Annotated in this window: 100 protein-coding genes, 2 pseudogenes and 2 other annotated features (2 of these 104 only partly in view); of the genes and pseudogenes, 66 read left to right on the top strand and 36 right to left on the bottom strand. The window is 46.7% G+C overall.

Annotated features, from left to right (window positions below):
- Together QFZ77_RS08715 and QFZ77_RS37745 are read left to right on the top strand one after the other, a co-directional pair.
- A protein-coding gene (locus QFZ77_RS08715; protein ID WP_307438528.1) for a glycoside hydrolase crosses the window boundary here: on the top strand, positions 1-6,106 show its 3' portion. It extends 3,572 nt beyond the left edge of the window; only the last 6,106 of its 9,678 coding nucleotides appear in the window; its start codon lies off the left edge, out of view; it ends in the stop codon at positions 6,104-6,106.
- Between the two features lie 68 nt (positions 6,107-6,174).
- Positions 6,175-6,321: pseudogene (locus tag QFZ77_RS37745) on the top strand (S-layer homology domain-containing protein); the annotation flags it as partial.
- A gap of 71 nt (positions 6,322-6,392) precedes the next feature.
- Here QFZ77_RS37745 and QFZ77_RS08720 read toward each other — a convergent pair.
- Both QFZ77_RS08720 and QFZ77_RS08725 read right to left on the bottom strand, forming a co-directional pair.
- A complete protein-coding gene (locus QFZ77_RS08720) occupies positions 6,393-8,990 on the bottom strand; it encodes a PAS domain S-box protein (RefSeq protein WP_307438529.1) in 2,598 nt (865 codons plus the stop codon).
- A 170-nt stretch (positions 8,991-9,160) separates the two neighbouring features.
- The gene (locus QFZ77_RS08725) at positions 9,161-10,051 is read right to left on the bottom strand and encodes a LysR family transcriptional regulator (RefSeq protein ID WP_307438530.1); all 891 of its coding nucleotides are present in this window, start codon (positions 10,049-10,051) and stop codon (positions 9,161-9,163) included.
- A 174-nt stretch (positions 10,052-10,225) separates the two neighbouring features.
- Between QFZ77_RS08725 and QFZ77_RS08730 the strand changes: the two genes are divergently transcribed.
- Genes QFZ77_RS08730 through QFZ77_RS08750 form a run of 5 tightly spaced genes read left to right on the top strand, consistent with a single transcriptional unit; the run spans position 10,226 to position 15,019 of the window.
- The gene (locus tag QFZ77_RS08730) at positions 10,226-11,605 is read left to right on the top strand and encodes a GntP family permease (protein WP_307438532.1); all 1,380 of its coding nucleotides are present in this window, start codon (positions 10,226-10,228) and stop codon (positions 11,603-11,605) included.
- A gap of 24 nt (positions 11,606-11,629) precedes the next feature.
- The gene (locus QFZ77_RS08735) at positions 11,630-12,415 is read left to right on the top strand and encodes a 3-hydroxybutyrate dehydrogenase (RefSeq protein ID WP_307438533.1); all 786 of its coding nucleotides are present in this window, start codon (positions 11,630-11,632) and stop codon (positions 12,413-12,415) included.
- A 42-nt stretch (positions 12,416-12,457) separates the two neighbouring features.
- Positions 12,458-13,165, top strand: a complete 708-nt coding sequence (locus QFZ77_RS08740) for a CoA transferase subunit A (RefSeq protein ID WP_307438535.1) — start codon at positions 12,458-12,460, stop codon at positions 13,163-13,165.
- Entirely contained in the window at positions 13,162-13,842 is a 681-nt protein-coding gene (locus tag QFZ77_RS08745) for a 3-oxoacid CoA-transferase subunit B (protein WP_307438537.1), read from the top strand. Before QFZ77_RS08740 ends, QFZ77_RS08745 begins: the two co-directional genes overlap by 4 nt.
- On the top strand, positions 13,835-15,019 hold the full coding sequence (locus QFZ77_RS08750; protein WP_307438539.1) for an acetyl-CoA C-acetyltransferase: 1,185 nt from the start codon (positions 13,835-13,837) through the stop codon (positions 15,017-15,019). Before QFZ77_RS08745 ends, QFZ77_RS08750 begins: the two co-directional genes overlap by 8 nt.
- A gap of 91 nt (positions 15,020-15,110) precedes the next feature.
- Here QFZ77_RS08750 and QFZ77_RS08755 read toward each other — a convergent pair whose 3' ends face one another.
- The 7 genes from QFZ77_RS08755 to QFZ77_RS08785 form a co-directional block, all read right to left on the bottom strand.
- Entirely contained in the window at positions 15,111-16,010 is a 900-nt protein-coding gene (locus tag QFZ77_RS08755; protein ID WP_307438541.1) for a fumarylacetoacetate hydrolase family protein, read from the bottom strand.
- 43 nt (positions 16,011-16,053) lie between these two features.
- On the bottom strand, positions 16,054-16,833 hold the full coding sequence (locus QFZ77_RS08760) for an SDR family NAD(P)-dependent oxidoreductase (protein WP_307438543.1): 780 nt from the start codon (positions 16,831-16,833) through the stop codon (positions 16,054-16,056).
- A 12-nt stretch (positions 16,834-16,845) separates the two neighbouring features.
- Positions 16,846-17,595 carry an IclR family transcriptional regulator gene (locus tag QFZ77_RS08765; RefSeq protein WP_307438546.1) on the bottom strand — a complete coding sequence of 250 codons (750 nt, stop codon included), beginning with the start codon at positions 17,593-17,595 and terminating at the stop codon, positions 16,846-16,848.
- Between the two features lie 442 nt (positions 17,596-18,037).
- Positions 18,038-18,718: a TIGR00266 family protein gene (locus QFZ77_RS08770; protein ID WP_307438549.1), complete on the bottom strand. Its 681-nt coding sequence runs from the start codon at positions 18,716-18,718 to the stop codon at positions 18,038-18,040.
- Positions 18,719-18,752: 34 nt separating this feature from the next.
- On the bottom strand, positions 18,753-19,952 hold the full coding sequence (locus QFZ77_RS08775; protein WP_307438550.1) for an MFS transporter: 1,200 nt from the start codon (positions 19,950-19,952) through the stop codon (positions 18,753-18,755).
- Between the two features lie 98 nt (positions 19,953-20,050).
- Positions 20,051-20,290: a hypothetical protein gene (locus tag QFZ77_RS08780; RefSeq protein WP_307438552.1), complete on the bottom strand. Its 240-nt coding sequence runs from the start codon at positions 20,288-20,290 to the stop codon at positions 20,051-20,053.
- A gap of 80 nt (positions 20,291-20,370) precedes the next feature.
- Positions 20,371-21,249: a helix-turn-helix transcriptional regulator gene (locus tag QFZ77_RS08785; RefSeq protein ID WP_307438554.1), complete on the bottom strand. Its 879-nt coding sequence runs from the start codon at positions 21,247-21,249 to the stop codon at positions 20,371-20,373.
- A gap of 155 nt (positions 21,250-21,404) precedes the next feature.
- Between QFZ77_RS08785 and QFZ77_RS08790 the strand changes: the two genes are divergently transcribed.
- The 4 genes from QFZ77_RS08790 (at position 21,405) to QFZ77_RS08805 (ending at position 24,331) form a co-directional block, all read left to right on the top strand.
- Positions 21,405-22,799, top strand: coding sequence for an MATE family efflux transporter (locus tag QFZ77_RS08790; protein WP_307438556.1), 1,395 nt, complete (start codon positions 21,405-21,407; stop codon positions 22,797-22,799).
- A 126-nt stretch (positions 22,800-22,925) separates the two neighbouring features.
- Positions 22,926-23,255, top strand: a complete 330-nt coding sequence (locus tag QFZ77_RS08795; RefSeq protein ID WP_307438558.1) for an ArsR/SmtB family transcription factor — start codon at positions 22,926-22,928, stop codon at positions 23,253-23,255.
- A 149-nt stretch (positions 23,256-23,404) separates the two neighbouring features.
- Positions 23,405-23,860 carry an SRPBCC family protein gene (locus QFZ77_RS08800; protein WP_307438560.1) on the top strand — a complete coding sequence of 152 codons (456 nt, stop codon included), beginning with the start codon at positions 23,405-23,407 and terminating at the stop codon, positions 23,858-23,860.
- A 36-nt stretch (positions 23,861-23,896) separates the two neighbouring features.
- Positions 23,897-24,331, top strand: a complete 435-nt coding sequence (locus tag QFZ77_RS08805) for an SRPBCC family protein (protein ID WP_307438562.1) — start codon at positions 23,897-23,899, stop codon at positions 24,329-24,331.
- Between the two features lie 165 nt (positions 24,332-24,496).
- On the opposite strand, the gene QFZ77_RS08810 is transcribed toward QFZ77_RS08805, so the two are convergent.
- Positions 24,497-25,402, bottom strand: coding sequence for an ArsR/SmtB family transcription factor (locus QFZ77_RS08810; RefSeq protein WP_307438564.1), 906 nt, complete (start codon positions 25,400-25,402; stop codon positions 24,497-24,499).
- Positions 25,403-25,566: 164 nt separating this feature from the next.
- Here QFZ77_RS08810 and arfA point away from each other — a divergent pair, with 164 nt between their 5' ends.
- From arfA to helD, 7 genes are all read left to right on the top strand, one after another.
- Positions 25,567-27,078, top strand: a complete 1,512-nt coding sequence (gene arfA, locus QFZ77_RS08815) for an arabinosylfuranosidase ArfA (protein WP_307438566.1) — start codon at positions 25,567-25,569, stop codon at positions 27,076-27,078.
- Positions 27,079-27,266: 188 nt separating this feature from the next.
- Positions 27,267-27,581, top strand: coding sequence for a c-type cytochrome (locus tag QFZ77_RS08820; RefSeq protein ID WP_307438567.1), 315 nt, complete (start codon positions 27,267-27,269; stop codon positions 27,579-27,581).
- A gap of 97 nt (positions 27,582-27,678) precedes the next feature.
- Complete coding sequence (locus QFZ77_RS08825; RefSeq protein ID WP_307438569.1) at positions 27,679-29,697, top strand: LTA synthase family protein; 2,019 nt, start codon at positions 27,679-27,681, stop codon at positions 29,695-29,697.
- 190 nt (positions 29,698-29,887) lie between these two features.
- Positions 29,888-30,664 carry an ABC transporter permease gene (locus QFZ77_RS08830; protein WP_029194574.1) on the top strand — a complete coding sequence of 259 codons (777 nt, stop codon included), beginning with the start codon at positions 29,888-29,890 and terminating at the stop codon, positions 30,662-30,664.
- Positions 30,661-31,452 (top strand): ABC transporter permease, encoded by a 792-nt coding sequence (locus tag QFZ77_RS08835; RefSeq protein WP_307438574.1) that lies wholly within the window; start codon positions 30,661-30,663, stop codon positions 31,450-31,452. The genes QFZ77_RS08830 and QFZ77_RS08835 overlap by 4 nt, the downstream gene beginning before the upstream one ends.
- Before the next feature lie 35 nt (positions 31,453-31,487).
- Positions 31,488-32,459: an ABC transporter ATP-binding protein gene (locus tag QFZ77_RS08840; RefSeq protein ID WP_307438575.1), complete on the top strand. Its 972-nt coding sequence runs from the start codon at positions 31,488-31,490 to the stop codon at positions 32,457-32,459.
- 21 nt (positions 32,460-32,480) lie between these two features.
- The gene (gene helD / locus QFZ77_RS08845; protein ID WP_307438576.1) at positions 32,481-34,778 is read left to right on the top strand and encodes an RNA polymerase recycling motor HelD; all 2,298 of its coding nucleotides are present in this window, start codon (positions 32,481-32,483) and stop codon (positions 34,776-34,778) included.
- A gap of 231 nt (positions 34,779-35,009) precedes the next feature.
- On the opposite strand, the gene bluB is transcribed toward helD, so the two are convergent.
- The gene (gene bluB, locus QFZ77_RS08850; protein ID WP_307438579.1) at positions 35,010-35,657 is read right to left on the bottom strand and encodes a 5,6-dimethylbenzimidazole synthase; all 648 of its coding nucleotides are present in this window, start codon (positions 35,655-35,657) and stop codon (positions 35,010-35,012) included.
- Positions 35,658-35,862: 205 nt separating this feature from the next.
- Between bluB and QFZ77_RS08855 the strand changes: the two genes are divergently transcribed.
- From QFZ77_RS08855 to QFZ77_RS08955, 21 genes are all read left to right on the top strand, one after another.
- Positions 35,863-36,954: a GerAB/ArcD/ProY family transporter gene (locus QFZ77_RS08855; protein ID WP_307438581.1), complete on the top strand. Its 1,092-nt coding sequence runs from the start codon at positions 35,863-35,865 to the stop codon at positions 36,952-36,954.
- Positions 36,954-38,405, top strand: a complete 1,452-nt coding sequence (locus QFZ77_RS08860) for a spore germination protein (RefSeq protein ID WP_307438584.1) — start codon at positions 36,954-36,956, stop codon at positions 38,403-38,405. The genes QFZ77_RS08855 and QFZ77_RS08860 overlap by 1 nt, the downstream gene beginning before the upstream one ends.
- Complete coding sequence (locus QFZ77_RS08865; RefSeq protein ID WP_307438587.1) at positions 38,402-39,565, top strand: Ger(x)C family spore germination protein; 1,164 nt, start codon at positions 38,402-38,404, stop codon at positions 39,563-39,565. Before QFZ77_RS08860 ends, QFZ77_RS08865 begins: the two co-directional genes overlap by 4 nt.
- A 201-nt stretch (positions 39,566-39,766) precedes the next feature.
- Positions 39,767-40,699: a hypothetical protein gene (locus QFZ77_RS08870; protein WP_307438590.1), complete on the top strand. Its 933-nt coding sequence runs from the start codon at positions 39,767-39,769 to the stop codon at positions 40,697-40,699.
- Positions 40,700-40,765: 66 nt separating this feature from the next.
- The gene (locus QFZ77_RS08875) at positions 40,766-41,503 is read left to right on the top strand and encodes an ABC transporter ATP-binding protein (protein ID WP_307438593.1); all 738 of its coding nucleotides are present in this window, start codon (positions 40,766-40,768) and stop codon (positions 41,501-41,503) included.
- Positions 41,496-42,245 carry an ABC transporter permease gene (locus QFZ77_RS08880; protein ID WP_307438595.1) on the top strand — a complete coding sequence of 250 codons (750 nt, stop codon included), beginning with the start codon at positions 41,496-41,498 and terminating at the stop codon, positions 42,243-42,245. The genes QFZ77_RS08875 and QFZ77_RS08880 overlap by 8 nt, the downstream gene beginning before the upstream one ends.
- Positions 42,246-42,289: 44 nt before the next feature.
- Positions 42,290-43,726: a sensor histidine kinase gene (locus tag QFZ77_RS08885; RefSeq protein WP_307438596.1), complete on the top strand. Its 1,437-nt coding sequence runs from the start codon at positions 42,290-42,292 to the stop codon at positions 43,724-43,726.
- On the top strand, positions 43,723-44,412 hold the full coding sequence (locus QFZ77_RS08890; protein ID WP_047687167.1) for a response regulator transcription factor: 690 nt from the start codon (positions 43,723-43,725) through the stop codon (positions 44,410-44,412). The genes QFZ77_RS08885 and QFZ77_RS08890 overlap by 4 nt, the downstream gene beginning before the upstream one ends.
- Before the next feature lie 387 nt (positions 44,413-44,799).
- Positions 44,800-45,486: an MgtC/SapB family protein gene (locus tag QFZ77_RS08895; protein WP_373462576.1), complete on the top strand. Its 687-nt coding sequence runs from the start codon at positions 44,800-44,802 to the stop codon at positions 45,484-45,486.
- Positions 45,487-45,703: 217 nt separating this feature from the next.
- Positions 45,704-46,588, top strand: coding sequence for a TrmB family transcriptional regulator (locus tag QFZ77_RS08900; protein ID WP_307438598.1), 885 nt, complete (start codon positions 45,704-45,706; stop codon positions 46,586-46,588).
- Complete coding sequence (locus QFZ77_RS08905; protein ID WP_307438600.1) at positions 46,585-47,256, top strand: HD domain-containing protein; 672 nt, start codon at positions 46,585-46,587, stop codon at positions 47,254-47,256. Before QFZ77_RS08900 ends, QFZ77_RS08905 begins: the two co-directional genes overlap by 4 nt.
- A gap of 661 nt (positions 47,257-47,917) precedes the next feature.
- Positions 47,918-49,171 carry a DUF445 domain-containing protein gene (locus QFZ77_RS08910; protein ID WP_307438601.1) on the top strand — a complete coding sequence of 418 codons (1,254 nt, stop codon included), beginning with the start codon at positions 47,918-47,920 and terminating at the stop codon, positions 49,169-49,171.
- A gap of 40 nt (positions 49,172-49,211) precedes the next feature.
- Positions 49,212-50,051, top strand: coding sequence for an ABC transporter ATP-binding protein (locus QFZ77_RS08915; protein ID WP_057302509.1), 840 nt, complete (start codon positions 49,212-49,214; stop codon positions 50,049-50,051).
- Positions 49,984-50,748 carry an ABC transporter permease gene (locus QFZ77_RS08920; RefSeq protein ID WP_307438605.1) on the top strand — a complete coding sequence of 255 codons (765 nt, stop codon included), beginning with the start codon at positions 49,984-49,986 and terminating at the stop codon, positions 50,746-50,748. Before QFZ77_RS08915 ends, QFZ77_RS08920 begins: the two co-directional genes overlap by 68 nt.
- 16 nt (positions 50,749-50,764) lie before the next feature.
- Entirely contained in the window at positions 50,765-51,790 is a 1,026-nt protein-coding gene (locus QFZ77_RS08925; protein WP_307438607.1) for an ABC transporter substrate-binding protein, read from the top strand.
- A 275-nt stretch (positions 51,791-52,065) separates the two neighbouring features.
- Positions 52,066-53,025, top strand: coding sequence for an ABC transporter permease (locus QFZ77_RS08930; protein WP_307438608.1), 960 nt, complete (start codon positions 52,066-52,068; stop codon positions 53,023-53,025).
- Positions 53,026-53,109: 84 nt separating this feature from the next.
- Positions 53,110-54,840: an extracellular solute-binding protein gene (locus QFZ77_RS08935; protein ID WP_307438611.1), complete on the top strand. Its 1,731-nt coding sequence runs from the start codon at positions 53,110-53,112 to the stop codon at positions 54,838-54,840.
- Between the two features lie 76 nt (positions 54,841-54,916).
- Positions 54,917-55,828: a carbohydrate ABC transporter permease gene (locus QFZ77_RS08940; RefSeq protein ID WP_307438613.1), complete on the top strand. Its 912-nt coding sequence runs from the start codon at positions 54,917-54,919 to the stop codon at positions 55,826-55,828.
- A gap of 23 nt (positions 55,829-55,851) precedes the next feature.
- Positions 55,852-56,739 carry a CehA/McbA family metallohydrolase domain-containing protein gene (locus tag QFZ77_RS08945; RefSeq protein ID WP_307438614.1) on the top strand — a complete coding sequence of 296 codons (888 nt, stop codon included), beginning with the start codon at positions 55,852-55,854 and terminating at the stop codon, positions 56,737-56,739.
- 43 nt (positions 56,740-56,782) lie between these two features.
- On the top strand, positions 56,783-57,802 hold the full coding sequence (locus QFZ77_RS08950) for a LacI family DNA-binding transcriptional regulator (RefSeq protein ID WP_307438616.1): 1,020 nt from the start codon (positions 56,783-56,785) through the stop codon (positions 57,800-57,802).
- Positions 57,803-57,833: 31 nt separating this feature from the next.
- A complete protein-coding gene (locus QFZ77_RS08955) occupies positions 57,834-58,799 on the top strand; it encodes a carbohydrate kinase family protein (RefSeq protein WP_307438618.1) in 966 nt (321 codons plus the stop codon).
- Positions 58,800-59,016: 217 nt separating this feature from the next.
- Here QFZ77_RS08955 and QFZ77_RS08960 read toward each other — a convergent pair whose 3' ends face one another.
- On the bottom strand, positions 59,017-59,469 hold the full coding sequence (locus QFZ77_RS08960) for a bactofilin family protein (protein ID WP_307438620.1): 453 nt from the start codon (positions 59,467-59,469) through the stop codon (positions 59,017-59,019).
- The gene (locus QFZ77_RS08965; RefSeq protein ID WP_307438622.1) at positions 59,469-60,479 is read right to left on the bottom strand and encodes a M23 family metallopeptidase; all 1,011 of its coding nucleotides are present in this window, start codon (positions 60,477-60,479) and stop codon (positions 59,469-59,471) included. The genes QFZ77_RS08960 and QFZ77_RS08965 overlap by 1 nt, the downstream gene beginning before the upstream one ends.
- A gap of 255 nt (positions 60,480-60,734) precedes the next feature.
- Here QFZ77_RS08965 and QFZ77_RS08970 point away from each other — a divergent pair, with 255 nt between their 5' ends.
- Together QFZ77_RS08970 and QFZ77_RS08975 are read left to right on the top strand one after the other, a co-directional pair.
- A complete protein-coding gene (locus QFZ77_RS08970; RefSeq protein WP_307438623.1) occupies positions 60,735-61,931 on the top strand; it encodes a WD40/YVTN/BNR-like repeat-containing protein in 1,197 nt (398 codons plus the stop codon).
- Positions 61,932-62,081: 150 nt separating this feature from the next.
- Positions 62,082-62,924, top strand: coding sequence for a C40 family peptidase (locus tag QFZ77_RS08975; RefSeq protein WP_307438626.1), 843 nt, complete (start codon positions 62,082-62,084; stop codon positions 62,922-62,924).
- Positions 62,925-62,943: 19 nt separating this feature from the next.
- On the opposite strand, the gene QFZ77_RS08980 is transcribed toward QFZ77_RS08975, so the two are convergent.
- The 6 genes from QFZ77_RS08980 to QFZ77_RS09005 all read right to left on the bottom strand — a co-directional run bounded on the left by QFZ77_RS08980 (position 62,944) and on the right by QFZ77_RS09005 (position 68,154).
- Positions 62,944-63,870 carry a polysaccharide deacetylase family protein gene (locus QFZ77_RS08980; RefSeq protein WP_307438628.1) on the bottom strand — a complete coding sequence of 309 codons (927 nt, stop codon included), beginning with the start codon at positions 63,868-63,870 and terminating at the stop codon, positions 62,944-62,946.
- A 50-nt stretch (positions 63,871-63,920) separates the two neighbouring features.
- Positions 63,921-64,646 (bottom strand): polysaccharide deacetylase family protein, encoded by a 726-nt coding sequence (locus QFZ77_RS08985; RefSeq protein WP_307438630.1) that lies wholly within the window; start codon positions 64,644-64,646, stop codon positions 63,921-63,923.
- A gap of 151 nt (positions 64,647-64,797) precedes the next feature.
- Positions 64,798-65,295 carry a hypothetical protein gene (locus QFZ77_RS08990; protein WP_307438633.1) on the bottom strand — a complete coding sequence of 166 codons (498 nt, stop codon included), beginning with the start codon at positions 65,293-65,295 and terminating at the stop codon, positions 64,798-64,800.
- Positions 65,296-65,320: 25 nt separating this feature from the next.
- Positions 65,321-66,502 carry an MGDG synthase family glycosyltransferase gene (locus QFZ77_RS08995; protein WP_307438635.1) on the bottom strand — a complete coding sequence of 394 codons (1,182 nt, stop codon included), beginning with the start codon at positions 66,500-66,502 and terminating at the stop codon, positions 65,321-65,323.
- Positions 66,503-66,559: 57 nt separating this feature from the next.
- Positions 66,560-67,135, bottom strand: a complete 576-nt coding sequence (locus tag QFZ77_RS09000; RefSeq protein WP_307438636.1) for a thymidine kinase — start codon at positions 67,133-67,135, stop codon at positions 66,560-66,562.
- 41 nt (positions 67,136-67,176) lie between these two features.
- The gene (locus QFZ77_RS09005; RefSeq protein ID WP_307438637.1) at positions 67,177-68,154 is read right to left on the bottom strand and encodes an HD domain-containing protein; all 978 of its coding nucleotides are present in this window, start codon (positions 68,152-68,154) and stop codon (positions 67,177-67,179) included.
- A gap of 99 nt (positions 68,155-68,253) precedes the next feature.
- On the opposite strand from QFZ77_RS09005, the gene QFZ77_RS09010 reads away from it, so the two are divergent.
- From QFZ77_RS09010 to QFZ77_RS09025, 4 genes are all read left to right on the top strand, one after another.
- Positions 68,254-68,856, top strand: a complete 603-nt coding sequence (locus QFZ77_RS09010) for a YdcF family protein (RefSeq protein WP_307438640.1) — start codon at positions 68,254-68,256, stop codon at positions 68,854-68,856.
- Between the two features lie 214 nt (positions 68,857-69,070).
- Positions 69,071-73,663: a glutamate synthase large subunit gene (gene gltB / locus QFZ77_RS09015; protein WP_307438642.1), complete on the top strand. Its 4,593-nt coding sequence runs from the start codon at positions 69,071-69,073 to the stop codon at positions 73,661-73,663.
- A gap of 143 nt (positions 73,664-73,806) precedes the next feature.
- The gene (locus tag QFZ77_RS09020; protein WP_307438644.1) at positions 73,807-75,291 is read left to right on the top strand and encodes a glutamate synthase subunit beta; all 1,485 of its coding nucleotides are present in this window, start codon (positions 73,807-73,809) and stop codon (positions 75,289-75,291) included.
- Positions 75,292-75,573: 282 nt separating this feature from the next.
- Positions 75,574-76,032, top strand: a complete 459-nt coding sequence (locus QFZ77_RS09025) for a hypothetical protein (protein WP_307438646.1) — start codon at positions 75,574-75,576, stop codon at positions 76,030-76,032.
- A 69-nt stretch (positions 76,033-76,101) separates the two neighbouring features.
- Here the strand turns inward: QFZ77_RS09025 and QFZ77_RS09030 are convergent, their stop codons facing one another.
- Both QFZ77_RS09030 and QFZ77_RS09035 read right to left on the bottom strand, forming a co-directional pair.
- Positions 76,102-76,788: a response regulator transcription factor gene (locus tag QFZ77_RS09030; RefSeq protein ID WP_307438648.1), complete on the bottom strand. Its 687-nt coding sequence runs from the start codon at positions 76,786-76,788 to the stop codon at positions 76,102-76,104.
- Positions 76,789-76,932: 144 nt separating this feature from the next.
- A complete protein-coding gene (locus tag QFZ77_RS09035; protein WP_307438650.1) occupies positions 76,933-78,132 on the bottom strand; it encodes a sensor histidine kinase in 1,200 nt (399 codons plus the stop codon).
- 199 nt (positions 78,133-78,331) lie between these two features.
- Here QFZ77_RS09035 and QFZ77_RS09040 point away from each other — a divergent pair, with 199 nt between their 5' ends.
- On the top strand, positions 78,332-79,267 hold the full coding sequence (locus QFZ77_RS09040) for an ABC transporter ATP-binding protein (protein ID WP_307438651.1): 936 nt from the start codon (positions 78,332-78,334) through the stop codon (positions 79,265-79,267).
- Positions 79,251-80,195 carry an ABC transporter permease subunit gene (locus tag QFZ77_RS09045; RefSeq protein ID WP_307438653.1) on the top strand — a complete coding sequence of 315 codons (945 nt, stop codon included), beginning with the start codon at positions 79,251-79,253 and terminating at the stop codon, positions 80,193-80,195. The genes QFZ77_RS09040 and QFZ77_RS09045 overlap by 17 nt, the downstream gene beginning before the upstream one ends.
- 78 nt (positions 80,196-80,273) lie before the next feature.
- On the opposite strand, the gene QFZ77_RS09050 is transcribed toward QFZ77_RS09045, so the two are convergent.
- The 3 genes from QFZ77_RS09050 to QFZ77_RS09060 all read right to left on the bottom strand — a co-directional run bounded on the left by QFZ77_RS09050 (position 80,274) and on the right by QFZ77_RS09060 (position 82,578).
- Positions 80,274-81,008, bottom strand: coding sequence for an HAD family hydrolase (locus tag QFZ77_RS09050; protein ID WP_307438655.1), 735 nt, complete (start codon positions 81,006-81,008; stop codon positions 80,274-80,276).
- Positions 81,009-81,088: 80 nt separating this feature from the next.
- The gene (locus QFZ77_RS09055) at positions 81,089-81,541 is read right to left on the bottom strand and encodes a bactofilin family protein (protein WP_307438657.1); all 453 of its coding nucleotides are present in this window, start codon (positions 81,539-81,541) and stop codon (positions 81,089-81,091) included.
- Between the two features lie 5 nt (positions 81,542-81,546).
- On the bottom strand, positions 81,547-82,578 hold the full coding sequence (locus tag QFZ77_RS09060) for a peptidoglycan DD-metalloendopeptidase family protein (RefSeq protein ID WP_307438659.1): 1,032 nt from the start codon (positions 82,576-82,578) through the stop codon (positions 81,547-81,549).
- Positions 82,579-82,777: 199 nt separating this feature from the next.
- Here QFZ77_RS09060 and QFZ77_RS09065 point away from each other — a divergent pair, with 199 nt between their 5' ends.
- A complete protein-coding gene (locus QFZ77_RS09065) occupies positions 82,778-83,869 on the top strand; it encodes a ParM/StbA family protein (RefSeq protein WP_307438660.1) in 1,092 nt (363 codons plus the stop codon).
- Between the two features lie 60 nt (positions 83,870-83,929).
- Here QFZ77_RS09065 and QFZ77_RS09070 read toward each other — a convergent pair whose 3' ends face one another.
- The 4 genes from QFZ77_RS09070 to QFZ77_RS09085 form a co-directional block, all read right to left on the bottom strand.
- Positions 83,930-85,300 (bottom strand): GerAB/ArcD/ProY family transporter, encoded by a 1,371-nt coding sequence (locus tag QFZ77_RS09070; RefSeq protein ID WP_307438662.1) that lies wholly within the window; start codon positions 85,298-85,300, stop codon positions 83,930-83,932.
- Between the two features lie 66 nt (positions 85,301-85,366).
- On the bottom strand, positions 85,367-85,597 hold the full coding sequence (locus QFZ77_RS09075) for a hypothetical protein (RefSeq protein ID WP_307438664.1): 231 nt from the start codon (positions 85,595-85,597) through the stop codon (positions 85,367-85,369).
- A 2-nt stretch (positions 85,598-85,599) separates the two neighbouring features.
- Entirely contained in the window at positions 85,600-86,772 is a 1,173-nt protein-coding gene (locus QFZ77_RS09080) for a Ger(x)C family spore germination protein (protein ID WP_307438666.1), read from the bottom strand.
- Complete coding sequence (locus QFZ77_RS09085; protein WP_307438668.1) at positions 86,759-88,435, bottom strand: spore germination protein; 1,677 nt, start codon at positions 88,433-88,435, stop codon at positions 86,759-86,761. The genes QFZ77_RS09080 and QFZ77_RS09085 overlap by 14 nt, the downstream gene beginning before the upstream one ends.
- 266 nt (positions 88,436-88,701) lie before the next feature.
- Between QFZ77_RS09085 and cls the strand changes: the two genes are divergently transcribed.
- Entirely contained in the window at positions 88,702-90,129 is a 1,428-nt protein-coding gene (cls, locus tag QFZ77_RS09090) for a cardiolipin synthase (RefSeq protein ID WP_307438670.1), read from the top strand.
- 28 nt (positions 90,130-90,157) lie between these two features.
- Here the strand turns inward: cls and ligD are convergent, their stop codons facing one another.
- Complete coding sequence (ligD, locus tag QFZ77_RS09095; RefSeq protein WP_307438672.1) at positions 90,158-91,051, bottom strand: non-homologous end-joining DNA ligase; 894 nt, start codon at positions 91,049-91,051, stop codon at positions 90,158-90,160.
- A gap of 1,309 nt (positions 91,052-92,360) precedes the next feature.
- On the opposite strand from ligD, the gene QFZ77_RS09100 reads away from it, so the two are divergent.
- The 6 genes from QFZ77_RS09100 (at position 92,361) to mnmH (ending at position 98,780) form a co-directional block, all read left to right on the top strand.
- Positions 92,361-94,043, top strand: coding sequence for a hypothetical protein (locus QFZ77_RS09100; RefSeq protein ID WP_307438674.1), 1,683 nt, complete (start codon positions 92,361-92,363; stop codon positions 94,041-94,043).
- Positions 94,044-94,200: 157 nt separating this feature from the next.
- Positions 94,201-94,767 (top strand): sigma-70 family RNA polymerase sigma factor, encoded by a 567-nt coding sequence (locus QFZ77_RS09105; protein ID WP_307438676.1) that lies wholly within the window; start codon positions 94,201-94,203, stop codon positions 94,765-94,767.
- 4 nt (positions 94,768-94,771) lie between these two features.
- Positions 94,772-95,497: an anti-sigma factor gene (locus tag QFZ77_RS09110; RefSeq protein WP_307438678.1), complete on the top strand. Its 726-nt coding sequence runs from the start codon at positions 94,772-94,774 to the stop codon at positions 95,495-95,497.
- Positions 95,498-95,579: 82 nt separating this feature from the next.
- Entirely contained in the window at positions 95,580-96,548 is a 969-nt protein-coding gene (locus tag QFZ77_RS09115; RefSeq protein WP_307438680.1) for a ring-cleaving dioxygenase, read from the top strand.
- Between the two features lie 135 nt (positions 96,549-96,683).
- A complete protein-coding gene (gene selD / locus QFZ77_RS09120; RefSeq protein WP_307438681.1) occupies positions 96,684-97,733 on the top strand; it encodes a selenide, water dikinase SelD in 1,050 nt (349 codons plus the stop codon).
- Between the two features lie 15 nt (positions 97,734-97,748).
- Complete coding sequence (mnmH, locus tag QFZ77_RS09125) at positions 97,749-98,780, top strand: tRNA 2-selenouridine(34) synthase MnmH (RefSeq protein ID WP_307438683.1); 1,032 nt, start codon at positions 97,749-97,751, stop codon at positions 98,778-98,780.
- A gap of 41 nt (positions 98,781-98,821) precedes the next feature.
- Here the strand turns inward: mnmH and QFZ77_RS09130 are convergent, their stop codons facing one another.
- A complete protein-coding gene (locus QFZ77_RS09130) occupies positions 98,822-99,715 on the bottom strand; it encodes a LysR family transcriptional regulator (protein ID WP_307438685.1) in 894 nt (297 codons plus the stop codon).
- 126 nt (positions 99,716-99,841) lie between these two features.
- On the opposite strand from QFZ77_RS09130, the gene QFZ77_RS09135 reads away from it, so the two are divergent.
- The gene (locus tag QFZ77_RS09135; RefSeq protein WP_307438687.1) at positions 99,842-101,119 is read left to right on the top strand and encodes an adenylosuccinate synthase; all 1,278 of its coding nucleotides are present in this window, start codon (positions 99,842-99,844) and stop codon (positions 101,117-101,119) included.
- Between the two features lie 73 nt (positions 101,120-101,192).
- On the opposite strand, the gene QFZ77_RS09140 is transcribed toward QFZ77_RS09135, so the two are convergent.
- The 5 genes from QFZ77_RS09140 to QFZ77_RS09160 are packed head-to-tail and all read right to left on the bottom strand — an operon-like array spanning position 101,193 to position 104,164.
- Positions 101,193-101,627, bottom strand: a complete 435-nt coding sequence (locus QFZ77_RS09140; protein WP_307438689.1) for a protein-tyrosine phosphatase family protein — start codon at positions 101,625-101,627, stop codon at positions 101,193-101,195.
- Positions 101,628-101,640: 13 nt separating this feature from the next.
- Positions 101,641-102,114 (bottom strand): ArsI/CadI family heavy metal resistance metalloenzyme, encoded by a 474-nt coding sequence (locus QFZ77_RS09145; protein ID WP_307438691.1) that lies wholly within the window; start codon positions 102,112-102,114, stop codon positions 101,641-101,643.
- Between the two features lies 1 nt (position 102,115).
- Positions 102,116-102,538 (bottom strand): arsenate reductase (thioredoxin), encoded by a 423-nt coding sequence (arsC, locus tag QFZ77_RS09150; RefSeq protein ID WP_307438693.1) that lies wholly within the window; start codon positions 102,536-102,538, stop codon positions 102,116-102,118.
- Between the two features lie 24 nt (positions 102,539-102,562).
- Positions 102,563-103,855, bottom strand: a complete 1,293-nt coding sequence (locus QFZ77_RS09155; protein WP_307438695.1) for an arsenic transporter — start codon at positions 103,853-103,855, stop codon at positions 102,563-102,565.
- A 42-nt stretch (positions 103,856-103,897) separates the two neighbouring features.
- The gene (locus QFZ77_RS09160) at positions 103,898-104,164 is read right to left on the bottom strand and encodes an ArsR/SmtB family transcription factor (RefSeq protein ID WP_373462730.1); all 267 of its coding nucleotides are present in this window, start codon (positions 104,162-104,164) and stop codon (positions 103,898-103,900) included.
- Between the two features lie 530 nt (positions 104,165-104,694).
- Here QFZ77_RS09160 and QFZ77_RS09165 point away from each other — a divergent pair.
- Positions 104,695-105,642 (top strand): ATP-dependent DNA ligase, encoded by a 948-nt coding sequence (locus QFZ77_RS09165; protein WP_307438699.1) that lies wholly within the window; start codon positions 104,695-104,697, stop codon positions 105,640-105,642.
- Between the two features lie 83 nt (positions 105,643-105,725).
- Here QFZ77_RS09165 and ku read toward each other — a convergent pair whose 3' ends face one another.
- Positions 105,726-106,595, bottom strand: coding sequence for a non-homologous end joining protein Ku (ku, locus tag QFZ77_RS09170; protein ID WP_307438702.1), 870 nt, complete (start codon positions 106,593-106,595; stop codon positions 105,726-105,728).
- A 150-nt stretch (positions 106,596-106,745) separates the two neighbouring features.
- On the opposite strand from ku, the gene QFZ77_RS09175 reads away from it, so the two are divergent.
- From QFZ77_RS09175 to QFZ77_RS09215, 9 genes and pseudogenes are all read left to right on the top strand, one after another.
- Entirely contained in the window at positions 106,746-106,931 is a 186-nt protein-coding gene (locus QFZ77_RS09175) for a hypothetical protein (RefSeq protein ID WP_047687243.1), read from the top strand.
- Positions 106,928-107,110 carry an H-type small acid-soluble spore protein gene (locus QFZ77_RS09180; RefSeq protein WP_307438706.1) on the top strand — a complete coding sequence of 61 codons (183 nt, stop codon included), beginning with the start codon at positions 106,928-106,930 and terminating at the stop codon, positions 107,108-107,110. Before QFZ77_RS09175 ends, QFZ77_RS09180 begins: the two co-directional genes overlap by 4 nt.
- A 127-nt stretch (positions 107,111-107,237) precedes the next feature.
- Positions 107,238-107,729: a tRNA (adenosine(37)-N6)-threonylcarbamoyltransferase complex ATPase subunit type 1 TsaE gene (tsaE, locus tag QFZ77_RS09185; RefSeq protein WP_307438708.1), complete on the top strand. Its 492-nt coding sequence runs from the start codon at positions 107,238-107,240 to the stop codon at positions 107,727-107,729.
- Positions 107,726-108,550: a tRNA (adenosine(37)-N6)-threonylcarbamoyltransferase complex dimerization subunit type 1 TsaB gene (tsaB, locus tag QFZ77_RS09190; RefSeq protein WP_307438710.1), complete on the top strand. Its 825-nt coding sequence runs from the start codon at positions 107,726-107,728 to the stop codon at positions 108,548-108,550. Before tsaE ends, tsaB begins: the two co-directional genes overlap by 4 nt.
- Positions 108,550-109,056, top strand: coding sequence for a ribosomal protein S18-alanine N-acetyltransferase (gene rimI, locus QFZ77_RS09195; RefSeq protein ID WP_373462578.1), 507 nt, complete (start codon positions 108,550-108,552; stop codon positions 109,054-109,056). The genes tsaB and rimI overlap by 1 nt, the downstream gene beginning before the upstream one ends.
- Before the next feature lie 88 nt (positions 109,057-109,144).
- A pseudogene (tsaD, locus tag QFZ77_RS09200) lies at positions 109,145-110,159 on the top strand (tRNA (adenosine(37)-N6)-threonylcarbamoyltransferase complex transferase subunit TsaD).
- A 74-nt stretch (positions 110,160-110,233) separates the two neighbouring features.
- Positions 110,234-110,484: a binding site (T-box leader), on the top strand.
- 118 nt (positions 110,485-110,602) lie between these two features.
- Positions 110,603-110,870 (top strand) — a binding site (T-box leader).
- A 194-nt stretch (positions 110,871-111,064) separates the two neighbouring features.
- On the top strand, positions 111,065-112,636 hold the full coding sequence (locus tag QFZ77_RS09205) for a 2-isopropylmalate synthase (RefSeq protein WP_307438712.1): 1,572 nt from the start codon (positions 111,065-111,067) through the stop codon (positions 112,634-112,636).
- A 366-nt stretch (positions 112,637-113,002) separates the two neighbouring features.
- Positions 113,003-114,268 (top strand): hypothetical protein, encoded by a 1,266-nt coding sequence (locus QFZ77_RS09210; RefSeq protein WP_307438713.1) that lies wholly within the window; start codon positions 113,003-113,005, stop codon positions 114,266-114,268.
- Between the two features lie 58 nt (positions 114,269-114,326).
- Positions 114,327-115,343, top strand: partial view of a hypothetical protein gene (locus tag QFZ77_RS09215; RefSeq protein WP_307438716.1) — the 5' portion only. 87 nt of this gene lie beyond the right edge of the window; the window shows 1,017 of its 1,104 coding nt (coding positions 1-1,017); its start codon is at positions 114,327-114,329; its stop codon lies beyond the right edge, outside the window.

Below are 115,343 nucleotides of genomic sequence, written 5' to 3' on the forward strand. Positions count from 1 at the left end.
TGGCATTGGCCAGGAAGTAAAGCAGTTTGACTCCATCCATGTGTCGAATGGTCAGCTTGAAGTGAAGGTTCTCAAGAAGGCCGGCTCCAAGCCTATGCTAAGTTGGATCAAGGTAGAGAAGGAATTGTTGTATTATGTAGATGCCGGGGATTCAAGCCCTGATAAATTGGAAACAGGCGAGGAGCTTGGTGTCCGGAACGGCGGGGAAGATCAGGCCTATCAGGAAGATCCTTTGACTGGATACAAGTGGGGCTATGATGCCGATGATTCTCAAACCTGGGCAAACCAAAATGAGGATCGCTGGAACAGCATTCGCCAGTACGATGGCAATACAAACGGCAAAGGCTTAAGCTATCGATTTGAAGTGCCGAGCGGTCTGTATAATCTGGATCTGGGTTTCGATGATCCCTGGGATAGTTCCGACCGAGTAATGGATCTTGAAGTAGAGGGACAAAAAGTCCTTACTAACTACTTGGTCGGATCGGGTCAAGACGTGAAACGGGTAGTGGGCATTTCCGTTACGGATGGAGTGCTTGACGTAAAGATCACGAAACAAGGAAACAGTAAGCCGCTTATCAGTTGGCTCATGGTTCAGCATGATAACGGCATTCCCGTTCAACCGGTTATCAAACGCGTAGCTGAAGGGAATTCCCAGGTTACCCTGTATTTTGACGAGACCCTTAATGCCGCCTACGACATTGCTTATGGCACAGATGAAGGGAATCTTGCCAATCATGTTTCTGTACCGGGAAATGTCAATCATTATACGGTAGAGAACCTGACGAACGGCACACCGTATTATTTTGGGATGACAACGGTTAGAGGGGACTTGTCCAGCGCCATATCCATTGTGAAAACATCGACTCCTGTGGGCCCTGCGGACCCTAATCTTTACTATTTTGTTGATGCAGGGGCGACGGCCGTTCAAAACGGAGTTACACTCGGTGTGAAACAATCGGTTCCTGATCAGACTTTTGGAGCGGACCCCATCTCCGGAAAAACCTGGGGATACGTTGCGGACGACGGAAAAACCTGGGCCAAGAGTGATGAAACAGATCCTTATCTGTCGATTCGCCAATATGACGGAACTGATAACGGAAAGGGAATCGCTTATAAATTTGAAGTTCCACACGGAACTTATACCGTACAAATGGGTTTTGACGACCCTTGGGACTCGTCATCCCGTTTGATGGACATCTATATTCAAAACGAGCTCAAACTTCAAAATTATTTGGTTGGCGACAAGCGGGAGTTCAAGGAATTTACTGTGGACGTGGATACGGACCAGCTTGACGTAAAGCTGGTTAAGGCAGGCTCCGACAAGCCTGCTGTAGGTTGGATTTCCGTCCGTTATGTGAAACCACTTCCAGAACCGGTCGATACAAGTCATAAGCTTTGGTACAAATTCAACGAGGGCAGCGGGACAACGGTTAACGATTCTACCGGAAACGGCCATACTGGTACACTGAGTCAAGGCGCCTCATGGGGAACAGCAAAAAATGGCAGTGGTGCTGTCACGCTGAACGGAAGCAACGGCTTCGTACAGCTGCCAAATGGGATTCTGGCTGATATAACGGATGTCACGGTGGCAACGAATGTGTTTATCGATCCAACAATCAGCAATCCTTACTGGATCTTTACGTTTGGTTCAGCCGAGGACCCTGGTTCGGCTTCTGGTACGAAATATTTTGGTATGCTGACTGATGGAGGCGGCAATTCCCGTGTCAGCATCACGAATGACAGATGGTCCGCGGAACAGAACGCAGCGAAGGGGTCTTCCATCTCCAAGGGCGTGTGGAAGAATGTCGCTGTGACCTTATCCGGCACAACCATGACTTTCTATGAGGATGGGAGCAAGATTGCCGAAAAATCGAACGTAACGCTGTCTCCCAAGGATATGGAAGCGACTATAGCCAACTATATCGGCAAGCCTGCTTATCCCGCAGATCATTACTTGAAAGGGCAGATTTCGGATTTTCGCTTATATAACCGTGCCTTATCTGCCGATGAAATTAAGCATGTATGGATCGAGTCTCTGACCGACAGCGAGGCGGTTCAGGCGGTTAAAGAAGGGCTTAGTCTCGGCGATACTACGGCTGTGGTCAGCAACTTGACACTCCCGACTACCTATGCAGCCGGAGTGAATATAACATGGAGCTCCGATCGTACGGATCTTATTGCTATTGATGGCAAAGTGACCAGGCCGTTAGACACAGATACAACTGTTCATTTAACAGCAAGTATCACTAAAGGGTCTGCGACGGACACTAAGACCATTGCGGTAACCGTTTTGAAAGCAGGAGATGTGGTAGGACTGGATTCCCAATCTTATGTGTTGTTCTTTAACCAAACACACAAGACGATAGTCACTGTAACCCATGCAGATGGGTCCGTGGAAGATGTTACGGGTACAGCAACGTTTGAATCCTCGGATCCGAACGTCGCCGAAGTGGACGGTTCGGGAATAGTGACCGGGCTCCATAAAGGGACCGCAGTTATTAAGGTTGCTTACAATGGAGAGACATACCAAGCGACTGTAACGGTAAAAAATGAAATGCTGCTTTGGTATAAACTGGATGAAACCAGCGGTACTTCTGCTATTGACTCATCGGGGAATGGGAATGACGGTGTACTCAAAGACGGCGCAACCTGGGGACAAGGAATTGGAGGCACCTCCCTTCAATTAGGCGGTGGTTATAATGGCGCATATGTGCAAATGCCGAATAACCTTCTCCAGGGGGTTGACGATTTAACGATATCGGCCTTCATGAAGATGGATGCAACTGCGGCGGCGCCGCAATGGTTGGCGACATTCAGCAACACGAACAATGGATACATCTACTTCGCGCCGACGCTGAGCGGCAGGTTCAGATACTCCATCACGCCTACGAATTGGAGCGGAGAGAGTGGCGTAGCCAGCAGTTCGATTCCTGTCAATTCTTGGAGGCAGGTCGCGGTGACCTATTCTTCCTTGACAGGTACCGCCACCTTGTTTGTGGACGGGGTTGCTGTACAAACCAATGTGATTTCAAAAAAACCGAGCAGTCTGGAACCGACCAATGCCAACTTTATCGGTAAGCCGTGGCCTAATTATGGCGACCCTTATTTTAAAGGCAATGTCAGCGACTTCCGCTTATACAACAGAGCATTGGACGCATCGGAAATTCAGGCGATCTATGGAAGCAAGCTGAGCGATATGTTTTTAACAGATCAGATGGACCTGACGCTCGGGGATACCAGCGCTGTACAAGACAACTTGACGCTCCCGACCAGAGGTTTGTATGGAAGTGCCATCACCTGGACTTCGAGCAATGAAGCTGTGGTCAATAGTCAGACAGGTAAGGTAACACGTCCTGCAGCTGTCGCCGGTAACGCAACGGTAACGCTGACGGCGACCATCAGTAATGGCCAATCAACAGCAACCAAAACCTTTACTGTAACCGTCATTAAGCAGCTTGCAGATGCTGAGAAATTAAAACACGATGCTGAGAACCTGACGGTACATAACATTAACGATGTCCGCGACAATCTGACATTGCCTGTAAAAGGTGACTACGGCTCCTTGATTTCATGGTCCTCTGAGGATCCTGCCGTTGTTACACCAACCGGTGAGGTGAAACGTCCCGCAGCAGGTACCGGAGATGTGGAAATCAAATTAACGGCAACGCTCAGGATGAATGATGAGGTTCTTACCAAAGCGTTCTCGGCACATGTCAAGATGTTGCCCGCCAAGCCGAATTATGCAGGCTATCTGTTTGCCTACTTTATCGGCGAAGGCACGAAAGATGGTGAACAGCTCTACCTGGCATCGAGTAATGGGAATGATCCGCTGCACTGGAACAATTTGAACAGCGGCAAACCTGTATTTACCTCTCACTTGGGTGAGAAAGGGGTTAGAGATCCCTCTATTGTTAGGTCACCGGATGGTGATAAGTTCTACATGATCGCAACAGATCTAAATATTAATAACAACGGAGATTGGACCCGGGCTCAAACAACAGGCAGCACTTCCCTGTTGATCTGGGAATCTTCGGACCTGATTCATTGGTCCAACCAAAGGCTGGTTAAGGTATCTTCCGATTTGGCAGGAAATACTTGGGCACCGGAAGCGTTCTATGATAAAACGACTGGAGAATATGTGGTATTCTGGGCATCGAAGATCTACAGTGATGCCACTAAGTCGGGCAGTCCGAACGAAAGAATGATGTACGCGAAGACGCGGAATTTTTATACTTTTACGGAAGCCCAAGAGTATTACAACCCCGGTTATTCGGTCATTGATACAACGATGATTGAAAACAACGGGAAGATTTACAGATTTACCAAGGATGAACGTGATTTAAACGCTGCCACTTCACCTAACGGCAAGATGGTATTCGAGGAATCAGGCAACTCCATTTTCGGCAACTTCACCATGATTAAAGAAGGAATCGGGAAAGGGAGCATTCCTGCGGGAGAAGGACCGCTGGTTTTCAAGGCTAACGGAGAAAATAAATGGTATCTGTTTATCGATTATTTTTCCGGTGGGGGCTACAAGCCTTTCTACACCACTGATTTGGATTCCGGCATATGGACCCCGGTTTCAAGCGGATACAGCCTCCCGATACCGACGCCGAGGCATGGAACGGTGCTGCCGATCACAGCGGAAGAGTTGGCGAGAATCAATGGAACGCTACCGGTAGAAGTTGCACCTGTGGTTGGTGAAGTGACTAACGTGACGATGGATCAGCAGGCTCTCACGTTAATTCCGGGGCAGATGGCACAATTGAAGGCGACCGTTGTCCCCGATCTTGCAGGGAACAAGACCGTCCTGTGGTCAAGCAGCAATGAATCTGTTGCCAAAGTCAACAACACGGGAACCGTAACCGCAATCGGCAATGGAACTGCTACGATTACGGCGACCACGGTGGATGGTGGAAGGATTGCCACGGCTCAGGTTACGGTTCAGGAAGCAGGCACTGTACCTGTAATACCACCAACGACTACCGATGACGCTCCTGCCGGTTGGGTGAACAAAGACATTACGTTAACTCTCACGGCTAGTGACAACGGCTCTGGCGTAGCCGGCACCTACTACACCATGGATGGCGGTGTAGAGCAACAAGGCACCTCCGTTGCCATCACGGCCGAGGGCAATCATACGATCTCGTATTGGAGTGTTGACAAGGTAGGCAACGCCGAATCCCCCCATTCGGCGGTTGTACAACTGGATAAAACTTCCCCAACCATCACAGGCGCTCCGACGACCAGCGCAAACGCGAGTGGTTGGTACCCCAGTAATGTGACGGTTCATTTCACCTGTACGGATGCCTTGTCAGGTACTGTTAGCTGCGCGCAGGATAGCACCATCTCTACCGAGGGCGCTAACCAAAGGGTACAGGGAGATGCGGCGGACAGTGCAGGGAATACTGCTTCTGTTACAGTGAACGGTATTAACATCGACAAAACGGCACCGATAACGTCCGATAATGCTCCCGCAGGCTGGTCGAACAAAGACGTTACAGTAACGTTCGCGGCTAGCGACAACGGCTCTGGCGTAGCCGGCACCTACTACACCGTGGATGGCGGTGCAGAGCAACAAGGCACCTCCGTTGCCATCACGGCCGAGGGCAATCATACGGTCTCGTATTGGAGCGTTGACAAGGTAGGCAATATTGAGTCACCACATACGGCAGTAGTGCAAATTGATAAAACGGCACCTACACTGAATTTGGTTTTGGATAAAACTACTTTGTGGCCGCCAAATCATCAATTGATTATTGTGAAAGCAAATGTTGGCACCAATGATAGCCTTTCTGGAATCTCATCTATTGTTCTTACATCCATCACAAGCAACGAACCTGATAATGGGTTAAGTGATGGAGATCAGTCAAAAGACATCCAAGGCGCAAACATCGGTACATTGGATACTGAATTTATGCTTCGTGCTGAAAAATCTGACAATGATAACAATAACGATAACAACAACGATAACCAAAACGATAAAAATAAGGAAAAGGACAAAGGACGAATATACACCATCACCTATACAGCTATTGATTTTGCAGGAAATAAAACGACCAATACAGCGACCGTTAAAGTTTCTAATAACCAATCTAGCAAGTAAGGGTGGCGTAGCTGTAAGTATTTAAAAAAAGAAAATCGGAGGACAATCTTTACGGATTTGCGGACAGGTCAGAAGTCGCATCCTATGCGAAGCAAAGCGTAGCTACGCTAATCAAGAATGGAATTATCTACGGGGACGGCAGCAGAATCAATCCGCTCGGGAATGCAACGAGGGCAGAAACAGCAGTGCTTATGTATAGAATATACAACAAGTAGGCATTACTGGACCATTAGCATCATTATGCTAATGGTCTTTTTGCGTATCATAGCATGAGTAATACGAAGCTTTAATGCGCAATCGGAAGACTTACCTCTATCGTTGTCCCTTTATTTTCCTCACTGAACACGGCGACTTCTCCGTGATGATTTTCTATAATCCTTTTACTGACCATGAAACCTAGTCCGGTTCCTTGTTCTTTTGTTGTGTAGAAGGGTTCTCCTAACTTAGAAAGAATGTATTCGGGAATCCCACACCCTTGATCGATAAAGCGAAGCAATATATGATTTTCATTTTTACTTGTTAATTGAATAACGATATTTCCGCCTTTGGGCATAGCTTCTATAGCGTTTTTAATAAAGTTAATACACACTTGTTTCAATTGATTTTCATCACACAGAATAGGGGGAATATCTGGATCAAACTTCGTGATGATTTGAACATTGTTGATAATGGCTTGCGTATCTAGTAGGGTGGTCACTTGTGCTAAGAGCATCCGAATGTCTTTACGTTCCGTTTGAATGATTTGAGGTTTTGCAAGAATTAATAGTTCACTCAGAATCATTTCAATTCGTTCGATTTCGGAGGCCATAATGTCCAAATACATTTTTTTCTCGACGATGCCAGATTTCATGAGTTGAACGAATCCTTTAATTGCAGTGATTGGATTGCGAATTTCATGAGCAATTCCTGCCGCTAATTGACCCGCAATGGATAATTTCTCTGACCTAATCAATAGCTCTTCCGCTTGCTTTTTGTCAGTGATATCCCTTAGGATCACAGCCCAACCATTAATATGTCCATTCTCACCCCGCATAGTGAAACTCGAAATCATAACCGTAAGAATAACGCCATCTTTTCTTTTTCTAATGGTTTCATATCCTTCAATGGCCTCAAAAGATTTAATTCTAGCCAGATTATGAACGACCTCTGGTTTAAGTTTAAGTGGAATGTTGGGTAAATCAAGTACATGGAGTCCAACAATTTCGGTCTCCGTCCATCCATACGTTTTTTCAAAGGCATGATTGAATCTTACTACTCTGTCTTCCAAATTAAGGATAAGAATCGGATCCACATTTCGATCAATAAAGGATTCAAGCTGGTCTTTCGCTGCTTTCAGTTCTTGCTCCGCACGTTTTCTTTCACTAATATCTCTTCCCACAGCTAATACTTTAACAATTTCCCTGTCTTCATTACGTATGATTTTTGCCGTTGTTTCAAACCAGACATAGTGTCCTTGTTTATGACGAACTCGGCAAGTAAAAGTATCCACATCTGATTTCAGCAGAATACCTGTATCGATAAAGGAAGCAACATCATCCGGGTGCCAGAACTCGATTGCGACTTTGCCTACATATTCAACAGGCTCATATCCAAGTAAAGCCTTAATGGCAGGGGAAACATAACGAATTACGCCATCAGGCGTTGCATACGAAATAATATCCTGCGCATTCTCTGAAATGAGTTGGTATAAATTTTGACTTTCTTCTAGCTTTTTCCACAATTCTTTTCGGTATGTGATATCACTAGCAATTCCGTAGACACCAATGACTTGCTGATTAACAAAGATCGGGACATTGGTCACATCGAAGGTCGTATGTCTCCCTGTCTTATTTATACCTGACGCCTCGTATCGCTGTGCAAAACCTTTTGTCGCTTGAATGAAATGATGCTCTACCTGTTCATAATCTGTAGGATCTACGACCGAACGAAAGTTTATCGGATTCTCTATCATTTCCTGTTTCGTATAACCCATCAGTTCTTCAAAAGATTGATTAATAGAGGTGTAGTTTCCCTCCAAATCCATTGAATAAATTAGATCCGGGTGATAGTCGAAAAGGGATTTATAACGCTGTTCGTTGTCCTGCAAGTTACGCTCTTTTTTGATTCGTTCGGTAATATCTCTGGAAACGACGATAATTTCTTTAAGCTCGCCTGTTTCTGAATCAAGAAGGGAGCTGCTAGTTGACTCGATCCAGATGTATCTTCCATCCTTTTTACGTATTCGAACGATCCTGTTAGAATGCTTGTCTGTTTGAAGGATAGCTATATGATCCTGATTTCCCATTTGGACATCTTCAGGATGAAGGAATTCATAACCTGACTTCCCGATCATTTCTTCAGGCGCATACCCAAGAACTTCATAACAGGAAGGAGATGCGTAGAGATAGGTTCCGTCAGGGTTGTGCATAGTAATGAAATCAAAAGCATGCTCCACAACGGATCGATAGCGTTGCTCTCTTTCTATTAAGAGGCGCTTTTTCTCTTGTATTTCGTTATAAGCGATCTTTCGATCGGTGATATTGATAACCTGAGATATGAAAAATAGGGGTTCTCCAGCTTTACTTTTTACTAAGGAGACCGTTATTTGTACCCATACAATCTCGCCCTCTTGCTTAATTAAACGTTTTTCCATTTGATATGATTCTCTCATACCTTCTATTAATTGGTTTCTAAACGCAAGGTCAAGGTCTAAATCATTGGGATGTGTCATTTCTTGAACGGTCTTAAGGAGTAATTCTTCCTCAGATAATCCTAAGATCGAGCAGACAGTTGAATTTGCTTTGATTACGCTCCCATTAATTGCTACGAGAACCATACCAATCGGAGCATACTGAAAGGCCTGGAAAAATAAGGTTTGATTCTCTAGCTGTTGCTCAATTAGCATTTCGTAACCCTCCCGTTATAACTCGATGTATGAGTTCTTCTATGGAATTGTTCTTTTCTCCTTCTAGCTTTATAAACAAATATCCAATTATAAAGAAGGCTCTCCATCTGGAGCGATGGAGAACCTATTTTGACTTATGTCTTATGTCGTTCGTAAACATCCAATCAGAGTCAGTTATCTGTTTCCGACAGCTCTTGGCTAAACGAAATAAACTCACGCATAGCGTAAGAGACGTAGTGATCCTTAGGCCAAATAATAACTAAATTCCATGGAATAGAAGGCTCTGTTAAAGGTAACGTAAGTACCTCCGGACAAGTGATTTTACTGCAAATCGTCTCGGGTATGATGGAAATACCTGCATTCGAAGCAACCATTTCAGCCAAAAGGTCCCACTGCGAGCTTTCGTAGACAACGGAAGGATCGAATCCTACGGATCGACAGGCATGAATGACATGGTTTCGAACGGCATAGCCGCTAGGAAACAGGATAAAGGGTTCATTTCTTAGCTGCAGCAGAGATACGCTGGATTGCTTAGCTAGCGGATGAGAACGATGGATGATGAGCGCTAATTTTTGATAGATAAAAGGCAAGGTTTCAAAGTTAGACGTGTAAATAGGTCCAACCACCACACCGAGATCAAGCTTTCGATTTTGCACAAGGTTTTCTACATTCTTAGCGCCTTCTTCGACAAGTTGGAAGTGGATATTAGGATGTTTAATTTGGAACTTTGCGATAACTCGTGTAAAGAAAACGGAACCAACTACTGGGGGCAACCCTATGGTTATGGTTCCTTTTTTTAGGTTGGAGACATCATCTAATAGGTGATGAAGATCATGGACAGCCTGAACGATGACTTGAATCTGTTTAACGGCGATTTCTCCCGAGTCCGTCAATTGAACATACTTGCCTGAACGATCAAATAAAGTAGCGCCCAGTTCTTCTTCTATATTTTTCACCATTTTACTCAGTGTTGGTTGTGTGAGGTGAAGGGTTTCGGCCGCTTTGGTAAAATTCATGTGTTTAGCAATTTCAAGCAGATAAGTTAACTGGCGTAAATCCAAAGGATCATCCCTCCCCGACCTATAGCATTTTTTCATGATTGTCATTCCAAATATGAATTTTACCTCTTGGGAATCTGCATGTAAACTGAAATTAATCCAAATGTAATTTAACCAGTTTATTCATACCAGACAAGTTGGAAGCGCTTTACAAATGACTATAAAGGAGAACAGAACATGTTTATTGAGATTGTAGCGATTGTGTTATCCTTAGGCCTGCTGATGTTTTTTGCTTACAGAGGCTACCCGGTCATCGTGTTCGCACCTATTTTCACCTTGCTGGCCGTATTGATTTCGGGAATTGCTTTAATGCCGAGCTATACAGAAGTGTATATGGTGAACGCAGCGAATTATGTGAAAAACTTTTTCCCGATTTTCTTATTGGGAGCTGTGTTCGGTAAAGTGATGGAATTGAACGGTGCGGCATCCTCGATTGCGCAATCGTTAGTGAAGGCATTGGGATCCAAGAGAGCGATGCTTTCGGTTGTTCTTGCTTGCGGTATCTTAACGTACGGCGGTGTTTCTTTATTTGTGGTAGCGTTTGCAGTTTACCCTTTCGCTGTTTCGATCTTCCGAGAAGCGAATATTCCAAAGAGATTGATTCCCGGTACGATTGCTTTGGGAGCGTTTACTTTTACAATGGATGCACTTCCAGGTTCACCGCAAATTCAGAATATTATTCCTACAACTTATTTCGGAACGGATTCTTACGCGGCTCCAATCCTTGGTATTATCGGTGGGCTTATCGTATTTGGCTTAGGGCTGTTCTGGTTGGAACGCAGACGTAAACAAGCTGAAGTTGCTGGTGAAGGCTATGGTTTAGGACATAAGAATGAGCCTGAGGGGCTAGACAATCAGAAATATCCAAATCTCTGGGTGTCAATCATCCCATTGGTGCTGGTCTTGCTGTTCAACTACTTGCTGAGCAGAGGCTTCTTAACGGTAAATAACTGGTATTCAGCAGATCTTTTGAAAACGTTTAATATTGCCAATGTAAAAACGGTGTCGTCTTCTTGGGCGCTGATTGTGGCGTTATGCATCGGTATTCTGTCTGCAATCTGCATTAATGCACGCGTTGTTCAAAGTAAATTGGCAGCGGGCTTGACTGCTGCAGCAATGGGTGCGCTGCTTGCTATTTTCAACACAGCATCTGAGGTAGGCTTCGGTAATGTCGTAAAAACCCTACCAGGATTCAAAGCTATTCAAGGTTGGATTCTAGGCTTAAGTTCTCATCCGCTTATCTCGGAAGCCATTTCTGTCAATGTATTGGCCGGTGTAACGGGCTCCGCATCAGGAGGTCTATCCATTGCTTTGGAGGTCATGGGTAAACAATATTTGGCAGCCGCAAGCACGGCAGGCATTAGCCCGGAATTGTTACACCGAATTGCTTCGATGGCATCAGGCGGTATGGATACGCTTCCTCATAATGGTGCAGTCATCACACTTCTTGCCATTACAGGACTCACACATCGACAATCGTACAAGGATATTTTCGCCATCACGGTTATCAAAACAGTAACTGTTCTATTGCTCGCGATCATTTTGTCGATTTTTTAATAGTTCAAGATGGAGGTATACGCAATGACTAGGTTCTTGGAAAATAGAGTCGCTTTGATAACAGGGGCAGCAAGCGGTATTGGTCTTGAAATCGCTCGCACTTATGCACGGGAAGGAGCCAAGGTGGTCATTTCCGACATAAATGGTGAACAAGCGAATCTGGCTGCGCAGCAGTTGCAGCAAGAAGGCTTTGATGCTATAGGAGTCAAATGTGATGTAACGCAGGAACCGCAATTTGTCGAAGCTATTGAAACAGTGATTCAAACCTATAAGCGGCTGGACATTCTAGTCAATAATGCAGGGCTGCAGCATGTTGCACCCATTGAGGATTTCCCCGTAGAAAAGTTTGAATTCATGATAAAGGTCATGCTGACAGGTGCTTTTATCGGAATTAAACATGCTTTCCCTATCATGAAGGAACAAGGCTTTGGCCGGATCATTAATATGGCTTCGATCAACGGAGTCATTGGATTTGCTGGCAAAGCTGCCTATAACAGCGCAAAGCATGGGCTGATCGGTTTGACGAAAGTAGCAGCACTCGAAGGTGCTCCCCACGGCATCACGGTGAACGCACTGTGCCCGGGATATGTTGATACGCCTCTTGTTAGAGGGCAGCTGCAGGACTTGGCGAAAACGCGTAATGTTCCTTTAGAAAGTGTTCTGGAAGAAGTTATTTACCCTTTGGTTCCACAAAGACGCCTCTTAGCTGTCGAGGAAATTGCGGACTATGCGATGTTAATTGCAAGCGATAAATTACGAGGTGTTACGGGAGCTTCCCTATTAATCGATGGCGGTTACACGGCGCAGTAGAGATAGATCAACCTAGGGATAGGAATAGGAGATGGATCATCAATGAATAAAATATGTTCTTCCATGGAGGAAGCTGTAGCAGATATTCGTGACGGAGCCACTTTAATTGTTGGCGGTTTCGGACTTTGCGGGATTCCAGAGAATTTGATTGCGGCGCTTAAAGCGCAAGGGACCAAAGATTTATACGTAGTTAGCAACAACTGCGGGGTTGATGATTGTGGACTAGGACTTCTGCTAGCCAATAAACAAATCAAGAAAATGATTTCCTCCTACGTGGGAGAAAACAAAACGTTTGAGCAGCAGTTCTTAAGCGGAGAACTCGAAGTGGAGCTGGTTCCACAAGGGACGCTTGCCGAACGAATTCGCGCTGGCGGAGCCGGCATTCCAGGGTTTTATACAGCTTCAGGCGTAGGCACTTTAGTCGCAGAAGGCAAAGAGCACAAAACATTTGAAGGACGCACCTATTTGTTGGAAAAAGGGATTATTGGTGATTTTGCCTTAGTCAAAGCTTGGAAAGCTGACACGCTGGGCAATTTGATTTTTCGCAAAACATCGCGTAACTTTAATCCGCTGGCAGCAGCAGCAGGGAAAGTGACGATCGTTGAGGTGGAAGAAATTGTGCAGGTAGGCGAGCTTAACCCGGACGATATTCATACGCCAGGTATTTATGTGCAGCGGATTGTGAAGGGTGCGTCCTATGAAAAACGGATCGAGCGTCTTACCGTTCGAAGTAAGGAGGTATCGGTATGAAAAACGACCGTTCAACGATTATTAAGTGTGCCGTTGAGGAAATTCAAGAGGGCATGTATGTCAATTTAGGCATTGGCCTGCCTACGCTAGTCGCCAATTATATTCCCCCGGAAATGACAGTTATGCTGCAATCGGAAAACGGGCTTCTAGGCATCGGTGCCTACCCTTACGTAGGAGAAGAAGATCCGGATTTGATTAATGCAGGCAAAGAAACGATAACCGCTGTAGCGGGCGCTTCTTTTTTTGACAGCGCAGAATCGTTCGCTATGATCCGTGGGGGCCATATTGACTTGGCCATTCTTGGCGGTATGGAGGTAGCGGAGAATGGTGACCTTGCTAACTGGATGATTCCCGGAAAAATGGTGAAAGGGATGGGTGGCGCTATGGATTTGGTCAACGGCGCCAAACGGATCATTGTCATCATGGAACATGTGAATAAAGCAGGTGAGTCTAAGGTTAAAAAGGCATGCACCCTGCCACTGACAGGCAAAGGTGTAGTGAATCGTCTGATCACGGATTTAGCCGTTTTTGATTTTACTGAAGAGGGCATGGTGTTATCCAACATACAGCCAGGCGTCACGATGGAAGAGGTTCTTGCTAACACCGAAGCGCGTTTTACAATTAATCCTCTTCTTCAAAATGAACCTCAGATGAGCAAAGGAGATCGTTATGAGTAGAGAGGTCGTCATCGTTAGCGCAGTTCGTACAGCCGTTGGCAGCTTTCAGGGAGCATTGGCGGACATATCCGCTCCGCAGCTGGGCAGTACGGTTATCCAAGAGGCTCTGAAGCGAGCTAATCTGACTGACAGCCAAGTAGACGAAGTTATTATGGGTAACGTGCTTCAGGCTGGACTTGGGCAAAACCCAGCCCGGCAAGCTTGGCTGAAGGCGGGGTATTCGCAATTCGTTCCAGCAATGACGATTAACAAGGTGTGCGGTTCGGGTCTGAAGTCCGTCATGCTGGCGGCACAGTCCGTGAGCCTCGGAGATGCGGATATCGTGGTGGCAGGCGGTATGGAAAATATGACGCAGGCGCCCTATCTGCTGCCCGGGGCTCGTTCTGGCCTGCGGCTCGGTGACAGCACCATGGTGGATTCGATGATTCGGGATGGATTATGGTGCGCGATGTGCGACATCCACATGGGCATCACAGCCGAGAATATAGCGGAACATCATCGTCTTACACGTGCAGAGCAGGATGAGTTTGCTGCTTGGAGCCAGCTGAAGGCGGAACAAGCGATTGCATCCGGCAGATTCAAGGACGAGATAGTGCCTGTAGCCATTCCGCAAAGAAAAGGCGATCCGGTGCTATTCGCGCAAGATGAGTTTCCTCGGGCAGGTACAACAGCTGAAGTACTTGGTAAGCTCCGTCCTGCTTTCAAAAAAGAGGGCACGGTTACAGCTGGCAACGCTTCTGGCATTAATGACGGAGCCGCTGCGCTGGTTGTTATGTCCGCGGATAAGGCTAAGGAGCTTGGGCTTAAGCCCTTAGCTCGCATTAAGGGATATGCGAGTGCTGCCTTAGATCCATCCATGATGGGAATGGGACCCGTTAATGCCGTTAATAAACTGCTCCGTAAAACGGGAGTCCCACTCGATAGCGTTGATTTATTTGAGCTGAATGAAGCCTTTGCTTCGCAGTCATTAGTCGTTGGCCGCGAGCTGGGCATCCCACGGGAGAAATTAAATGTTAATGGAGGATCGATTGCCATTGGACACCCGATTGGTGCGAGCGGAGCCCGTATTCTGGTTACGCTGCTGCATGAGCTGGAGAAGAGAGATGGCAAGCTGGGTGTGGCTGCTTTATGTATTGGCGGCGGACAAGGCGTTGCTATGTTGGTCAAGCGAGGATAAATGGAAGAAGCAAAAGAGCAAGCCGCAGATCCTGCGGCTTGCTCTTGCTGTATAGATGAGCTTCTGGACCGTTTTAAAATGCGAAAGCTAGTTACTCGCTAACCATGCGATTAGTCAGGCTGCCTAATTTCTCAATAGAAATAGTCACCACATCACCGGCTTGCAAGTATACCCGCTTATCCACCGGATCCCCAAGCACGACCCCTTCAGGTGTACCTGTCAAAATAATATCGCCCGGATACAATGTCATATGCTGAGATATGTAGCTGACGATTTCGTTGCAGTGGAAAATCATATCTGCTGTGTTCGAGCTTTGGCGCACTTTGCCGTTGACCGTGGTGCTGATTTGCAGGTCATTCGGATTGCCGACTTCATCGGCGGTCACTAAATAAGGACCGAGTGGACTAAAGTCATCACACGATTTGCCAAGCAGCCATTGCGGGGTGCGCATTTGCAAATCACGCGCAGAAAGGTCATTCACACAGCAATAACCGTAAACGTGTTCCAAAGCTTGTTCTTTGGAGATATACTTGGCCTGCTTACCTATTACGATAACAAGCTCGGCTTCATAATCGACTTCCTTGGTCACACGAGGAAGAGCAACGTCATGCCCGTGTCCTGTAAGCGTATTATTAAATTTGTTGAAAAGAATAGGGAATTGCGGAATCGGGGCATTCGTTTCTTCGGCATGCTTGCGATAGTTAAGCCCTACGCAAATGATTTTATTAGGATGAGTAACGCAGGGGCCATACTCCAGAGTATCTTCGCTCAGCAGCAAGGAAGCACGATCAGCGTGTTCAAGGACTAGATGAACAAGCTGCTGCAGCGCGGCGTTAGCGGGAGTTCCGCCATTAATAGCTTCATGAATGGTGGACGGGACAATGAAAGCAGGTGACAGCTGTTTAACCGCTTGAACGACATCTAACACGCCAACCGCGGTTTGGACGCCAAGGGTTAGCTCATCATTTTTCTTAAAAGTAAGTAGTTTCATTCGAAAAACCTCCTGAATAAATGAATAATAGCAGACGTGCTTCTTATGCGTTCTTACCGAAAGTAACGCCTCCGTCAATATATAACGGTGAACCCATCATGAACTTGGAATCGTCTGAGGCGAGGAACAATGCTGCTAATGCGACGTCTTCCGGACGACCCATTTCGCTGCTTAGCTGTCTAGATTTCAAAGAGGCGATGGCAGCTTCAGGATCGTCATAAGAGGTACGGAGATAATTTTCAACGAATGGTGTTAAAATGGTCCCCGGCAGCAGCGCATTCACCCGAATGCCATAGGCGGCATAATCCACCTGCATCGATTTCGTCAATGCGAGAACAGCGCCTTTGGTAGCTGCGTAAGAAGCCCTGCGGGCTAGACCGATTTCCGCGATACACGAAGACATATTAATAATAGATCCGGCTTTACGCTCCATCATGTGGGGGATGACAAATTTGGATGGCAAGAATACGCCTTTTACATTAATGCTCATGATGCGGTCCCAAGCATCCGGCTCTAGCTCATGGAGTGCGCCGACTCCGCTGATCCCAGCGTTGTTGAAAAGCACGTCAATACGGCTATATGTCTGTATGATTTGCTCTACCATCTGTTTGACGGAGTCTTGCTCTGTAACGTCTGCCTGAATGAACTCAGCCGATCCACCCGAAGAGGTAATCGCTTCTACCGTTTCATTCCCTTTTGCAATGTCGAGATCATTTACGATGACTTGAGCACCTTCTTGGCCAAATAGAAGGGCGGTGCTCCGGCCGATGCCCGATCCGGCACCTGTAATGAGAATGACTTTGTCTTGAAGTCGTTTGGACATAGCTAGTCTCCTTTACTCAGAAAGTATGTGTGCTAGATTACAAATTTCTTCTATACAGGACTGCTTCTTTTGTTCCCATTGCAGAGACATCATGGAGCAGCTGACAGCGGCAATTACTTGGCCTTGGGCATTCCGGATCGGAGCCGCCGCGCAGCTAAAACCAAGCACGGCTTCTTCTAAGTCTAATGCATAGCCTTGTTGTCGGATTTGCTCTAAACTTTGCTTTAATGCTTGTAAAGAGGTAATGGAATGAACCGTTAAATGTGGAAATGGTTCTTGGTCAGAACGATAAAGCGAATCAATTTCTTCATCGCTCAGATTAGCCAGCATGACCTTACCGAGTGCGGTAGCATGTGCAGGTAAACGCATGCCTGGTTCGGAGGCTAGTCTTACCGGCGTAAGCGCTTCCTCTTTGGCGATATAAAGGACTTCCTTGCCATCTAATTTGGCAAGTTGGAACGATTCGCCCAGTCTCAGCTTGGACAAGGAAGCTTCCTTGTGGAAGGACTCATTCAAGTCTCGCTGCTGCATGGCGGCATGGCCGAAACGAGACAATTCTCTTCCTAACCGGTAGGTTTCTCCGGTTTCCTTTTCGATCCATCCCAAATTCTCCATAGTTAATAACAACGAGTACATCGAACTTTTGTTAATGGCGAGCGTTCGTGATAAGTCGATGAGTTTCAACTCACCGGGATGAATAGAGATTTCTTTGAGAATCAGGTGTGCACGTTCGATGGCCGGAACGCGGTATTTATCATCCAAGTTAGGGCCTCCTTAATCGTAAAGCGATCGTTCAAATACATTGCGTTTCTAGTGTGTGAGGTTTTGTATATAAAACCAAGTTTATGTGATAGAACCATTTTATCATATTATAAGTAAAAAAACGAGAACCCCCCGTGAGGAATTCTCGTTTTTTTCAGTTGATTCCATCGCGCCGAATCCTGGGCGCGCATTGTAGCGCCGCATGGCGGAGGTCAACCCACTTAGAATCAACATCGACAAACGCGCTCGTCCTTTTAGGACGACGGAGTTGTTATCCTCGATCGAAAAGATTAGGGATTTCCAAATTCTGTTAGGTAAATATTTTTATATCATCGACGAAGTTACTCCATCTGATTTAGCTCGCAAGTCACCCTAGATAAGAGGACGGATGCCATTGCACACTTATTTGCCATCAAGAATGAACTGCTTGGATGCCATACACTTATCTGCCACCTGGAATGAATTGCTTAATCCACCCGCCGAAACCCTGAGGGTTCCTCGTTTGAATAAGCACGACACCTTCGCCGCGGAAGCGGCAGACAACGCCCTCGCCGCTCGTCAAGCTGGATAACCAGCCTTTGGCCGCTTTTTCAATCGTATACTGCGTATAATCCGGCCAAGCAACGAGATGCCCGTTATCGATGATCACTTCTTGTCCTGGAGCTAGATTAATGGCATGAATAGCACCGTAAGAGGAAAGGAAGACGGTGCCTTTTCCGCTAATTTCAACGATGAAAAAACCCTCGCCAGACATAAAGCCGCTCATCAGGTTTTGCATTTTCGTATTCACCTGAATGCCGGATGTTCCAGCAAGAAAGCCATCTTTTTGCACATATAGCTTGTAGGATCCGTCTAGCTCTACGGCTTCAATATCGCCAATGACAGTAGGCGCCAGTAAAACCTCGCCCGATCCTCTGCTAGGAGTTAATTCTTGGAAGAAGAATTTCTCACCGCTCAGCATTCGGCCTAAACCTCGCATGAGACCGCCCTCTACGGTTCCCTTGAGTTCGATATTGGGGGACATAGAGACCATAGCTCCAGCTTCCGCCTTGATGTTCTCACCAGCTTCAAGCTCTACCTTCAACATAGGAAATGCGCCCTTATATAAAATTTCGTGTTTCATAGTCATCCTCCAATTTTTAAATGAAATGGTTGTTTTAAGCCGTTTTTAAATGGGGTTGATTGTCTAAACTGCGATTCGTATAGACGAATCCAGCACAGAGCAGTAAAATGCCCATCGTGACATAGAAGACGGACGTGAAACCGTATGCTGCCGCAAGATGGCTGCCAATTAAAGGGCCAATCAGATTGCCTAGGAACAGCGATGAGGTATTAAAGCCGTAAGCGGTCCCTTGAATCTGAGTAGGCGCCAGCTTCATAACCAGCGCGTTCAGAGAGGGAATCATGCCGCCGATGAACAGCCCAAGCAGGAATCTGCCGACTAAGAGCATGGTGATGCTAGTGGCAAAAGCCTGCGGGATGAAGGCAAGTGCTGCCATCGATAGGGCGATCACGAGTGTTTTGCGCTGACCGATACGGTCGCCGAGTCGCCCTAAGGATGGAGCGCCGAACAAGTTCGCGATGCCGGTAATCGCAACGATTAGACCAGCGAACAGCTCCAAGTGGCTTCCTGTATATAAGGTCTTCGCGTACACTGTCACAATCGGCTCGATGCTCATCATTCCGATTTGTGTGATCAAGGAAGCAGCGAAAACCGGGAGCAAAGGCCGAAACAGCCGCCAATCGGTACGCCGTCGTTCTTTTTTCTTAGAGGGAGGCTTACGCTCCTCTTTAATGAAAATCATGACGATGATGCTCGCGCAGAGCATGAGCCCTCCAGTGAAGAAGAACACATGGCTGTAGCCGAAGAAACCTGCCAGCAAGCCTCCAAGTAAAGGGCCGATTAGCGATCCGGCGATCGCCCCCGTTTGTAAAGTGCCGAGCGATTTGCCCGAATGCTCTGGCGGTGTAACGGAAGCTTGAAGAGACACCGCCATGGAGATGAAGCCGGAGAAGATACCGTTGAGCAGCCGCAGAGACAGCAGCTGCCAAGGTGACGTGACGATGCCCATGAGTGCTGTCACAATGGCCATCCCGAACCCGGCGCGAAGCAGCATGATTTTACGTCCGCGTCGATCCGCGATTGCGCCCCAGAGCGGCTGAGTGAGAAACGATGTGATGAACTGCGCAGCGACAATCCAGCCTGTCCAACGTACAATTTCGCCAAGATCTTGAACCCCGAGTTCTCCGATGTAGAGCGGTAGGAACGGAAGAACAAGATTCATACCGCACATAACGGAGAAATTAGCACCCCATAGAATCCATAGTGACTTTTTCCAATGTAAGGGGGTTGGCATGGTCGAAGGCTCCTTATCATTTTTTTCCAGTATAACATAAAAAGAGCTATCCCCAAGCGGTTATGGCCGCATGGAGGATAGCTGTACAGGAGAAGGTTTTATTGATTCATATTCGACATCATTGCGCCGAAGAAGAGTACAAAGAAAATAAAATAGAGACCGATTCCGATGAGAGCCCAGATTAAGCTTGCTTTGGCATAATTAGATTTCGTTGGGTTTTCTCCTTTACTGAATGCCCACACGAATAACATCACAATATTCACAAATGGAATCGCAAGGAGCAGGATTATAATCATCCAATCTTTTACACTTAGGACAGGTGCATTTTGTTCTTCCATATCAAGTCAACTCCCTCTAAGTTATATAAGTTAACTGTATTTTGAAGTTAGCCTATATATGCCTTCGAGTTGTTCGTAAATTACCCTCGTGAGAAACGCTGTCTATATTTGCGAGGAGAGATACCTTCCATTTTGGTAAAGCAGGTGGCAAAATAGGCAGGCTGCTCAAATCCAACCTCTTCCGCGACGTGCGCGACGGGTAGATCGGTTTGAAGCAGCAGCAGCTTAGCCTGCTGGATCCTTAACCTAAGCAGGTATTCCGTCGGGGAGCAGCCATATTCTTTTTGCATGCAGCGTGCAATGTAAACAGGGTGGAAGTTGACATGATCGCCGAGCTCTTTGGCTGAAACAGACGCTTTGTAATGCTGCCTTAAATAGGCGGCCGCTTTTTCCGCGCAGGCCTTGGAAGGTGATGGTTGATCGCTGTCCGTGGACGCGGAAAGCTGGTGCAATAGCTCATGAAAAAGCTGCTGCTGCGCAAAACGGACACTGCTCATATGAGCGCTCGGTTGCAGCTGCTGAAGCTGTTCGAACAGGTCATAGGTTTTTTCTGGCTGCAGAAGTGTTGTATATTGAGGGATCCGAATTGTAAAAGGTTCTACAGCAAATAGCTCAATTGGGGTATGTAAAGGGTCTTCCAGAGGTATAGGTTGGACCGTATGGTCTACCATAGCCCATGGTCCACTTGCGTGGAAATGCATCCAATAAGTACCCGTTAGCTCGGAACAGACTTGTGTAGCGAAATGACAGCTGTCCGGCCTTAGAATAACGGCTTGTCCAGCTGCTACCTCGAACCTAGCATCCTCCTCGCCTATATAGAAGCAGCCCGATGTGGTGATTAGTAAATCAAATACTTGGATATTGCGTCTGCTAGGATGTTTGCTGCCTTTGGATATCGTGCTGAAACCACTTGTAATGTAGTGCGGCAGCGGAGGGACAGTCATTTCGATAAAAGCCATCGGAGTCACCTTTTCATCTCTAGAATGGAGGTTGGAATTTTGAAACTTTAAGTTGCAAAACTCATACTTGGAGTCAACTATAGCATCTATAATTTGAGCAGACAACAAAGTTTCATTTATACAAAAAGAGAGATGATAATCGGATGGTGAAAAACATGGACAAAGAGAAAAATAAATTCACACTATGGCTTCTAGCTTGGCCTATTTTCGTCGAATTGCTTCTACAATTACTTTTAGGTGCCGTAGATACCTTAATGGTAAGCCGTGTATCAGATGATGCGGTGGCGGTGGTCGGCTTAGCGAACCAACTGTTCCAAGCGATGATGATCTTATTTATGACGGTTGCGAGTGGCGCCGGGATTTTAATTGCTCAGAAAATAGGAGCCAAGCAGAATGAATCTGCGCGCACCGTTGCCATTATGGCCATAACCGTCAGCGCTGCGATAGGCAGTGTGCTAAGTGTGATTCTTTATAGTGAGGCTCGCCCTTTAGCTAATCTGTTTCACTTGGAGGAGCGGCTGCTGCCTCTGGCTGAAACCTATATCTCGATTGTGGGGAGCGGGATGGTTTTGACAGCTTTGACGGCGGCGCTTAGCACCGTGATTCGGAATACGGGGAACACCAAAGGGCCGATGATTACGGCTATTGGTATGAATGTTATTCACATCGTGTTTAACTATGGATTTATATATGGCGAGCTCGGATTTCCTCAACTGGGTTTAACAGGTGTGGCCATTTCTACCCTCGTGAGCCGGTTGCTGGCGACGTGTTTGCTGCTGTTTATGTTCATTTCCGCGTTCGAGCGGAGGATGGAGTGGCGGGATCTTATCGTATTCAATCGAAAGCTGTTTGGCGATATTTTGAAAATAGGTTGGCCGCTCGGCGTGAACATGTCTTCCTGGGTTTTGACGCAGCTGACGATCTACACGTTCCTAGCCACGATGGGAGCTAAGGAATTGGCCGCGAGAACGTATATGAACACGCTTGAGTCGATTTGTTTTATGTTAGGCTATTCCATTGCCTTAGCTGTTCAAATTCAGATTGCTCATCTGTATGGAGCTGGAAATATCAAAGAAGCTTATAAGAGCGGATATCGAGGTACATGGATTGGACTCGGTCTTGTTGGATTCAACAGCATCATTCTCTTTCTCATCGGCAAAAGCTTTCTCGGCTTCTTCACCTCAGACGCGGATATTATCAAGCTGGGACTCTCCTGTTTGGTGCTGACACTTATCTTGCAGCCAGGGAGAATGCTCAATATGGGCTTCGGTAATGCGCTGAGCGCGGTGGGCGATACCCGTTACAATATGATCATATCGCTGTTCTCGATGTGGGGAGTGGCCGCGGGCTTTTCCTATGTCTTGGGCTTGCACATGGGCTGGGGGCTTGCGGGTATTTATGTCGCCATGATCTGCGACGAATATTTGCGCGGTATCCTCGTTGTGATCCGTTGGCGCCAGCAGAAGTATTTGCGCCGGGCGGAGGAGCGGGATAAGAGCGCTGCTGCTTCAGGGAGCGGTGAGGGTACTGGTATGGGCATGCATGCGTAGGTTGGTTGGCAAACAATGCAATTTGTTTCTGAAAGGCACGGGATTGCTCTTCCGCGTCTTTTTGTGTTTTGAGAATGGAACGAACAGGCAGCATACACCAATAAACCAAACTTGACATGCAGACAAATGGTTGCATATAATGATGGCATGGATAAAGTATTTAAAGCTCTTGCTGATTCAAGCCGAAGACAACTCCTTGATGAGCTCTTCAAGAAAAATGGCCAGACATTAAATGAACTATGTGATCATCTTGAAATGACCCGTCAATCCGTAACCAAACACCTGCTTATATTGGAGGAAGCGAATCTTATTCTTATTGAATGGCAAGGCCGAAATAAAATTCATTATCTAAATATGGAACCCATCGGAGAGATTTATGACCGCTGGATCAGCAAATATGATCGTGATCGCATCGAAGCATTGCGTGAAATTAAAAAGCGGCTTGAAGCGGAGTGACTCTGAGCAGGCTCAGAGATCCCTATAACGGAGAGACTTTGAGCAAGCTCAAAGATCCCTAAAGCGGAGAGACTTTGAACAAGTTCAAAGATCCCTATAGCGGAGAGACTTTGAACAAGTTCAAAGATCCCTATATATGGAGGAAAAAAATGACTGATGCAATATTTGTTTATGTAACTTACATCAAGACGACGCCGGAAAAGCTTTGGGAAGCTTTGACAAGCAGCGATTTTACCGAAAAATACTTCTTCGGAAGCAAAATTCAATCGGACTGGCAAGAAGGCTCTAACGTCACCTATTCGCGGAATGGACAAGTCACCGATCACGGAATCATACTAAAGTGCGAGCCGCATCATTTACTTTCTTTTACATGGAACATGGTAGGAGATGAAACCTCTCGTAAGCAGCCATCACGGGTCACTTTTGAGTTAAAAGCATTAGATTCGACGGTCAAACTGACACTTAAGCATGATAATCTAGCATCGGTTGACATCGTGGATAGAGAAGATACCTTTGAGGGATTAAATAATGGATGGCCAGCCATTCTGAGCAACCTGAAGAGTTTACTCGAAACAGGGAACACTTTGCCACCCATTTCCATCTAACCCATCACAGTTACATCGAAAGAGAGTTGATTTAGTATGAACAACCTTACGAAATTTAAAATAGTTAAGCCCGTTAATGAAGTATTTGACGCTTTTATAGACCCTGAGAAAATGTCTAATTATTGGTTTTCTTCAGGTTCTGGAAGATTGGAGCAAGGCAAGACGATTACTTGGAGATATGATGAATACAATGCACAAGTGGATATAAAAGTATTGGAAATAGAAGCAAATAAGAAAATCGTCTTCCAGTGGGGTGCAACGGATGATGGACATGTTGTAACGATTACGCTGAAAGAGTTCGATCATTCGAGCACCGTTATTGAAGTTAACGAAGAAGGTTTTAATGAAAATGATGAGGACCTAATCAGTCAATTGATAGATAATAAAGAAGGTTGGGTTTACATGTTGACCTGTTTAAAGGGGTATTTGGAATTTGGTGTTAATCGATTAAGAGCAGCAATTGTTAGGTGAGTAGATTTTATATGTTATGGGTTAGGGGTAAGCGAAGCTTACCCCTTATTTATACTGTATAGACGTGAGGGAAAGTCTACCGAGAAGTCGATTTCCGGCTTCTCGGACTCAGTTGGCGAAATGACTTCGGACAGCCCCTAATTCATGCGTCTACACAAGTCGCCCCTACCTGCGGTAGGTGCGAAACAGAATGTCACGGTTGTAGTTGCCAAATCCCTCACCGTACAAGGTCAAACCGCCGACATGTGCCGCATGGTTCGGCACTTCGAGCCGCAGTGTCCACTCGTTGCGGGACATGGGGATATCTTTGATCGAGACAGCCGATAGCCGCTGTCCGTCAAGGAAAGTTCCCTGCTCTGTGACCCGGATGATCTTTAACCAACCATATTGGTTGATCGTGTCCGGCCACCAGGCAGGGGTGAGTTGGCCGCGGCCTTGTCCCGAATCACCGGGACTCGTCCAATAGCCGAGCAGCGTATCATTGACGTAAAAATGAATGTCGGACGGCCAATTCGCTTTAATTCCTGGTGCTTCGGAGCTAATTTCAAGCGAAATCTCGATTTCCTCTAGTATCTGACCGGGCAGCACATAGTTCGGAATGCGATATTCCACGAAGCCGCTGCCGAACCAAAGAATCTTGGCATGCATCCGCTCCGGCTCGAAGAAGAAACGCGGATCATCGTACTGACCAATCACATGATCAGCCGTAGCCAAACCGCAGGTTGGATGCACTTCGAAGCGTGTGTAGTGACCAACCGGAATCGCAACTTCATCGAAAACTCGCTGCTGCTCTATTGGCCGCGGGAGCCGCATTTCGATGAGGGAGATGGCTAACTTGCACATTTTGTGCGTGCCGCCTTGCTTGCGAATTAAAGCGGTCTGAATAAGCCCTCCAGCCTCGAGCTTTTTTACATGCATGGTTACGATGGCGCTGCTTAATCCGAGCATATGAGCTAATTCCTTGACATTCATCTCTTGCTCAGCAAGCAGCTCCAGTATCTTAAGCCGCACATCGCTAGCCAGCGCCTCATACAGCGGCAGCCATTTGCGGTCTGTTGTCGTTTGGATCATCGGACAATCTCCTCATAGGTAGACTAATTAATGAAAATATGAATTCAACAGAAAGCAGAAGAAAAGCTTGAAATCATCCGCTGTTTATTGTTTAATATAGTCATAACATAATGAATGTATTAATCGATTCATATTTTTATTAATTATACTACGAGGTGAATACAATGTCTATGAAAGCGAGTATGATTATCGACAAAGATTTTAAAATCGGAGAAGTAGATTCTCGTATTTATGGCTCATTTATTGAGCATTTGGGGCGAGCCGTCTATGGCGGAATTTACGAACCTGGACATCCGCAAGCGGATGAACAAGGCTTTCGAGCAGACGTACTGGAGCTGGTAAAAGGTTTGGATGTTCCGATCGTTCGTTATCCTGGAGGTAATTTTGTATCCGGTTACAACTGGGAGGATGGCATTGGACCGTTAGACAAACGCAAGAAAAGACTTGATCTGGCTTGGCGCACCATTGAACCTAACCTGGTTGGATTGAATGAGTTCATGGATTGGTGCCGCAAAGCAAATACAGAAGCGATGATGGCTGTCAATCTGGGGACTCGTGGTCCGGATGAGGCAAGAGATATTATTGAGTACACCAATATCAATGGCGGGACCTACTGGAGCGATTTACGGATTTCCCATGGTTATAAGGCGCCTCATAACATCAAAACTTGGTGTTTAGGCAATGAAATGGATGGCCCTTGGCAAACGGGCAGCAAAACAGCCGCGGAATACGGGCGTACAGCCTGTGAAACGGCCAAAGTCATGAAGTGGGTAGACCCTTCGATCGAGCTTGTTGCTTGTGGCAGCTCTAGTCTACTTATGCCGACTTTCCCTGACTGGGAAGCAACTGTACTTGAGCATACGTATGATCACGTTGATTATATTTCCTTGCATCAATATTACGGCAACCGTGACAAGGATTCTGCCAATTTTCTCGCACAATCCATGGGCATGGACCAATTCATCCATACGGTGATCTCAACAGCGGATTATGTTCAGGCCAAGAAACGCGGGAAGAAGAAAATCAACTTATCCTTCGACGAATGGAATGTTTGGTATCATTCCAACGATGCGGATCGCAAAATAGAGCCTTGGTCCATCGCGCCGCCACAGCTTGAAGACATTTACAACCACGAAGATGCCCTGTTAGTTGGTTGTATGCTTATTTCCATGTTGAAGCGTGCAGATCGTGTGAAGATGGCTTGTTTGGCACAACTTGTTAACGTCATCGCACCGATCATGACAGCGAATGGGGGAGCGGCCTGGAAACAGACGATCTACTATCCTTATATGCATGCAAGCGTGTTTGGACGCGGGACTGTTCTTGTGCCGCTGATCAAATCACCGAAATATGACGCGAAGGATTATACGGATGTGCCTTACTTGGAGGCTGTTGCCGTTCATAATGAAGACAATTCCGAAGTGACGATCTTCGCGGTTAACCGTCATCTAGAGGAAGCACTTCCTCTGGAGCTGGATCTACGCAGTTTTGGCGAATGTCGAGTTATTGAGCATATTGTTCTGGAGAACGATGATCTGAAAGCTTCGAATACGATTGATGCCCAGGATCGGGTGAAGCCTCACACAGGAGGTAATGCGGCCATATCGTCAAACAGCCAGATTCAGGCGATACTTGGTAAAGCATCGTGGAACGTCATTCGGTTGAAATTAGCTTAAAGAGACGAGTAGACGGCATTACTACTTAAATAAGACATGGCCTGGGACATGCCCCGGTCATGTCTTTTAATTTATCCAGCCCGCATAACTGTTATGTTTTTGCCGCTCTATTTTCCAGCTCCTTTATTTTACAATCTATGCTCTGGTATGATGAGAGAAATACAATAGATTGAAGGAGTTTCGTACGTATGAAATTAAAGCTGTTTGGAATAGTTATTCTGGCTCTCGGCTTATCCGCTTGTGGAAATAAACAAAATGAAACGCAGCCGGCGGCGGTTAAAGTGGACGTTCCTAAGATTTATCAGAATTTCTGCATCTCGTGTCATGGTAATCAATTACAAGGTGGACAAGGCCCTAATATCCAGAAAGTGGGAGAACGTTTAGATGAAGCGGAGATCATAAAGCGTATTCAAAAGGGAGGTGGCGGGATGCCGCCGTTCCAAGTGGCACTGAAAGAGGAAGAACTGAAGGCATTGGCGTCGTGGCTGGCAGGGCTTAAATAATGGGTGTTTATGGTAAAACTAAGCTTCCTTTAAGGTTAGCTACATAATTTCTTCACAATTGGAGTTTATAATAGGGGCAAGAGGAGAGTGATGCAATATGCACTTGAATTTGAAGCCCCGGAACCATCTTCCTAAGAAGATGAGACCAAACCGTCTGGGAGCGACGATTTCGCTTTTATTATTTATGATAGGCTTACCTATACTTTCTGTAGCCGGAATGGAACTTCTTGAACGCGGTACTTTGCATGAAACGGCCCAATGGATAGCATCTAACCGATCACTTTTTCTATTAAATGTAGGACTATCCTTCTGTTTATTAACTTTCATATATGCTGTTGTAGGATCATTAGCTATATCCGGATCCATCTCAACTTTATTGCTTGGCCTTATGGCACTGATCTCTTATATGAAGGTGAAAATGATCGGGGAGCCCTTCTTCCCGTGGGATATTTTGCTGAACAAAGAAAGTATGGATATAGCTTCGCTCGTAACAGGGAAAGCCGCACTTCTCCGAATCGGAGCTGTGGTCATCGCGGTCATCCTTGTATTTTTATTAAAATGGGTACTCCCGCGGGTATCTTTTTCTATCGTCAGTCGAATTGGTTTAGGGCTGTTTTCGCTCTATGCCTTGTATGCATTTGCAATTAAAACACCGTTAGCTGGCAAAATTCTTGACCATATAGGTGTAAATGAAATTGTATGGAATCAGAAAGAGAACTATGCGAATAATGGACTAGCGCTAGCTTTCACCCTCAATGTCAAAAATTCGATCGTTCAAAAGCCAGAAACGTATAGTGATCAGAGTATTGCAACTGTTGCAGCTAATCTCCAAGAGGTAGGCATGCAAAAGGCAGGACTGAAAAAGTCCGTAGATGCTGATTCTCTAAAAGGGAAGAAACCGAACGTAATTTTTATTATGAGTGAAGCGTTCTGGGATCCAACTTTGCTAACAAATGTGACGTTCAGTGAAGATCCGGTACCCACTATCCACCGCTTGCAGAAGGAGACGACATCCGGATACTTGTTATCCCCCCAATTCGGCGGCGGTACCAGCAATGTGGAATTCGAAGTGTTGACGGGGAACTCGATGAGCTTCCTGCCAGGAGGGTCCATTCCGTATCAACAATATATAACGAAACCTGTACCGAGCTTAGCGAGTTATTTTGCCGATCAGGGCTACAAAAGTATGGGAATTCACTCCTATGAAGGCTGGTTCTGGAACCGTAATTCGGTGTATAAGGAGTTAGGTTTCGAAAGCTTTAAGAGCAGTGAACATTTCGTGAATCCGGAAATGAAGGGTTATTTTATCTCGGACGCCGAAGTATCCAGAAGCATTATAGATGAAGTCGATAAAACCGAAGATCCAATGTTTATGTACACGGTAACCATGCAAAATCATGGACCTTATGATGAACCACGGTATGGAGAAAATCAGTTCAAAGCGCAAGGTGACTTGACGCCTGAAGCGAAAACGATTCTTGAGACCTACGCGCAGGGCGCGCACGATGCGGATCAAAGCTTGCAAATGCTGATCGATCACTTCCAAGAATCGGATGAACCCACGATGATCGTATTCTACGGGGACCATTTGCCGATGTTGGGATTAGATTATCAAGTATACAAAGAAGCAGGTTTCATCCAAACCAGCAACGCGAATGATTGGTCGCTGGAAGAAGTGAAGAAAATGCACAGCATCCCGCTTGTTACTTGGTCGAATTTCGATATGCCGAAGCAGGATATCCCACTGCTTAGTGATTCCTTCCTTGGTGCCCACGTGCTTGATATGCTGCATATGGAGAAACCAGCTAATTTCAAGTTGAATGCCGAATTGGCGGCGCAAGTGCCAGGACTACTGAGTAATCTTGTTGTTGATGCGAACCAAGAACTTCATGCTGAAGTCCCCGAATCCGCGCAAGCACTCCGTGATGACTACAGGAATGTGCAGTACGATTTACTTTTCGGCAAACAGTACTTAGCTGAACATATTGATCATGACTATTTGACTAAAACCATTCAGGACAGCTTTAACGCTGAATTTGATGAAGGAAATGTACCGCCGCAAACGCAGGGAGTGAGCAGCAATACGCCCACTTCGAAGCCGGTGAGCGCGCAGTAAGAGAAGTCCCTATTTTGTTGCTCTGAGCGACGAGATGGGGACTTTTTCATTTTTGGTGGAGGCGTTATCACCACCTAAAAATAATCATTGCCATGGTTAGGGTAATTTTGGTAATATAGACTTCCGTCTCTACGCGGCGGCTGCAAAAAAAGCTAGTTGATAAGGATCAAAACAGCTCAGGAGGTGTTTTATGCTTTTCGCGGTTTTGGCGCGCAAGGCGTATGCGAGGAATTTGCAGTATCGCGGTTCGCATCTGCTGCACAATGCAGTGAGTGCGGTGTTTGGCTTCATTTATGCTAGCATTTGGACCGGTTTGGGGAGCGACTCGTCACTCGGCGAATACGGTGCGAAAGGGATTGTAGGTTATATTGCTTTTAACCAAGCGATCCTTTGGATTACGCAGTTCACGACGAATGGACTCGGACTCGAGCAATCGGTGCGAACTGGTCAAATCGCGGTCGATCTCATGCGGCCGGTACACTTATTCTATCAGGCGATGAGCCGGGAATGGGGTCAGGTATATTATCAGTTTCTTTATAAATTTATCCCGATTTATGCCCTCTACTACTTCATTTTCTCCTTACAGCTTCCACATCATGCTTCGGTTTATGGCTGGACAGCGATTGCGCTCGTTTTGGCGGCATATATCTCCATTTGCACAAATTATTTGATAGGTGTAGCAGCCTTGTGGACCACGGAATCTCGTTGGTTTTACTGGGTTAATTATTCCTTCAGTACACTGCTCTCTGGTTTTTTCATTCCTTTAGAATGGTTGCCGGGTTGGCTCCGCACGATTAGCTTTTACACACCATATCCCTATCTACTCTATTATCCCACTCGTATCTATATGCAGCTTGAACAAGGAACTGTTGTGCTCGGAGCTCTCCTATGGGGCATCGGGTTTACTTGTGTCTGTCTGGCGGTTACACAGGGGGTACGCAGAAAGCTGGAGGTGCAAGGCGGATGATGTCAGTGAGGCTCTATATACTGCTGATCAAGGCGAGCTTGCGAAGCCGAATGCAGTATAAGTTTAATTTCTTTTTTTCGACCGTGATGGCTTCCTTTGTACATATCTCAGAATTTCTGATGGTGGCGTTGGTGATGATGCGTTTTGGCAATATCAAAGGATGGACACTGTATGAGGTGTGCTATCTGTACGGGGTTATGATGATATCCAAAGCGATTTATCGCACGCTGGCTTCCGATGTGCATCATCTAGAGAAATATCTCGTTTCTGGTGATCTGGATGCGCTTCTCACACGGCCTGTCCCCGTGCTGCTGGCGCTGATGACACAAAACGCTCGTCTCTTATTTGCCGAAGTAGGGCAAGGAATCATCTTACTTTTTATTGCTATGAAAGCCTTAATGGCTAATGGACAAATCGGATGGTTAGCCGTTCCTTTAACGATGTTAATTATTCTAACGGGTGCCATTATTTTATTCGCCATCGGTCTAGCGACAGCAGCAGCAGGCTTCTGGCTGACCCGGATCGAATCCCTGCAAAATATGACCGAAGACGCTTCTCAAACCGCGGCACGCTATCCGCTTTCCTTGTATCCAAAGTGGCTTCAGGGTGCGCTATTGGTGCTCGTTCCGGTAGGCTTCGTGAATTACATTCCTACTCTATATTTGCTGAGACATCAAGGAGGCATAGGGATGCTGCTAGGGACCATTGCTGTTTCATTCGCTGCGCTCTGGCTGGCTATGCGCTTCTGGAAGCTAGGATTATCTCGATATCAAAGTACAGGAAGTTAACCAACAGCTTCATACAAGGAGGGACCACAAGAAACATGATAACCGTAACGAATTTGCGCAAAACCTTTCAAACTCCGCTAGTCAAAGAAGGCAGGTTCTCTGGCATTCGAACTTTGTTCTCACGAGCCTATAAAGAGAAGGAAGCGGTACGCGATGTAAGCTTCGAGATTGAATCTGGCGAGTTCGTCGGGTATATTGGACCTAATGGAGCGGGAAAGTCGACAACGATCAAAATGCTCACCGGCATTCTTCACCCAACCTCCGGCGAGGTGCTGATTCACGGCTATAGTCCTCAGAAGCATCGAAGACGAGTCGTAAGGCAGCTTGGCGTTGTATTCGGTCAGCGCAGTCAGCTGTGGTGGGATCTGCCGGTGAAGGATTCCTATGAAATTCTAACGGCGATGTATCGGGTGGAGGAAACCACCGCCCGCCGCAGATTAGGTGAATTGACAGAGCTTCTTGAACTGAAGGAGCTGATGGACACGCCTGTCCGGAAGCTGTCTCTTGGGCAGCGGATGCGGGCCGATTTGGCGGCTTCGATGCTGCATGATCCGGATATTTTGTTTCTGGATGAGCCTACCATCGGGTTGGATGTTGTCGCCAAGCGGAACATTCGCGGCTTTCTTCAGACATTAAATCGGGATTTCGGTAAGACGATTCTGCTTACTACGCATGATATGGATGATATCGAGCAATTGTGTAAACGAGTCATCGTGATTAATCATGGGCAAATTGGCTATGACGGGTCGATCGATGAGCTGCGGGATCGCATTGGCTTACCAACGATGATGAAGGTCACTTATCGAGGTGAAATCCAAGTTCCTGCTAGCTGGGAGCTTCCGTTTCGCGTGGTGGAGCAAGAAGCGAATAGTCTCACGATCGCTTGCAACCGCCAGGAGCTGAAAGCGATGGAAGTACTGCGTATCGTCAGCAGCTGGGGCGATATGGACGATGTACATATGGAAGAGCCTGAGTTTGAAGAGGTGATCCACGGTGTATATAAATAGATAGAAGTGGAGTGAGACCGTATGCCTATAGAGAACGAAGAACGGGAGAGGGAGACGCAGCGCGTTGCCTCTGTACGAGCTAATATACAGCAGCGAATTGAAGAGCTGCGCCAAACGGTGGATGAGCGCCGATCGGAAGCGACAGCGATTGGCCGCAGCTTCTGGGATGATATCTCGGTGAATGCGGATAATGATGATGATTTGATTGAGACGGCAGCGAGTATGGCCCAGCAGGAGCATGTGCTGCAGGGTCAAGAACGCAGCTATCGCTTGGCACAGGATGCGCTGCGTAAGCTGCAAAGTGTCGTCGATGCGCCGTATTTCAGCCGCATTGATTTCAAGGAGCGCGGGGAGCAGGAGCGTGAGAAGATTTATATCGGACTGACATCCTTTATAGATGCCAAGACGGATGAAATTCTTATCTACGACTGGCGTGCGCCCATAGCCAGCTTGTTCTATGACTATCCGCCAGGTCCGGCGACGTATCGGACACCGGAGATGGATGTCAGCGGCGAGCTGATGCTTAAGCGGCAGTACATCATCAAAGCCGGTGTGCTGCAGGATGTGTTCGATACGGGGATCTCCATCGGTGACGAGATGCTTCAGCAGATGCTGAGCCGCAGCGCCGACGAGAAGATGCACAGCATTGTCACAACGATCCAGCGCGAGCAGAACCAGATCATCCGCGATGATCGGCACAAGGTGCTGGTCGTGCAGGGGGCGGCCGGCAGCGGCAAAACCTCCGTCGCACTGCAGCGCATCGCGTATCTGCTCTACAAATATCGGACGACGTTAAGCGCCGACAATATGATTCTGTTCTCGCCGAACTCACTGTTCAGCGACTACGTCTCTCACGTACTGCCGGAACTTGGTGAAGCTACGATGCAACAGACGACATTCCAAGACTATTTAACACATAAATTAAGCGACACAGGTCTGACTTTGGAAGATCCCTACGATCAATTGGAGTTCATCCTTACGGGGACGGATCAAGATCCTGCCTACGCAGCGCGGCTGCAAAGCATTCATTACAAAACGTCGGCAGCCTTTCTAAGTGTGATTGAAGCATACGGAGAAAAACTAAAAAATGGCGGAATTCGTTTCCTCGATTTATCCGTAGGTAAGAAGGTGTTGATTACTGCGGATGAGCTTAGCGAACGGTTTTACAGCAAGTCCTCCATTCTTGCTCTGGGTGAACGGATGGAACAATTATCGGAGTGGATGCTGGAGAAGCTGGATGAGTTTCAAGCGGATGTGCAGAAGAGGTTTTATCGTAAAATGGTGCGGGAGCCGAAATATTTGGGCACTGAGCCAGAGATGAAAAAGATGAGCAAGATCAAAGCGCATAAAGCGATTGCTCCACTTAAGGAGAAGGCACGAAAGCTCGCTTATGTGGACGTGCTCGGGATGTACCAAGATCTTTATACGAATAGTGAATTACATCAAGAGCTTATGCACCATTCGGAACAGCGTCTACCCGCAGCTTGGGATACGATCAGCACGTTCACGGCCGATGCGCTTGCTGGTGGAATGCTGCATTACGAAGATGCGACACCTCTTGTATATTTGAAGGGCCTTGTTGAGGGCCAACTGCGCGTAGGTACCATCCGTTATTGTCTTGTAGATGAGGCGCAGGATTACTCGCCGTTTCACTACGCGTACTTGAAGAAGCTGTTCCCACGTGCTCGGTTTACCCTGCTCGGGGACTGGAATCAAGGGATCTTCACGCACGCGAACGCGAGCAGTACGGATGGCGAGGGGCAAACGAGCGAGTACAGCTCCATTAGCGAACTGATGAAGGAAGACGAGACGGAGACAATCCGCCTCGTCAAGAGCTACCGCTCGACGCGCGAAATCGTCGATTTCGCTAGTCGCGTGCTGCCAGGCGGCGAGCCGATCGAGCCGTTCAGCCGCAGCGGCGAGGCGCCGCGTGTTCTGCGCGCGGCGGACGAGACCGAGCTCAGCCGCCTCGTGGCTGAGGCGGCCAAGGCTAGGCGCGACGGCGGCGCAAGCTCCGTCGCGATCATTTGCAAGACCGAGCGCGAGACGCGAGGCGCGCACGCCAGCCTGAAGCCGCTGCTGCCGGGACTCGCGCGGATCACCAAAGAGACGCTGCACTATGAGGCAGGCATCATGATCCTACCGGCGTACCTCGCCAAAGGGCTCGAGTTCGACGCCGTCATTCTCTATGATGCCGGGGCGGCTGTCTACGCGGAAGCGAAGGAACGCAAGCTGTTTTACACCGCTTGTACCCGTGCACTGCATCACCTAGACGTGTTCTATCTAGGTGAATTGACACCTTTTCTCCTGAACAAATAGACATACGTCCATACCTATCTGCCCTGCCCGACATAGGATATATCGAGCAACAACAAAGAAAAGGTTTAGCGGGCAGAAGGGAGGAATAACCATGTCAGGCGTTGGATATTCTAGCACAGCTGTCGTACTGGTACTGTACATTCTGTTGGTCATCATTCTTGCAACATTCTAATCTCAAAATAGGATGAAATAAACCGCCTTCCGATAGATCGGAGGGCGGCTTTCTCATTGTCAAATTTTTGCATTTCCCCAAGTCTCGCTGAATATCAGATTATTCAGGCTCCTGCGTTTTTCCCAATTGGCTGTTTCCAAAATGGGCTTCTCTGGATAATTTTCTGTGAATCCAATGGATAGTAATGCTACTGGATCAATATGAGGAGGTATTCCTAGGATATCTCGCACATCATTTTTCTTATAGAAGCTTACCCAGCCCATAGCTAATCCCTCTGCACATGCCGCTAACCACATGTTTTGAATCGCACAAGCAACGGACATGATATCGGTTTCTGGTATAGAATTTCTTCCTAGCACATGAGAACCGCCGCGTGTTGGGTCACAAGTAACGCAAATGGTGAGAGGGGCCTGCTTGATCCCTTCGATCTTGAGATTTAGAAATTCGTCTTGGCGTGTATCTTCATAATGAATGGCTAAAGCCCGTCTCTCTTTATCTGCTGCCCATGCCAAACGTTCTTTCACTTTATCCGTAGAAATGATTATAAAATTCCAGGGTTGCATAAATCCAACGGAAGGACCATGGTGCGCTGCATTTAGCAATTTCATTATTGTTTCTTCTGGGATAGCATCCGATAAAAATGTTCGTACATCCCTTCTTGTATAAATGCTCTTGTACAAGCCGTCCTTTTCTTCTTCAGTAAACATACCTTTCACCTCACCCCTTCACCAAGCTCCCGTACGATGTAATTATTCATTAAATTTACACCCTCTCTTCTCTTTTTGCAATCGATGGAAGACCTAATTTCGATAGGTGTCTAAATCTAATTTGTCGCACCGCATAAATCCACTTGAATAGGAAATCTTAACTTATAAAAAGTTTCCACCTAATACCAATGTGGGAGATTAGCATATGTCTGGAACCAAGAAAATTACCGCGCTTCAACTATATTTTGTCTTAATCCTCTCGATTGGCATAACCAACCATGTCTTATTAATTCCGGTGCTGCTGCATTTAGGAAAGCGCGATTCCTGGTTCGGTGCAGCGGTCTCCCTGATTCCTTTGCTCATATGGGTATGTCTGCTTTATCTCGTTGTTAAACGTACGAAACAGCAGTATATGATGGAGTGGATCAAACAAAAGTTTGGGAAAGTGATCGTTTTTCCATTCAAAATAGGCCTTATTGTCATTTGTTTTGCCCATTCGATTATAACCATAAAAGATATGGTGACATGGACACATGTGACCTATTTACCTCGGACACCGCCTTTCATGATTAGTCTTCTGTTTATCATCTTTTGCTTTTTTGCGGCCCGGTCAGGGTTGCGAGCGATTGCAATAACCTCAGGCATTCTACTGCCGGTTGTCGTTTTACTTGGGTATTTTGTAATGGGAGCTAATTTCCAATATAAAGACTACAGCCTGCTTACACCTTTATTTACACACGGTTATGGACCTGCACTGACATCCATCATGCTTACTTGTGGCGCCTCTTTCGAGCTCCTAATTATCGTATTCCTTCAGCATCATGTCGCTACACGCATCCGGCTGCGGGCTTTATTGATTCTTGCGGCATGTGTAATTGGACTTACGATAGGACCGTTAACGGGCTCCATTGCCATATTTGGCCCCTTTGAAGCCGCGGATTTAAGGTATCCAGCCTTTGAACAATGGCGAATGGTCACATTGGGGAAATATATTTCCCATTTGGATTTCTTGTCTATTTTCCAATGGATATCAGGAGCTTGTGTCCGGACGTCGATGCTCATGTTTCTTAGCGTGGATGTTATTGGTATTCAAAAGAAGCGCACACGGACTCTAATCCTGATAGGGATTAGCCTGTTGTTCCTAGTGGTGAGCTTGTACCCAGTCACAGACAACCAGATGGTGTATCTGATTCAAAATAGATATTATCCCATTATGTTTGGAATAGGCTTAAGCTTGCTTCTTGTCTTGCTTGTGATGTCTATCCTGCCGGGGAGACGAAAGGAGAAGAATGCCTAATGAATGAGCAGGATTTACGAGATTGGTTTGCGTTGTCTGACGATGTCATCGTGAAATCTTATCGATTATCGGATGCTCATCCGAAAGGGCGAGTGATACTTATGTACTGTGAAGGTATGACCAATATGGATCATATCGAAAATCTCGTATTACCTAAGCTGGAAGGTCTATTCAAAAATGAAGTTGATGTTAACGCCTCAAAGCTAGATGTGAATACGATGCTTCAATTGCATGAAATTACGGGTTCCAACGCCATAGAGTCGATGACGGTTTCGTTGTATGCGGGAGCGCTGATCTTGTTTTTCGAAGAGACGCAATTACTGTATGCGTTGGATATCTCTGCGCCCCCCAACCGATCACCGGAGGAATCAAGTACAGAGACATCCATTAAAGGTCCAAGAGATGCGTTCACAGAAAGCATCATTACGAATATCGCGCTGGTTCGCAAACGCTTGCTGACACGCAGTCTTTGCTGTGAAAAAATGCAAATCGGCACGAGAACTAACACCTCTGTAGCTCTTCTTTATATAGACGATGTAATAAATGCTAGCGTGCTCCAGGAAGCAAAGCAGCGGCTTCAGGCTATTAACGTTGATGCCCTGATTAGCAGTTCGCAATTAGAAGAAGTGATGTGTGGGAGCAAATACCCATTCTTTCCTCTGTTGGATTATGCGGGAAGACCTGATTATGTAGCGGACAGCTTGCTGCGAGGACGATTCGCGGTTATGGTCGATGGTTCCCCCATGGTTCTTATTGCGCCAGCGAATCTGATGTATATATTGAAATCCCCTGAAGATGTGCACTCCCCCTATTATTATGTAGCATTCGAACGTATTTTGCGTTTGGTCGGGTTGGTCGTTTCAGCCTTATTGCCTGGTTTTTGGATTTCACTTTCTGCCTTTAATCTGGACCAAATCCCGTATCCGTTAGTAGCTACCATCGCCACATCCAGGCTGGGATTACCCTTGTCAGGTCCGATGGATTTTATTCTCATGCTGCTGCTGTTCGAATTGTTCCGTGAGGCTGGAGCACGGTTGCCTAAGGTGGTAGGACAGACCGTCACTGTCGTTGGCGGGCTTATTGTTGGGGACGCCGCGATACGCTCGGGAATCACGAGCCCTACAACATTAGTAGTGACCTCCATTTCGACGATATCGATGTACACCCTAGTGAATCAATCACTTGCGGGAACGATTACCGTGCTGCGAATCATGATTTTGATGATATCCACGATTTTCGGTATTTACGGTTTTATGGTATCCCTCATGGGGCTCATTTTATATTTGTCAACATTAGAATCATTCGGTGTGCCTTACTTATCGCCCTTGTCTCCGCCTCAGTTCAGGGATATCATTCCTTCCATATTGGCCAAGCCATGGAACAAACTAAAGCGAAGACCGAAGGCATTAAATACGAAGGATGACACACGCCAGGGCGGGGAGTCTTCATGATTACGAAAGGTTTAGGACGACTGGCCATCGGAATGCTGCTTTTGATTAGTCAGACAGGCTGTTGGGATATGAAGACGATCCAAGACACGAATTACGTTACAGCGATAGGCTTCGATTATCAAAAAGGGCGCTACGTGGTGTACTGTCAAATGTTAGACTTCTCCAGCGTGGCTAAACAGGAGGGCGGTAAAGGAGGGCAGCCACCCATGATTTGGGTCGGACAAGAGGAAGGGGACACGATTAATGATGCTTACACCCGTTTGCACAAAACAACACAGCAGCGAGTCTTTTGGGGGCATGTGGGTGCTTATGTTTTTACAAAAGAGGCTCTAAAGCAAGGAGTAGGAAAATTCACTGACAGTTCAGTACGCTATGGTGAAACAAGGTTTACCCAATGGGTTTATAGTACGGATGAGCCCATAGAGTCGATTTTCTCGGTCATCCCTTTTTTCAATGTCTCTCCTTTGTCCTCTATTCTTATGCAACCTGTTGAAAATTACCTTCAACGTTCTTTTATTCGTCCGCTTAAATTATATCGGGTTGCTGCCCTAGCTAGAGAGCCTGGGAACACGGTGATGATGCCCACCTTGGCCATTCGTAAGGATGTGTGGGTGAAAAATGAAAAACCAGATCCTAAATTAGAAGTAAGCGGTGTCTATGCGATAGCTAAAAAAAATCATGTGGAATGGCTTTCAGAAGATCAATTCAAAGGTGCGCGTTGGTTGGAAAAAAGCACTGTCCGTACACCTATGGTCGTTTATATAAATGGGAAAGCTGAACTATCTGTTTCTATACAGAATCCTAAAGCCCGCATTACACCTCGAATGAAAGGAGATCAACCCGTATTCGATATTCATATCGAAGCCAAGGCAATCGTTGCCGAATTGCTTGAGAACGTTGATGAAGATGCACTGAAAAAACAGATCGCCAAACAAATCCCTGAGGAAATCGAGCAAACGTTTAAGCAGGGAAGAAAGCACGATACGGATGTTTTTCAGCTCGAACATGTGTTATATAAACAAGCTTTTCCCGAGTGGTCTAAGCTTACATCTAACGGAGAGAAACCGCTCGAGGATTATCAATTAGGGGATATAAAAGTAGATATCCAGCTATCCCACTCAGGGATGCTTAAGATGAAAGAAAAAGAGCAGCAGTATTAGTCATTGACCCATATTGAAGCCTTCATCTCCGCAGATTTCGCGGTTTTGGAGGCTTTTTTTAATAAAGTTTTAAGAATTGTTTTAGGCACGGTTAATAGGTGATTTAGAGGCAGTTAATGCGGAGGGGATAAGATGAATACATGGAAGCGAGGAACGCATCCAAATTAGATAAAGCGTATGAATACGCGGAGGAAATAAGATATGAATAAGAAGTTAGCGATGTTGGGATTAGGCGTTGCGGTAGGCAGCATGATGCTAGTGACCTCGGTATATGCAGGTGTGGGAGACGCTCCCGGGTATGAGACATTCAAATCAGCATTCAAACAAACTGCAGCGGTGAAGAATGTAACTCGCCAGGTGAATGTGTCCTTACAAGACAATGGGGCTTCATTACTCAATGTGAAATCAACAATTAAGAGCACTGGCGTCGATCACGCTGGCAGCGCAGTAGTCACAGTGAAAAGTGGAACGGATGAGCAAACTATTCACTTCTACAGCCAAGATGGGAAGCAGATTGTAAAAACAGAGGATTCCGAGGTGTATAAAGTGCTGGAAGGTGAAGGCATGCCTGGCAAGTTCAAAGGGCATGAGCAAGCAAACCATACACCTGACCCACAAGTTATTAGCGAAGTGGAAAATGTGGTCGATGCATTGGTTGGTAACCTGAAGAACTATGTAACCATGAGTGAAGCACCTGGGAACGTGAAGGACATTCATTTTAAATTATCCGGAAGTCAAATTTCACCCGTTGTGAACACAATTGGCTCGCTGGTTATTAAACATGGCACTGTAGAGAACAATCACCGTCCAATCCCGGCTAAAGCAGATACTCTTGGTGTAGATGTAACAACACTCAAAAACAGCCTGCCTCAGCTTGTAACTGACATCAAAATGGATGAGGTCGAAGTGAACGCAAGCGTGGATGCTGATAACCACATTACGAATCAAACGGCACAAATTCATATTTCTGGTAAAGATGCTCAAGGTGCTGCACATGATGTGGTGTTAAGTGTAGATATGACTTTATCTAGTCTGAACTCCACAACGCCAGATACGATTGATTTGAACGGAAAACAAGTGGAAAATGTGAAGTTTGATGAGAATTCCCACAAAAACTGGGGAGAGAAACATTAATAGAAAGACTAGAGGAGGATTCAACGATTGTTGACCTCCTCATTCATTCTGAAAGGCGGCCCGTTCATGAAACCCGTAGTAGAAATTAAGAACCTCACGAAAACTTACAAAAATTTGCGCGGTATTCATCAAGTGAATATGACGGTGGAGCAAGGCGATATCTATGGTTTTTTTGGACCCAATGGCGCCGGTAAAACATCGGTCATGAAGATCATGACTGGTTTAACAAGAGCACAGCAAGGCGAAGTGAAGTTGTTCGGCCATGATGTGTCTACACATTATGAGCAGGCTATGGCGAAGGTTGGCGTGCTGATTGAAACAGCGGAAGCTTACACCTATATGAGCGGCAGGCGGAATCTGGAGCAGGCGGCGCGCTTTTATCCTGGGATCGGCAAGCAGCGAGTGGACGAAGTACTGGAGATCGTCGGACTCACCCCTTTTCAACATGAAAAGGTTGCGGGCTACTCACTTGGCATGAAGCAGCGGCTCGGACTAGCGGCAGCGATGCTGTCGAAGCCTGAACTGCTTATTCTGGATGAGCCGACCAATGGGCTCGATATTGAAGGGATGGTTCAAATTCGTGAAATCATCATGCACCTAGCGCGTGAAGAGCGAATTACCTTCCTCATCTCCAGTCATCTTATTCATGAAATGGAGCTGATGTGTAATCGCATGGGCATCATTCATCAAGGACGGCTTGTTCGCGAGGGACTTGTTTCTGAATTAGCCAAAGGCAGCGCGACGCTGGAAGAAGCGTACTTGCGCGAAATCAATGAAGTTAGGAGGCTCGCTGCCCATGCATAGCTTAACCGCCAACGTCTGGAACGAAACGATCAAACTCGCATCGAAGAAGAAAACCATTTTCTTACTAGCTGTTACGCTGCTACTTCCGGTTATTGCAGGCTTATTGCTTGCACGCTTTCAAAGCGGCATCGGCATCGGAGCCATTGCATCGGGTGATTTCCCTATCGTCATGCTCGGTTTGTTTACGAGTATATTCCTGCCTTTGTTCGTGTTCATGGGAGCCGCGGATGTATTCGCTGGTGAGATGGGTGAACGTACGATGAAGAATACGCTCACTCGGCCCATTACTCGCTTCAAGGTTTTCGCATCCAAGCAAATTGCGCTGGGCGTGTACATTGCACTTTATTTAATCGCAGGTTTACTGGCCTCGATTATGTCAGCTCTATTTTTCCAAGACTTCGGAGGCGTAAGTACAGTGGTTACTTGGTTCCTCGCCTATGGCTCGGCCTTCGTTCCTCTGCTTGTGCTCAGTATTGCAGCCGTGCTTCTCGCGCAGTTCTTCTCCAGCAGCAGCTCCGCATTGACCGTTAGCATTCTTCTTTATTTGGCGTTTAAAGTAGCTGCTTTTTTCATTCCGCAAATTGCAACCTACTCGCCAACAGCTTACACAGATTGGCATATGCTCTGGATTGGCAGTTCGATGGCCATTGGCAAGATGAGCAGCATCTTTATGTTTTTGATGGCGTGTAGTATATTGTTTTTTACAGCAGGATTTTATTTGTTTGATAAAAAGGAGATTTGATCCGATGTCGATTCGTTTAGCGGCTGGTACTTTCCTATATAGCCATGCTGCTTGTACCGCTTGTGCTCTCCGTGCTAGCCGTGATCTTAATCAGCGTCGCAACGTTTGGGAATCTGAAGTCGGTCTTTCAGGTTGATTTCTCCCAAGGCAATCCGATTAAACGTGTTGTTGATCAAGAACTAGAAAATGTCGCTTATATGAAAGCGAAGACGGATACGGAACCGGATGCTTTTCTGGATCCTGCATTTGTGAAGGATTTAGAGGCCAAATTCCATAAAATTAATATGGGCATCATCATCCGGAAGGATAAAGAGATTACGTACGTTTCACCGTATATTAAGCAAGGGGAGGCTGAGAATACCTCCAAGCTGCCTTCTTTTGGCACATCATCGGGTCAATTTCAGCGAAATCAAGGTTCCCTGTGGATAACTAGGCAGCAGGATTTTTTATTTTCAGATAATAGTAAAGGCTCTGTATTCGTTTTTCTGGATGGCGGTCCCTTTCAAAAGTATCTTCACCAATTTTCGAAATCCGTCATTGTTACGTTTATTCTTATTCTCGTATTGACGAATGGTGTACTGACTTACTTCGTTTCTCGCAGTATTATTAGGCCTCTAAGAGCACTCAAACGTGCGGCGGAGGAGATCAAGGAAGGCAATCTCGACTTTGAGATTGTACCGCATTCCGATGATGAAATTGGTGAGCTGAGTACGGCATTTGAAGAAATGCGGCGTAAGCTCAAGAAATCCGTAGAGGTTCAGCTTCAATATGAAGAGAACCGCAAGGAGCTTATTTCGAATATTTCCCACGATCTTAAGACGCCGGTTACGGCGATTAAAGGATATGTCGAGGGGATTATGGACGGTGTATCGAATTCCCCAGATAAGCTGGATCGGTACATTCGTACCATCTATAACAAAGCAGCTGATATGGATAGGCTCATTGATGAATTATTTCTGTTCTCCAAGCTGGATTTGGGCAAAGTGCCATTTCAATTCGAGAAGGTTGATCTCGGGCAATACGTGTTGGATTGCGCGCAGGAATTGCAGTTCGATATGGAGAAAAAAGGGGTTGAGTTCGCGCTCACCGAGCTGCCGAAGTCACCGCTGTATGTAACGGCAGACCGTGACAAGCTCAGGCGTGTCCTGCTGAACATTATCGAAAATGCGATAAAATATAGTGAAGAAGGCAAATGCCACATTACCTTAACGTTGAGAGAGATAGACGGCAATGCCGTCATTCAAATAAAAGATAGAGGTCAAGGCATATCGGAGGAATCGCTTCCTCATATTTTTGATCGGTTTTACCGGGCAGATCCTTCACGTAACACGGCTACCGGAGGAAGCGGGCTTGGACTGGCGATAGCCAAACAAATTATGGAAGAGCACGGCGGGAGAATCAGCGCATCCAGTATCATGGGGCGGGGGACAACCGTATACATGGCATTACCGCTTAGTCAGCAGGGGGAGAGCGAAGGATGAGTCGAATCTTAATTATTGAAGACGAGCAAAGTATTGCAGAGCTGGAGCGGGATTATTTGGAGATCAGCGGCTATGAAGTCGATATCGAAAATAGCGGGGACAAGGGGCTCCAGCGAGCCCTCTCTACGGATTATGATCTCATTATTCTCGACCTTATGCTGCCGAAGGTGGATGGTTTCGAAATCTGCCGGCGTATTCGCAGTGAGAAGGACATTCCCATCGTGATGGTCTCCGCTAAAAAGGAAGACATCGATAAAATTCGCGGCCTCGGCCTCGGCGCTGACGATTACATGATCAAGCCCTTCAGCCCCAGCGAGCTGGTGGCCAGAGTGAAAGCCCATTTAGCACGCTACGAACGGCTGATGGGGCGGCGCGAAACGCGGAATGATGAAGTCCGCATTCGCGGTTTGATGATTGATAAAACAGCGCGCCGTGTTTTTGTCAACGAGAAAGAAGTCGTCTTCACGACGAAAGAATTCGATCTGCTCACCCATCTGGCGATGAACCCGAATCGTGTATACAGCAAAGAGCAGCTTTTTGACCTTCTATGGGGGATGGACGCCATGGGGGAAATCGCGACAGTGACGGTACATATTCGCAAGCTGCGCGAGAAAATCGAGCAAGACCCGTCCAACCCGCAATACATCGAGACCATCTGGGGAGCGGGATATCGGTTTCGGATTTAATGGGAAAGCCTGGGAAGAGTGCCTAACTCTTCTTGGGCTTTTTGTTTTTCAGGGACATTGGTCACGCCCGGTGAAAGCTCGGAAACGGAGCCTATCTCGGTGGATGCCAGCCGAAAGTGCGTTTTAAGAGCCTAATCGTCTACGCTCCATTGCTTAGAACCGCCGAAAGCGCGGAAACCGACTTCTCATGCCCCATATTCTGGCCTCGCCACAGTGTCGCTTTGAGATAAGCGCGTTTTCGGAGCCTATCTCTGTGGATGCCAGCCGAAAGCTTGTATCTCGAGCGTAATCGTCTATAAGATGATGTAGTAATTAACAAATGGTCATTTACTCCATTGTAATGTTAAGATATTGTAAAGGTAATTTACACAGAGGAGAAAACTTACAATGATACTTTCCGTGGATTGGCACATTTTAATGAAATTAGGGATCTCAGCTATATTTGGTCTCATTATTGGCCTGGAACGAGAAATCAGGAATAAGCCGCTCGGACTCAAGACTTCTTTAGTCATTTGCTTAAGCAGCTGCTTGCTGACGATCGTGTCCATCGAATCGGCCAATAAATACGCCGTCATGGGACTGCACGTGATGGACCCCATGCGTCTAGCTGCGCAAGTCGTTAGTGGAATCGGTTTTCTTGGGGCTGGGGTCATCCTTCGCAAACACAATGATGTCATTATCGGATTAACGACAGCTGCAATGATCTGGGGGGCGGCCGGACTTGGGATTGCGGTTGGGGCAGGCTTCTTTGTAGAAGCATTTTTTGGACTCCTACTTATCATGATTAGCGTCGTAGTTTTGCCTTATTATATTAAGAAAATGGGTCCAAGACCGCTGATTATGAAAGACCTGCGCGTGAGGCTCGTCGTCTCCCATGACGGCAACTTAACGACGATTATCAAAGCGATCATTGCTAAAGGCTACAAGATGAAAAGCGTACATATTAAAGAGCTGAACCAGGAGCAGCAAGAGCTGAATTTCATCGTGTATATTGATAGGAAATATGCTTCGGAAGTGTATGATGAGTTGAAAAGTATGGATTATATTGAGATTGCAGAAGTTGAGACTTTGTAGGGGGCAAAAGAAGTAATAGGATCGGATTGTGGTTTCTGACGCAATCCGGTCCTTTTTATAATTAGCTCGAAGTACCTGATGAAGCAGCACATCTTGCACCGAGTTCAGCTAATGCACTGGAAAGGGAGCAGAAGTCTATACAACTTGAAGTGGAAAATCATGTTACAATATTGATCAAGAAATCATAACGGGTTAATGAATGAAAAGGGGCGCTGGCATGGAGGATGTTCATCTGCATTTAAAAAATCTTGGCTTCACAGACCTTGAAGCCAAGTGCCTGCACGTGCTCGCCGAAAGCGGCACGCAGACGGGCTACGAAATCGCCAAGCAGCTTGGCGTTTCGCGCTCGAATGTCTACTCCGCGCTGCAGAAGCTCGCGGAGAAGGGGGCTGTGCTCACTAGTCACGGTGAGCCCACGCATTATCAGAGCGTGCCGATCGAAGAGATCGGCGAGCGAATTGAAGCGGAGCTGCAAGCCTCGATCCGCTACGTGAAAGCGCACATGCCGAAGCAGGATGCGCACCGCTCGGAGTACTTCAGCTTGGAGGGAGACGCGAAGGTCATCGAGCGTATACGAACTGAGCTGAAAAAGGCGAAGGAAGAAGCGCTCTGTGAGCTATGGTCGGAAGAAGCGCAGCTTCTGAAGGAAGTTCTTCGTCAAGTGCCAGCGCAAGGCGTGCGCTTGCTGGTTTCGACGATTGGCGAAGCGGAGCTGCCAAGCGGGGTTCATCAATTCCAGCACGGACGCGAAGAGGGTTGGCAGAAACGCAATGGGCGGAAATTTACGCTGCTGATCGACCGTAAGCTGGCAATTGTTGGCACGCGAGGCGGCGAGGAGCCGGCTCTGGCGATGATGACGGAGCATCCAGCGATGGTCGAGCTGCTGCTGAACAATTTTTTTCGTGATGTGGTGATCCACGAGCTGCAGCAGGATATGGGCGCAAAGCTAGAAGATAAATATGGCAAGAACTTCAAAAAAATTATTCAGAAGTACACCGAGGTAAAGGTAATGGATCCCCAACCGGCGGGTGTAGGGAAGTCGCTGGAAGGCAAGTCTAGTGAAGGAAAGTCTGCCGAAGGAAAAAGGAGAAAGAAGAAATGACGCAGCATGACGGGGAACAAACGAAGATAGAGGGAATTCTACTCGCAGCGGAAGCGCTCGTGAAGGAGAAGCTGGAGCGCGATAGCAGCGGCCACGACTGGTGGCACATTTATCGTGTCGTGCAGACGACGAAGCGTATTGCTGCCCAGGAGGGCGCTGACGGATTCGTCTGCGAGCTTGCGGCGCTGCTTCACGACGTCGTCGACGAGAAGCTGAACGCCGATCCAGCCGCTGCGCAGCGCGAGCTTGCGGCGTGGCTCGCTGCCAGCGGCACACCAGCGGAGCAAGTGCAGCACGTGCTGGAGATCATCAGCACGATGTCGTTCAAGGGCGGTGCGCGTCCACCTATGCGCACGCTGGAAGGCCAAGTCGTGCAGGATGCCGACCGGTTGGATGCGATAGGCGCGGTAGGCATCTCGCGCGTATTCGCTTATTCGGGCTGGAAAGGCCGCCCGATTCACGATCCTACCGTCATGGCTCGTGAGCATATGACGGAGGCGGAGTATCGCGCGGGGAAAGATACCGCGATTAATCACTTCTACGAGAAGCTCCTGAAATTGAAGGAGCTTATGAACACAGACTACGCCCGGCAGCTGGCAGAGGAGCGGCACCGCTTCATGGAGCAGTACCTCGAACAATTTTACGCGGAGTGGGAAGGCGAGCGATAGCAAACGAAAAAGAGCCAATGATGGCTCTTTTTTTGGTGAGATAGGCTGGTCTTTTCGCTTTTGCAGATAAGAATGTTGTACAGCATACAACATTTTTTAGGATTTCATGGTTCCAAATGAAAATTGTTGTACGCTGTACAACAATTTGTTCTAATTTGCTTCAAAGATGCTCGATTTGAGGGGGATTGTTGCACTTTGTACAACTCCGGAGAGGATATCCACACCTTAAGGGGCACATTGTTGTATAAAGTACAACTTCGCTTCTCTTTCAGTTATATGCGCAGCTTATCTTGCTACTATTCGTACCGTTGCCCAGCCCGATTGCTGATCTCGCAAATCACTTACCCTAGCCCAATCAAACCGTCCCACTCATTCCCAAAGCTATCACTCAAAAGACGGCTTCGTCAGCGGACAATTCGGCAGCCCAGAATCTCCCCATTATATTCCGCCAGCATACGCAGGAAATAGCACGTTTCGGGTAAATGATGCTCAAGGAACCAAAGTGTCAACCGGCTACGCAGGCTCATGGAACTTTATACATTTATTAAGTATCAACGAACTATATTCAACAAAAAAAGGGTCAAGATCAGTTTTCGTCGCATTTTGTGATAAAATAGAAGGAATGATTAATTAACTTCGAGCAGAAAGAGATGTTATGACAATGAAAAGAGAAGCAAAGTATATAGCGACGGTTTCCTTAGGGGTTATGGGAGCAGGCTTTCTGGCCACGCTGCCCACACCGGTTTCATCAACAATATGGGGAACCTTTTTGCAGGGTGGTTTTGAGGCTGGAGTTGTAGGCGGCTTGGCTGACTGGTTTGCGGTTAGTGCCCTGTTCCGTCACCCTCTTGGCATTCCGATTCCACATACGGCCTTATTACCGAAGAATCGTGAGAAGATTACGAAAGCGCTCGTTTCAACGGTTGAAAATGAACTGCTTTCCAAGGAAACGATTCGTACTCGCTTGCAGCAAATCCGTTTCTTAGAGCGTGGGCTTGAATTAGCGGAAACTCATTTGGACAACGAAGCCCTTCACAAAGGTCTCTCGACACTAGCCAAACAGGCTCTTAACGCGATTGATCTGAACAAATTGACGCCGCTATTAGCGGAGGAAATTCATAAAGCCCTCCAAGACTTAGATACGAGTCGACTCGTTCGTACGATTGTAGACAGCATTGCCCACGGCGGTTATGACGGCAAAACGTTTGATTTTGTTATTGATAAAGTGGAAGCATGGGCCATTAAGGCGGATACGCGCGATCAGCTGGGCGCTATGGCGCTCAAAGCGTTCGAGGGTCTGCAATCGAATGGCTTCATGGCATTTGCCGTTAATGCGTTCATCGGTATGGTGAATGAAGAGAAGATCGGGGGTATTATCCAGAACTTCGTTCTTTCCTACATCGAGCAAATGCGAACGAAAAATCATCCGCGAAGAGAAGCGGTTCTTACTTTTATTCGGAATGAGCTGAACAAGCTTGAGCGGAATCCACAGCTTTTGGCTGAGCTAGAAGGTTTGAAAGCGAAGCTGCCGGGCCTATTTGATCTCGATGAGAAATTATCGGGGCTGTTAGAGCGGTTGAAGGCGAAGGCAGAGGATTTCGTGGATCAGCCCGATTTTGTGCCTCAGCATGTGGTTCCGGTGGTTCGTAAAATGCTGATTTCGGTGAAGGAAAACGAGGATATGCTGCAGCGCGGCGAGAGCTGGATTCAAGAGCAAATCGCTGCTTATTTGGAGCAAAATCACAGCAAAATCGGTCTGCTCGTCAAAGAAAATCTGGATAAGCTGACTAATGATAAGCTGACCCAGTTGATGGAAGATAAGCTCGGCAATGATTTGCAGTGGATTCGTGTCAACGGTGCGATATGCGGATTTATCATCGGACTTGGCTTGGCAGGGTTAAAAATGCTGTTTTAGGTGAAAAACGACGGGACATGCCCGAGTGGAGGTAGGCATTTTGATCGAGATTAAAGGAGTTAGTAAGACGTTTGTTCAGCGATTAGGCGGCAGCTATCAGGCGCTGGATAATATCACTTTAACGATTGAAAAAGGGGAGTTCGTCTCCCTGCTGGGCCCGTCTGGATGCGGGAAATCGACTGTGCTGAATTTGGTCGCAGGCTTCGATACGCAGAGTGATGGCGTTATTCAGGTGAATGGGAAAAAGGTGACCGGCGCTGGCGCGGACCGTGTCGTCGTGTTCCAAGAGCATGGTCTATTCCCATGGTTGACGGTACTGGACAATGTAGCCTTCGGACTCAAGCAGAAGGGTATTGGAAAAAAAGAGCGTTACGAGCTGGCGATGGAACAGATCAAAGCTGTGCATCTCAGCCGTTTTACCGATCGTTATCCGCATGAGCTTTCGGGCGGGATGAAGCAGCGGGCCGCAATCGCCCGGGCGCTTGCCATGGACCCAGAGATTTTGTTGATGGACGAGCCGTTCGCCGCTTTGGATGAGCAAACGCGCCTTATTTTGCATAAAGAACTGGAAGAAATCTGGATGCGTACACGCAAAACGATCCTCTTCATTACCCATAACATTCGTGAAGCCGTGATCCTCTCGGATCGTGTATTCGTGATGTCCACGCGTCCCGGGACTATTAAGAAGGAGTTCGCCGTGAAAGCGGCGAGACCTCGGGATAGCGCAGACACCGTGCTCCATCATGTGGAGAATTCGATCATGGACGCGCTGGCAGACGAGCTGGAGAAAGTGGTAAGGGAGGAGACTGGCGATGAGTACAGCATCAAGAAGAACGATTTTTCTGGTACTGCTTCTGATAGCTTGGGAGGCGGGATTTAGATTATTCGGATGGGGATGGAAGTTCCCTTCGCCCACCCAAACCTTGCAAGCCTTCTACGATGGGTTGGTGCATGGAGAACTGCTCCAAGCGACAATTGCGAGTATGGCGAGGTTGTTGGTTTCCTTTGCTTTGTCTTTGCTAATTGGTACAACCCTTGGGTTCCTATTCGCACGCTACCGAATGCTGGATGATACGATTGGATTTCTGGTAGTTTCTTTGCAGACCATTCCGAGTATTGCTTGGCTGCCTTTTGCTATTATTTGGTTTGGTCTTAACGAATCTTCCGTTATTTTCATTACGACACTCGGAGCAACCTGGACGATGGCATTGGCCAGCCGTACCGGGATCAAAAACATCCCCCCTATTTATTTGCGCGCCGCGCAGACGATGGGAACGGGCAATGGGTTTAATCTATTCGTGCAGGTCATGATTCCTGCCGCTTTCCCGCATTTGATCAATGGTGTACGCACGGCTTGGGCTTTCGCATGGCGCGCGCTTGTTGCCGGTGAGCTCATTGCCAAAGGGGCTGGACTTGGTCAGCTTTTGCAGGACGGAAGAAATCTGGGCGATACATCACTGATGCTGTGCATTGTCATTATTATCGCGGTACTGGGCACGGTATCTGATCACTTCTGCTTTAAGAAACTCGAAGATAAAGTGCTAGAGCGATATGGCCTCGCTGGCTCGAAGTCTTGAGTAGGGGGCGGGTCGGATGAGAAAACGTGCATGGCTGTTGTTGCTGCTTCTAGTCGTGGTTTCGATGGTGAGTGCTTGCGGTGAGAAGCTGACTCCTACAGGCAAAGCTCAGGTGGTACGAGTTGGCGTATTCAAAAATGTCACACATGCCGCAGCCTACATCGCGCTCGAAAAAGGTTATTTCGCCCGGGAGTGGGGCAACGAAGTTAAGATTGAGGTCACAGCCTTCGATAACGGCTCTGACCTATCCATCGCTATGGCGACAGGGGATATCGATGTAGGATTCGTCGGCCCTGGGCCTGCGACAACTTTCTTTTTGAAAAGTGGGAATTACCGGGTCGTATCCGGTTCGAATAATGGCGGCGCGGTGCTTGTGGCCCGGAATGGCACAGGAATTAATAGCGTTAAAGATTTAGTAGATAAAACGATCGCGATCCCGTCCAAAGGAAACACGAACGAAATCTCGCTGCGCATGCTGCTGCAGCAAGAAGGTGTGAGCTTGGGCAGAAGTGCTGAGAGTGCGCACCTTATTGTGCGCTCACCGTCGGATGCGCTGATCTCCTTCCGCCAGAAGGAGATCGATGCGACGCTCGTCCCCGAGCCATGGGGGACACAGATCGAGAAGGCCGGACTTGGCAAAGTCGTCGTAGATTGGAAGGCGATCCCGCCGAACAATGGCGATTATCCGACGGTCATCATGGTCGCGAGCGACAAGTTCATTGCGCGGCACCGGGATATGGTGAAGGGCGCGATCAAGGCGAATAGGGATGGCATCGCGTTCATCCAGAACAGTCCCGAGCAAGCCTATGATCTCATCAACAACCAGCTGAAACAATACAGCGGTAAAGGGATGGACAAAGGCTTAATCAAAGCCTCGCTGAGCCGTTTGAAACTCACCACAGACGTTGACGTCAAGGTGATGGAGGAGATGGCGAAGGTATCCATCGATGCTCGCTATATTAAGGGCATTAACAAAGAGGAGCTCAACCTTAGTACATTCGTCGATTTGTCGATGCTCGAAGAAGTAAAGAATGGGAAGTAAGGGAAGAAGCCTGTTTCTATCCGAATTTTGGATGGAAGCTGGCTTCTTTTCTGTCCTTCAAGGTGTAGAATTAATTTTACAGAAAATTTAAAAATAGGAGCCCAAAAAAGTATTGTCAAACGAAACCAATGCCATTATACTGGAAATAGTTTCAATATGAAAGCGATTCCAGAAAACGCTTACTTGTGTAATTTTTATCTCGATTCTTTTATTTTATGTAATATGGAATCGATACCAGACGAGTTTGCAGAAGCCCATAGGAAGGTGGTCATAACATGGAAACGAATCTGCCGCAAGCTAGAGTTGGCGCTGCGGTGAAGAAGAAAAATGCTGATCTGGGGAAAAGAATATTACAACACAAGCATTTATATCTCATGCTCCTTCCCTGTATTGTATTCTTCGTTATTTTTTCGTATATCCCGATGGGTGGACTCATGCTAGCCTTTAAGAACTACCAGTTTAACAAGGGAATCCTTGGCAGTCCTTGGGTCGGCTTAACGTATTTCAAAGCTTTTTTTAACGATTATCAAAGCGGGAAGTTGATTAAAAACACACTTATTATCAGCAGTATTAAAGTATTTTTGGGGCTGCCTTTTCCGATTCTGCTTGCGTTGATGTTCAATGAAGTCAGAAGCCGAAGATTTCGCGGAATCACACAGAGCATATCCTATTTGCCGCATTTTCTTTCCTGGGTTATCGTCATTGGCCTTATGCAGCGGGTTCTTGCTCCCGAGACAGGGCTGCTGAACGAGGCGATCCGATTCTTCGGCGGAGACGGAAGCACTTTTTTCATGATGGAGAGCAAGTACTTTTATCCACTCATGTTTGGAAGCCATATTTGGCAAAGTATAGGATGGGATTCCATCATTTATTTGGCCGCTATTGCCAGCATTAATCCTGAGCTGCATGAAGCCGCTAAGATTGATGGCGCTAATAAATGGCATGAAATCTGGCACGTTACCTTGCCGGGCATTCGGTTAACGATTTCGATCCTGTTTATTTTGTCGCTGGGCAGCATTCTGCAAGCGGGATTTGATCAAATTTATCTGATGAGAACACCCGGGAATATGGAGTTAGCTGATATTCTTGACACCTATATCATTCGTGTAGGCCTTCAAAATGGACAATACGGCTATGCGACTGCTGTTGGTTTAATGCAGGGTGTTATTGGACTGATTCTTGTCGTAACTGCCAATCGAGCTTCCAAAAAGTTTTTTGACGAATCTATATGGTAGCGCTACCATGATTTCCGTTTTTCAACAGTTGAAGGACGCCTTCGGGTGTTATTCATAAAAATTGAAAGATAAGGGGAGTATTGTATGAGCAAAAGATGGGTCAAATGGGTTACCATGCCTTTGGCAGCAAGTTTACTGCTTGCCGGTTGTGAAAGTTCCAGTCAACCAGCAGGTGGAGGGGACAATGCTAGTACAACACCGTCAACCACAGCCAGCAGCGGCAAGCCCGCAACTTGGATTGCAGACAGAACAATCAAGGGGCTTCTGTTTATTGACAGCGATGATATAACCAAAGACATCAATCCGGAGATTGCCAAGAAGCTGAAAGAAATGACAGGGATTACTTTGCAAATGGAAGGTGTAAACTCGGAGCACGCGATTGACGGCCTTATTGCAGGGCTCGCTTCTAACGACTTGCCTGACTTCATCGTTTATTATCTCAATAACAGTGGACGCAAAGAAATGCCAGTCATTCTGAAAGCTGCCAAAGAAAACATGTTCACTGACCTGACTCCTCTTATAAAAGGCACCAAGATATACAGCAAATATCTGGATGATAAATATTTGCCGCTTGATACGAAGAACGGCGTTATGTTCCGTCCGGAATTTAACGGCTCCAGTTACTTTGTCCATATGAACGTTCAAAGAGAGGGCGGCTACGAAGAACGCAAGTATGTCGGAGGTCCTTTCATACGCAAAGATATTGCCGAAGCGTTGAAGGTTGATCCTCGAACGATTAAAACAACGGATCAAGTATATGAATTGGCACAGAAGATCAAAGACGGGAATTTCAAAGATAAAAACGGAAAAGCGGTTACCCCCCTCGGACCTAGATACTGGGGTAATAGCAATCACGAGAATGGACCCCTGTTCAATGATTTGACCTGGGGAGCGATTGACCAAGGCTTCGAAAAGAACAAGGAAGGTAAAATTGTTCACGAAAGCAAGACAGAATATCCGATGAAGCGTATTGAGTTCGTTCAGAAGCTTTTGAAGGAAAAAATAATGGCTCCAGATTATTACGCGATGCAGGAAAATAAAGCGACTGAAGGAGCTATTAACGGTTCATTTGGCATCATCGGCGATATGCATAGCTATTTGGACTTCAATAAAGATATGAGCTATCTTCCGCTTGGACCTATTAATTCTTTGGATGGAAGCTACCGGATGTCGGTTGACTATAAGAGCGGGTACATGGCCTGGTCGATTCCGAAAACAACGAAAAATCCGCAGGATGTCGTCAAATTTGCCGATTTCCTGGCCAGTCGTGAAGGCAAGCTGCTCTGGCAGTACGGTCTAGAGGGGAGAGACTTTACGCTGGATGCCAAAGGCAATCCGTTGGTCAAGAAAGAAGTGTTGGAGCTTCGGAACAAAGATCCGAAAGCGGCCAAGGAGCTTGGCTTTGAGGGAGTAGGGAATGGCTGGGGAAGCTATCTCGGCAGTACGGATATCAACAGGCTGGGCGATTTCGGCGAAATGCAGTATGGTGATTCTGTTTCACCGGAAGCCAATGCGACACCGCTGAAAATTGCCGAGTACTGGGGCTATGACGAGAAAAAGAAAAACGCAATCATCAACGACGGCTATCGTCCGCTTTCATTTATTAATGAGCTTGCGACAGGGAATGAATTAAAAACAGCCTTAACGAACTACAATGAAAGCGTCATTCGCGCGTTCTATGCCAAGAGCTTGGATGAAGCGCAAAAAATTCTAGATGCATCGAAAAAGCAATTACAGGCAGCTGGCTTGGACAAATTCGAAGAACTGCTTCAGAAGAAGGACAGCGATCCTAAAACGAAGGTTATTCTCAAATAATGAATGGATAGTAGGGAAGCGGGCGCTCCCCCAGGTAACGGCGGGAGCGCACTTCTTAGTCAGGGGTGAGATTAACGTGGGAAATGAATTTTATAAGCTCTCAGCAGGTGAAAAAATATTCAAATTCGTTAATTATGCACTCATTATTCTCCTGTGCCTGTCCATCATATTGCCTTTTCTGAATATATTGGCACTTTCCTTTAACGCAGGTAAGGATGCGGAAAGAGGAGGCATCTATTTCTGGCCCCGCGTATGGACGCTAGAAAATTATCGTGAAGTGTTTACATCGGCTAATATCGGCAAAGCATTTGCCATTTCCATATTTCGTACGGCTCTAGGCACCATTGCAGGCGTGTTTTTATCAGCTATGGCTGCCTATACGCTAAAAAGCAAGACGATGCCGGGCGTGCGATTTTTTACGCTTATGGTCTTTTTTACGATGTTGTTCTCTGGCGGCATTATTCCTTATTATATGCTGCTTAAAAATCTGTATTTGACCAATACAATCTGGGTCTATGTTCTTCCGGGACTATATAGTGCGTGGAATTTGATCATCATGCGGACGTTTTTTCAGCAAATTAGCATCAGTCTGGAGGAATCGGCAAAGCTGGATGGCTGCAGCGACTTTGGTATTTTTATGCGGATTATCATGCCGCTCAGTAAGCCTGTGCTGGCAACTATATCTTTGTTTACAGCTGTGAGTCATTGGAATGATTGGTTCACAGGAGCATTTTTTGTCCGAACCGCGTCGCTTAGACCTTTGTCCACCCTGCTGCAGGAGATGTTAACCAAACAGGATGCAATTCGAGAATCCCTGATGCAGGCTGCCGGTACGACGCAATTTCAAATGCTTGAACGCATGCAGCTTACGGGAGATTCCCTGAAGATGGCGACGATCATCGTAGTTGTGGCACCGATTATTGCTGCCTACCCCTTTATTCAGAAGTATTTTGCCAAGGGTGCGATGATTGGATCGGTCAAAGAATAGACGCCCAAGAGGAGAGGTTGTAAGTGACTTCAATAACAAATCCCTATGACAAACAAGGCATCTGGCTGCGAGGCAGCTTTCATAACCACACGACGAACAGTGATGGGCATCATCCGCTTTGGGCGGTGTACCGCATGTATCATGATTATGACTTTCTAGGCATATCCGATCATGATCTGATTACCGAGCATGAAGGCGAGCACACGATTGGGACCGTATTTGAAGCCATTGAGGTGAGCAGTTCGCAAACGCACATGCTGCTTGTCCACCCTCCGAGATCTCTTATGGATGGATACTCCAATGAATTTTCGATTGCCAATTATCAGAGACTTTCCGATATATGTGTGGAGAACGGCGGCCTGTCTATACTGGCCCATCCGAACCGTTTTTTCTCCCATTATTGGCGGCATGAGGATATGCTCAGTATGCAGCGGTATAATGGCATTGAGGTTGTGAATGGGGATGGAAATCCGGAATACGACATCGCTTTCGATAAATGGGATTACCTATTGTCCGCAGGACGGAGGGTATGGGGCTTCGGAAATGATGACTCACACGTCTACGGGCAGGAGAAACGAGCCTGGAATATGGTGCTCACAGAAGAAAATACGAGTGGAGCTATTCTTACCGCGATTCGTGAGGGCAGCTTTTATGTTTCTACAGGCTATGGCTTTGAAGGAATTCAGGTAGAAGACGGTCAAATTATTTATGATCTTCGGTCAAGCCCATTGTATGATAAAATGTATAAATATGTGACATTGATCGGTAAAGAAGGCCGTATACTTCATGAGGAAACAGGAAGAATGAAACAGGTGAAGTATACGGTCAAAGGCGATGAAGGCTATATCCGCATCGCTGTCTACTTGGAAGGTGGATTCGGGGCGTTCGCTCAGCCGATATTTGTCGAATAACAGAGAAAAATGTTCATGCTGCAAGTAAGGAAGGATGATAATCATGGCGCCAAAAATTAAAGATGTAGCCAAGAAAGCGGGAGTATCCGTAACAACAGTTTCCAGAGTGTTAAACGGAGAAAAATACGTGAAGGACGATCTGAAGGCCAAAGTGAAACGCGTGATTGACGAGCTGGGTTATGCCCCAAGCCATATCGCGAGGAGTTTGGTACGGAAGAAAACGAACCTGATTGGCGTCATTGTTCCCGATCTGACATCCAGCTTCTATTCCACTATTTTGAGCAGTATCGAGGAAACGGCGAGCTTGAATGATTACAACCTACTGGTCTGCAACATTATCGAGGATACGGATAAAGAGCTAAAATATTTGAATGTGTTTAAAGAGATGCGTGTAGACGGCATTATTATTATGCATGAAAAATTAAGCGATGACATTCGCAGTTTTATTAATAAATTGGATATTCCTGTAATTTTTTCGAGTGTAAGACCATTAGATCATAAGTTCGTTTCTGTCATTATTGATGATTACGAGGCGGCCTATGATGCGACCCGTTATCTAATCGAGCTCGGACATGAGCGAATTGCCTTTATTGGCGGGGATATGAGAGACATCACCTCAGGGCAGAACCGTTATGTAGGCTATCGCAATGCACTCAAAGATCAGCGGGTCAGGATTGTGAATGACTATATCCGGTTCGGCGACTATAAGACGCAGAGCGGATACAATCTGATGAAGGAACTGCTTGCCTGTGAGCCTCGTCCTACCGCTTTATTTGCAGTAAGTGACGATATGGCGGTTGGAGCTATGAACTGCATTCATGACCATCAGCTAAAAGTGCCGGAAGATATATCCATCATCGGATTTGATGGAAGCCAACTGACGGAGCTCGTTCGTCCGCGCTTGTCCTCTATGGAGCAGCCTATTCAGGACATGGGGAAAATTACGGTGGATACGCTGATTGAATTAATTTCAGATCCTGCATGCAGTCCGAGGGAAGACTTGATATTGGGACATAGGCTTGTCGTACGCGACAGCTGCAGGGCCTATCAAACTGAGGGATAGACAGAGAACGGAGCGGGAGAGGGAGTGCGTAATGAGCAAATTTGATGCGGTTGTCATCGGCGATGCCAATATTGATTTAGTAGTGGTGGGCTGTAATCAGATTCCTCTGCCAGGGCAGGAAATTTTTGTTGAAGATATGTTGATGCATGTAGGCGGAGGTGCGGCTCTATTCACGATCTCATTAGCCAAGCTAGGGCTGCATGTAGCATTTAATGGTGTTCTTGGAGATGATGGCTACGGTCATTATATTCGGGAACAGTTTGGACAATATGGTATCGATACCAGTCTGATCCGGACTAGCCAAACGAATCGTACAGGCATAACGATAGCAATTAATCCTGAGCAGGATCGTTCTTTTATTACCTATGCAGGATCAAACGCTGAGCTGCAAGTAAGCGATCTGGATTTAGCTCAAGTAGCGTCAGGCAGACATGTCCACGTAACCGGTTATAGAGGACGACGCAACCATAACGAATTCGTCGCTATGGCGAAGAAGTTGAAAGAGATGGGAGTCACACTTTCTTGCGATGTAGGGTGGGATGATACCGGAGAATGGTATTCCGGGGTATTTGAGTTGATGCGTTATGTAGATGTCTTTCTGATGAACGAAACCGAGGCGCACCACTATACGGGCTTCGAACACATAGAAGACAACTTAAGTTATATGTCGGGCTTCTGCAAGCATGTTGTAGTCAAGCTCGGACCCAAAGGAGCCGTAGCGATGAAAGACGGTTTGCAAACATCTCGCCCCGGATTCTCGGTCAAAGCTGTAGATACGACAGGAGCAGGAGATTCGTTTAATGCCGGTTACATGTATGGGTTCTTAACAGGGCTGAATGTCGAGACTTGCCTGTTATATGGCAACGTTTGCGGAGCTATGTCAGTCGAAGCTTATGGCGGCAGCACCGGTACCCCGGATCGGGAAGGGCTGGAAGCTTTTATCAGGCAAAATAAAGAACAGGAACCCGACCTTCTGAAGTGGTATAACGAGGACTAGGTAGGGATATGCGAGGCTTATCCTCTATTCAGCTTGGTGTCAGATATTTTTAGTTGCGATCAGAAAGGGGCATTGACGAATGGCGGACGATCTGAGGTTCCGGGAGGACAGGACTTTTACCATAGTGCAATTCACGGAAACTGGATTGCGTGCAGAACTAATCTATTCGTGAACTTACTAAAAAACAGGGGAACCGCATACGCGGCTCCCCTGTTTTTTAGTTCCCGCCAGAAGCAGCCTGCTGCTCGCTCTTCTGCTGTTTATGTGCTTTGGCATCGATGACTTTGCTGTTTCCGCTGCCTTTTTCATTCACAGCTGCGAGGTTCATCGCACTGCTTCCTTGAAAAATGCCGCCCTCCTGAATAATGAAGGACCGGACATCGATATTGCCAACAAGCACGCCGGAGCTGGTCACGATGAGCTTGCCTTTGGTGTGAATATTGCCCTTCACTTTACCGGCAACGATGACATCGCGTGCCTGGATGTTGGACTGCACAACAGCGTTCTCACCAATGGTGATGTCGCCTGCGCACTCAATGTCGCCGTTCATCTGGCCTTCGATTCGAAGGCTGGCTTCGGACATGATTTTACCCTCACAAATGGTACTGCCCCCGATCAATGTGTCGGTTGTTTTCGTATCAATTCGCTTCGATTTAGAGCTTCCAAGCATTAGGGTTCATCCTTTCTATTGGTAATGAGATAAGGGGAGGGGTCGATCTGGACGCCGTTCTTATGAACTTCATAATGCAGGTGGGAGCCCGTGCTTCGTCCTGTGGAGCCGAGTAGGCCGATCTTTTGACCTTTCGTTACTGATTCTCCGCGTTTGACGAGGATTTTATTCAGATGCATGTACTCCGTTTGTATCCCTCGGGAATGATCGATAATAATATGATTGCCATGTTCGTTGTCAAAGCTGGCTTCTACGACTTTACCTGCAGCAGTGGCATATACGGGGTCATTGATCTCACCATCGAGGTCAAGCCCGGCATGCATGGTCGGTTTAAGCGTAAAAGGATCTCTTCGTATGCCGAAACCTGATGTAATAAGGTGGGTCGTCGTTGGCCAAAGTGTCGGCGTAATGCTGCGTAGACGCTCGGCTTCTACCAACCTGGCTTCGGATTCGCTCAAATTCACAAGAAGGGCGTTAATATCCCCAACTAACGAAAAAAGTCCTTGTTTGGTGCTGCTGACCAAAGAAGTTACTTCTTCCGAAGTAACAGGGACCTCGCTGCCACCGATGTCAGAGCGTACTCCACTCAGAGTTTCTGTACTCTCCATAGAAATCTTTTTGCTTGTCCGGTTTGTTCCTTCTGTCTGGCTCATTAACTGAATGACATGATCAAGTTTCTTAATTTCTTCTAACTTCACCTTAAATTCATTCGCTTGCTGGGATAAGTCAATCAAATTGGTTTGAAGCTGTTCCAGTTCGCTATTTTTAAGTGTAATTTGATTAACCAGTTGGCGTTCTTGTCCATCGAACGTTTGCTGCATGCTGGTTCTCGTTTGATGGGAGTAGATATTCATTAAGTAAATCGTGACAAAAAATCCAATCAACACGAGCAGGATCAAGCTTGGCACAATATATAGACTACTGTGCGGAAGCTTGAATCTTACGGTTCGGCGGTTGGCGCCCGGAATGATCATTAAGGTGAGTTCTTTTTTACCCCAGATGAATTTCAACCGATCCTCTTCCTTTCCGTAACAATGTCCCCCTCCTTGATTCGATTGTATTCGTCAAGAGGATGAGTCATGCCTAATTTATTATTTTGCTAAAATGGGAATGTTGGTAATTCTTGCTTCCAACATAAGCACTTTACGCTATGGGACATACTAAATTTGCCAAAAAGTTTTGTGTCTATGGGCTCAACTTTTCTGAGGAAAGTTACGTCTATAAGGTAGATCGATGAACGATTAGAAGTGAAGGGAGTTATCATCATGTTGAGAAAAACGATTACGTTTTTGGCAATAACGGTATTCGCACTTACAGGGTGTGAATCATCCGGAACCACAAGCGGGACAGTGAATGCTTCAAATTCACCGACGCCTAGTGCAACTATCACACCACAACCGACAGCTGCTGTTGACACGCCAGCTCCAGGTTCGACAGCTGTTCCTAATAAAGGTAATGAAACACCATCGAAGGTATCGATGAACGGGGTAACGGCGGTAAGGCTGGCTGATGCCAAGTCCGGCTGGATCGGCGGTAAAGGTTGGATCGCACGAACAGAGGATGGCGGTGTAAAATGGAAGGTTCAATACGAGGGGACAGGCGACATTAAGCAGCTGTTTGCACTGAATAGTCAAGATGCTTGGGCAGTTGCCTCGGATGAAGGTAAACTGCTAAGTACGAAGGATGGAGGCCAGCACTGGACATCCGTTGGTAAAGTACCGAATCAGGCGTTCCTTCATTTTGTAACGAAGACGGAAGCATTTAGCGGAAATGCACACACCATGGATGGAGGAGTGAAATGGACTTCCTTGTCAGTACCTGAGGGGACGAAGGGGGATGCTTATTTCCATGATAAAAATAATGGATGGGCTGTTAGACAAGTCAAGGATGCTATTGAAGTCCAACGAACACAGGATGGCGGCAAGACATGGAATAAGGTTATGTCCCGTAAAACAGCAGCCTCACTAACCGGTGTTGTTATCCGTTCTGCGGGTGTAAACGATGCGTGGGTTGAGCTAATTGGGGAATCGGGGATGACCCAAACCTCGTATTCGTTGTTTCACACGAAAGACGGCGGGAAAAGCTGGCTGACGGTTCTGGCAAACAGCACCGCCGGAGGTGGACCAGCCCCTGGTTTCCCTTCGGGTGAGAACACGGGGCCGAAGAACACGGGCGCAAAGCCCGGACCTCTCTACGTCGTGAGCCCAGACGTAGCTTATATGGGCGGGCAGTGCCCGAGCTGCGACAAGCCGAACTCCGTCGGGTGGACCAAGGACGGTGGCAAGACATGGGTAAACGGCAAGGAGTCGTTCACAGGCTATGGTGAGCTGCTGTTGGCTATGGCAGATGCGAATCAAGGGTGGCTCATCACGAATGACAATGAGCAGCCAAGCGTGATGTACACCACCGCTAGCGGTGGTGTTAGTTGGAACAAGGTGCATACGTTTGATGCACTGAAATAACGAAGAAGCCTTTCCGGAAGCAGAGCACTGCTGACGGAAAGGCTTCTTTGCTGTCTAATCACCCATGAAATTCCATCCTCTATACCCCCTGACCTTGTCATCGGCCGTAGAATTGTATAGGTAAACTTGCTTATCTAGAGGAGGCCACACATGCTTGCCAAAAAATATGCGATAGCCGCTCTAGTTTTTGCTTTTCTGGTATTAATCGGTTTTACCATAAAAAATCCTGAAAACATGGAATTATCGGCTGCATTCTCGAATGCTCACTCCAATAGATGGGTAGCAGCTGCCCCTATTCAGTTATCAGGACAGGATACCACTACCGATAAGGAATCTTCAGCGAAACCAAAGGCTGAAGTGAGAATGTCGGAGCAAGGGTCAGCTCCTTTCACCGGAAGTGAGGTGCAGCTGACAACTCCTGATAGCAGCGTACCTTTCGCGAAGGAGAATGAGAACGCTCTCACACAAGATCAGACCCATGATGGAGATGATCCAGTCCCAAATGCGAAGAATGTAAAGATATCCGCTGCCGAAATAGCTAAAGTAGTCGCACATTTTGAACGGCTTGCCCATTCGGATCAAAAGGAGCCGAGCTGGAAACGTAAAGCCGACCATCTCGTAGTAAAAGGATTTGGCTTCCTTGGAACCCCCTACGTATTCGGGGCGAAGTCGGACCAAACTGACTCTTTCGACTGTTCCTCCTTCTTGAGATACATCTTTATCAGTCAAGGGGTGTCGCTGCCGCGTGATTCAAGGCAGCAGAGTCAGCTAGGTACAGAAGTGTCCATCGATCAGCTGCGTGAAGGTGATCTCGTGTTTTTCACCACTCCCAAAAGAAAAAATAAAAGCGGTATCGACCGTATCGGACATGTTGCGGTGTACTTAGGTAACGGCCTTATGCTGCATACCTTCCGCCCAGGCATTGGAGTCACGATATCAGAATTGAATAGCACTTGGAGAGAGCGCTTAGTTAAGGCTAAGCGCGTTCTGTAACTCTCCCAGAAGTTCCACGTCATTCTGTCCCAAAATACTGTTCACCAACTGGAACCCGATTTGTAGACAATACATCACTTACAGTCCCTACGTGCAATCCTTTATTCTTTACAGCGGTAATCATGCCATCCAAGGCTGAACTTGCTGATCGAGTAGGATGCATGAGGATTAAGAAACCATTGTCCGCTTTTGTATTTATTTTATGAATAATGGATTGCGGGCTTGGATTTCTCCAATCAACCGTATCTAACGTCCACAACACCGTATTCAGCTTCATACTTTGAGCAACTTCTACAGTCTCTTTATCGAAATCGCCCGACGGGGGAGCAAACCATCGATTATTTACTTGCAGCTCTTGAGAGAGCAGTTTCTCGGTTTTCGAGATCTCTTGGTAAGCTTGGCTGTTGCTTAATTGGCTCATGTTTTTATGAGAATAAGCATGATTGGATAATTCATGACCGTGGTTCAGGATTTGTTTGGCCGTGGTCACATTCTTTTTAAGCCAAGATCCGTCAAGAAAGAAAGTTGTTTTCACATGATGCTTGTCCAGAGTATCGAGAATAACAGGGATATATTCATTTCCCCATGCAACATTGATCATGAAAGAAACCATAGGTTTTTGAGGGTTGCCGCGATAAATGGGGGCTGGTCCCAGCTGGTTAAGATGAATCTCCGCTGGTATTTCCTTATAAACATAATGAATAGATCTGCCGCCAAGGTTGTTCTTGTTCATTTCGTATGTCTTTTGTATATCGACTTCCAGACCATTGTAACCAGGGATAGCACCCTCAACACGATCTATTCTGGCGGATATAGGTGAGATTCGCATTTTTGGAGCTTCATTCATAATCTCGGTCATGACGGAGTCGCCAGCAGATGTTGTGAATCCGAACAAAACAGGCAGCGCACAAAGTATCAAACAATAACTTAGCTTAAAATTTGCCATCGAAAAGCACTCCATTTCAGATCTCTTTTTAGATTTAGGCATTTCTATGTCTAATGAATTTTTGCAGGGAGAGCCTTGTTATAGTTTAGAAGTTGTGAAACGGTAACTAGCTGATATCCCCTACTTTTTAATTCCGGCAAAATAATCTTCAAGGCTGCTATGGTCTGTGTAGGACCTTCAATATAGTCATGAAATAACACAATATTTCCGTTTTTCGCATTCTTTAATACACGATTTACAATTTTGTTGACCCCTGGTGTACTCCAATCCTTTGTATCCAATTGCCAACTCCACATAATCATCTTATAACCTTCTGCTCGGACAGTAGCTACAAGACTCTCGTTATAAAACCCTCCAGGTGGGCGAAACAATAGGCACCGTCTTCCTGTTGTGTCATAAATAAGTTCCTCTGTTTGATTAATTTCTTTTTTGATGTTGTTTTTTTTGCTTAGATAGGCGTGGCTATATGTATGATTAGCTATCTCATGGCCCTCGCGTATAGTTTGATTTAGAACTTCAGGATAAAGTTTTACTTTATTACCGACAACGAAAAAAGTGGCCTTAGCCTCGTACTGTTTTAGAAGTTCCAGAATCTGAGCTGTGTACTCAGGGTGAGGACCATCGTCGAACGTTAATGCAATGACTTTTTCATCGGTGGTTATTTCCCAAACGATTTCTCCGCGTGTCTCATAATAAGCTCGATCTTTCTTAGGGGTTGCATTAGCAGTAGGCTGCATCAAAAATAGACAAATACACAAAATAAAGAATATTCTCATCGTGTTCTCCTTTATACAAGTGGGTGCAAATTTATAATCTCCAATTAACCCAAACCAATTCAATATAAATTTGGCTCGATTCAGCTCTTATGGTTATTTTGAGCAAAAAAAAAGACATGTTTGCAGCAACATGTCTTTTTGCACCATCTTATTAGGCCTTCGGTTGATCACCACCATTACTTCCGTTATTGCCCCCACTCCCATTCCCGTTTCCATTAAAAAAGGTATTCGTCAATGCACGAATCTTCTCCATGAATTTCCCGTACCCATATCCAGTGAGAAACGCCACGCTGATACGAGCGGCCATCGAGTCCCCGACTTGCAGCAGCAGAATGCCGCTCTCGAATAAGACGATTGTGATAATCGCTGATCCGAAGCATAGTATCGGACGCATCAGGTACCAGTACACCCATTGTGTGGTGAGGTCATGGTAATGCTCATGAAACATGCGTAGTCCATACAGCGCCCCGCCTAGAGCTCCTGCAAATCCAAAACACGCATACTCTTGATACAGATTTACGTCAATACCGAGAAGTTTCCCCTGAACAGAGCCGCTCCCCAGCACAGCCATCATCCAGAGGCTGCCGACGAACCAGATAAGCAAATAAGTGAAGATGAACTGCTTACCGAATCGGTGAAGGGGATCCATAAATAAAACACCGCCCTATACATGGTTAATACCATTGTATGAGCGTTGTTGTTGTTGATGCCTGCATATAGGGGCGCTTCTCCGATAACTTTAAATATTGCATGATAGCTGCGGAGCAGTCTTGCGCCGTATATTTTTGATGGTTGCGGATGTCCGTTCTACGTTTAACAAGTTCGGGATACTGTTCAAGCAGCAATTTGAACCAGTGATCTATCATCTCTAGCGAAATAATTTTCTGACCATAACCCTGTTCCTGAAAATAGTCGCAGTTCTTCTCTTCTTGACCTGGAATTGGGCTGTAGAACAGCATCGGAATGCCTTTGGCCATCGCTTCTGTACAGGTCATCCCGCCAGGCTTTGTAATGAGCAGATCGGAGATGTCCATCAGCTTGTTAATCTCACTAGTGTAACCGATTAGATGTACGTTAGGCTGCCGGAACACGTCTTCCTCGAGTAGTTGTTGACGCGCTTTTTCATTCGTCCCCAAGCAGATTAGAAGCTGGATATCCTTGCTCCAGCTTGCCAAGTACGTCAGCAGTTCTTCCTTTTCTTCCTTTTTAAATACACCCCAACCACCGCCCATGACCATAACTGTGGGCATTGCTTTTAGACCAAATTCTTGGCGAATCTGCTCTTTGCTATGTTCCAACCGGAAATTAGGATGTACAGGAATCCCCGTGACTTCAACATGCGTTTCCGGCACGCCGCGGGCTATCAAGCGTTCTCTCACCAATGGTGTTGAAACCAAATATTTGTCCACTGCTGGATCAATCCACGTGCCATGAATGTCATAATCGGTGATGACGGTGAAGAGTGGAACAGCAAGTCCAGCTCTTTTCAGACGAGAGACAATGATGCTCGGAAAAGGATGTGTGCAAACGATGATATCTGGTTTTAGCTGCTTGATGATTGCTTTCGTTTGGGAGTAGAAAATACGATGCAGAAAAAGCGCTGCAACGCGGTTAGGCGACTTTTCATATTGATTACGGTAAAGCATACCATAGAGTTTAGGTTGTGATGTAACCGTGCGGCGGTATGCCGAAAAGATCCAAGGTGCTAAGGTAGGATGCAAAAAAGCGCCAAGTTCGATCACGCGTGTGATAATTTCAGATGAACTTTGTCTTAGCTCCACTGAAAGCGCGTGAGCCGCTTGCGTATGACCTTTCCCGAAGCCCTCGGATAAGAGCAAAATCCGTTTTTTTCGCAAGGAACTCACCTTTCTTAATAAAACCATATCTTTGTGACCTATAGATAGGTATAGCCTTTAAATTTGTGAAGACTTCCGTTTAGATGCATAACATTTACGACACACAGGTACATAGCTTTCATTACCGCCAATTTGAATCTGTTCGCCGTGGAAGATCGGCACCCCGTCTTTGCAGCGCATATTCATAATCGCTTTTTTGTCGCAATACCAGCAGACGGTTTTGATCTCCTCAATCGTGTCAGCTACAGCTAATAAGGCATCGCTTCCTTCGAATAATTTCCCCATGAAATCAGCCCTGAGCCCATAAGCAATAACGGGAATATCCAATTCGTCCACAATTTCAATTAATTGAGCAACCTGCTCTTTATTCAAAAACTGCGCTTCGTCAACCAAAATGCAGTTTGGGCGTTCTCTACTCGCGAGTGCAATCATATCCAAGTTCTTGTCGACGACGGTAGCGACCTTTTGCATGCCGATTCTGGAAACGACTTTGCCAACCCCGAAACGATCATCTACGACGGACGTGAGAAGCAGTACTTTCTTTCCTTGTTCTTCATAATTATGAGCGACTCGTAAAACTTCAATTGATTTACCACTGTTCATTGTTCCGTAACGGAAATACAATTTTGCCAAGCTGGGCCATTCCCCTCTGCGGATGAAATAAATGTAAGTATTTAAATGGTAAAAAAGTAAGTGGCTGTCATGCTATCGAGCTCTGCCAGTTTGACGGCGGATTGAAAGCTTGCTTCTGAGGCGAGCTTATCGCCGATAAGTGGCTGTTTCTTGTAAAGCTTTCGAATTTTGACTTCTATACTGCCTGGAACAGGCTCCCCTGTGATTTGAATCCGTTGGGGCTCGTACATCAGCACATGAATGATTTCCCGGGAAGTCGCATTATTGCTCTGCAAAAGCTCCTGGATCAATTCGTGATCCATAAGGGAAGGAATACGTTCTTTCATACCAGGGTTTGACTCGCAGTGATGAGCAGCGGCCTTGGCCAGCAGAGCATCCATCGCGAGAAACTGTGGGTTCAGAAAGAGTCGATGATCTTCGACAACCGCATGAACGAGCGCAGCAGCCGTATCTTCGTCAGCTTCCACATAATGACCGCGTAAGCGAAGCCCTTTGACAATCTCAGAGGGTGGCCGTACTTGTTGTCCGGCATAATAAGTATCTCTCAGAAAGCTATCCAGATGATCGAGCCCGAGCAGCGTTGTTTTATTCGTAAGAGGGCTGTCTTGATTCAAAATATCCACAATCGACGGTGGCGAAATGCCGTGCTTGATAAGAATATCAGCAACGACGCCATGCCTAATCAATTGCTCAGTCTGCTGATGATGATCGTACCCAAGTGTTCTCTCAACCGCATGGGAGAAAGGCAAGTGTCCAATATCATGTAGAAGCGCAGCAATACGCAAATGAGGTTCATCTGGGCAAAAGTGAGCCATCAATGACCAGACGCCTACGGTATGTTCAAAACGGGAATGTGTCATCGGTGAAAAAAGCGCAGATGCCCCGAAGTGATGTAGAAACTTCAGACGGCGCAGCGGCTGCGACCGGAAAAGCTCAACTTCAATCGGATGGGCCTTCATTTGCCATTGATAGAGAGGCTCCCAGATCGTTCCGGTTGAAAAAGTATGCTGTATACTCAAAACAGAGTTCCTCCTAGGCTGTGGAATCTGGATGTATGTTCATTGCAGCGGTATAAGCTATCATAGCATGAAACATAGAAAGTTTGCTATCATGGGGCTATGAAAAAGAAACTCAAAACTTGGCTTTGGATACTCGTCGCATTGTTCCTAATCATCCTGATTTACTTTTCTTTAATGAGTTGGAAAGTTAACTATACTTGGAAACATTCCCATGGAACTCCCAGTGATTGTATCATTATTCTAGGTGCTGCGGTATGGGATGGCAAGCCGAGTCCGGCTTTGCGTGAACGATTAGATATTGCGGTGGAGGCTTACAGCAGCGGATTAGCTCCGAAGATTATTGCCAGTGGGGGGATAGGCGGCAGTGAACCCTCCGAAGCTGAAACGATGAAACGGTATTTATTGGAGAAAGGAGTACCGGAGCGGGCCATCCTTTTAGAGGAGAAGTCACGAAGCACGATGGAGAATTTACAGAACAGTCAGGCGATTATGATGGAAAAAGGATATCGGACAGCGGTGATTGTAACGCATGGCTTCCATGCTTATCGGGCATCTCTGATGGCGGGAAGCCTGGGAATGACATCGACGATCGAGCCGGTTCAGATTCGTCCGCTTTCATTGACGTATTACACGTTAAGGGAGTGTGCAGGCATTGCTATTTTCACGCTGGAATCTATTATAATGAAACCCTTTTCATATTAATTATTTTTAAATTGAACTATAAGATATCAAGTGTTAATATAATATAAAAAATATTGAGAATATTTCATCTAATTAATTTGCGGTTTTGATGGAATAGGCATTCGCGTGTCATCACTTTTTAGCGCTTTAACGCGTGCGTCCAAGGGTAAACGACTCCGTCGTCCAATAAGGACGAAGAGTACAACCAAAAACGAGGGAAGAAAGGTTGCACAACATGACTAAAATTGGATTACCTCCCAAACAGGGATTGTACGATCCGGGGTTTGAGCATGATGCGTGCGGTATTGGCTTTGTTGCCAATATCAAAGGTGTCAAATCACATGAAATCGTCAAACAGGCGCTTCGTGTCCTTTGTAATTTAGATCATCGCGGTGGTCAAGGCAGTGAACCGAATACGGGTGACGGGGCAGGCTTATTGATGCAAATCCCGGATACGTATCTTCAGTCCGCTTGTGAAGAGGAGAATATTAAGCTCCCTGCTGCTGGCAGCTATGGGGTCGGTATGGTTTATTTACCTCAGGATTTGGAGGCGCGCCAAGCATGTGAGAGTATAATTGAGCGAATTGTCAAACAAGAAGGGCAGCAGTTCCTCGGATGGAGAACCGTTCCAACGGACAACAGTTCTTTGGGAGATTCCGCCAAGTCAGCAGAGCCGTTTGTACGCCAAGTCTTTATCGGTCAAAGTGAAGACGTTACGAGCAACTTGGATTTTGAGCGTAAGCTATATATCATTCGTAAGCTATCTGAAAACGCTATCAAATTATCTCATCGTGAATCGCAATTTTACTATTCTAGCTTGTCTAGCAGAACGATTGTATATAAAGGAATGTTAACGCCTGCGCAAGTGGATGCTTATTACATTGAATTGCAAGATGAGAAAGTAGACTCCGCACTCGCACTCGTTCACTCTCGCTTTAGTACGAACACGTTCCCGAGCTGGGAACGTGCACATCCGTACCGCTATTTGATTCATAATGGTGAAATTAATACCCTGCGTGGCAATGTGAACTGGATGCATGCCCGTCAGGCTATGTGCGAAACCGAATTATTCGGCGAAGATTTCAAACGCATTCTTCCTGTTATTGATACTGATGGTTCCGATTCACAAATGTTTGATAATACATTAGAATTCCTCATGCTTTCCGGACGTTCGCTGCCGCATGCAGCGATGATGATGGTGCCAGAACCTTGGTCCAAACACGAAACGATGGATGATGAGAAAAAGGCTTTCTACGAGTACCACAGTACACTGATGGAGCCGTGGGATGGTCCAGCAGCCATTGCTTTCACAGATGGCAGTCAAATTGGAGCAATTCTTGACCGCAATGGCTTGCGTCCATCGCGTTACTATGTAACTACTGATGATTTCATTGTTCTGGCTTCTGAAGTAGGTGTTTTGGATATTGAACCGGAGCGCATTTTGTACAAAGATCGTCTCAGACCGGGACGTATGCTGCTTGTTGATACAGTAGAAGGCCGCATCGTGACTGATGAGGAAATCAAAAGCCGCATCGCTGGCGAAGAGCCTTACCGCGATTGGCTGAACGAGCACCTTGTTTCCCTTGAAGACTTGGAAGATGCGCCAATCGTGCTCGGTTCCGACTATGACACGGTACTGCAGCGTCAGCATGCATTCGGCTATACATTCGAACAACTGCGTAAGACACTGGAGCCAATGGCCAAAACGGGTGTAGACCCCATTGGTTCAATGGGTACGGATGCACCGCTTGCCGTGCTTTCCGATCGACCGCAGCTGTTATATAACTATTTTAAGCAATTGTTTGCGCAGGTTACCAACCCGCCGATCGATGCGAACTTCGAAGAAATTATTACAGCTCAAGGCACTACAATTGGTCCTGAGCGTAATCTGATTAACCCTGAACCGGAGAGCTGTCGACAAATACGTTTGCAATCGCCATTCCTCACCAATGAAGAGCTGGCGAAGCTGCGTCATATTAAGCGCGATGGCTTCAAAACAGTTACCTTGCCTACACTATTCGAGGCGGCCGAAGGCACAGAGGGTCTGGAAAGTGCGATGCAAGCTCTTTATACTGCGGCTGATCAAGCCATTGTGGAAGGCGCTTCGCTAATCATTCTTTCAGACCGCGGTGTGGATAGCCGTAAGGCACCGATTCCAGCGCTGCTTGCGACTTCGGGTCTGCATCACCATTTGATTCGCCAAGGCACACGGACCAAAGTCAGCTTGCTTGTAGAGTCGGGCGAACCGCGTGAAGTGCACCATTTTGCTTTGCTGCTTGGTTATGGCGCAGGGGCTATTAACCCGTATCTCGCGTTGGAAACGTTAGACGACATGATAGGGCGCAAGCAGCTAGTTGGCGTTGATATTGAGAAAGCGACATATAACTACATTAAAGCGGTGACGAAGGGCGTTGTTAAAGTCCTGGCGAAAATGGGTATTTCCACGATCCAGAGTTATCGTGGGGCGCAAATTTTCGAAGCGATTGGACTTAGCCAAGAGCTCATCGATTCGTATTTCACATGGACCTACACACCTGTTGGCGGTATTGGTATCGATATTGTGGCTAAGGAAGCTTTGATCCGCCACAACCGCGCTTTCTCCGAGCAAGAAGGACGTGATAAAGTGCTCGATACCGGCGGTGACTTGCAATGGCGCAGAGATGGAGAAGATCATCTCTATACCCCAGAAACGGTGCATGCCTTACAATCAGCCGTTCGTACGAACAACTTTGCGATGTACAAGAATTTCTCGAAGCTCATCAAACGTGAGGATGAGAAATATATGGCTCTGCGAGGGCTTCTGAGCTTCAAGGAAGGCCGACAACCGATCCCGATCGAAGAAGTGGAGCCGATCGAGTCGATCTTTAAGCGCTTCAAGACGGGAGCCATGTCCTATGGCTCCATCAGTAAAGAAGCGCATGAAACGATTGCGATTGCGATGAACCGCATCGGCGGCAAGAGCAACACCGGCGAGGGCGGCGAGCATCCGGAGCGCTTCACGCCGGATGCGAACGGCGACCTTCGCCGCAGCGCAATCAAGCAGGTGGCGTCCGGCCGCTTCGGCGTCACAAGCCACTATCTCGTCAATGCTGACGAGATTCAGATCAAGATGGCGCAGGGCGCGAAGCCCGGCGAGGGCGGTCAGCTCCCGGGAACCAAGGTGTACCCTTGGGTTGCTGAGGTTCGCGGCGTTACGCCAGGCGTAGGCTTAATCTCACCGCCGCCGCATCACGATATTTATTCGATCGAGGATCTGGCTGAGCTGATCCACGATCTCAAGAATGCCAACCCGCGGGCACGGATCAGCGTAAAGCTGGTATCCGAAGTCGGTGTTGGCACCATCGCTGCCGGCGTAGCCAAAGGGAAAGCGGACGTTGTCCTGATCTCCGGCTACGACGGAGGAACAGGCGCGTCGCCGCAGACGAGTATTCGTCATGCGGGACTGCCGTGGGAGCTCGGTCTGGCGGAGACGCATCAGACGCTCGTGCTCAACAACCTGCGCAGCCGTATCGTCGTCGAGACAGACGGCAAGCTGATGACAGGGCGCGACGTTGTCGTAGCTGCCCTACTTGGGGCTGAGGAGTTCGGCTTCGCTACAACTCCGCTCATTACAATTGGCTGCGTGATGATGCGCGTGTGCCATCTGGATACCTGTCCGGTTGGCGTTGCTACGCAAAATCCGGAGCTTCGCAAGAAATTTGCCGGGGACCCGCAGCATGTGGTCAATTTCATGACCTTCATCGCACAGGATGTGCGTGAGATGATGGCTGAGCTTGGCTTCCGCACCATCGAAGAGATGGTCGGACGCACAGATGTGCTTGAGTCTAAGCAAGCTGTCGAGCATTGGAAAGCTAAGGGCGTCGACTTATCGCCGCTTTTGCACCAACCAGAGATGGGCGAGCATGTAGGCCGTTTCTGCCAAATGGAGCAGGATCATGGTTTGGATCGCTCTTTGGACGTAACGAAGCTGCTCTCTATTTGTGAGCCTGCTATTGAGCGCAAGGAGCATGTGCATGCCATCCTGCCAATTAAGAACGTCAATCGTGTTGTCGGAACGATTGTAGGTAGTGAAGTTACACGTCGTCATGGCGTGGACGGCTTACCTCACGATACAATCCGCCTCCATTTTAATGGGTCTGCTGGACAAAGCTTCGGTGCTTTCGTACCAAAAGGGATCACACTTTCGTTGGAAGGCGATGCCAATGACTACGTTGGTAAAGGATTATCTGGTGGTAAGTTGGCGATCTTCCCTTCCAGCAAGTCAAACTTTGTTCCCGAAGACAACGTGATTATTGGAAATACCGCATTCTATGGCGCAACCGACGGGGATGCTTACATCCGGGGTATTGCAGGCGAGCGTTTCTGCGTAAGAAACAGCGGCGTGCGAGCGGTTGTCGAAGGTGTAGGCGACCATGGTTGTGAATATATGACGGGCGGACGTGTTGTTGTTCTGGGTTCTACGGGACGCAACTTCGCAGCTGGTATGTCGGGCGGTATCGCCTATGTGTTGGATGAGAAGGGTGACTTTTCAAGTAAGGTGAACAAAGAAATGGTTTACCTAGAGCAGCTGGAAGAAACGTATGAAATGAACGAACTGAAAACGATGATTCAGCATCATGCCACATTTACGGATAGCAGCGTTGCCCACCAAGTTATTCAGCACTGGGATGAGTACGTTTGGAAGTTCGTGAAGGTTATACCGAAGGACTACAAACGGATGTTTGATGCTATCGAGAAGGTGAAACGCTCTGGATTAAGCCAACAAGAAGCCGTCATGGTTGCTTTCGAGGCGAATATGAGGGACGTTTCACGTGTCGGTGGAAATTAACGAATCAGATCAGATGCTATGAAGTAAGTTTTGCTTATGCAAAACATGTGATGCTTCCGATGCCAGTTTTTCTGGCGAAAAACTCAGCACATGCTTACGAAGTAAGTTTTCTCGCGAAAACTCTCAGGAGGGATTAAACGTAAATGGGTAAACCAACTGGTTTTATAGAACATAGTCGTGAAGTGGCAACTGAAGCTGCTCCTCTAGTCCGAATTGGACATTGGAAGGAATTTGCGACGCCGCTGACTGAAGATAAATTGCAGACGCAAGGGTCTAGATGTATGGACTGTGGGATTCCATTCTGTCACACAGGGGCGCTGATCAGCGGCATGGCTGCTGGTTGCCCGGTTAATAACCTCATTCCGGAATGGAATGATTTGGTGTACCGCGGTCAATGGAGAGAAGCTCTGGATCGTCTGCATAAGACAAACAACTTCCCTGAGTTCACGGGACGCGTTTGCCCGGCGCCATGTGAAGGTTCGTGTACGGTAGGTCTGAAGGATACACCGGTTACGATCAAAAGCATCGAGAAAGCCATTATTGATAAAGGCTTCGATGAAGGCTGGATTACACCTGAGCCTCCGGAAGTACGCACAGGTAAAAAGGTAGCTGTCGTAGGTTCGGGTCCATCCGGACTCGCTGCAGCAGCGCAGCTGAACAAAGCCGGACACTGGGTAACCGTGTTCGAGCGTGCAGACCGCGTGGGCGGACTGCTCATGTACGGTATTCCGAATATGAAGCTCGACAAGAAGTACGTTCAGCGTCGTGTGGACCTGCTTGAAGCCGAGGGCATCACGTTCATTACCGGCGCTCATGTCGGTGTGAACTATCCGATTGAGAAGCTTCAAGAGGAGTTCGATGCCATCGTTCTTTGCGGTGGTGCAACGAAAGGCCGCGATCTTCCGATCGAGGGTCGTGAGCTAAGCGGCGTCCACTTGGCCATGGAATTCCTGAGCAAGAACACGAAGAGCTTGCTGGATTCCGAGCACGCTGACGGTGAGTTCATTTCCGCCGAAGGTAAGGATGTTATCGTCATCGGCGGCGGCGACACGGGTACGGACTGCGTGGGCACATCTTTGCGTCACAAAGCGAAGAGTGTTACGCAATTTGAGATTATGCCGAAGTCGCCGGACACTCGTCCTGCGAACAATCCTTGGCCGGAATGGCCAAAAGTCCACAAAGTGGACTACGGTCAACAAGAAGCGGCTGCGGTGCAAGGCGAAGATCCGCGCCAATACTTAATCAACACGAAGAAATTCGTGGGGGATGAGAATGGCAACTTGAAGGAGCTGCACACAGTGCTCATCGAGTGGCAGAAGAACGAGAAGGGCCAATTCGTTCCAGTGGAAGTTCCGGGCAGCGAGAAAGTATATCCAGCTCAGCTGGTACTGATCGCGATGGGCTTCACAGGACCGGAGAACACGGTGCTGGATCAACTCGGCGTCGTCAAAGACGAGCGCTCAAACGCAAAAGCGGACTACGGTAAGTTTGCGACGAGCGTGGATGGTGTTTTTGCTGCCGGTGACATGCGTCGTGGGCAAAGCCTCGTAGTTTGGGCGATCAACGAAGGTCGCGCAGCGGCTCGTGAAGTTGATCGTTACTTGATGGGATCGTCGAATTTACCATAAAGATGCGGAAAAGGAAGAAACCCTTGGTTTGGGTTTCTTCCTTTTTGTTTGTATTCATTTTTCACCGTATTTGGCGGAAATAGAGTTGTGGGGGATTTATCCGCTGTTTTCCGAGCTTACTTCGAATCGAGGCATTGGCCAAAGATTCTATTTGCATGTTTGATGTACGCCTAACCCACAGAATCAAAAGGTGAACAATTCATACACATCATGTACAATAGAAGGAGCAGGTAATCGCGCGATGCTGCGGAAGCCTAGTATGTACGGATTGGAGGGGAGCACATGAAGAAAAAGGATCTCATTACGCCGGCGGAACTGCATGCACTGCTAGCAGAGAATGGAGAGGACCTTCAGGAGTTTGAAATGGACAAACCCATCGGTACACAGCATTTTCATTCTCTGCAAAAAGCAGTTGTGCTCCTCTCCCAGCAGGTAGCTGATCTTCAAACACAGCTTCATGCGCATTTTGAACTCCAGAACAAACAGCAAGAACAACTGCTGCGACAATTTAAATATCAAATTGAACATAAGCTCCATGAGCAGTTGACGAATGGGATCGTGGTACTGCAGCAGCCGACGGACATGGATGCCGAAGTTTTGCATAAGGAATCCCAACAGTTTACGCTCTATTCAGATGAACTGCCTGAACGGGTTAATGAGGAGCCGACATATTCCAGGGTGAAAAGCTACAGAAAGATTCGGAAACGAAAAAAGTCGTTACTGGAGAAGCTTTTCGGATAGTTGAAAAGGACAAAAGACCGCATCTTCCTAGCCGAAGAGCGGTCTTTCCGTTTTAGTGCAGCTGGAAATCTATAGCATCCCTTCCTCATGAGCCTTCTTGGATGCTTGCACGCGGTCTCGGACGTCCATTTTCGAGTATATGCTGGAAATATAGTTCTTCACGGTGCCTTCGGACAAGAACAGCTTTTCGGCAATTTCTCTGTTATTGAGGCCATCGGCGATACAGTGCAGTACTTGCACTTCGCGCTCACTGAGTCCATAAGTATCGGCCCGAACCTGCTCTTCCACAGCTTTGACTCCGGCACCCTGCGATGTGTGATCTGAAGCGCCTCTTGCTTCCTTGACGAGCATTCTGGCGATATCTTGCGGGATGAGTGTGCCGCCTTGATGCACCCATTTGATGCCGGCCGCCAGATCCTTCGGATGAATGGCTTTGAGCAAATAGCCTTCAGCTCCCGCTCCTAGGGCATCAACGACATAGCTGATTTCCTGGAAGGTAGTCAGGATGATGACACGAATCTGAGGCCATGCGGCCTTGATTTGGCGGGTCGCTTCAACGCCGTCCATGACAGGCATATGAATGTCCATGAGTACAACGTCAGGCTGCTGTTCTTCGCACTGCTTTAGAGCAATGTGACCATTCTCAGCCAAGCCGACGACATGAATATCCGGATCCATATCAAGTACGATGTGTAAGCTTTCTCTTATTAAATCCTGATCATCGACCAGGAGAAGTTTAAGCGGGGTCGTGTTCATGCTGGGTCCTCCTTAGAGTTTTTCGCCAGAAAAACTGGCATCGTAAGCGCTACTTGAGTTTTTCGCCAGAAAAAACTGGCATCGTAAGCGCTGCTTATGTTTGTATCCACATTGTACCATTCGGTGCTTCCAACGGGAAAGGATTTAGAAAGTCGGCGAGCGTTTGGCAGGAATGGAACAATGGACGACAGTACCCTGACCTAATGTGGAGCTTACCTGCAGCGTACCCTGCAAAGCAAATATGCGTTCCTGCATGGCGTTGATACCAAAGCCAACTTTCAACTGCTCCGTACCGATGCCATCGTCCTCAATGCGAATGTCGACTAAACCGTCGGAGTAAGTTAGTGTAACTTCAACGGTGGAAGCCCTGCCATGCCGTTTGGCATTGGTTAGTGATTCCTGCAGACAGCGAATGAGCGAAAGTTTGGTTTGTTTTGGAATTTCGAATTCCTCACCTACGGTCGTGAATCGGATTTGGGTTCCGGTATGAAGGGCAAATTCGTTGGCCAGTCTCGTCAATTGTTGGGAGAGCAGCATATCGCCTTCGGGAACCATCTGATGAATGCTGCGGCGTACTTCTTCAAGTCCATTGCGGGTTACACTACGCAGGACATCCAGCTTTTCTTTGGCTTTGTCTGGTGCAGTTTCGATCAGGTAGGACACAGCGTCCATCCCCATGATGACGGAAGTAAACGTATGACCCACTGTATCGTGTAATTCACGTGCCATCCGATTGCGCTCCTCAAGCAGCGTAAGCTGTTCGATCTGGTTGGCGTACTGCTCTAATGCGTTATTTTGCTCATGGATTAAATGATACTGACGTTGGTTCTCGGCTAATAGCTTTTCGGTCTTCTCATTCGAAGTCACAACCCGTTGTAAGCTAAGGCCAATGGCAAAGAACAGCACAGCATTTAAGATAATGCTAAATAATTGGCCAACCCCCATCCCGCTGTGTAGGATGAAAAAATACTCAACAGGCATAGCCACCATAAATATGGGAGCGGTCCACCAAGCATTTTTTCGGTCGGTAAGGAATCCAATGACCATTAATGGGCAATTAATAGTAAGGTATGCATCCTGCTGCATCCATGAAAGATAGATTTGTAGAGGAATACCTGTCAGCAGCACAGCAATCGGATAGAAAGTTGAGTTGATGTAGTCCGGTCTCCAGAATAGAAATGGAACGCCATAGGACAGGAGGATGGCCAATATCGTTTTAATTGTGGTAGTTAGTTCATGCTCATGCATATGCAGAAGCGCATAAAGTAGGCCAAGCAGCGAAGAACCGGTCAAGACGATAAACAGGGACCACTCTACACCATGCCAAGGTCTTCTTTGAATCATAAAAGGACTCCTTCACACAAGATCTTATATGATCATTGTACATAAAATTAGGAAAAAGCCATAGTGAGCACAGTCATATAGGTTAGGTGATGATTTGTGACCTTTCTCTATGACTATTCTTTGGGAGATTACTAGGCAAAGCGGTTAAGGTAGGGTAGCATTGGGTTATATTGGTTAAAAGTTAGGGGGAGTGTTAAGGATGACGGCAACAACAGATGCCATTATGCCGATAGTAAAAATCGATCAAATTACAAAACGAATCGGTTCTAAGACGATTATTGATAAATTAAGCTTTGAGGTGCCGCGGGGCGAGGTGTTTGGGTTTCTGGGTCCGAACGGAGCGGGAAAAACGACAACCATTCGGATGATGGTCGGACTCATGTCGATCACGGAAGGGGATATACGGATTAGCGGGTATTCGATTCGCACCCATTTTGAGCAAGCGATTCGTCATGTTGGCGCCATTGTGGAAAATCCGGAAATGTACAAGTTTCTGAGTGGTTATCATAATCTGGTCCATTACGCGAGAATGTTCCCGGGCATTGAGGAAGACCGGATTCATGAGGTCATTGATCTTGTTGGTATGGAAAATAGAATCCATGATAAGGTCAAAACGTACTCCCTCGGTATGCGCCAAAGGCTTGGAATTGCTCAAGCTTTGCTGCATAAGCCTTCAGTACTCATCCTGGACGAGCCTACCAATGGGCTGGATCCAGCAGGTATTCGCGAGCTGCGTGATCATTTACGGAAGCTTACCCGGGAGGATGGGATATCGGTCATCGTGTCCAGTCACTTACTATCGGAGATGGAGTTAATGTGCGACCGTGTCGCCATTATTCAGAACGGGAAGCTGGTGGACGTCAGACTGATTAAAGAATTTGTTCAAGCGGATGGCAAGCAGCAGGTGGCTTTTGAGGTGGCGTCGATGAATCAAGCTTTGACATTAGCAGCAGAACACGGAGCAACAGTGGAAGTAGCTGGGAATGACCTTATCATGAATCTCGATAAGCAAGAAACCGCTGCGTGGAACAAAAGATTCGTAGAGGCAGGGATTGCGGTCTACGGCATCCGAGCGGCAATCAAATCCCTGGAAGATCAATTTTTAGAAATGACGGGAAGTGATCCGATTGCTTAATCTCATTCGAAATGAACAGATGAAAATTTATCGTAGGCTGCGAACTTGGATTCTAAGTGGATTATTGATTGCCATTGTCGTATTAGCTGCACTGTTCTCACATTCGGGCTATAGTGCAAATGAAGAATGGAAGACAAGAGCGGCGGAATCGATTGAGCACAATCAGAAAGAGCTGGAAAATCCGGATGTGCCGGCCAAATTTAAACAGCAGATGAGGGAGGACATAGCGCTCCAGCAGTACATGTTGGATCATAATTACCCTCCGACAGATAACACCTTATGGGGTGGCACCTTAAGCGCGGCAGGATTAATCATCATGGTTACGTTATTTACCGTGATTATTGCCGGAGATATGGTCGCTGGTGAGTTTACATGGGGGACGATTAAGCTGCTGCTCATTCGTCCTGCCAGCCGAGCGAAGATTCTCTTGTCTAAGTATCTAACAACGCTTCTATTTGCAGCTACTCTGCTGATTGTGATGTTTATTACTTCTCTGATTGTGAACGGGTTCCTCTACGGATTTCAGAATCTAAGCCTTCCACACCTGACTGTAAATGCAGCAGGACAAGTTCAGGAAGGGAATATGCTGGTGTATGTGTTTGCAACTTATGGACTAAAGCTGATCGAACTCGTCATGATCGTGACGATGGCCTTTATGATCTCGACCGTATTTCGGAGTTCTTCACTAGCCATTGGCCTTAGCATTTTCATCATGTTCGCGGGGCAAATTATTACGCTATTGCTGATGAGATACAGCTGGGGAAAGTATTTCTTATTCGCCAACACGGATCTCACTCCCTACTTAGAGGGGCAGCCGCTGGCAGAAGGGATGACGCTTGGTTTCTCTATCACCGTTCTGCTCTTCTACTTCTTATTGTTTAATGTGCTCTCTTGGGAAATATTCCGCAGACGCGATGTAGCCGCCTGATTATCGGGTGGAATAGAGACTAACGGATACCAAAAAGGACGACTCCTAGGTTATGAAACCTTTGGAATCGTCCCTTTCTCATTTTTGAATATACCCGTGGATGGTATCAGGAACTTCCTGCAAGGAGTTCAACTGATAGAACGCCCCTTTGGGGGTGATGTCGATGGTTCCTTTGTTGTACTCCCAGTCCTGCTGTACAGGAATGTGAATCGAGTGAATACCCGCATGCAGCGCAGGCAGTACATCTGTTTTGATCGAGTTGCCGATCATCCATGTGTGGTTGCGATCAAAACGCTGTTCATTCATGATCGTTTCCATGTATTCTCTCGTCTTATGCACCGTAACAAAGATGCGATCATCAAAGTAGGTGTCTAAACTCAAATCCTTCACTTTTTTCATTTGGATGGATGCATCGCCACCTGTGTATAAGAACAGTCGGTGTCCGGCTTTCTGGAGATGATCGAGTGTTTCGTTCATTTGCGGATAAGGCTCTGCCGTGTATTCATAGACAGTGTGGCCTAATTGCATCAGCCATGATTCTTCTTTTACATTAGTTGGACGGTTATACTGTGCGGCAAACCATTGGTACGTCTCAACAAATGATTTGGGAAAACGATCCGGCATAAAGCCATGAATGTGGATGCCAGCAAGATCGATTTGGAGCTGCTTCTTTTTGATATCCTGTGCGCTAAGTCCGTGCCCAGAATACCAAGTGAGCATAAGATCGATAAACTGGTCAATCACGAAGTCAAAATATTTATTACAATGCACTAACGTATCATCAAGATCAAAAAGTATCGTCTGTTCTCTCATAGGCCCTGTCTCCTGCATCAGTTAGAAATGAATTTCCAACTATTATAACATGCGCCTAGCCCCAAACCTAGGCGAGACTATTACATAGCCACCGTATTCCCCTTAAATGCCCCATTTGCGGATGAGGCAGGTTTATTCCCGTTCTCTTGCTCACCGTTTTGGAGAGGAGCAGTTGTTGATGTTTTCGAGTCCATTTTACTGTTTCCTTGGAATAGTCCACCTTCTTCAATGATAAAGGAAGCCGCGCTGATATTGCCTTGAAGGGAACCTGTAGAAGTAATTGTCAGCTTGCCCTTGGTTATGATGTTACCCTGCACACTTCCTGCCAGTACAACGTCTCTTGCAGAAATATTGGATTTTACTACGCCATTTTCTCCTATAATAACATCCCCTGCGCATTCGATATCACCTGTAATGCCGCCTTCAATGCGAATGCTTGCTTCTGATTTGATGCGGCCTTCAAAGGTTGTACCTTCTCCAATCAAAGTATCTGTTGTATTCGGATTCATGAAGTCTTTCTTTTTCTTAAACATGGTGATTATTCATCCTTTCGAATCGCTTTGAGATAAGGTTTGGGATCGATGCTTTCCCCATTTTTGAGTACTTCATAGTGCAGATGAGGTCCAGTACTGCGTCCCGTGGAGCCGACTAGGCCTATAGAACTACCTTTTTCTACGGTATCTCCCTTGTTCACTAAAATTTTATTTAAATGCATGTACCAAGTGCGCAATCCCTTTGAATGCTCGATGACGATATTGTTGCCATGGAACATATCCTTCCCCGTACTGACGACTTTGCCGTCTGCGGTTGCATAGACAGGATCATTCTCACGGGCACCGAAATCAATGCCGGAATGAAAGCTTGGACGATGCGTAAAAGGGTCCGTACGGTAGCCGAACGTTGAGGTGACGACCTTGGTGGTAGTCGGCCACAAGGTTGGGGTAATGCGAAGCAATTGCTGCTTATCGGCAACCTTTTGCTTCGTTACGGTTAAGCTGGATTGCAGCTCTTTCACTTCGCTGTTAAGAACCGTGAAGGAAGCTAACGTCTGCTCACCAAGCTTTATAATGTCTTCCTGAGAAGCTGGATTAGGACTTCCGCCAATGCCGCTGTCGAGGGCAGGGAGCTTTCCATCTGCTTCCGCAGGTTTATCCTGTTTGCTGGATGACGTGCTGGCAACAGCTGTGCCGGTTGTGTTTGCGTCGATCCCGGCAATCGATTTGAGATCACTTTCGAATTTCTTCATCTCTTCGACTTGTGTTTTCATTTGTTCGGCTTGCTGAGACAGTTGAATAACTTCATTCTGTAATTGTTCGATGGCCTTGTCTTTGGAATTTAATGCAGCACTCCATTGCTGGTTAGCCCCTGTTAGCTTAGTTTGTAAAGCGCTAGCCTTTTTTAAGGTATTTGCATGCATCACATAAGTGATTATAGAAATTAGCAGTAGCACGGAGAGGCATGCTGCAGCGATATAAGCGAATAAATGGGGAATACGAAACCTGACGACCGATTGGTTGGCATCTGGAATGATGACTAGCGTCAGTTTTTTGGGTTTCCAGTTGAGCTTCATAAAGCTTAATTGTCTCCTGTCGTGGTTGAATTTGGTAAAGTTCATATTCCTGTACTTCATTCGTCATATTTTGATAAAAACCTTCCTAATACCTACTAGTCCTAGATAAAATGAGTCGAAAGTAGGAAGGAATCTTGTCGGATATAATCGAATGTACTTAAGAAATACAGGAAGTTGTAGATATGGAGTGTAGCCGCTAATGATAAAGCTTGCAGGTATCGATATAGGGAACGATAGTATTAAACTGGTGCTGGATGGTTCTAGAGAACCGTTAGTGATCCCGAATATCATTGCACCGGGATACGAAAGACATATTTTGCAGGAAGAGGATTCACCATTGAAAGCGCTGGATGTGATGATTTACAGCCCATCCCTTTCACAAAGAAATCAACGCTATTTCGTCGGACAACTTGCTTTGGAACACGAAGATAACCTAGAGCTTGAAGATACGGATAATAAGGCGATATCGGATCAATCCCTTATTGTTGCGCTTACTGCGCTAGCTTATCAAGGTCTCACCAACCAAGCCTTTAATGCTGGGTACGGAAATGCAGACGAAGTCGAATATACGCTCGGAACCGGTTTGCCTGTTCGTGCGTTTGCCAAGTTCAATCAGCAATTCGAGCAGAGGCTAATTGGTGAGCATGAAGTGACGTTTCTATCCACTCCACAATTCCAAAACCGCAAGATTAAAGTATCGGTGCGCAAGGTTGCAGTCTCCATTGAAGGTGCGGCAGCAATGTTCCATTTGGCAACGCACGACAGCTTGCAAGTCAAGGATGAAGAAATTTACAACGGCTGCATCGGTGTTTGCGAGATCGGTGCGCTGACAACGGACTTCCCTGTTATCAAACGGATGGCCATTGACAATCACTTCAGCCATGGCGAGCAAATTGGCATCGCTACTTATCTGGATGCCGTCATTCGCGATGTCGAAGATGCCTACGGCTACGTGTTTCCAAGCCGCGCGAAGCTAGTTCAGCGAGTGAAGAATCGTGAGTTTACGATTCAACTCCTTGGCGAAGGACAGGTTGATATTCGGCCGATCGTGGATCAGCATTTCCGCCGCGCGGCTTTGCGCATGATCGAGATGATCAAAAAGCGCTGGCGCAAATATCCCGATATTCAATGCTTCTATGTGATTGGTGGAGGCGCAACAGCCCTGAAACCTTATATCCAAGAAGCCGCAGGGTCGTTAAAATTACGATTCGCGAATGAAAGCGAATATCTAAATATGTATGGCTACTTGAAAGTGGCCAAAAGTAGGTTAAGCCAGTCAGTTCCTGATTAACCATGTAACGTGCCTGTTTATACGGGTGCGTTTTTTTTAATACATTTTTTTGCCGCTAAATCATCTACCTGCTTCTGATTGCTTCGAAAGGTTCACCTCCATATAAGTTGTCATGAGCGTAAGGAATAAACAACAAGCAAAACACATAGCGCAGGCCGTGCTCATGATGGGCTTATACTTGCCGAAGGCAAGTCCGATGGCAATGCAGACAGTGGAGAAGACAATCAGGATATTGCCCAGCCATAGCCATTGCTTGTAGGAGAATCGTACAGTGGTCTTGGTCATCTGCTCGGGAGGAGTTTTAGTAGAATTCCCACTGTCGCTGGGTGAAGCCACTGGATGAGATTGCTTCCGCTGCTTGATCTTCGCGGCAGCGAATAGGATACAGATGACGAAAGGCTGATATCCTAGGACGATGAGCGGCATGCTGAAATTCGCGAAGGCGAGCAGCTCCGTGATACTCTTGAACGATAGAATCGTCGTAAACGCCACCAAGAGGGCGACCTGTTTGTTAATGACGGGATAGTTGCGCTCCTTGATGATCGAGCTAATGCCTAAGAGAATCGCTAAATATATTGCGATCATTTTGCAAGCTAGAACGGGTAACCAGATAGTCAGGAGAACGATATCAAGCCGATCGAGAAAATCCGTCACATGAATCATTTGCACCAAATTGTAAGCGGGATATATGAAATTCGCAGACATTTTCGGTCCCAAAACGGTAAGTACCAAAAAAATGATAAGCGTGAACAGGCAAATACCGAGCATGGATCCGTGTCGGATCGCAGAACGGATTTGATTGGCGTTGTACATCGTGTGCAGAAAGGCGCCGAGAATGAAAATATCACCTGCACTTCCGATGGCAAGCAGGTTGCTGAAGGCCAATTGTTTGAACGGAATTGTGAGAACAGGCATAGCGAGCCGAAGATTGAATTCGTTCGATAGCAACAGCGGCATCGACAAAGTCGCGATGACGAAGAGAGGATAGAACATGTCGTTGACGCGAGCGACGATTTCAACGCTGCTTCTCCCAAAATAAATCAGATACAAACAGGGCACCAGAACTAAGATTTCGACGGGTGTGTTGTGCAGCAACAACGTGGAATTATATTTCGACGCGCAAGACATATCCTGTACGAGAATTTGCCAGAAGTGGAACAAAATTAAGAGATTGACGACAGTACCGCCCCAGCGCCCCAGCAAATGTATGGATATTTCGAAAATATTCCGCTTGGGAAACATCTTCACTAAATATCCGAAAAAGGCTGCAATCACAAATATATAGAAAACAGATAGGATATAGCTGAACCACGCATCCATCTCACTTACTCGAATCAGTACATTTTGCAACGTTAAGATGCCTCCGCTTGTGATGACAGAAGAGGTCAGCCACGCCAGCTGTCTCTGGTTGATCACTTGTTTTTTATCCATGAAAGACACCGCCTTTTCGATTGCTTCAAGGGCTGATCACTGAATGATTGATTTGTTGATTTGCGATCAAATACCCATTAAATGACTAAACCAAGGGGAGACCGTGTGGATAAAGAAGCGCGAAGGCATCGGAATGGGTACGTGTAAATATTTGGTCATGAAGAGTGCAAATGTGACAAAGGTAATTAGCCCATACGTCACCTTTACACTGCCTTTCTGCTGCTTAAGTACCTTGCGGTCTATCAAAAGACTGGCAATCATAATGAATAGAAAGCTCAGTATAAATATGCTGTTCATCGCTAGCTCCCATCCTTGATCACATTCTGATTGATAAGACCGGTTTCAGTGATGGAGGCTTCAACCTTGATGCGGAATTCAGCTTCTTTAAACACATCTCGCCACTGTTTTTTTAAACCATTGTTCCACGTATTAGGATGACTCCTCCAAACCATTAAACCCAATTGCGCTGAATCGGTCCCTTCCTTTTGCATTTGCTTAATGGCGGCTTGGACGCATTTCTTCACTTGCTCTGCGAATTTACGCTCCACCTTGTGGATGGCCTCCGGCTTGTTGAGATCTTGTTCGGATAAATCTTCACCAATGACCCCTTTAGCCTCTATCGTAGCTTGAAAGATAACCTTGTCTCCTTGCAACACAGGTTTGATAGCTGTATGTCCTTCCTTAACGAGAATGGAGATATCTTTGCCTGATTCCAATGGAAAAGTGAGTAGATGTTCTCTAACATGGTTTTTTAGCCACATGAGTCCATTCGCCTCCTGGTTCCTGTAAATGCCAACCATTCGGTCTCCTTTGAACTGACCATAGCCGATTAACTGAATTTCTTGAGAGGGCTGCTTGGTTCCTTGGGATTCCTTGGGCTCGAGGTAACTTAAAATAGGATCACTGTTAAAGCTAAGCGCAAGGCCAATTTCCTTCGTCGATGTCGCCATCGCACGGCGCGATTTGGTTATTTCGCGAATGACTTCGGAGGGAAAACGTTCAAACTTGGGCTCCGCATTCAGAAGGTCGTAGCCTCTGCCCTTCGTCACGACCAGAAAACAGGTCAGCCGGCTCTCCGGTGTGCGCGCCGCATCGTCAAACATGATCGCAATGCCTGCTTTGGCAAGCTTTTCGCCAATGACGATCGTGCGCCGATGTGATAGAAACAATCTGCGCGACATTCGCATCTGCAGCTTACTCGTTGCTTCGCGTATCGTCGTTCCGACCTCCGAATCTATATAGTAACTTTTGCCTCCGCTCGTACCGCCTCCACCCCCGCTGGCGCCACCCATGGAACCGGGGAGGGGTAACATATAGGTAACGCGATACTTGCCGTCGTCCTCCAGATCAACGGAAGAGGTGAGCACAAAGGCGATATCGTTGGTTTCTGTACGATCCCAACAGCCTGTCAGGAATGTCAGCATGAGGGTGATCATCATCCCAAACACAAAAAGACGCCTACGATGAGTCATCTGAGTTGCCCTCCTCACTCGCTTTATGCTCATGCTGAATTCTTCTTCCGGTTACGCCTCCGTCCTCCTCGATTTGCTGAGGCAGCTTGTGATCCATGCGCTGTGTGTCTTGAATCGCCATAAATGCAGGACGTTTCTCCATCGCCCACAAAGGAGAGCGAACCAGCGCATCCTGTAAGTCTCCAGCGGATAACGGTCCTAATGGGGATAAATATGGCACTCCGAAGGAACGTAAATTCGCCATATGTCCGAACAAAATCAGCAAGCAGAAGATGATTCCGTAGAAACCGAATACAGAGGCAACGATTAGAAAGGGAAAACGCAGCATCCGAATAGCGATAGCGCCGTTATAACGCGGGATGGTGAATGAAGCAATCCCTGTAATGGATACGACGATGACAATCGGTGCGGATACGATGCCGGCTTGGACAGCGGCTTGTCCAACAACGAGCGCACCCAAGATGGAGACAGCGGAGCCAACCGCTTTGGGCAATCGAATACCTGCTTCGCGTAAGGCTTCGAATGTAATTTCCATGATGAACGCCTCAACAACGGCAGGGAACGGAATCGCTTCGCGGGCGGCAGCAACACTTAACATCAGTGTTGTCGGTAGTAGTTCATGGTGGTACGTCGTTATAGCGACATACAGAGCAGGTGCCGTGAGCGACAGAAATAAGAAAATGTATCGCAGCAAGCGTAATAGTGTACCGATTTGGAATCGCTCATAATAATCCTCACTCGCTTGCATAACCTGTATGAACACGAACGGGACAATGAGTGCAAAGGGTGTGCCATCAACGAGGATGGCTACTCGTCCTTGCAGGAGAGCACTGGCGATGACGTCCGGACGCTCCGTATTTTGGATCTGTGGAAAGGGTGAATACGCATCATCTTGGATGAGTTCTTCAATTATGCCTGATTCCATAATGGCATCGATCTTAATGAGCTCGAGCCTCTTAACCACTTCCTCGACAAGGGATGGCATCGCCAAGTCGTCAAGATAACAGATGACGAGATTGGTATTGCTCTCTTTGCCAACACTCATGGATTTCATCTTGAGTCGAGGTGTCTTCAATTTGCGGCGGATCATTGAGGTGTTCGATCGGATACTCTCTACGAACCCTTCCTTTGGTCCGCGTACGACGGTTTCCGTCTCCGGCTCGCCAACGGAGCGCTTCTCTGTACCGCGAATACCAAGCAGAATGGCTTTCGCGTTGCCTTCTACGAGAAGAGCGGCATCCCCGCCGAGAACGGACACGAGCAGGTCTCCGTAATTATCGGAGATCTGTGTCTGAGACACGGGCAGTATCGTGCCCGCGATGCGGTCGATTGATGTTTCGCCGCCACCCAGGAGCATTAACGATTTCATCGTTTCGTTGAGCAGTTGGGTGTTGGTGAGTCCATCAACGAAGAGCAGCAATGCCGGAATGTGCGGCTCTATCTCGAATTCACGGACGACAACATCAGAGCAGTCCTGAAACATGGCTTTAATAAATTCATGATTTTCATGTAGAAGAAGAGATATTTTAGTTTGCTTAAGCTCTTCGATGAAGTGATAGTCTAACGAATCACTAAGCTCAGATTGCTCATTATTCTCACCCAGTCTATCTGATGGGCGTTTACGCAGGATACTTTTCATCAATTGTTTGGATGCTTTAACCATGCGTGGGGCCCTCCTGCTGCAATCTGGATGAAGATTATAGGAATGTGTTTCATATTTTTCTCGAAATGAAAGGATTTTATTACGAAAGTTGGAAAATTTTATTCGGTGGAGCCCGAACTGTAGGATGGGTATAGATGAGTAGCGCTTGGCAAAAGCTATCAGGACAAGAAATTGCGGGGAAATTTTCGCACCAAATTTGACCAACACGCTCGTTCTTAACGACGGCGTAAATCGTTTATCTTTTTTTGGCAGAGGAGATGGAGTTTTTGTTGTGGGTTATCATACTACTGCTGCTATTCATTTTTCAGACCGCAACGATTCTGATCGGCGAATACAAACGGCCAGCTAAAACGGTAGCCTGGCTGCTCGTTTTGTTTATTTTTCCAATCATCGGATTTATCATGTACTATTTCTTAGCCAAGGAATATACACAAAGGAAAATGGTTCGGCGCAGAGGACGTCGCAAAATGGATGAAATGAAACATCAATGGATGTATAAGGAATCGGCTGCGATTGCGAATAATGCGGAGAGTTATCAGCTGTTTGAAGAGTCGCGTCTTTGTGGACTGCTCCATAACATTCCGGGCTCACCCATTACTCAGAAGAATCGAGTTGAAGTGCTGACTAATGCGGAAGTCACTTACGAGGCTATGATAAAGGCGATTGAACAAGCGAGAAGTCATATACATTTTGAATTTTATACCATAAGACATGATGAAACCGGTGTGAGATTTCAAGAAGTTCTAATTCGTAAGGCGAAGGAGGGTGTCAAGGTCAGAGTTATTTATGACGGGGTAGGCAGTTATACGCTTTCAGCGGCTTACATAAATAAGTTTAAGCAAGCCGGGGTTGAAGTGCATCCTTTTTTGCGTCCGCTCATTGCATTCTTCGATAAACGAATGAACTACCGCAATCATCGGAAAATCATTGTCGTTGATGGATTGGTGGGGTTCGTTGGCGGTATTAATATTGCCGATGAGTACTTAGGGAAAGATCGAAAGCTTGGTTTCTGGCGGGATACCCATCTCATGCTGCACGGGGATTCAGTATATTATTTGCAGCAGACATTTATGACAGACTGGATGTTCGTTAGCAGGGAGCGATTGGCTGAAAAATCGTTATTTCCTGAGCATCATGAACCGCAAGCCTCGTTGGTCCAGGTTATTTCAAGCGGTCCAGATGCCCACTGGGATGCTATTCAGGAGATGTTCTTCGCAGGTATTATAGCAGCTAAGAAGCGAATTTACATGACAACGCCATATTTTATTCCGGATCCCAGTATCACTATGGCACTCAAAACAGCGGTAATCAGCGGCGTTGATGTCCGTATTATTCTCCCTTACAAATCAGATTCCCAAATCGTTCAGTACGCATCGCGATCCTATCTGCTTGAACTGATGCAGGCGGGAGTACAGTTCTATTTATATCGCAAAGGCTTCATGCACGCTAAGGTCATGATTATTGACCACTTGATGGCTACAGTAGGTACGGCGAATGTGGATATGCGCAGCTTTTTTAGCAACTTTGAATTGAATGCTGTGATGTTTAATAAGGATGAGATTGAGCGTTTAGAGGCTGACTTTTTAATGGATTTGAAGGATAGTGATGAGTTGAAATTAGCCCAATTTGAGATGAGGTCCCGCATGGAAAAGGGGAAGGAAGTCATTGCCCGATTATTATCTCCCTTGTTCTAATAGAGTAGTTCTGTTAGAGGCTACTAAATTATTTTAGACGCTCTATGATGGCGTTCAAATTTTGTGGAGGGACCTTCTCAATGAGGTCACCATATGTTCTCAAACGGTTCATTACCGTATGTAAGTTGAAATCACGAATGTTAGGACGCAGCTCAACCTCTTTCCATAATAGGGGGGTGGAAACAGAGGCGTCCTTTTTGGCGCGTGGTGTATAAGGAGCGGATAATGTTTTTCCATACCAGTGTTGTAGGTAGTCTACATAAATTCTATCGCCGCGATTTTTCTTGAACCTTTCGATGGTAAAAAGATTAGGATATTTTTTCACGACAAAGGCGCCTATAAAATGACCGATACGGCGAAGCTGTTCAAATGTGTAGCCATGCTGAATAGGGATGTAGATCTGAACACCTGTAGCCCCTGAGGTTTTGGGAACCGACTGAATATGCAGGGAATCCAACACTTCTCCAATGATGTGGGCAGCCTCCATAATACGCGGCTCTTCCTCTAGCGAAGGATCGATATCGATCACCCATTCTGCTGGCAGCGTCTCGCCAATTCGGTGGAAGGAAGGATGAAACTCCAAACAAGCCAAATTTCCCAGCCATATAAGGGTGGGTAACGAGTCTAGATTGATGTAATTAATGCCATCCAGCGGCGCCAGCTTCACGAAGCTAGGTACCGGATCGGGGGCATTTTTTTGATAAAAGGATTTTTCGTTATACCCATTAGGAAAACGAATGGTTGTTAAGTGGCGATTTCGGCAATAACGCAGCAGGAAAGGAGACAACTCAGTTAATTTAGCGAGATAATCGGCCTTGGTAATGCCCGTTTCAGGCCATAAAAGCTTGTTCGGGTTCGTAATAGTCAGCTCATGCCCTTCCACGAGCAGCGTTCCTTTGGTTCCTTTGCTTGTGACCGCCATGTATAATTCGTCCCTCCTGATATGGATTTACATCCGATTATTCCCCGTGAGGAGGGATCTCAAACTGTCTCTGAGAAGTCCTTTTCGGACTTCTCAGAGACAGTTTGCTACTTTATGACGTTGAGAAGTCTATTTCGGCTCTCTCAGCATTCATTTGTCGGTAAACAAGCATCTTTCTGTCTCTGAGAAGTCTTTTTCGGACTTCTCAGCAACACTTTGCTACTTAATCGACGGTGAGAAGTCCATTTCGGCTCTCTCAGCATTCATTTGTCAGTTAACAAGCATCCTTCTGGCTCTGAGAAGTCCTTTTCGGACTTCTCAGCAACACTTTGCTACTTTATCGACGTTGAGAAGTCTATTTCGGCTCTTTCAGCATCATTTGTCGGTTAACAAGCATCCTTCTGGCTTCGAGAAGTCCTTTTCGGACTTCTCAGCAACACTTTGCTACTTTATCGACGGTGAGAAGTCCATTTCGGCTCTCTCAGCATTCATTTGTCAGTTAACAAGCATCCTTCTGGCTTCGAGAAGTCGTTTTCGAACTTCTCAGCAACACTTTGCTACTTTATCGACGGTGAGTAGTCCATTTCGGCTCTCTCAACATACATTTGTGGTTAACAAGCATCCTTCTGGCTTCGAGAAGTCGATTTCGGACTTCTCAGCAACACTTTGCTATCTTATCGACGTTGAGAAGTTCATTTCGGCTCTCTCAGCATTCATTTGTCAGTTAACAAGCATCCTTCTGGCTTCGAGAAGTCTTTTTCGGACTTCTCAGCAACACTTTGCTACTTTATCGACGTTGAGAAGTCTATTTCGGCTCTTTCAGCATCATTTGTCGGTTAACAAGCATCCTTCTGGCTTCGAGAAGTCCTTTTCGGACTTCTCAGCAACACTTTGCTACTTTATCGACGTTGAGAAGTCTATTTTGGCTCTCTCAGCATTCATTTGTGGTTAACAAGCATCATTCTGGCTTCGAGGAGTACTTTTCGGACTTCTCAGCAAAGGTGAGAGCTCGAAAACCGAGCTTTCGCTGAGCAGTGACTGACATGGACTCGGAAAACGTGCCTAAAAGTAGATAGAACCGTGGGAGGTTGTCATTTGAAGGTTGAGAAGTCGATTTACGAGCTTTCAGCTGAGGTGGAGGGTTTGGCGTAGGTGCAAAAGCTCGAAACCAAGCCTTCACAAGCAGCACTTCGCAGAAGCTAACGTATTCTTGCTTAAAAAAAATTGTCCACCTTATCACAAATGATAAAACCGCTTGCAGCTCCACGTCGTTACCTTAGATAGAAAATTTAAGGAGGAGTAATCGAGCATGGGTAATTTTAAAAAAGTATTCGTATCTTCCCTAGTGTTACTAGGTCTTATGGCGGGAGTGACAGCTCTATCAGCAGTCGCGGCTGAGCCTCTGAAGGTCAAATCCGAAACGGATATTGCAGGGGATATTGGTATCCTCCAAGGAGAGGGCAATGGGCTGACGGCTGAATACTTAAACAAGCCTACAACAAGGCTGCAAGCCGCGGTGATGTCCCTAAGATTAAAAGGATTGGAAGCCGAAGCGTTAGCTTTCACCGGAACGGCTAGCTTTATGGATGCTAGCGGCGTTTCCAAAGAGAACCAAGCGATTCTAGGTTATTTGAAAGCGCATCCTAATTTAGGCTGGCAGGGAACCGGCGATGATAAATTCGAACCGCTCGCAGGAATTACAGCGCAGCAGTATTATAAGGTTCTGTTGGAATCGCTAGGTTACATACAAGGTACGGATTTCGAGTACGCGAACGTATTTACTTTTGCCGGGAAAAATGGCTTATCGAAGATTGCTAATGTGAAGCAATTCAAAAACTTACATATCGCTACAGCAACCATCGAAGCTTTGAAGGTGCCAATCAAAGGAACTGCGAAAACACTAGGTGCCGATTTGACGGATAAAGGTAAAATCAGTGCGACTAAGCTCGAAGTGCTTGGGAACGCAGAACTTAGCTTGAAGCAAAGCGATACGTTGGGTAGTTATCTGACGGACTCCAAAGGCATGACGCTTTACTATTTTACCAAGGACGCAGCAGATGTTAATTCTTGTGTGGGTCAATGTTTGGTTAATTGGCCGATCTTTAACGGCAATAATTTCACGGTTCCTGCGGAATTTAGCGCAGCGGATTTCAAAGTTTTCGTGCGTGCTGACGGCAAAGAACAACTGACCTATAAGGGTTGGCCTTTATACTACTTCGTCAAGGATCAAAAAGCCGGAGATACCACTGGAGATAACGTTGGTAAGGTCTGGTTCGTTATTAAACCCTCGAACGGCGGCGTGGCGCTAGGCACCAAAACCGATCTAGGCAATTATTTGACAGATGCAAACGGCATGGCACTTTACTACTATGATAAAGATACGAAGGGTGTTAGCAATTGCTCCGGCAAATGCCTGGAGAAATGGCCATTATTCTACGCATCGAATATTGCACCTCCAACGGGAGTTAATTCAGCAGATTTTGGCACTCTCATTCGTGCAGATGGCAAGATGCAAACTACATACAAAGGTTTCCCTCTGTACTATTGGGTGGATGATAAGAAAATGGGAGACACATTAGGCCAGGATGTTGGTAAAGTCTGGTACATAATTGATCCTGCGAAATTCAGTGGCTCCAAGGCGGCGAATGCATCTGTAAAAACAAGTAAATCCGACGCCCTTGGCACGTATTTGGTGGATCAGAACGGCATGGCTTTGTACTTGTTCACAAAAGATAAAGCGGACCCTAACTCCTGCGTTGGCCAATGTTTGGTTAACTGGCCGATCTTCTATGATGCGAACCTTACGGTTTCCTCAGATCTAACTAGCAGCGATTTCGGTACCCTTACTCGAAACGATGGCACGAAACAAAGCACGTATAAAGGCTGGCCGCTTTACTACTGGATCAAAGATCACAACCCTGGCGATACGACTGGGCAAAATGTAGGAAAGGTCTGGTTCGTCCTCGATCCAGCTCAAACCACAGCAAGATAACTTCCTAGTCGACCCTGTAGGTTTATTGCGCTCCAACATGCTGGCAGATTCAGCGACGTTGGGGCGCTATTTTTCTATAAAGCTATTGCCAAGAAGTCTAGCTGGCGATAAGGTAGAAAGATAATAAACTTCATTTCGACTCGGGGTGTACCGAATTATGCGAAATCGAACAGATGGTGAGCTCATGAAGCTGGTGATGGCTAAGCATCATCCTGCCTTAGAAGAGCTTTACGATCGCTATGCGAAGCTGGTGTATTCATTTGCGCTGAAATCCATGAAGGAAGAGCAAGCGGCCAGAGAAATTGTTCAGCTTGTTTTCACACGTCTTTGGACCACAGAAAAGGGCTTTGACGCAGGCAAAGGTGCATTCGTCAACTGGGTGATCACGGTTACCCGTAATATCACGATCGATTGCTTGCGCAAGAAGCGCAGACTCGATCAAGTGATCCAATTTGAGCCCAGAGAGTGGGAACATACGCTCATTTCGAGCGATCCTGATCCAGAATCGGTTATGTCACGTAAATGGATAGGAGAGCAAATTCAAGAGGCTTATGTGCACTTGTCGGATAGCCAAATTCAATTGATTGACATGATGTACTGGCAGGGCTATTCTTTAAGCGAAATTGCGACTCAAACGAATGAGCCGCTTGGTACGATAAAAAGCCGTTTGCACCAAGGGTTGAAAATACTTCGGAAGCATCTGACATCACTGAGGGAGGGATGACGTAATGAAAGAACAGGAGACTGTGGAATGCAGTTATCTTGTCAATTATTTGACAGGCGACTGCACAGAGTGGGAACGCGCTGCTTTCGAACGGCATCTGCGAACTTGTGTCACATGCCGGGAAGAATTAAGCGAGCTGCAGGAGGTCTGGCAGGCACTTCCTTTTGAGATGGAGGAAGTAGAAGTCCCCTCGGATTTGAAACAACAGGTTATGCAGTCTATTGTCCCGACACAACTGAAAGCAATCAAGAAAAAGAAGAAGAAACGTTCGTTCAAATGGGTGTATGGCGGAGCTGCTGCCATTATCTTAGGCCTCGTTGTAGGCGTATGGTGGAACAATCAACAACCAAAAAACTTTTCAGCCAACCCTTCTTTAAGTCAACCTGCGGAAATCGTGCATACGTTTCAATTGAAATCCGTTGAAAGTACAATGCCAACAGCCTCTGGCACAGCTTATGTGCTGCAAAATGGCGATATCCACAATGTGGTCATTAATTTGCAAGGTCTTAAGGAAACCAAAGGGGATTGGGCCTATCAGGTTTGGTATAACCGAAGCGGGAAGAGATACAATTGCGGGACGCTCCGTGTAGACGAGAAGGGCACTGGTGTGCTGACTTACAGCATCCCTGTGAAGGTGAAGGATTTCCAAATTGACTCCTTTGGCGTTACGTTAGAACCGGATCCGAATGGTTTGCAGCCGCGCGGGAAGAAGATACTGGGCACTTCGTAGCTCATACTACGAATAGGTTAAGGTTAAACTACTAGTTGTGTTTGATCAGAGGTCTGAGCATTTGTAGAGAGGACGGATAGATTTGAACGTAAAAGGTATTCATCATGTAACCGCGATGACAGGGGATGCAGCAGCGAATTTCCAGTTCTACACCGAGGTGCTTGGCATGCGGCTTGTTAAGAAAACAGTCAATCAAGATGATACAACGGCTTATCATTTATTTTATGGGGATGAAAAGGGGAGTCCGGGAACAGAGCTTACTTTCTTTGATTTTCCAGGAGTTGGGCCTAATGTATTAGGAGTAGGCAGTATTTCAGGTACATCCCTTCGTGTATCGAATGACGACGCGCTTTCGTATTGGGTAGAGCGATTCAAGGAACATGGTGTAAAGTACTCCCCTGTGGAGGACTTTGCGGGACGCAAAGTCATTTTTTTCGAGGATCCGGAAGGTCAGCAGCTAGCCATCATTTCCGATGAAAATAATACAGGTGTTAAGGGCGGGAAGCCATGGGAAAAAAGTCCGGTTCCTGTCTCATACGGTATTACCGGACTAGGCCCAGTGATGCTCACTGTACGGAAGCCGGAATCGACATTGGCAGCGCTTCGTTTACTAGGCTTCACGGAGAAAGAACGCGTTCCCGCGCTGACTAAAGGACAAGAAGATATCATTGTCATGCAAGTTGGTGAAGGTGGGTCAGGGGCAGAAGTCCAAGTCGAGCCGCGAAGCGATCTACCGGTTACAAGTCAAGGGAGCGGCGGCGTTCATCATGTTGCTTTCCGTATTGAAGACAAGGAAGAACTGCTGGCTTGGGTTGAAATCCTTAACAAAGCAGGATTACCTAACTCAGGTTTCGTAGAACGATTTTATTTCCGTTCCTTGTACTTCCGTGAGCCGAATGGTATTCTGTTTGAGCTAGCGACCGATGGTCCGGGATTTGCTACGGATGAACCCCTTGAGACGCTAGGCGAATCGCTTTCCCTTCCACCATTCTTAGAGAACCAACGTGCTTCCATTGAAGCAAACTTAAAGTCGCTGCATACGAAACGTTGATGTCCAAAAACGAACATCTCTGCTCTGTGATTCAGTTCACGGATTAGAGATGTTCGTTTTTATTTTATGATTTGAGTTAAATAGGTTATCATTGATACATATATAACATGAAGATGATGAAGGGATAGATGCCAAATGACGACTGGGGATAAAATCAAACTAACCTCTTACTCCACAAAAGGTGGATGCGGATGCAAAATCGGTCCGGGAGATCTTTCTCAAGTAATAAAATCTTTGCCGCCTACAGTTGCCAACCCCAATCTTCTCGTTGGGATAGATACTAGCGATGATGCAGGGGTATATAAATTAAGTGAAGAGCTTGCGCTCGTTCAAACCGTAGATTTCTTCACTCCGATCGTTGACGATCCCTATTCTTTCGGACAAGTAGCTGCGGCGAATGCCATCAGTGATATTTATGCGATGGGCGGTAAGCCATTAACGGCATTAAACATTGTCGCTTTTCCGATCAAAACGCTTCCCAAGCAAGTACTTGCCGATATTTTGCGCGGTGCTGGGGATAAAATGCTCGAGGCAGGAATTACACTAGTAGGTGGTCATTCCATCGATGACAACGAGCCGAAGTTTGGACTCGCTGTTACGGGATTGGTGCACCCAGGGAAAATTCGTACGAATGCAGGATCTAAGCCCGGAGATAAATTGATCTTAACGAAGCCGATTGGCGTGGGTATTCTGACGACCTCGATCAAAAAGGATCGATTGAATGAAGAAGAAATAGAGCGAGTCACGCAGGTGATGGCAACGCTGAATAAGACGGCGGCGGAAACGATGGAGCCTTATAACGTTCATGCCTGTACAGATGTGACGGGCTTTGGTTTAATGGGACATTCTCTGGAAATGGCCAAAGGCAGCGGCGTGGGTATTCGCATTACTGCGCAAGATGTACCTGTTCTGCCGCGAGTGCGAGAGCTTGCCGAAGAGGGCTTCGTTCCTGGAGGCACGAAAAACAACTTTGCTCATGTACAGGAATCGATCACATTTGCTGAATCATTGGATCAAATTAGCCAATGGATTTTATGCGACGCAGTCACCTCAGGGGGTCTCCTTATCTCTGTTGATGGAGAGCAAGCGGATGAATTGTATCGCAAACTGAAGGATGCAGGCGTAGAAGCGAGCATGATTGGCGAAATTACCGCAGAACATCCTGGACGCATTGTTGTACTTTAAAGGAGCGAAAATCCATTGTTTCAAGACATCACCATCGAAGAACTGCTAACCCTGCAAAATAAAAAAGAGATTGTTACGATCGATGTCCGGTCTTCATCTGAATTTGAAGATGGCACATTCCCCGGCAGCTTGAATATTCCCATATTTGAGGATGCAGAGCGTGCCGAGATAGGTACTTTATATAAGCAAGTGAGCGTCCAAGCAGCTAAGGAAAGAGGGCTGGAGATCGTTTCTGCGAAGCTGCCCGCTTTTGTGAAGTCTTTCGAGCAAATCAAGGAACCGAAGGCCGTTTTCTGCTGGCGCGGCGGGATGAGAAGTAAAACAACAGCAACCGTTTTGTCGCTGATGAACATTCGGGTTTACCGCTTGACTGGAGGTATTCGTGCCTATCGGAAGTGGGTTGTAAGTACACTAGAACAGCTTAGAGATTTTAAGCCTCCTGCACACGTTATTTTGGGAAATACGGGAACGGGAAAAACAGCTATTTTGCGCAGTCTTCTGGAAGAGGGCTATCCTGTCTTGGATTTTGAAGGGATGGCTGGTCACAGAGGCTCCATTTTTGGAGAAATTGGACTGAAATCGCATAACCAAAAAACGTTCGAATCATTACTGGTCGGACAACTATTGAAGCTTGAATCAGCGCCTTACGTTTTAATTGAGGGGGAAAGCAAGCGAATAGGCAAAGTCGTTCTTCCCGAGTTTATCGTTGAAAAAAAAGAAGCCGCCACGCAGATTTTTATCGAAATGCCCATCGAAGAACGTGTTCAGCATATTATCGAGGATTATAAACCTTTCGAAAATCAGCCGGATATTTTACATGCGTTTAAGCATATTAAAAATCGCATCCATACACCCATAGCCAAAGAAATTGAGACAAATCTTCAAGAACAGCATTATGAGAACGCCGTCAGGCTGCTTCTGATACATTACTACGACCCGCGCTATGAGCATGCGATGAAGCAATATGAACAAGACCGAGTCGTTATCAAGGCTGGAAATAGGAAAGAAGCTGTAGAGGCTGTGAAAAACTATTTGTCAAAGCTTTAGAATACGGCTATCGCGAAAAAAGAAGTGCTAACTGCAATCAGTTAGCACTTTTTTATTTGTTTTAAAGTATCATACACATGGGTGGCAGCAGCAGATAGGGGTGTGCTCTTTAATTTAATAAGACCCACTTTCCTCGCTGGGATAGGTGTTGTTAACTGAATTTCATACAACGTTTCATCCAAAAGTTCTTGAGTGACAAACTCTCTGATTCCGCAAGCTATACCGAAGCCATTTCTAGCAAATTCGATTAGTAAATCAACACTTCCAAGCTCGATCTCTGGCTTCATGGACAGAGCATGCCCTTCAGCAAAATGATCTAAGTAGGCACGAGTGCTGCTGCCTTTTTCAAGTAGGATAATCGGATACTCGAGCAATTTCTGAAGAGAAACGGGGTTTTCTGCAAGATGCTTGTACGCTTCCCCTGTCAAGAAACAGTCATGAATGACTATGCTTTCTTGAATTGAGATACTAGGGTCCGAAATAGGGAGATTGACGATACCTAGGTCAATTTTCCCCTCTTTTAGCAGCGTAATCGTCTCAGTTGTTGTTCTGTTCGTTACTTGTATTTTTACTTTGGGGAACGATTCGTGAAACTGCTTAAGGTGCGGCAAAAGAAAATGTTTACAGAGCGTATCTCCAGCTCCAATTTTCACCTCTCCGTGAGTCAGTTGATGCATCTCCGTAATCTTTCTTTCACCATTAAGAATAAAATGATAAGCCTGCTCAATATAGGTGAAAAGCTCGCGCCCCTCCGTTGTTAATGTCACTCCTCGAGATGTGCGGAAAAATAATTGCCCACCCAGTTTAGCCTCCAATTGTTTAATCGAATGCGTAACAGCTGGTTGTGTAACAAATAGTTCATCAGCAGCCTTGGACAGACTTCCCGCTTTTGCCGTGATATAGAAGACCTGATATAGTTCCAAATTGTGAATCATAGTACGTTCATCTCCCTAATATCAATACAGTTAATATCTAATATTAGTAATATTAATTTTTTTAATATGAATATTAACATTATACTTAGCTGTAGGGAGTTATTTCAATGGGAGGGTGATCTTAAAATGACGATTACAGCTATTGTGGGAGCGAATTGGGGCGACGAAGGCAAAGGGAAATTAACAGATGTGCTTGCCGTTCATTCCCAGTTTGTAGTTAGGTACCAAGGAGGGAGCAATGCAGGGCATACGATTATTAACGACTATGGAAAATTTGCTCTGCATATGCTGCCTTCAGGAGTGTTCTATCCTGGAACCACGAACGTAATTGGACCAGGTGTTGCCTTAAATATGAGTAAGCTCCAAAGTGAATTTCAGGAATTAGTGAAGCGAGGCGTGCCTGAGCCTAAGATATATATTTCTGAACGTGCACAAGTCGTACTTCCTTATCACATTCTTTTCGATGAGTTGGAGGAGGAGCGATTAGGGGATAGGAAGTTTGGATCCACCAAGCAAGGGATTTCGCCATTCTATGCGGATAAATATGCGAAGCTTGGCATACAAGTGTCCGAATTATTTGATGAAAGTCATCTAATACAAAAGTTAAATAGAGCATTAGAGTCCAAAAATATACTTCTCACTCATTTATATAAAAAGGCTCCATTGGATGTAGATCAGCTTGTGGATGAAGTGCAGAAGCAAGCGGCATTCATTCAGCCATTTGTGTGCAATACGACAACATTGCTGCAAGAAGCATTATCACAAGGGCAAACGGTATTAGTTGAAGGACAATTAGGAGCGTTAAGAGATCCTGACCATGGTATTTATCCTTATACGACATCTTCATCCACATTGGCTGGATACGCTGCTGTTGGGGCAGGAGTTCCTCCATATGCTATTAAGAAAGTTGTCGCTGCTACGAAGGCTTATTCAAGCTGTGTCGGCGAAGGGCCATTTGTATCAGAAATTCACGCCGAGGCCGCTCATGAGTTACGCACGCGTGGCGGGGATGCGGGAGAATTCGGTGCAACAACCGGCAGGCCAAGGCGCGTAGGATGGTTCGATGCCGTTGCGACTAAGTATGGCTGTCAACTACAGGGTGCAACCGAGGTTGCCCTAACTAATCTAGATGTACTGGGCTATCTGGAGGAGATTCCAATATGTAACGCTTATCGTATTCAAAATGAGATTAGCATGGATTTCCCGCATACCTCACAATTACAGCAAGCAGAGCCAGTCTACGAAAAGCTGCCGGGTTGGAAGTGTGATATTTCACATATTCGTACCTTTAACGATCTCCCTATTGAAGCTCAAAATTATGTGCTTTACATTGAAAAAGTGATAGGTGTACCCGTACGTTGGGTCTCCATAGGGCCGAAACGCGAACAAATTATTGAGAGATAACTAGCGTTAAGTAATAGCAAAAAAACTAGGCCTCTAAGCAACTAATAATTGCTCAGGGGTCTAGTTTTTATATTTATTTACTAAATATTTTCTCAAGCGCCTCACGTTGAGGGGCTCTAACATTCACGACAGGGCGAATGCTTTGAGCGATTTTCTCTGCTTCTTCGATGGTCTGGCTTAAACCCAGTGTAATCAAAGTGCCAATGGCCACAGCACCAGTGCGGCCTTTGCCTCCGCCACAGTGAAAGCCAACTTTTTTGCCGCTTTTATAAGCCTCTACAACGTGATCGATTGCTTGCTGGAAAAGCTGATCCTGTGGTCCCTCAGCGTTGTCTCCAAGGGGTACTTGAATCCATTCGACGTTACCCGCTGGGAAAGCACACTCCGTGGCTTCTCCGCGTAGATCAACAATCACTTCAACGTTCTCGTTCTTGACCATGTCCTCTACGTCAGAAGCACCGCCAAAGTAGATTTTATCTTCGATTAAGGCTTGATAATTTTTTGGCATGGATAAGCCCTCCTTATTTTTTCTTAAATGGCATGAATTCTATAGTTGCCTTTACAGGTGCAGAAGGTGGTGCACAGCATAATGAGGCATCCAACGGCTCACCCGCGGATTCAAATTCGGAATCTTCCTTGGTATAAAAGATTTCCCAAGCGTTGCCGTCGGGATCATACACCCAAACCTTATCTTGAACGGCATAGCAGCAGGTCGTGTTCATTTCGTCGGTTAGAAGAAGTCCGCTTTGTCTCAAACGCTCACCCATCTGTAGGACGTCTTCCGTGTTATCCACTTGGAATCCCAAATGATTGAGAACGCCGTTTTTCTCGAACGGCCTGACATTCAAAGAGAAGTGAAGAGCGGGACTCTCAAGCTCGAATTTCGCGTAGTTGTCTTTGACTTTCGTAGGCTCAGCGCCGAAGAAAGCACGGTAAAAATCTAACGATTTGTGAAGATCGGAACAATTTACCGCAACGTGCATTCGTTTGATCATCTTATTTACCTTCTTTTACGAACTGCGTAATACGAGCTTTAATGGCATCGCGAACCTCGCGGAATTTAGCTGTAATTTCTTCTTCTGTTCCCGTAGCTTTGGCCGGGTCATCGAAGCCCCAATGCCATCTTTCGGCTTTATCATTACGCACCACAGGGCAATTGTCATTGGCATGACCGCACAATGTAATGATGTAATCCGCTTGACTCAAAATTTCAGGGTCAATCACATCAGAGGTATGATTAGAGATATCAATGCCATCCTCTTTCATCGTGGCAACCGCTCTTGGGTTTAATCCGTGTGCTTCCAGACCGGCACTTTTCACTTCATATTTGTCGCTGCCCAAAGCTTTCAAATAGCCATCTGCGATTTGACTCCGGCAAGAATTTCCTGTGCATAGAAAATATACGATTTTTTTGTCCATAGTGAACAGCTCCTTATAGGTTGATTATGAAACTACATTTAACCATAGGTACAGACCAATTAACGTGATTAATAAAGTTGGGATCGTAAGGATGATGCCTATTTTAAAATAGTACCCCCAGGTGATTTTCACACCTTTTTTGGATAGGACATGGAGCCATAATAAAGTCGCGAGCGAACCTATTGGCGTAATTTTAGGCCCTAAATCGGAACCTATGACATTGGCATAGATGAGAGCTTCACGAATGATTCCCTCTGTTTGAGTCCCCTTGATCGCTATTGCATCAATCATAACCGTCGGCATGTTATTCATAACCGAGGAAAGGATAGCGGCCAGGAAGCCCATCCCAACAGTGACTGCAAATAGACCTTTCCCAGAAATGACTTCTATGAGATCTCCGAGAGAATCCGTCAAACCAGCATTTTTCAAACCATACACAACAACGTACATGCCAATGGAGAAAATCACGACAGCCCACGGTGCGTCTTTGATAATCTTTTTGGTTTCGACCACCTTGCTCGATCGGGCAATCAGAATGAAGTTAAGCGCAGCGACTCCTGCAATGATCGAAACTGGAATTTTAATGAACCCACTGATTAAGTAAGCAGCTAAAAGGATACCAAGAATGACCCAAGATAATCGGAATAGCTGAATATCCTTAATTGCTTCAGATGGACGCTTAAGCTGAGTGACATCGTAGTTTTGAGGAATGTCTTTTCTAAAATACAGGAACAACACAAGCATACTAGCAGCTAATGAGATTAGACTTGGAATAAGCATTCGGCTAGCATAGGTGACAAAATTAATACCGAAAAAGTCAGCCGATACGATGTTCACCAAGTTGCTCACAACGAAAGGAAAGGATGTCGTATCTGCAATAAAACCACTGGCCATAATGAACGGCAGAATCATTTTATCTGGAAATTTCAAGGCACGAACCATAGCTAGAACAATTGGCGTTAGAATTAGCGCGGCGCCATCATTGGAGAATAGTGCAGCAACAGCGGCCCCGAGCAGGATGACATAAACGAACATGACTTTCCCGTTCCCTTTGGAAATTCGTGCCATATGAAGGGCAGACCATTCAAAGAATCCAATGTTGTCCAAGATGAGGGAGATCAGAATAATGGCGACAAAAGTCAAAGTCGCATTCCACACAATGCCTGTCACAGTAACGACATCATTCAGAGAAACAACCTGAAAGAGGAGTGCCAGAATGGCACCTGCCGATGCGGACCATCCAATATTCAGCCCTCGAGGCTGCCAAATAACGAAGGTCAGTGTAAGTAAAAAGATGATAAGTGCTAAGTAAACCATGTATTCCTCTTAAACCTCCTAAATAGTAAGTATCTGCTAATCTCAGCAATTGAGCTGCTCGCAAGATATGAGATCTACCTTTTCTTTTTGAGAAGGCAAATATTGAAATAATACATGCAAATAGGGCTTATCGTCAATGTTTAACGAATAATAGACCCATTGCCCCTTCTTGGCTTCCTTAACCAAGCCGCCATCCTTCAATTTCCGCATATGTTGGCTAACATTAGGCTGGCTGGTTTTCATGATTTCCACGATTTCGCACACGCAAAGTTCACGTTCCTTAAGAAGCGAAAGAATCGTGAGCCGCATTTTATCTCCCAACAGCTTGCAAATGTCCGCGACTTTATCTATTTCAACCAAAGATGCACGCTCCTTCGTAAGGTGTAAAGTACAAGAAATTTCTTTGACATTTTCTCAATTTCCTATTCATTTGTCAATGCTTATATAATTACTTAATTATATAATAGATGGGCTTTGTTCTCTACTTTAAGGAAGAAGGGCATTAGGATGCTTGTGACTCTAGCTTTTATCGGTTTCTTACGGGAGAAAGTTTGTTGTACAACAATTCAGCCATATTTCACACTATGAGGCTACTTTTAGGAGGAAATGATGTACTTTCTGCAACAATTCTTTGAATAACGCGGATTAGCTTGCTTATTGTTGTACAAAGTACAACATGTCTAGGAGCAGACACTATTAGTTGATAGAAGCTAGTAAGATAACTGGCGTATGGCTGATCATTTTATGATTTTAATTTAAAGACGGTGTAATCATTTTTAGTTTGTTCTTTTTCAATAATGGCAACAATGAAGAGAACATATCAAACATGGGAGAACCACATGGAGCTTAAGCCTGTATTTCCTTTCGAGCCGATCAGTACAGAAACGATTCCAACATCCAGTGACTGGGTGGCCCAGATAAAATGGGACGGCGTCAGAATGCTAACTTATTTTGATGGAAATGACGTTCGGTTAGTGAATCGCAGATGTAATGACCGTACCAAGCAGTACCCCGAGCTGCTAGAAATAAAAACATACTGTTCGGCTTCTTCCATCATTTTAGACGGGGAAATCATAGCATTTGATCAAAAGAAGCCTGCCTTTCACGAGATTATGAAGAGGGAATCTTTACGAAAAAGCCAAAGTATAGATAGAGCCGTCACGCAGACGCCCATCACTTATATGATTTTTGATATCCTCATGTACAATGACAAGTGGGTCGTGGATAGGCCATTATCAGAGAGACAGAAGATCCTCCATGATGTGATTACCCCCTTACCCCAATTTCAAATTACGCAAAACATTGCGGATGGAAACAAACTCTTCGATGTTATGAAGGAGCACGGCATGGAAGGGGTTGTATGTAAGGATCTCAAAAGTACTTATGCCATTGGGGGGAAAGACGGCCGTTGGGTGAAGAAGAAGATTTTCCGCGACCTATATGCTGTGATTGGCGGGGTAACGACCAGAGCGGGAGTTGTCAATGCGATTATGCTGGGGTTATACGACAAAGAAGGCCGTTTTATTTATATAGGTCACGCCGGCACTGGGAAACTAAGCAGGGAAGATTGGCGTCAATTAACGAAGATCGTTGAACCGATGATGACGCCTCAAAAGCCATTTATAAACGAGCCTGAACGGAGCAAAGAAGCCATTTGGACCCAACCCAAGTTAACGGCGAAAATCCAATTTCTTGAATGGACTCCCCACGGAACGATGAGACATCCCAGCATTCAAGCTTTCGTTCAAATGGATCTAGCGGATTGCACCTTCGCACAGAATATGTAGGACGTACCAACAAGCAATAACAAAGCAAAAGCGCTAATCCTTGAATATCAAGAATCAGCGCTTTATTTGCGTTCTATTCAACTTCACGTTACCGGTTCTTTGACTTTCTTGGCTCTCGGTTTCGCTTTCGGCTTCTTGACCTCAGTGACACTAGCGTCCTCACCTAACGCTACTTTTCCATCCGTCGGCTTCGTGGCATCAAGACTCGCTTGCAGCGCGGCCATGAGATCAATAACGCTCGTTTTCTGCAGCGCAGGGGCTGATTGCACTTCTTCACCAGCCACCTTATGCTCGATTGCCTCCAGTAAGCGGCCGCGGTATTCATCTTTATATTTCTCAGGCTCAAAAGGTGTCGATAGCTGGCTGATGAGCATCTTCGCCATTTCCATTTCACGCTCGTTCACGGTGACTTTCTCGGGAAGGTTGGGAACTTGAGAAATCGGACGAATCTCATCCGGGTAAAAAATAGTTTCCATAGCGAGGCAGTTCTCAATAACTCGAATGGCGGCTAGTGAGCTTTTGGAACGGATTGAGACTTTGGCTATGCCGATTTTGCCGGTTTGACGCATGGAATCCAGCAGCAAATGATAGGCGCCAGACCCTGTGTCTCCAGGCCCAAGATAGTAAGTCTTTTGAAAATAAACCGGATCAATATCTGTCAAGTTGACGAAATCCAGAATCTTGATCTCTTTATTCGCTTCGCCCGAGATATTTTCCAATTCATCCTTCTCAAAAATAACGAAACGTCCAGGTTCATACTCGTATCCTTTGGAAATTTCCTCCCACTCTACTTCCTTCTCACAAGTCTGGCATTTACGCACATAGGAGAGTGGTGTAATACAAGTTTTATGTATGTAACGCATGGAGATATCTTTATCTTCCGTAGCCGAAAACATTTTCACAGGCACATGAACAAGTCCGAAGCTGATAGCACCTTTCCAAACCGTATGCATCTCGTGATTCCTCCTGGGTAATCGTGATTGTACTAGTATTCTCTTGATTTAATTCCTTTATACGGTAGGGATTTAAGAGAATGGATTGCCCCCTGAGTGGGTACGTTAAAAGCGAAGTGAAGCTAATCTATGCTAAGGAGGGATTCACGGATGGCACAAGATTCAAATGCATCCCAAGATACGATCAATGAAGGCAAAGATGATCATTTCATGGACATTGACCGCATGATTAACGAAGGCTTGGGAGGCGGTAACGTCACCATGCACAATGGATTAATCGAATCCTCGACGACGGATACGATGGATCATCCGGAATCCGTATTGGATGAGCCATGAACATTCATCGCGCTCAAGAAATTTTAGCCGCTGATGAGAAGATTCACGTCGAGTTAAATGGCCTCCCAGTCTGGATCGACAGTGTGGATACCGGCAAAGCAGTTGCCAAAGTTCATGCGGAAGAAAACCCGGCCGATTCTCGGGTCGTGGCGGTTAAAGAGTTAGAAGAGGTCCATTAGTGGATGTGAAAGAACAGCAAAAGCCTGCTCCGAGTTATTCCGGGGCGGGCTTTTTCAATTACAGAGTTGATGTTGCCTGCTAGCGAGGACTATAATAAGAGCAGCACGCGCAAACGGAAAGAAAGGGATGAGATCACTGACTCAATCCACATTTACGTATAACTCCAGGCATGAGGAAGATACCGATAAACTAGGGAGATTGCTGGCCGCCTATTTGCAGCCTGGCACCGTCTTTACACTAGATGGCGATCTAGGTGCGGGAAAAACGAGGTTTTCGCAAGGCTTTGCCAGAGCGATGGGAATTACCGAAACCGTCAACTCGCCTACATTTACCATTATCAAAGAATACGAGGGAGCCGAGCTTCCTTTCTACCATATGGATATGTACCGCATTTCCCAAGAGGAAGCGGATGAACTAGGACTCGACGATTATTTTTATGGAGCGGGTGTTACGCTGATCGAATGGTCAAGCTTAATTGAAGATCTACTGCCGCCAGAGCGACTAGCCATCACGATTGTCCATCAGAATGATCAAACCAGAGTATTTCACCTGACTCCGCACGGAGCCCCGTATCAGAGCTGGTGTGTACAAATGAAGGAGAACGGACATTTACAATGACAGAACGGACAATGAATTTAGGACGATGTTTAGCCATCGATACCTCTACATCTGCAATGACAGTTGCTATTTTGGAAAATGGAAACATGTTGGGCGAGGTCAGCTCCTACGCTGAACGGAATCACTCGATAGGGCTTCTTCCCCATATTCAAGATTTGCTTGCGCGTTTACATCTCAAACCCAAGGACCTTCAATCGGTCGCTGTGGGCCAAGGTCCCGGTTCTTATACAGGGGTTCGTATTGCCGTGTCTGTTGCCAAAACATTCGCATGGTCGTTAAGTTTGGACCTCATTGGTGTGTCCAGCTTAGAAGCAATGGCACTTGGTGGTGCTATGAAGGAGCAGCGTGCGACCGGAAATGGGCCGATTTGGGTGGTTCCACTCATGGATGGCAGGCGTAAGCAGGCTTTCACAGCAGTCTATGCCTATGAGGGTGCCTCTCCGATGATAGCTAGTGGAGAGCTAGAAGCAAGTTGGCAAGAAGTTCTGCCTGATGGCATTCGAGTCATTGGATCTTGGACGGAGCAAATCGTTAAGCTAGCAGCCTCATCTTCGCAAGAACAAAGGCCCCAAGAGATTTTGTTTGTGGGTGAAGCTGAGAGCTTCAAGGCAGAGCTTGAACAATTCGCACGGGATTGGGACGGAGTCGTACGTATACTTTCCTATGGCATTGAAGCTGAATATATAGGGAGACTTGCCTATCCGAGGCTGGCTAAAGGGGAGAAGGCAGATGTGCATACGTTTGTCCCGAATTACACCAGACTTCCGGAAGCCGAAGCCAATTTACTGGCCGGGATTAAGACGAAGAAAGGGGATCATTGATGATGGAGCAGCGACAACCGCAAACAACCGAAAACTCGTTGGTGTTCCGTTCCATGCAAATGGAAGACATCCCTTTTATTTGTGAAATTGAGCAAGAAGCGTTCACGACACCTTGGACAAAAGGTGCATTCGAGAATGAATTAACGAACAATCAGTTCGCTCATTATATGATTATGGATATCGAAGGTGAGGTCGCCGGGTATGGCGGTATGTGGCTCATCATGGAAGAGGCGCATGTCACGAATGTGGCAGTTCGGGATACGTATAGAGGACGTAAGCTTGGGGAACGTTTGCTTCGGGAGCTTATGAAAACAGCTGCTTTCTTAGGGGCTATTCGGATGACACTTGAGGTTCGAGCCTCGAACTACGTTGCGCAAAATTTGTACGAAAAAGTCGGATTCCGCTCTGTTGGCGTGCGTAGAGGGTACTACACGGATAATCGCGAGGATGCTGTCATTATGTGGGCGGACTTGCCTAAGAGAAGAAAGGATAGTCTCGAAAATTGAGGCTTTCGGATAGGTGACGAATTTGACTAGAGAAGCAGGGCAAGAGCAAAAAAATAAAACAGAACAACAGCAAAAGGAAGCTCCCGTCATGAAGCCGGTTTATATTTTGGCGATCGAAACGAGCTGTGACGAAACTTCCGTAGCCATTGTCGAAAATGGTAAAATCATTCGTTCCAATGTGATTTCCAGCCAGATCGAAACGCACCAAACGCTATGGCGGTGTGGTGCCGGAGGTGGCTTCCCGTAAGCATGTGGAGTCGATCACATGGATGCTGGAGGAAGCCGTCGAGAAAGCAGGCGTATCGCTGCAGGAGCTGTCCGCGATTGCCGTAACCGAGGGACCCGGATTAATCGGGGCCCTGTTAGTGGGCGTCGTTGCGGGCAAAGCGCTAGCCTGCGCCTTAGACCTGCCGTTGATTGGTGTTCACCATATTGCGGGACATATTTATGCGAATCAACTTGTGCATGAGCTCGAATATCCGTTGATCTCGCTCGTTGTGTCCGGCGGACACACGGAGTTGATTCTAATGGAGAGGCCGGGCCAATTCCGCATCATCGGGCGAACGCGCGATGATGCGGCTGGCGAGGCCTACGATAAAATCGCGCGGGCGATGGGCCTGCCTTACCCGGGAGGACCGCACGTGGATCGGCTTGCGCAGGAAGCCGAGTCCGAGATCAAGATGCCTCGCTCATGGCTCGAGGCAGACTCTTACGACTTCAGCTTCAGCGGATTGAAATCCGCTGTGCTGAACGTCGTCAACCAAAGCAAGATGCGCGGCGAGGCCGTACAAGTCGCGCAGATTGCCAAGGGCTTCCAAGCCTCCGTCATCGACGTGCTTGTGGAGAAGGCTGACCGCGCCGTGCGTGAATACGGCGCGAAACAGCTGCTGCTCGCGGGCGGTGTTGCCGCGAACAAAGGGCTGCGCAGCAGGCTCGCCGAGCGCTGCGAGCAGCTGAATGTGCCGCTGCTCGTTCCGCCGCTAGGCCTCTGCACCGACAACGCTGCGATGATAGGCGCAGCCGCTTTCCTCAAGTGGGACAAGCAAGAATTCGACTCCATGGAACTGAAGGCAGAGCCTCAGCTCAAGCTAGAAGAGTGGTAAGGGCAATAAAATAAATTTTCTGACAACTGTATTGACTTTGCCAAAGCAGCATATTATAATCACAATCAATACTTTCAAACGCAACGAACGGGATTAGTAAGGAACAGTAGTTTCGCTCAGAGAGCTGTGCGCTTGGTGAAAGCACAGACGAAACAGTACCTGAACTCGCCCGGGAGCGGTAAGACTGATAAGGATGCCAAGGATCCAGCACCCAAGTAGGTCTTGACGGTTGACCCCCGTGATCAGGTACATGAGTGGTTTCGGGTGTAACAGCTCGGATCAATTAGAGTGGTACCGCGGAAGGTTCAAGCCTGTCGTCTCTTTTATAGAGATGGCAGGCTTTTTTGGTTGTTCTGGAACTTGAAGCGAACTTGAACAAATGCGAAGTAGGAATATGAACATATAACAAACGCGATGAACAAGAGTAGTAAGGAAACATACACAAAAACGCGATGAACAAGAGTAGTAAGGGCTCACTTGTACGGTACAGAAAGCTGCGGGTTGATGCGACGCAGACCGTGAATGCCCCGAACTCGCTTGGAAGCGGTCATCCTGATCAGCTAATTTTACGCTGTTAGGGATGAACGGATGACCTCCGTGATCGGGTGACATAGTCAGCAGTAGTCTTGCTGTGCTATGTCTGAGGTGGGCTCCGTGACTTGGAGCCAACAAGAGTGGTACCGCGCTGGGTAAAGACCCGTCGTCTCTTATGTGGAGATGACGGGTCTTTTTGTTGTTTTTTTGAGGTGGCAGAATGATTTATCTCATTAAGTCTCTGTAACGATGAAAAACAGCACTAAAGTCACGTGGAGACACATAAGTCAGTCGTAGAAAGATTCATGTTCATTTTCAAACATTAAAGATAATCGCCGGCTCGTCTGGCCCAACCTTGAGGAGGAATAACCATGGAAATCAACAACACAAACAACAATCGACGTATTCGGATTTTTGACACGACACTAAGAGATGGTGAACAGGCGCCAGGAGCCTCACTGTATCCGGAAGAGAAGATCCGTATCGCAAGGCAGCTAGCGAAAATGGGTGTGGATACCATCGAGCCGGGCTTCCCGATATCAAGTCCTGGCGATTTTCAGGCGGTGCAGCAAATTTCACGTGAACTGCAGAGCATAGAGATTTGCGGCTTCGCCCGAGCTGTTAAAGCGGATATTGACTCGGCGGTGAAAGCCACACAGGATGCTGCTTCTAGACGCATTCACATGTTCCTGTCCTCGTCGGACATCCATCTGGATTTCCAACTTCGCAAATCCCGTCAACAGGTTGTAGAGATGGCCCGTTCCATGGTCGCCTATACGAAGCAATTCGTTGATCGGATCGAATTCTCGCCGATGGACGCAACGCGAACAGGGGACGAATTCCTATTTGAAGTGCTCGAGGCGGTCATTGCTGAGGGAGCAACCATACTGAACATCCCTGACACTGTAGGCTACGCGCTGCCAGAAGAATACGGAGCTATGTTCCGCAGAGTGCGCCAAAGTGTAAGGGGAGGCGACACCGTGGAGTACAGCGCGCATTGCCATAATGATTTGGGTCTTGCTGTCGCGAACAGCCTAGCGGCTATTGCTGCAGGAGTCACACATGTGGAAGTAACCGTTAACGGTGTAGGGGAACGCGCAGGCAACTGTTCTCTCGAAGAACTCGTTATGGCCATTGAGACGCGCAAGCAAACCATGGGTGTGGAAACAGGGATTATAGCCAGTGAAATTTTCAACACATCCAAAATGGTCAGCCGCATCATGGGGTTCCCAATTGCGTACAATAAGCCGATAGTTGGCCGAAATGCTTTCCAGCACGAAGCAGGTATCCATCAAGATGGGCTGCTGAAAAATCGCAACACCTACGAAATTATGGATCCGGAAAAGCTGGGCATTCCACGGTCCATGATCATTCTTGGTAAGCATTCAGGACGTCACGCGCTTAAACATCGCGTCGGACAATTTGGCATTGAGCTTACGGGAGAAGAACTGGATACACTTTATACCAGATTCAAAGAAAAAGCAGATGACCAGAAAATGGTGACAGACGACCAGCTGATGGAACTTGTAGGATCTACCGTTGATGGGCAAATGGAGCCATTTACACTGACACATATGCAAGTCGTGTCTAGCAGTGACCGCAATCGGGTTGCCTCCGTCTCGGTAAAGAACAATCAAACAGGTGTTGAAAATGTGTATTCGGGGACAGGTGAAGGTCCGATTGAAGCAATCGTGCAGTGCCTTAGACAAGCGATTCCGATGGCTGTGGATTTCTCCGATCTGGAGCTTCATTCGTTATCCACAGGTGAAAAAGCAACTGGAGAAGCGGAAGTCACCATCTCAGTGGGCGGCCAAACTTACAAAAATACAGGTATTGACCAGGATGTGCTTGTTGCGGTAGCCAAAGCTTTTATCTCAGCCTGCAATCAAGCCATTCGTATGCAAAATAGCGCAGCGGCTCCAACAGAAGCCACGACGGCGTGATAAACGACATCACAATATCAAATTGTAAGAAAACTTAGATATATACACAGCTTGTGTGCAAAGTTATTCACATACCCTGTGTACAATGTGCATAACTAGTGCAAACCCACGGTTACCAATGGTTTTAAAAGAATACGGAGAAGAATAACTTTTTCACAATTTTTTGTGGACAATGTGGATAAGATTGTGGAAAACGAAGGAATAGCGCAGGGGGAGGCGAATTTTGCCTCTCTTTTTTTGTGGATAACGATGTGGATAAGTTATTAACGTAAAATCATCCCACTTTAAATTATCGGAACAATCCAGCAATGGATAGCTTTTCACTTGGATGAAAATGCTAAAAGAAAAAACAGTGGGTGAATACACTTGAAACTAAAAATAGCAGGCATATTTGTGGGTATCTTGACTTTATTGTTAGAGTTGTCCACAAGCGCGGAGGGAATAGAAGCTGGTATCGACCAATCCATCCACAACGAGGTAAAGTCCAAGCACGTAACGGTTGTTTCGATACCGGGTTTATCGTTCATAGAGCTCCGACCCGATCAACTTGTGGAGCTGCCCCATTTACGGAAGCTGACGGAGTTAAGTGCAGTCGGTTCTATGAACATTCGTACATCGAGTCGAACGATGAGAGACGTGTATGTCACGTTGGGAGCAGGAGCACCTTCCGTAGGAATCGCAGAAGTGCAGGCTTTTGCAGCAAAGGAAACAAAGCAAGGCACTCGTATTTCCGAACTTATGAATCGTTACATAGGTCACTATGGGGAAAATAAACCGATTGAGGCTGACTCTGTGCTGGTGCCTGACATCATGATGCTGCAGCGAGCTAATGAGAACCAAGGCTATGGAACAGGCACCCTAGGGGAATTGTTGAAGGAGTATGGTGTTTTTCGTGCTGTGCTGGGAAGCAGTGACTTGGGGAAGAGAACTGGCATCGAAGAAAAGAAATTGCGGCGATACAGTCCGCTCATGCTGATGGATTCCAATGGTTTTGTGGACAAAGGTGCACTCGGAGATGACGTCATAACTGTGGCTGTGGATAGACCGTACGGCATTAGCACTAATTATGCACAATTACGTTCTTTGTGGGAAAAAAGGATGCTGCCCGGCATAACACTAATCGAATTAGGTGATTTGTACAGACTTTACATGGATCAAGAGCATTACAATGAGGAACGTTTCACACAGTTGAAAGGGCAAGTCTTGAGGGAGATGGACCAATGGATAGGGCAAGTGATGACAGGAATGAAGGAGGAGGAAAGCTTGTGGATCTTCTCTCCGGAAGTGAATAGTGAGGCGGCTAGAGCCAAAGCCTATCTAACTCCTATTCTTCATTACACGACCGATAGCAGAGGAGCAATATTAGTTTCGGAATCTACTCGCAGGCAAGGTGTCGTCACGGCGCAAGATTTCACAAGTTCGCTGCTAAAAGAGTTCAACATCCCGGTGCCGATTGGGCTGATGGGCATTCCTTTATCCTATATGGGGAAAAATGATGTACTTGCTGGGCTTGTCAGGGAACAGAGCAGCATGCAGATGATTTACCGCAGTAGGCCGCTAATGCTATATCCTTTTGTTACTTATGAAATGCTCGCATTGCTCTTGAGTTTGATGTATGGTTTGTGGAATTAAAAAAAAACAGGCAGACCCTGGATATCTCGAAGGAAGGGCAGTACCTTGGCGCAGGAGTGTGCGTACGCTGCTTTTCTCGTTGCTCACGGCGCCTGCTGTTATGCTGTTGATGGGCTGGTTGGTTGTTCCTCTGACAACCAAAATAGGGATAGAAGGAACGATGCGGGCGCTGATTGCCATTTTTAATGTGTGCACGCTGCTTATTTCTGCTGTTATGGAAAAATGCCGCCTATCCACAGCCATGATCTGGCTCGGTCTTGGGAACGCGTTGATCATAACGCTGGATGGCAGTACAGGGGCCCATGCCATGAAGTATTCCATTCTGGGATATGATCCGATGATCGGCGCCCGCTACTACGGCATCGGGAATGAGTACATGGGCGTCTTGATCGGCGCCCTCGTTCTTGGCGTGACGGCGGCTTTGCAGCGCAGTCATGGGGGTGTAGAGCCCGCGCTGCGCGGCGGCGGGCTTGGTATTGAGCCGCTCCTTGTTGGGAGCGGGAAGATTGAGGCATCACCGCGCCTCGGAGTTGCGGCGGTTTCACCGGCCGCCGCGCTGCTCGCGTGCGGGGCGTTCTTGCTCGTGACGGCCTGCCTGGCGGCACCGTCACTCGGCGCGAACGCGGGCGGCGCCTTGAGCGCCGCGGTCGCCTTCGGCGTAGCCGGCGCGCATTGCTTCGCCGGCGAACGCTGGCGCGAGCTGCGCCTAGGCAGGGGCGCAGCCCTGCTGTCGGCGCTGCTCGCGCTGGGTCTTGGGGCGCTGTGGCTGCTCAACAGCGCCGATTCTCCCGCGGCATTCGCGCGGGAGAGTCATGTCGGGCGTGCGTTTCACGCGCTGCACGCCGGGCACTTCGATCAGATCGGACTGCTGATCGAACGCAAGCTGCGGATGAACGTGCACTTGCTTCGTGCATCCGCCTGGAGCAAAGTGCTCATCACCAGCCTCTTCGTGATGGCTGTCCTTGTGCTCCGTCCCCGCGGCCGTTTTCGCTTGTGGCAGCACAAATATCCGTACTGGATGTACGGGTTCTCGGCCAATATGGTCGGAGCCATCGCAGCGCTGCTGCTTAACGAC

It is taken from the genome of Paenibacillus sp. V4I3 (assembly GCF_030817215.1).
GTDB lineage: Bacteria > Bacillota > Bacilli > Paenibacillales > NBRC-103111 > Paenibacillus_E.

Bases quoted from the DNA above. Each gene is read 5' to 3' on its own strand.
- QFZ77_RS08720 (WP_307438529.1), bottom strand. From the start codon at position 8,990: ATGCTAATTGAGCAACAGCTAGAGAATCAAACCTTATTTTTCCAGGCC.
- QFZ77_RS08730 (WP_307438532.1), top strand. From the start codon at position 10,226: ATGTTTATTGAGATTGTAGCGATTGTGTTATCCTTAGGCCTGCTGATG.
- QFZ77_RS08735 (WP_307438533.1), top strand. From the start codon at position 11,630: ATGACTAGGTTCTTGGAAAATAGAGTCGCTTTGATAACAGGGGCAGCA.
- QFZ77_RS08740 (WP_307438535.1), top strand. From the start codon at position 12,458: ATGAATAAAATATGTTCTTCCATGGAGGAAGCTGTAGCAGATATTCGT.
- QFZ77_RS08745 (WP_307438537.1), top strand. From the start codon at position 13,162: ATGAAAAACGACCGTTCAACGATTATTAAGTGTGCCGTTGAGGAAATT.
- QFZ77_RS08750 (WP_307438539.1), top strand. From the start codon at position 13,835: ATGAGTAGAGAGGTCGTCATCGTTAGCGCAGTTCGTACAGCCGTTGGC.
- QFZ77_RS08755 (WP_307438541.1), bottom strand. From the start codon at position 16,010: ATGAAACTACTTACTTTTAAGAAAAATGATGAGCTAACCCTTGGCGTC.
- QFZ77_RS08760 (WP_307438543.1), bottom strand. From the start codon at position 16,833: ATGTCCAAACGACTTCAAGACAAAGTCATTCTCATTACAGGTGCCGGA.
- QFZ77_RS08770 (WP_307438549.1), bottom strand. From the start codon at position 18,718: ATGAAACACGAAATTTTATATAAGGGCGCATTTCCTATGTTGAAGGTA.
- QFZ77_RS08775 (WP_307438550.1), bottom strand. From the start codon at position 19,952: ATGCCAACCCCCTTACATTGGAAAAAGTCACTATGGATTCTATGGGGT.
- QFZ77_RS08780 (WP_307438552.1), bottom strand. From the start codon at position 20,290: ATGGAAGAACAAAATGCACCTGTCCTAAGTGTAAAAGATTGGATGATT.
- QFZ77_RS08785 (WP_307438554.1), bottom strand. From the start codon at position 21,249: ATGGCTTTTATCGAAATGACTGTCCCTCCGCTGCCGCACTACATTACA.
- QFZ77_RS08790 (WP_307438556.1), top strand. From the start codon at position 21,405: ATGGACAAAGAGAAAAATAAATTCACACTATGGCTTCTAGCTTGGCCT.
- QFZ77_RS08795 (WP_307438558.1), top strand. From the start codon at position 22,926: ATGGTTGCATATAATGATGGCATGGATAAAGTATTTAAAGCTCTTGCT.
- QFZ77_RS08800 (WP_307438560.1), top strand. From the start codon at position 23,405: ATGACTGATGCAATATTTGTTTATGTAACTTACATCAAGACGACGCCG.
- QFZ77_RS08805 (WP_307438562.1), top strand. From the start codon at position 23,897: ATGAACAACCTTACGAAATTTAAAATAGTTAAGCCCGTTAATGAAGTA.
- QFZ77_RS08810 (WP_307438564.1), bottom strand. From the start codon at position 25,402: ATGATCCAAACGACAACAGACCGCAAATGGCTGCCGCTGTATGAGGCG.
- arfA (WP_307438566.1), top strand. From the start codon at position 25,567: ATGTCTATGAAAGCGAGTATGATTATCGACAAAGATTTTAAAATCGGA.
- QFZ77_RS08820 (WP_307438567.1), top strand. From the start codon at position 27,267: ATGAAATTAAAGCTGTTTGGAATAGTTATTCTGGCTCTCGGCTTATCC.
- QFZ77_RS08825 (WP_307438569.1), top strand. From the start codon at position 27,679: ATGCACTTGAATTTGAAGCCCCGGAACCATCTTCCTAAGAAGATGAGA.
- QFZ77_RS08830 (WP_029194574.1), top strand. From the start codon at position 29,888: ATGCTTTTCGCGGTTTTGGCGCGCAAGGCGTATGCGAGGAATTTGCAG.
- QFZ77_RS08835 (WP_307438574.1), top strand. From the start codon at position 30,661: ATGATGTCAGTGAGGCTCTATATACTGCTGATCAAGGCGAGCTTGCGA.
- QFZ77_RS08840 (WP_307438575.1), top strand. From the start codon at position 31,488: ATGATAACCGTAACGAATTTGCGCAAAACCTTTCAAACTCCGCTAGTC.
- helD (WP_307438576.1), top strand. From the start codon at position 32,481: ATGCCTATAGAGAACGAAGAACGGGAGAGGGAGACGCAGCGCGTTGCC.
- bluB (WP_307438579.1), bottom strand. From the start codon at position 35,657: ATGTTTACTGAAGAAGAAAAGGACGGCTTGTACAAGAGCATTTATACA.
- QFZ77_RS08855 (WP_307438581.1), top strand. From the start codon at position 35,863: ATGTCTGGAACCAAGAAAATTACCGCGCTTCAACTATATTTTGTCTTA.
- QFZ77_RS08860 (WP_307438584.1), top strand. From the start codon at position 36,954: ATGAATGAGCAGGATTTACGAGATTGGTTTGCGTTGTCTGACGATGTC.
- QFZ77_RS08865 (WP_307438587.1), top strand. From the start codon at position 38,402: ATGATTACGAAAGGTTTAGGACGACTGGCCATCGGAATGCTGCTTTTG.
- QFZ77_RS08870 (WP_307438590.1), top strand. From the start codon at position 39,767: ATGAATAAGAAGTTAGCGATGTTGGGATTAGGCGTTGCGGTAGGCAGC.
- QFZ77_RS08875 (WP_307438593.1), top strand. From the start codon at position 40,766: ATGAAACCCGTAGTAGAAATTAAGAACCTCACGAAAACTTACAAAAAT.
- QFZ77_RS08880 (WP_307438595.1), top strand. From the start codon at position 41,496: ATGCATAGCTTAACCGCCAACGTCTGGAACGAAACGATCAAACTCGCA.
- QFZ77_RS08885 (WP_307438596.1), top strand. From the start codon at position 42,290: ATGCTGCTTGTACCGCTTGTGCTCTCCGTGCTAGCCGTGATCTTAATC.
- QFZ77_RS08890 (WP_047687167.1), top strand. From the start codon at position 43,723: ATGAGTCGAATCTTAATTATTGAAGACGAGCAAAGTATTGCAGAGCTG.
- QFZ77_RS08895 (WP_373462576.1), top strand. From the start codon at position 44,800: ATGATACTTTCCGTGGATTGGCACATTTTAATGAAATTAGGGATCTCA.
- QFZ77_RS08900 (WP_307438598.1), top strand. From the start codon at position 45,704: ATGGAGGATGTTCATCTGCATTTAAAAAATCTTGGCTTCACAGACCTT.
- QFZ77_RS08905 (WP_307438600.1), top strand. From the start codon at position 46,585: ATGACGCAGCATGACGGGGAACAAACGAAGATAGAGGGAATTCTACTC.
- QFZ77_RS08910 (WP_307438601.1), top strand. From the start codon at position 47,918: ATGAAAAGAGAAGCAAAGTATATAGCGACGGTTTCCTTAGGGGTTATG.
- QFZ77_RS08920 (WP_307438605.1), top strand. From the start codon at position 49,984: ATGAGTACAGCATCAAGAAGAACGATTTTTCTGGTACTGCTTCTGATA.
- QFZ77_RS08925 (WP_307438607.1), top strand. From the start codon at position 50,765: ATGAGAAAACGTGCATGGCTGTTGTTGCTGCTTCTAGTCGTGGTTTCG.
- QFZ77_RS08930 (WP_307438608.1), top strand. From the start codon at position 52,066: ATGGAAACGAATCTGCCGCAAGCTAGAGTTGGCGCTGCGGTGAAGAAG.
- QFZ77_RS08935 (WP_307438611.1), top strand. From the start codon at position 53,110: ATGAGCAAAAGATGGGTCAAATGGGTTACCATGCCTTTGGCAGCAAGT.
- QFZ77_RS08950 (WP_307438616.1), top strand. From the start codon at position 56,783: ATGGCGCCAAAAATTAAAGATGTAGCCAAGAAAGCGGGAGTATCCGTA.
- QFZ77_RS08955 (WP_307438618.1), top strand. From the start codon at position 57,834: ATGAGCAAATTTGATGCGGTTGTCATCGGCGATGCCAATATTGATTTA.
- QFZ77_RS08960 (WP_307438620.1), bottom strand. From the start codon at position 59,469: ATGCTTGGAAGCTCTAAATCGAAGCGAATTGATACGAAAACAACCGAC.
- QFZ77_RS08970 (WP_307438623.1), top strand. From the start codon at position 60,735: ATGTTGAGAAAAACGATTACGTTTTTGGCAATAACGGTATTCGCACTT.
- QFZ77_RS08975 (WP_307438626.1), top strand. From the start codon at position 62,082: ATGCTTGCCAAAAAATATGCGATAGCCGCTCTAGTTTTTGCTTTTCTG.
- QFZ77_RS08980 (WP_307438628.1), bottom strand. From the start codon at position 63,870: ATGGCAAATTTTAAGCTAAGTTATTGTTTGATACTTTGTGCGCTGCCT.
- QFZ77_RS08985 (WP_307438630.1), bottom strand. From the start codon at position 64,646: ATGAGAATATTCTTTATTTTGTGTATTTGTCTATTTTTGATGCAGCCT.
- QFZ77_RS08990 (WP_307438633.1), bottom strand. From the start codon at position 65,295: ATGGATCCCCTTCACCGATTCGGTAAGCAGTTCATCTTCACTTATTTG.
- QFZ77_RS09010 (WP_307438640.1), top strand. From the start codon at position 68,254: ATGAAAAAGAAACTCAAAACTTGGCTTTGGATACTCGTCGCATTGTTC.
- gltB (WP_307438642.1), top strand. From the start codon at position 69,071: ATGACTAAAATTGGATTACCTCCCAAACAGGGATTGTACGATCCGGGG.
- QFZ77_RS09020 (WP_307438644.1), top strand. From the start codon at position 73,807: ATGGGTAAACCAACTGGTTTTATAGAACATAGTCGTGAAGTGGCAACT.
- QFZ77_RS09025 (WP_307438646.1), top strand. From the start codon at position 75,574: ATGAAGAAAAAGGATCTCATTACGCCGGCGGAACTGCATGCACTGCTA.
- QFZ77_RS09030 (WP_307438648.1), bottom strand. From the start codon at position 76,788: ATGAACACGACCCCGCTTAAACTTCTCCTGGTCGATGATCAGGATTTA.
- QFZ77_RS09035 (WP_307438650.1), bottom strand. From the start codon at position 78,132: ATGATTCAAAGAAGACCTTGGCATGGTGTAGAGTGGTCCCTGTTTATC.
- QFZ77_RS09040 (WP_307438651.1), top strand. From the start codon at position 78,332: ATGACGGCAACAACAGATGCCATTATGCCGATAGTAAAAATCGATCAA.
- QFZ77_RS09050 (WP_307438655.1), bottom strand. From the start codon at position 81,008: ATGAGAGAACAGACGATACTTTTTGATCTTGATGATACGTTAGTGCAT.
- QFZ77_RS09055 (WP_307438657.1), bottom strand. From the start codon at position 81,541: ATGTTTAAGAAAAAGAAAGACTTCATGAATCCGAATACAACAGATACT.
- QFZ77_RS09060 (WP_307438659.1), bottom strand. From the start codon at position 82,578: ATGAAGCTCAACTGGAAACCCAAAAAACTGACGCTAGTCATCATTCCA.
- QFZ77_RS09065 (WP_307438660.1), top strand. From the start codon at position 82,778: ATGATAAAGCTTGCAGGTATCGATATAGGGAACGATAGTATTAAACTG.
- QFZ77_RS09070 (WP_307438662.1), bottom strand. From the start codon at position 85,300: ATGGATAAAAAACAAGTGATCAACCAGAGACAGCTGGCGTGGCTGACC.
- QFZ77_RS09075 (WP_307438664.1), bottom strand. From the start codon at position 85,597: ATGAACAGCATATTTATACTGAGCTTTCTATTCATTATGATTGCCAGT.
- QFZ77_RS09080 (WP_307438666.1), bottom strand. From the start codon at position 86,772: ATGACTCATCGTAGGCGTCTTTTTGTGTTTGGGATGATGATCACCCTC.
- QFZ77_RS09085 (WP_307438668.1), bottom strand. From the start codon at position 88,435: ATGGTTAAAGCATCCAAACAATTGATGAAAAGTATCCTGCGTAAACGC.
- ligD (WP_307438672.1), bottom strand. From the start codon at position 91,051: ATGGCGGTCACAAGCAAAGGAACCAAAGGAACGCTGCTCGTGGAAGGG.
- QFZ77_RS09100 (WP_307438674.1), top strand. From the start codon at position 92,361: ATGGGTAATTTTAAAAAAGTATTCGTATCTTCCCTAGTGTTACTAGGT.
- QFZ77_RS09105 (WP_307438676.1), top strand. From the start codon at position 94,201: ATGCGAAATCGAACAGATGGTGAGCTCATGAAGCTGGTGATGGCTAAG.
- QFZ77_RS09110 (WP_307438678.1), top strand. From the start codon at position 94,772: ATGAAAGAACAGGAGACTGTGGAATGCAGTTATCTTGTCAATTATTTG.
- selD (WP_307438681.1), top strand. From the start codon at position 96,684: ATGACGACTGGGGATAAAATCAAACTAACCTCTTACTCCACAAAAGGT.
- QFZ77_RS09130 (WP_307438685.1), bottom strand. From the start codon at position 99,715: ATGATTCACAATTTGGAACTATATCAGGTCTTCTATATCACGGCAAAA.
- QFZ77_RS09135 (WP_307438687.1), top strand. From the start codon at position 99,842: ATGACGATTACAGCTATTGTGGGAGCGAATTGGGGCGACGAAGGCAAA.
- QFZ77_RS09140 (WP_307438689.1), bottom strand. From the start codon at position 101,627: ATGCCAAAAAATTATCAAGCCTTAATCGAAGATAAAATCTACTTTGGC.
- QFZ77_RS09145 (WP_307438691.1), bottom strand. From the start codon at position 102,114: ATGATCAAACGAATGCACGTTGCGGTAAATTGTTCCGATCTTCACAAA.
- arsC (WP_307438693.1), bottom strand. From the start codon at position 102,538: ATGGACAAAAAAATCGTATATTTTCTATGCACAGGAAATTCTTGCCGG.
- QFZ77_RS09155 (WP_307438695.1), bottom strand. From the start codon at position 103,855: ATGGTTTACTTAGCACTTATCATCTTTTTACTTACACTGACCTTCGTT.
- QFZ77_RS09160 (WP_373462730.1), bottom strand. From the start codon at position 104,164: ATGCGGCTCACGATTCTTTCGCTTCTTAAGGAACGTGAACTTTGCGTG.
- QFZ77_RS09165 (WP_307438699.1), top strand. From the start codon at position 104,695: ATGGAGCTTAAGCCTGTATTTCCTTTCGAGCCGATCAGTACAGAAACG.
- ku (WP_307438702.1), bottom strand. From the start codon at position 106,595: ATGCATACGGTTTGGAAAGGTGCTATCAGCTTCGGACTTGTTCATGTG.
- QFZ77_RS09175 (WP_047687243.1), top strand. From the start codon at position 106,746: ATGGCACAAGATTCAAATGCATCCCAAGATACGATCAATGAAGGCAAA.
- QFZ77_RS09180 (WP_307438706.1), top strand. From the start codon at position 106,928: ATGAACATTCATCGCGCTCAAGAAATTTTAGCCGCTGATGAGAAGATT.
- tsaE (WP_307438708.1), top strand. From the start codon at position 107,238: ATGAGATCACTGACTCAATCCACATTTACGTATAACTCCAGGCATGAG.
- tsaB (WP_307438710.1), top strand. From the start codon at position 107,726: ATGACAGAACGGACAATGAATTTAGGACGATGTTTAGCCATCGATACC.
- rimI (WP_373462578.1), top strand. From the start codon at position 108,550: ATGATGGAGCAGCGACAACCGCAAACAACCGAAAACTCGTTGGTGTTC.
- QFZ77_RS09205 (WP_307438712.1), top strand. From the start codon at position 111,065: ATGGAAATCAACAACACAAACAACAATCGACGTATTCGGATTTTTGAC.